Origin of the sequence: Burkholderia sp. AU45274 (assembly GCF_030482505.1) — a bacterium.
In the GTDB taxonomy this organism is placed as follows: Bacteria; Pseudomonadota; Gammaproteobacteria; order Burkholderiales; family Burkholderiaceae; genus Burkholderia.
On sequence record NZ_JAUJQE010000008.1, the window covers coordinates 1 to 115343 of the forward strand.

The 115343-nt window shown below is 65.2% G+C and carries 90 protein-coding genes and 2 pseudogenes (1 of these 92 running past the window's edge); 39 read left to right on the forward strand and 53 right to left on the reverse strand.

The features are described 5' to 3' along the window. Positions 1 to 150: FAD-dependent oxidoreductase (locus QZM35_RS25975; RefSeq protein WP_200162071.1), on the reverse strand; the 150-nt coding region annotated here is incomplete at its 3' end. 219 nt (positions 151 to 369) lie between these two features. Then, positions 370 to 1215: an enoyl-CoA hydratase/isomerase family protein gene (locus QZM35_RS25980; protein ID WP_089434239.1), complete on the reverse strand. Its 846-nt coding sequence runs from the start codon at positions 1213 to 1215 to the stop codon at positions 370 to 372. Positions 1216 to 1684: 469 nt separating this feature from the next. Here QZM35_RS25980 and QZM35_RS25990 point away from each other — a divergent pair, with 469 nt between their 5' ends. Together QZM35_RS25990 and QZM35_RS25995 are read left to right on the forward strand one after the other, a co-directional pair. Beyond that, on the forward strand, positions 1685 to 2434 hold the full coding sequence (locus tag QZM35_RS25990; RefSeq protein WP_301777072.1) for an electron transfer flavoprotein subunit beta/FixA family protein: 750 nt from the start codon (positions 1685 to 1687) through the stop codon (positions 2432 to 2434). A 16-nt stretch (positions 2435 to 2450) separates the two neighbouring features. Further along, positions 2451 to 3395, forward strand: coding sequence for an electron transfer flavoprotein subunit alpha/FixB family protein (locus QZM35_RS25995; RefSeq protein ID WP_301777073.1), 945 nt, complete (start codon positions 2451 to 2453; stop codon positions 3393 to 3395). A 54-nt stretch (positions 3396 to 3449) separates the two neighbouring features. Here the strand turns inward: QZM35_RS25995 and QZM35_RS26000 are convergent, their stop codons facing one another. The 7 genes from QZM35_RS26000 to QZM35_RS26030 all read right to left on the reverse strand — a co-directional run bounded on the left by QZM35_RS26000 (position 3450) and on the right by QZM35_RS26030 (position 12884). Beyond that, positions 3450 to 4238, reverse strand: a complete 789-nt coding sequence (locus QZM35_RS26000; protein WP_039343247.1) for an IclR family transcriptional regulator — start codon at positions 4236 to 4238, stop codon at positions 3450 to 3452. Between the two features lie 7 nt (positions 4239 to 4245). Then, positions 4246 to 5115, reverse strand: coding sequence for an IclR family transcriptional regulator (locus tag QZM35_RS26005; protein WP_301777074.1), 870 nt, complete (start codon positions 5113 to 5115; stop codon positions 4246 to 4248). A 299-nt stretch (positions 5116 to 5414) separates the two neighbouring features. Then, on the reverse strand, positions 5415 to 6566 hold the full coding sequence (locus QZM35_RS26010) for an NADH-dependent flavin oxidoreductase (protein WP_301777075.1): 1152 nt from the start codon (positions 6564 to 6566) through the stop codon (positions 5415 to 5417). 193 nt (positions 6567 to 6759) lie between these two features. After that, positions 6760 to 7692 (reverse strand): LysR family transcriptional regulator, encoded by a 933-nt coding sequence (locus QZM35_RS26015; protein WP_039343245.1) that lies wholly within the window; start codon positions 7690 to 7692, stop codon positions 6760 to 6762. 91 nt (positions 7693 to 7783) lie between these two features. Next, on the reverse strand, positions 7784 to 11293 hold the full coding sequence (locus tag QZM35_RS26020) for a pyruvate carboxylase (protein ID WP_301777076.1): 3510 nt from the start codon (positions 11291 to 11293) through the stop codon (positions 7784 to 7786). Positions 11294 to 11532: 239 nt separating this feature from the next. Further along, positions 11533 to 11712: a hypothetical protein gene (locus tag QZM35_RS26025; RefSeq protein ID WP_301777077.1), complete on the reverse strand. Its 180-nt coding sequence runs from the start codon at positions 11710 to 11712 to the stop codon at positions 11533 to 11535. Positions 11713 to 11732: 20 nt separating this feature from the next. Further along, positions 11733 to 12884, reverse strand: a complete 1152-nt coding sequence (locus QZM35_RS26030) for an acyl-CoA dehydrogenase family protein (RefSeq protein ID WP_047853010.1) — start codon at positions 12882 to 12884, stop codon at positions 11733 to 11735. Positions 12885 to 13126: 242 nt separating this feature from the next. On the opposite strand from QZM35_RS26030, the gene QZM35_RS26035 reads away from it, so the two are divergent. The 7 genes from QZM35_RS26035 to QZM35_RS26065 all read left to right on the forward strand — a co-directional run bounded on the left by QZM35_RS26035 (position 13127) and on the right by QZM35_RS26065 (position 22408). Further along, positions 13127 to 14002, forward strand: a complete 876-nt coding sequence (locus QZM35_RS26035; RefSeq protein WP_174957548.1) for a MaoC family dehydratase — start codon at positions 13127 to 13129, stop codon at positions 14000 to 14002. Between the two features lie 24 nt (positions 14003 to 14026). Then, positions 14027 to 14776 (forward strand): SDR family NAD(P)-dependent oxidoreductase, encoded by a 750-nt coding sequence (locus QZM35_RS26040; RefSeq protein ID WP_043185634.1) that lies wholly within the window; start codon positions 14027 to 14029, stop codon positions 14774 to 14776. 92 nt (positions 14777 to 14868) lie between these two features. Beyond that, positions 14869 to 16074: an acetyl-CoA C-acetyltransferase gene (locus QZM35_RS26045; RefSeq protein WP_301777201.1), complete on the forward strand. Its 1206-nt coding sequence runs from the start codon at positions 14869 to 14871 to the stop codon at positions 16072 to 16074. A gap of 12 nt (positions 16075 to 16086) precedes the next feature. Beyond that, on the forward strand, positions 16087 to 18042 hold the full coding sequence (locus tag QZM35_RS26050; protein ID WP_301777202.1) for an AMP-binding protein: 1956 nt from the start codon (positions 16087 to 16089) through the stop codon (positions 18040 to 18042). An 18-nt stretch (positions 18043 to 18060) separates the two neighbouring features. Continuing rightward, complete coding sequence (locus tag QZM35_RS26055) at positions 18061 to 19242, forward strand: CaiB/BaiF CoA-transferase family protein (RefSeq protein WP_301777078.1); 1182 nt, start codon at positions 18061 to 18063, stop codon at positions 19240 to 19242. Positions 19243 to 19732: 490 nt separating this feature from the next. Further along, positions 19733 to 20914 (forward strand): porin, encoded by a 1182-nt coding sequence (locus tag QZM35_RS26060; RefSeq protein WP_089434227.1) that lies wholly within the window; start codon positions 19733 to 19735, stop codon positions 20912 to 20914. 324 nt (positions 20915 to 21238) lie between these two features. Then, complete coding sequence (locus tag QZM35_RS26065) at positions 21239 to 22408, forward strand: alpha/beta fold hydrolase (RefSeq protein ID WP_143329957.1); 1170 nt, start codon at positions 21239 to 21241, stop codon at positions 22406 to 22408. A 228-nt stretch (positions 22409 to 22636) separates the two neighbouring features. Here QZM35_RS26065 and QZM35_RS26070 read toward each other — a convergent pair whose 3' ends face one another. Next, positions 22637 to 23194: a TetR/AcrR family transcriptional regulator gene (locus QZM35_RS26070; RefSeq protein ID WP_256978470.1), complete on the reverse strand. Its 558-nt coding sequence runs from the start codon at positions 23192 to 23194 to the stop codon at positions 22637 to 22639. A 163-nt stretch (positions 23195 to 23357) separates the two neighbouring features. Between QZM35_RS26070 and QZM35_RS26075 the strand changes: the two genes are divergently transcribed. From QZM35_RS26075 to QZM35_RS26085, 3 genes are all read left to right on the forward strand, one after another. Beyond that, positions 23358 to 26549 carry a cytochrome P450 gene (locus tag QZM35_RS26075; protein WP_301777079.1) on the forward strand — a complete coding sequence of 1064 codons (3192 nt, stop codon included), beginning with the start codon at positions 23358 to 23360 and terminating at the stop codon, positions 26547 to 26549. Between the two features lie 542 nt (positions 26550 to 27091). Next, positions 27092 to 28915, forward strand: coding sequence for an acyl-CoA dehydrogenase (locus QZM35_RS26080; protein WP_301777080.1), 1824 nt, complete (start codon positions 27092 to 27094; stop codon positions 28913 to 28915). A 54-nt stretch (positions 28916 to 28969) separates the two neighbouring features. Beyond that, on the forward strand, positions 28970 to 30154 hold the full coding sequence (locus QZM35_RS26085; protein WP_301777081.1) for an acetyl-CoA C-acyltransferase: 1185 nt from the start codon (positions 28970 to 28972) through the stop codon (positions 30152 to 30154). A gap of 229 nt (positions 30155 to 30383) precedes the next feature. Here QZM35_RS26085 and QZM35_RS26090 read toward each other — a convergent pair whose 3' ends face one another. The 5 genes and pseudogenes from QZM35_RS26090 to QZM35_RS26110 form a co-directional block, all read right to left on the reverse strand. Beyond that, positions 30384 to 32006 carry a long-chain-fatty-acid--CoA ligase gene (locus QZM35_RS26090; protein WP_301777082.1) on the reverse strand — a complete coding sequence of 541 codons (1623 nt, stop codon included), beginning with the start codon at positions 32004 to 32006 and terminating at the stop codon, positions 30384 to 30386. A 467-nt stretch (positions 32007 to 32473) separates the two neighbouring features. Beyond that, positions 32474 to 32602: pseudogene (locus tag QZM35_RS26095) on the reverse strand (porin); the annotation flags it as partial. 165 nt (positions 32603 to 32767) lie between these two features. Further along, the gene (locus QZM35_RS26100) at positions 32768 to 35908 is read right to left on the reverse strand and encodes an efflux RND transporter permease subunit (protein ID WP_301777083.1); all 3141 of its coding nucleotides are present in this window, start codon (positions 35906 to 35908) and stop codon (positions 32768 to 32770) included. Beyond that, positions 35905 to 37023 carry an efflux RND transporter periplasmic adaptor subunit gene (locus tag QZM35_RS26105; RefSeq protein ID WP_089429451.1) on the reverse strand — a complete coding sequence of 373 codons (1119 nt, stop codon included), beginning with the start codon at positions 37021 to 37023 and terminating at the stop codon, positions 35905 to 35907. The genes QZM35_RS26100 and QZM35_RS26105 overlap by 4 nt, the downstream gene beginning before the upstream one ends. Positions 37024 to 37052: 29 nt before the next feature. Then, positions 37053 to 37640, reverse strand: coding sequence for a TetR/AcrR family transcriptional regulator (locus tag QZM35_RS26110; RefSeq protein WP_174971128.1), 588 nt, complete (start codon positions 37638 to 37640; stop codon positions 37053 to 37055). An 81-nt stretch (positions 37641 to 37721) separates the two neighbouring features. Here QZM35_RS26110 and QZM35_RS26115 point away from each other — a divergent pair, with 81 nt between their 5' ends. Next, complete coding sequence (locus QZM35_RS26115; protein ID WP_301777084.1) at positions 37722 to 39122, forward strand: TolC family protein; 1401 nt, start codon at positions 37722 to 37724, stop codon at positions 39120 to 39122. A 100-nt stretch (positions 39123 to 39222) separates the two neighbouring features. On the opposite strand, the gene QZM35_RS26120 is transcribed toward QZM35_RS26115, so the two are convergent. Next, positions 39223 to 41652, reverse strand: a complete 2430-nt coding sequence (locus QZM35_RS26120) for an AsmA family protein (protein WP_301777085.1) — start codon at positions 41650 to 41652, stop codon at positions 39223 to 39225. A gap of 256 nt (positions 41653 to 41908) precedes the next feature. On the opposite strand from QZM35_RS26120, the gene QZM35_RS26125 reads away from it, so the two are divergent. Further along, a complete protein-coding gene (locus QZM35_RS26125) occupies positions 41909 to 43714 on the forward strand; it encodes an alkaline phosphatase (protein ID WP_301777203.1) in 1806 nt (601 codons plus the stop codon). 16 nt (positions 43715 to 43730) lie between these two features. On the opposite strand, the gene QZM35_RS26130 is transcribed toward QZM35_RS26125, so the two are convergent. Further along, entirely contained in the window at positions 43731 to 43877 is a 147-nt protein-coding gene (locus QZM35_RS26130; protein ID WP_076841491.1) for a DUF3096 domain-containing protein, read from the reverse strand. 927 nt (positions 43878 to 44804) lie between these two features. Here QZM35_RS26130 and QZM35_RS26135 point away from each other — a divergent pair. Both QZM35_RS26135 and QZM35_RS26140 read left to right on the forward strand, forming a co-directional pair. Beyond that, a complete protein-coding gene (locus QZM35_RS26135) occupies positions 44805 to 45680 on the forward strand; it encodes a phytanoyl-CoA dioxygenase family protein (RefSeq protein WP_089429446.1) in 876 nt (291 codons plus the stop codon). A gap of 1016 nt (positions 45681 to 46696) precedes the next feature. Continuing rightward, on the forward strand, positions 46697 to 47965 hold the full coding sequence (locus tag QZM35_RS26140) for an aminotransferase class III-fold pyridoxal phosphate-dependent enzyme (protein ID WP_089429444.1): 1269 nt from the start codon (positions 46697 to 46699) through the stop codon (positions 47963 to 47965). Positions 47966 to 48270: 305 nt separating this feature from the next. On the opposite strand, the gene QZM35_RS26145 is transcribed toward QZM35_RS26140, so the two are convergent. The 5 genes from QZM35_RS26145 to QZM35_RS26165 form a co-directional block, all read right to left on the reverse strand. After that, on the reverse strand, positions 48271 to 48567 hold the full coding sequence (locus tag QZM35_RS26145) for an EthD family reductase (RefSeq protein ID WP_301777086.1): 297 nt from the start codon (positions 48565 to 48567) through the stop codon (positions 48271 to 48273). Between the two features lie 51 nt (positions 48568 to 48618). Then, on the reverse strand, positions 48619 to 49308 hold the full coding sequence (locus QZM35_RS26150) for a hypothetical protein (protein ID WP_301777087.1): 690 nt from the start codon (positions 49306 to 49308) through the stop codon (positions 48619 to 48621). 204 nt (positions 49309 to 49512) lie between these two features. Then, the gene (locus tag QZM35_RS26155; RefSeq protein WP_254600131.1) at positions 49513 to 50661 is read right to left on the reverse strand and encodes an MFS transporter; all 1149 of its coding nucleotides are present in this window, start codon (positions 50659 to 50661) and stop codon (positions 49513 to 49515) included. Between the two features lie 244 nt (positions 50662 to 50905). Next, positions 50906 to 51784: a phytanoyl-CoA dioxygenase family protein gene (locus QZM35_RS26160; protein WP_301777088.1), complete on the reverse strand. Its 879-nt coding sequence runs from the start codon at positions 51782 to 51784 to the stop codon at positions 50906 to 50908. Positions 51785 to 51805: 21 nt separating this feature from the next. After that, the gene (locus QZM35_RS26165; protein WP_301777089.1) at positions 51806 to 52663 is read right to left on the reverse strand and encodes an NAD(P)-dependent oxidoreductase; all 858 of its coding nucleotides are present in this window, start codon (positions 52661 to 52663) and stop codon (positions 51806 to 51808) included. Positions 52664 to 53441: 778 nt separating this feature from the next. Between QZM35_RS26165 and QZM35_RS26170 the strand changes: the two genes are divergently transcribed. Both QZM35_RS26170 and QZM35_RS26175 read left to right on the forward strand, forming a co-directional pair. After that, a complete protein-coding gene (locus QZM35_RS26170; RefSeq protein WP_089429438.1) occupies positions 53442 to 54071 on the forward strand; it encodes a TetR/AcrR family transcriptional regulator in 630 nt (209 codons plus the stop codon). Positions 54072 to 54651: 580 nt separating this feature from the next. After that, positions 54652 to 55251, forward strand: coding sequence for a TetR/AcrR family transcriptional regulator (locus QZM35_RS26175; protein WP_089429437.1), 600 nt, complete (start codon positions 54652 to 54654; stop codon positions 55249 to 55251). Between the two features lie 141 nt (positions 55252 to 55392). Here QZM35_RS26175 and QZM35_RS26180 read toward each other — a convergent pair whose 3' ends face one another. Continuing rightward, on the reverse strand, positions 55393 to 56853 hold the full coding sequence (locus QZM35_RS26180; RefSeq protein ID WP_301777090.1) for an aldehyde dehydrogenase family protein: 1461 nt from the start codon (positions 56851 to 56853) through the stop codon (positions 55393 to 55395). 567 nt (positions 56854 to 57420) lie between these two features. Between QZM35_RS26180 and QZM35_RS26185 the strand changes: the two genes are divergently transcribed. Continuing rightward, the gene (locus QZM35_RS26185; RefSeq protein WP_089429436.1) at positions 57421 to 58401 is read left to right on the forward strand and encodes an aminotransferase class IV; all 981 of its coding nucleotides are present in this window, start codon (positions 57421 to 57423) and stop codon (positions 58399 to 58401) included. 327 nt (positions 58402 to 58728) lie between these two features. Here the strand turns inward: QZM35_RS26185 and QZM35_RS26190 are convergent, their stop codons facing one another. Next, positions 58729 to 58887 carry a hypothetical protein gene (locus tag QZM35_RS26190; RefSeq protein WP_254610226.1) on the reverse strand — a complete coding sequence of 53 codons (159 nt, stop codon included), beginning with the start codon at positions 58885 to 58887 and terminating at the stop codon, positions 58729 to 58731. Between the two features lie 16 nt (positions 58888 to 58903). On the opposite strand from QZM35_RS26190, the gene QZM35_RS26195 reads away from it, so the two are divergent. The 4 genes from QZM35_RS26195 to QZM35_RS26210 are packed head-to-tail and all read left to right on the forward strand — an operon-like array spanning position 58904 to position 65242. Then, positions 58904 to 60121: a DUF1329 domain-containing protein gene (locus QZM35_RS26195; RefSeq protein WP_301777091.1), complete on the forward strand. Its 1218-nt coding sequence runs from the start codon at positions 58904 to 58906 to the stop codon at positions 60119 to 60121. 16 nt (positions 60122 to 60137) lie between these two features. After that, on the forward strand, positions 60138 to 61844 hold the full coding sequence (locus QZM35_RS26200; RefSeq protein WP_301777092.1) for a DUF1302 domain-containing protein: 1707 nt from the start codon (positions 60138 to 60140) through the stop codon (positions 61842 to 61844). A gap of 7 nt (positions 61845 to 61851) precedes the next feature. Next, a complete protein-coding gene (locus QZM35_RS26205) occupies positions 61852 to 64251 on the forward strand; it encodes an RND family transporter (RefSeq protein WP_174971155.1) in 2400 nt (799 codons plus the stop codon). 16 nt (positions 64252 to 64267) lie between these two features. Continuing rightward, positions 64268 to 65242 carry a YCF48-related protein gene (locus QZM35_RS26210; RefSeq protein WP_301777093.1) on the forward strand — a complete coding sequence of 325 codons (975 nt, stop codon included), beginning with the start codon at positions 64268 to 64270 and terminating at the stop codon, positions 65240 to 65242. Between the two features lie 194 nt (positions 65243 to 65436). On the opposite strand, the gene QZM35_RS26215 is transcribed toward QZM35_RS26210, so the two are convergent. The 8 genes from QZM35_RS26215 to QZM35_RS26250 form a co-directional block, all read right to left on the reverse strand. Continuing rightward, a complete protein-coding gene (locus tag QZM35_RS26215; RefSeq protein ID WP_089434204.1) occupies positions 65437 to 66126 on the reverse strand; it encodes a response regulator transcription factor in 690 nt (229 codons plus the stop codon). 560 nt (positions 66127 to 66686) lie between these two features. After that, positions 66687 to 68315: a GMC family oxidoreductase gene (locus QZM35_RS26220; RefSeq protein ID WP_301777094.1), complete on the reverse strand. Its 1629-nt coding sequence runs from the start codon at positions 68313 to 68315 to the stop codon at positions 66687 to 66689. Positions 68316 to 68537: 222 nt separating this feature from the next. Next, positions 68538 to 69488: an alpha/beta hydrolase gene (locus QZM35_RS26225; protein WP_301777095.1), complete on the reverse strand. Its 951-nt coding sequence runs from the start codon at positions 69486 to 69488 to the stop codon at positions 68538 to 68540. Between the two features lie 32 nt (positions 69489 to 69520). After that, positions 69521 to 71011: an NAD(P)/FAD-dependent oxidoreductase gene (locus QZM35_RS26230; protein ID WP_301777096.1), complete on the reverse strand. Its 1491-nt coding sequence runs from the start codon at positions 71009 to 71011 to the stop codon at positions 69521 to 69523. Between the two features lie 339 nt (positions 71012 to 71350). Continuing rightward, positions 71351 to 72334, reverse strand: coding sequence for an alpha/beta hydrolase (locus tag QZM35_RS26235; RefSeq protein WP_301777097.1), 984 nt, complete (start codon positions 72332 to 72334; stop codon positions 71351 to 71353). A 12-nt stretch (positions 72335 to 72346) separates the two neighbouring features. Then, positions 72347 to 73810: an NAD(P)/FAD-dependent oxidoreductase gene (locus QZM35_RS26240; RefSeq protein WP_301777098.1), complete on the reverse strand. Its 1464-nt coding sequence runs from the start codon at positions 73808 to 73810 to the stop codon at positions 72347 to 72349. Positions 73811 to 73862: 52 nt separating this feature from the next. Beyond that, complete coding sequence (locus QZM35_RS26245) at positions 73863 to 75029, reverse strand: iron-containing alcohol dehydrogenase (protein WP_174971172.1); 1167 nt, start codon at positions 75027 to 75029, stop codon at positions 73863 to 73865. A 29-nt stretch (positions 75030 to 75058) separates the two neighbouring features. Further along, positions 75059 to 76552 carry an NAD-dependent succinate-semialdehyde dehydrogenase gene (locus QZM35_RS26250; protein ID WP_301777204.1) on the reverse strand — a complete coding sequence of 498 codons (1494 nt, stop codon included), beginning with the start codon at positions 76550 to 76552 and terminating at the stop codon, positions 75059 to 75061. A gap of 1103 nt (positions 76553 to 77655) precedes the next feature. Between QZM35_RS26250 and QZM35_RS26255 the strand changes: the two genes are divergently transcribed. The 3 genes from QZM35_RS26255 to QZM35_RS26265 are packed head-to-tail and all read left to right on the forward strand — an operon-like array spanning position 77656 to position 80994. Further along, positions 77656 to 79062 (forward strand): zinc ribbon domain-containing protein, encoded by a 1407-nt coding sequence (locus tag QZM35_RS26255; protein WP_301777099.1) that lies wholly within the window; start codon positions 77656 to 77658, stop codon positions 79060 to 79062. 19 nt (positions 79063 to 79081) lie between these two features. Next, positions 79082 to 79765 (forward strand): hypothetical protein, encoded by a 684-nt coding sequence (locus tag QZM35_RS26260; protein ID WP_241025969.1) that lies wholly within the window; start codon positions 79082 to 79084, stop codon positions 79763 to 79765. Positions 79766 to 79794: 29 nt separating this feature from the next. Then, complete coding sequence (locus QZM35_RS26265; protein ID WP_174971176.1) at positions 79795 to 80994, forward strand: hypothetical protein; 1200 nt, start codon at positions 79795 to 79797, stop codon at positions 80992 to 80994. 326 nt (positions 80995 to 81320) lie between these two features. On the opposite strand, the gene hutC is transcribed toward QZM35_RS26265, so the two are convergent. The 9 genes from hutC to QZM35_RS26310 form a co-directional block, all read right to left on the reverse strand. Next, positions 81321 to 82076, reverse strand: coding sequence for a histidine utilization repressor (hutC, locus tag QZM35_RS26270; RefSeq protein ID WP_089429422.1), 756 nt, complete (start codon positions 82074 to 82076; stop codon positions 81321 to 81323). Positions 82077 to 82132: 56 nt separating this feature from the next. Continuing rightward, positions 82133 to 83626 (reverse strand): histidine ammonia-lyase, encoded by a 1494-nt coding sequence (hutH, locus tag QZM35_RS26275; protein ID WP_301777100.1) that lies wholly within the window; start codon positions 83624 to 83626, stop codon positions 82133 to 82135. A 7-nt stretch (positions 83627 to 83633) separates the two neighbouring features. After that, positions 83634 to 84425, reverse strand: a complete 792-nt coding sequence (locus QZM35_RS26280; protein WP_301777101.1) for an ABC transporter ATP-binding protein — start codon at positions 84423 to 84425, stop codon at positions 83634 to 83636. A 27-nt stretch (positions 84426 to 84452) separates the two neighbouring features. Further along, the gene (locus tag QZM35_RS26285) at positions 84453 to 85199 is read right to left on the reverse strand and encodes an ABC transporter permease (RefSeq protein WP_089429420.1); all 747 of its coding nucleotides are present in this window, start codon (positions 85197 to 85199) and stop codon (positions 84453 to 84455) included. A 10-nt stretch (positions 85200 to 85209) separates the two neighbouring features. After that, on the reverse strand, positions 85210 to 85932 hold the full coding sequence (locus QZM35_RS26290; protein WP_039353368.1) for an ABC transporter permease: 723 nt from the start codon (positions 85930 to 85932) through the stop codon (positions 85210 to 85212). A 92-nt stretch (positions 85933 to 86024) separates the two neighbouring features. Next, a complete protein-coding gene (locus tag QZM35_RS26295) occupies positions 86025 to 86885 on the reverse strand; it encodes a transporter substrate-binding domain-containing protein (RefSeq protein WP_039353370.1) in 861 nt (286 codons plus the stop codon). Positions 86886 to 87242: 357 nt separating this feature from the next. Next, positions 87243 to 88376: a TIGR03364 family FAD-dependent oxidoreductase gene (locus tag QZM35_RS26300; RefSeq protein ID WP_256976993.1), complete on the reverse strand. Its 1134-nt coding sequence runs from the start codon at positions 88374 to 88376 to the stop codon at positions 87243 to 87245. Positions 88377 to 88626: 250 nt separating this feature from the next. Continuing rightward, entirely contained in the window at positions 88627 to 89844 is a 1218-nt protein-coding gene (locus tag QZM35_RS26305) for a putative glycoside hydrolase (protein WP_301777102.1), read from the reverse strand. A 228-nt stretch (positions 89845 to 90072) separates the two neighbouring features. Further along, a complete protein-coding gene (locus tag QZM35_RS26310) occupies positions 90073 to 90549 on the reverse strand; it encodes a carboxypeptidase regulatory-like domain-containing protein (protein WP_301777103.1) in 477 nt (158 codons plus the stop codon). Between the two features lie 446 nt (positions 90550 to 90995). On the opposite strand from QZM35_RS26310, the gene QZM35_RS26315 reads away from it, so the two are divergent. Next, the gene (locus QZM35_RS26315) at positions 90996 to 91508 is read left to right on the forward strand and encodes a lecithin retinol acyltransferase family protein (RefSeq protein WP_047852861.1); all 513 of its coding nucleotides are present in this window, start codon (positions 90996 to 90998) and stop codon (positions 91506 to 91508) included. Here the strand turns inward: QZM35_RS26315 and QZM35_RS38190 are convergent. The 3 genes from QZM35_RS38190 to QZM35_RS26330 form a co-directional block, all read right to left on the reverse strand. After that, positions 91505 to 91705: a hypothetical protein gene (locus QZM35_RS38190; RefSeq protein WP_367620795.1), complete on the reverse strand. Its 201-nt coding sequence runs from the start codon at positions 91703 to 91705 to the stop codon at positions 91505 to 91507. The genes QZM35_RS26315 and QZM35_RS38190 overlap by 4 nt on opposite strands. 164 nt (positions 91706 to 91869) lie before the next feature. Continuing rightward, on the reverse strand, positions 91870 to 92661 hold the full coding sequence (locus QZM35_RS26325) for a polysaccharide deacetylase family protein (RefSeq protein ID WP_301777105.1): 792 nt from the start codon (positions 92659 to 92661) through the stop codon (positions 91870 to 91872). Beyond that, the gene (locus tag QZM35_RS26330; RefSeq protein WP_301777106.1) at positions 92658 to 93620 is read right to left on the reverse strand and encodes a 1-phosphofructokinase family hexose kinase; all 963 of its coding nucleotides are present in this window, start codon (positions 93618 to 93620) and stop codon (positions 92658 to 92660) included. The genes QZM35_RS26325 and QZM35_RS26330 overlap by 4 nt, the downstream gene beginning before the upstream one ends. Positions 93621 to 93871: 251 nt before the next feature. On the opposite strand from QZM35_RS26330, the gene QZM35_RS26335 reads away from it, so the two are divergent. Then, positions 93872 to 95665 carry an adenosylcobalamin-dependent ribonucleoside-diphosphate reductase gene (locus QZM35_RS26335; RefSeq protein WP_301777107.1) on the forward strand — a complete coding sequence of 598 codons (1794 nt, stop codon included), beginning with the start codon at positions 93872 to 93874 and terminating at the stop codon, positions 95663 to 95665. A gap of 30 nt (positions 95666 to 95695) precedes the next feature. Here QZM35_RS26335 and ftsH read toward each other — a convergent pair whose 3' ends face one another. Next, positions 95696 to 97609, reverse strand: a complete 1914-nt coding sequence (gene ftsH / locus QZM35_RS26340) for an ATP-dependent zinc metalloprotease FtsH (RefSeq protein WP_301777108.1) — start codon at positions 97607 to 97609, stop codon at positions 95696 to 95698. 43 nt (positions 97610 to 97652) lie between these two features. Then, complete coding sequence (locus QZM35_RS26345) at positions 97653 to 98300, reverse strand: BON domain-containing protein (RefSeq protein WP_089434184.1); 648 nt, start codon at positions 98298 to 98300, stop codon at positions 97653 to 97655. A 540-nt stretch (positions 98301 to 98840) separates the two neighbouring features. Here QZM35_RS26345 and QZM35_RS26350 point away from each other — a divergent pair. After that, entirely contained in the window at positions 98841 to 100244 is a 1404-nt protein-coding gene (locus QZM35_RS26350) for an MBL fold metallo-hydrolase RNA specificity domain-containing protein (protein WP_301777109.1), read from the forward strand. Between the two features lie 71 nt (positions 100245 to 100315). Here the strand turns inward: QZM35_RS26350 and QZM35_RS26355 are convergent, their stop codons facing one another. From QZM35_RS26355 to QZM35_RS26375, 5 genes and pseudogenes are all read right to left on the reverse strand, one after another. Continuing rightward, positions 100316 to 101356: a zinc-dependent alcohol dehydrogenase family protein gene (locus QZM35_RS26355; RefSeq protein WP_089429411.1), complete on the reverse strand. Its 1041-nt coding sequence runs from the start codon at positions 101354 to 101356 to the stop codon at positions 100316 to 100318. Between the two features lie 41 nt (positions 101357 to 101397). Then, the gene (locus QZM35_RS26360; protein ID WP_301777110.1) at positions 101398 to 102390 is read right to left on the reverse strand and encodes a bifunctional enoyl-CoA hydratase/phosphate acetyltransferase; all 993 of its coding nucleotides are present in this window, start codon (positions 102388 to 102390) and stop codon (positions 101398 to 101400) included. A gap of 122 nt (positions 102391 to 102512) precedes the next feature. Then, positions 102513 to 102791: pseudogene (locus tag QZM35_RS26365) on the reverse strand (poly-beta-hydroxybutyrate polymerase N-terminal domain-containing protein); the annotation flags it as partial. Next, positions 102788 to 103534, reverse strand: a complete 747-nt coding sequence (locus tag QZM35_RS26370) for a beta-ketoacyl-ACP reductase (protein WP_301777111.1) — start codon at positions 103532 to 103534, stop codon at positions 102788 to 102790. The pseudogene QZM35_RS26365 and the gene QZM35_RS26370, both read right to left, overlap by 4 nt. Beyond that, positions 103524 to 104060, reverse strand: coding sequence for a hypothetical protein (locus QZM35_RS26375; RefSeq protein ID WP_047852880.1), 537 nt, complete (start codon positions 104058 to 104060; stop codon positions 103524 to 103526). Before QZM35_RS26375 ends, QZM35_RS26370 begins: the two co-directional genes overlap by 11 nt. A 153-nt stretch (positions 104061 to 104213) precedes the next feature. Here QZM35_RS26375 and QZM35_RS26380 point away from each other — a divergent pair, with 153 nt between their 5' ends. The 4 genes from QZM35_RS26380 to QZM35_RS26395 all read left to right on the forward strand — a co-directional run bounded on the left by QZM35_RS26380 (position 104214) and on the right by QZM35_RS26395 (position 107664). After that, the gene (locus QZM35_RS26380; RefSeq protein WP_089429409.1) at positions 104214 to 105053 is read left to right on the forward strand and encodes a universal stress protein; all 840 of its coding nucleotides are present in this window, start codon (positions 104214 to 104216) and stop codon (positions 105051 to 105053) included. Between the two features lie 8 nt (positions 105054 to 105061). Beyond that, positions 105062 to 106261, forward strand: coding sequence for an acetate/propionate family kinase (locus tag QZM35_RS26385; protein ID WP_089434179.1), 1200 nt, complete (start codon positions 105062 to 105064; stop codon positions 106259 to 106261). Positions 106262 to 106330: 69 nt separating this feature from the next. Beyond that, a complete protein-coding gene (locus QZM35_RS26390) occupies positions 106331 to 106834 on the forward strand; it encodes a universal stress protein (RefSeq protein WP_089429407.1) in 504 nt (167 codons plus the stop codon). Beyond that, positions 106831 to 107664 (forward strand): universal stress protein, encoded by an 834-nt coding sequence (locus QZM35_RS26395; RefSeq protein ID WP_089429406.1) that lies wholly within the window; start codon positions 106831 to 106833, stop codon positions 107662 to 107664. Before QZM35_RS26390 ends, QZM35_RS26395 begins: the two co-directional genes overlap by 4 nt. 48 nt (positions 107665 to 107712) lie before the next feature. On the opposite strand, the gene QZM35_RS26400 is transcribed toward QZM35_RS26395, so the two are convergent. Beyond that, positions 107713 to 108183 (reverse strand): universal stress protein, encoded by a 471-nt coding sequence (locus QZM35_RS26400; RefSeq protein WP_089429405.1) that lies wholly within the window; start codon positions 108181 to 108183, stop codon positions 107713 to 107715. Between the two features lie 248 nt (positions 108184 to 108431). Here QZM35_RS26400 and QZM35_RS26405 point away from each other — a divergent pair, with 248 nt between their 5' ends. The 3 genes from QZM35_RS26405 (at position 108432) to fnr (ending at position 112185) form a co-directional block, all read left to right on the forward strand. Then, positions 108432 to 110426, forward strand: coding sequence for a PAS domain S-box protein (locus QZM35_RS26405; RefSeq protein ID WP_301777112.1), 1995 nt, complete (start codon positions 108432 to 108434; stop codon positions 110424 to 110426). Beyond that, on the forward strand, positions 110423 to 111070 hold the full coding sequence (locus QZM35_RS26410; RefSeq protein ID WP_089434176.1) for a response regulator transcription factor: 648 nt from the start codon (positions 110423 to 110425) through the stop codon (positions 111068 to 111070). The genes QZM35_RS26405 and QZM35_RS26410 overlap by 4 nt, the downstream gene beginning before the upstream one ends. Positions 111071 to 111411: 341 nt before the next feature. Then, positions 111412 to 112185: a fumarate/nitrate reduction transcriptional regulator Fnr gene (fnr, locus tag QZM35_RS26415; RefSeq protein WP_089434175.1), complete on the forward strand. Its 774-nt coding sequence runs from the start codon at positions 111412 to 111414 to the stop codon at positions 112183 to 112185. A 23-nt stretch (positions 112186 to 112208) separates the two neighbouring features. Here the strand turns inward: fnr and QZM35_RS26420 are convergent, their stop codons facing one another. After that, entirely contained in the window at positions 112209 to 113198 is a 990-nt protein-coding gene (locus QZM35_RS26420) for a zinc-dependent alcohol dehydrogenase family protein (RefSeq protein ID WP_089429401.1), read from the reverse strand. Between the two features lie 174 nt (positions 113199 to 113372). Between QZM35_RS26420 and QZM35_RS26425 the strand changes: the two genes are divergently transcribed. The 3 genes in view from QZM35_RS26425 to QZM35_RS26435 are tightly spaced (at most 51 nt apart) and all read left to right on the forward strand, a layout consistent with a single transcriptional unit that may run on beyond the window. Further along, positions 113373 to 114374, forward strand: a complete 1002-nt coding sequence (locus QZM35_RS26425) for a nitroreductase family protein (RefSeq protein WP_089429400.1) — start codon at positions 113373 to 113375, stop codon at positions 114372 to 114374. Between the two features lie 51 nt (positions 114375 to 114425). Further along, a complete protein-coding gene (locus QZM35_RS26430; RefSeq protein ID WP_089434174.1) occupies positions 114426 to 114761 on the forward strand; it encodes a c-type cytochrome in 336 nt (111 codons plus the stop codon). 22 nt (positions 114762 to 114783) lie between these two features. Next, a protein-coding gene (locus QZM35_RS26435) for an LOG family protein (RefSeq protein WP_301777113.1) crosses the window boundary here: on the forward strand, positions 114784 to 115343 show its 5' portion. The gene runs 499 nt beyond the window's last position; only the first 560 of its 1059 coding nucleotides appear in the window; it begins with the start codon at positions 114784 to 114786; its stop codon lies beyond the right edge, outside the window.

Sequence of the window (115343 nt, forward strand, 5' to 3'; positions counted from 1 at the left end):
GCACACGCCGATCTCGGTGCCTTTCTCGGCGGCCAGCTGCTTGAGCCGGATCGCCGCCGACAGCCCGGCGGGGCCGCCGCCGACGATCACGACGTCGTATTCCATCGATTCGCGCGGGCCGTATTGCTCGATGAGACTGGTTTGGGACATGTGCTGATTCAAATCATGTAGGCGCGACAGATTCCCATCGCGTGTTGAACTCGGCTTCGTCGTCGTGACCAGCCGACCTTTTTCAATCGCTCAGTGTGCGACCGCGCTCCTACCCCGGTCGACCGGTAAGCGGAGTCAGTGGTCGCGGGTGTGCCACAGCGGCAAACGCGAGCCCATGCTGCGCACGCCGGGCCCCATTTCTTTCACCGATCTTCCGGCTTATACGCTCCGCGTCGGAGACACCGGCGTTTCGAGGGGGAATTCCGGCGCGCGCTTGTCGCGGAACGACTTCACGCCTTCGCGTACTTCAGCCCCGCCGAACCCAAACATTTCCAGTGCCAGCGACGCGTCGAAAGTCGGCCCAGCCTGGCGCAGCCAGTTGTTGAGCGCGTATTTGGTCAAGCGTATCGCCGACGGTGCGCCGTTCACGAGCCGCACAGCGATCGACAACGCCGTTTCCTGAACGTCGGCATCGTCTACCGCGACGGATACCAGTCCGATCTGCTCGGCCTTCTCGCCATTCACGGGTTCGCACAGCATCAGGTGATATTTGGCTTTCGCCATGCCGCAAAGCAGCGGCCAGATGATCGCTGCGTGATCGCCTGCTGCGACGCCGAGCCGCGTATGACCGTCGACCAGGCGTGCCGATCGGCCGGCCACCGAAATATCCGCGAGCAGCGCCGCCACAAGCCCTGCACCCACCGCCGAGCCATGGATCGCGGAGACAATCGGCTTCGAACAGTTGATGATGTTGTAGACGAGATCCTTGGATTCGCGCCAAACGCGCACCCGCGCGTCGAACGAATCGATCATTTCCTCGACCATGTCGAAGTCGCCACCTGCAGAGAATGCCTTGCCTGCGCCGCACAGGATCACGGCAGCGACACTCGGATCCTCGTCGACGTCTCGCCACACTCGCGCCAACTCCTCATGACCTCGCGCGTCGAGCGCGTTGAGTCGCTCCGGACGGTTGAGCGTAATGCGCAAGACCCCCTTCGCGGGTCGATCGAACGCAAGACTCGAATACGACGCGTATATGGATGTCTCCTGATCGCTCTCTGACATGATTCTTCCTTTCTATGTTTGACTCACGGAGCCGCGCGACGTGATCCCGTCGTCCACCGTGACAATCGTTCCGGACGTATAGCCGGACTTGCCGGATGCAAGGAATACGAACAGCTCCGCGAACTCGTCGACAGTCGCAGCGCGACCACCCATCCGAACGAAGCCGACGCGATTTCGGCATGCGCTGGGCTTTGATCTCAATCGTGTGCGCGGCGTCTGGAAGCGTCAACGCACGACCAGGTGTTGTTCCGTACGTCGGAATAACCACAACGCAGCTTTTCGTCTGTGCCGCGCCATCCGGCACGTATTGTCGATTCCACGCGCTCCTCGCGGTTTCCGAAGTACGGAATCATTGAACCGCCGGTGTTGACCTGACCATGGCAGAACCGACACTGTTGACGCTACGCCAGTGCGGCAGATTATTCCGTGCAGTGGGTGCTGGATTGTTGATTGGAAAAGGAGACGCAAAGTGAAGGTATTGGTCCCGGTCAAGCGCGTCGTCGACGCGAACGTGAAGGTCGGCGTGAAATCCGACCAATCGGGCGTCGACATTGGGAACGTGAAGATGTCGATGAACCCGTTCGACGAAATCGCGGTGGAAGAAGCGGTGCGCCTGAAGGAAGCGGGCGTGGCGACCGAAGTGATCGCCGTATCGGTAGGCGTCGCGCAGGCGCAGGAAACGCTGCGTACGGCGCTGGCGATCGGCGCGGATCGCGCGATCCTCGTCGAGTCGAACGACGGCGTCGAGCCGCTGGGCGTCGCGAAGATCCTGAAGGCGCTGGTCGACAAGGAGCAGCCGCAACTGGTGATCCTCGGCAAGCAGGCGATCGACGACGATTCGAACCAGACTGGCCAGATGCTGGCGGCGCTGGCAGGCCTGCCGCAAGCGACGTTCGCATCGAAGGTGACGGTGGCCGACGGCCGTGCAACCGTCGCACGCGAAGTCGACGGTGGCGCGGAAACGCTGTCGCTTCAACTGCCCGCCGTCATCACCACGGATCTGCGCCTGAACGAGCCGCGTTACGTGACGCTGCCGAACATCATGAAGGCGAAGAAGAAGCCGCTGGAAACGGTGAAGCCGGAAGACCTGGGTGTCGACGTCGCGCCGCGTCTGAAGACGCTGAAAGTGGTCGAGCCGCCGAAGCGCGCAGCCGGCGTGAAGGTGCCGGACGTGAAGACGCTGGTCGAGAAGCTGAAGACCGAAGCCAAGGTGCTGTAAGAGGGAGCGGAAAGAAATGACGATTCTGGTGATTGCAGAACACGACAACGCGTCGATCAAGGCCGCGACGCTGAACACGGTGGCGGCGGCGGCCGAGGTTGGCAAATTCGTCGGCGGCGACATCCACGTGCTGGTTGCGGGCCACAACGCGCAAGGCGCAGCCGACGCGGCAGCGAAGATCGCAGGTGTTGGCAAGGTGTTGCTGGCCGACGCGCCGCAACTCGAAGCGGGCCTCGCGGAAAACGTCGAAGCGACTGCGTTGAACATCGCGAAGGACTACTCGCACATCCTCGCGCCGGCGACGGCCTACGGCAAGAACATCGCGCCGCGCATCGCCGCGAAGCTGGACGTCGCGCAGATCTCGGACATCACGGCAGTCGATTCGGCCGACACGTTCGAGCGCCCGATCTACGCGGGCAACGCGATCGCGACGGTGCAGTCGAGCGATCCGATCAAGGTCATCACGGTGCGTGCAACGGGTTTCGATCCGGTGGCAGCGGAAGGCGGCAGCGCGTCGGTCGAGAAGATCGAAGCGGCAGCCGATGCCGGCAAGTCGCAGTTCGTGAGCCGTGAAGTGACGAAGCTGGACCGTCCGGAACTGACGAGTGCAAGCATCATCGTGTCGGGCGGCCGTGGCCTCGGCAGCGGCGAGAACTACACGAAGGTGCTGGAGCCGCTGGCGGACAAGTTGAGCGCGGCACTGGGTGCGTCGCGCGCGGCAGTCGACGCCGGCTACGTGCCGAACGACTATCAGGTCGGCCAGACCGGCAAGATCGTCGCACCGCAGCTGTACATCGCGGTCGGTATCTCCGGTGCAATTCAGCATCTGGCAGGCATGAAGGATTCGAAGGTGATCGTCGCGATCAACAAGGATCCGGAAGCGCCGATCTTCAGCGTGGCCGACTACGGCCTCGTCGGCGATCTGTTCTCTCTCGTGCCTGAGCTCGTGAGCGAACTGTAAAACCATCGCCCCTGCGATGCCCTGACGTCCATCGGATCATGGAACTGCCGGACATCAGGGCTCGCAGTCGACATCACTCAAAATAAACGACAGCGTTTCCGCCGCGGCCTTCAATTCGGACACGACTCGCCGACGGATTGCAGTCATATCCGGCTCCAGCTCGACCGCCCCACAGTTCAGCGCCATCAGCGTGTGGGTACGACCGACCACAATAGGCACTGCTATGCCGTATGCATTCCGCTGATATTCGCCAACCGACATGCACACGCCCGACTGCTCCAGGTCGGCAAACGCCGCATCAAGGTTCTTTTGGACGACATCCGCGTCGTCTCCTGCCGCTTCGAGCAACTCCGCGATCAATGCATCGCGCGCATCCTCAGGTAGTCCGTAGAGGTAAGCACGGCCGACAGCAGTCGACTCCATCGGCAGCAAGGAGCCGACGCCAAGCCGCAAGGTCGCGATCTTGGGGCTTGCTCGCCACGCGATATACACCATGTCGAGCCGATGCGGGACCGCAAGCGCTACCGACAGATCCAGCTTGTCGGCAAGTTTCTGCATCACGGGCGTAACCAGACGCGTGACCGGATTTGCCTCCAGGTACGCGTGGCCGATGCTCAATGCGCCGGCACTGAGTTCGAACTGCCGGCCGCCGCCCACGCGGCGCAGATAACCCGTCGAAATCAGCGTCGACGTCAGGCGGGACACCGTCGCCTTCGGGAGACCGGTACGCCGTACCAGTTCCGCATTCGACAAGGGCGCACGTACCGCCCGAAACGCATGCAGCACCTCGAGCCCTCGCTCGACGGTCAACGTCACACCTGTTTGGCTGTCGGTCTTTTCCATATTCGTATCAGCCGGCGACGATCGCCTGCTCCTGCAAATGCCGGGCTGCTGCAACGAGACGCGGCCCGAGTTCACGCTCGACCCGCGCACGTCCCAGCCGGGCGCTGCGGCCAATGCATGCGAGCACGAGCGGGGTATGGTCCTGGACCACCAGCGGCACCGCGAGAATCGTAAGATCCGGCTCCCACTCGCCCAGCGACACGCAATAGCCGACGTTGTGCACCTGTGAAATGCCCTCGCTGATACGACGACGCAGGTTGGGCCAATCACGCCCTGTCTTGCGTTCGATGTTGCCCAGCAAATAAAAGCGTTCGAGTTCCGGCAGTGCCGCAAGCATGGCCCAGCCCATCGGCGATGATGCGATACGCAGGCGAGTGCCCGCATAGAGCTTCAGATCGACTGACGCCGGCTTGCTCGCGCACGTTTCCAGCACGATCACATCGAGACGATCCCGTGTGCCGAGTACCACATAGGTTTCGCTCGCATTCGCGAATGCCTGCATTTCAAGTCGCGCGAGCAGTTGAACGTTGGAATGAGCGATCGCCGCATAGCCGAGCGACAACACGGGCGCGGCAAGCCGGTACTTTCGACGCTGCGGCGAATAGTGAAGGTAACCGAGCGCGACCAGGGAACGCGCCATCCGCGAAACCGTCGGTGCAGGAATACCCGTCTCAGCCACGAGCTCCTGGTTGCCGAGCCACGGCTCGTGCGGCGAAAACGCAGCCAGTATCGCGAGACTCCGTGCCAATGGAACGACCATCGCTTGGGACGCGGATCCGCTGTCCAGATTCCGGCCGTCGTCGAGCGACGTCTCGCCCCAGGTTGCCTTCTCCTGTCCGGACGCGGGTGTCTCTGCCTGGCGTGCGTGAGGCGACATCGATTGCTCCGTTTGTCTCGATCTGGCTCTGAAAACGGCCATGAACTATCTGTTCTGCAACCACGGACCGCGCGCGGCATCAACGGCGCGCGCAACGTGACTGCATCCGATGGCATTCATTACAGGACCCGGGAAGCGTCAAGTCAATTGGATTGCCGACTCATTCCGTACTTTGAAAGACGAAACAGAACGAACACATCACCCGGAGGCGGAGAATCGACGGCTTTTCGCAACTGAGCCATCGGAACACCTGCTGTGCCACCAATCATAGTACGGAACAAATCCGCAATCGCCCCGGATCAGTCGACAACCGCCTCTGGCCGATGCACGGGAATCCAGCCAGGCGCCATTTCAATCGCCGCCCACAAGCCATCCGGAATCGACAATTGCGACTGCTCGCCCATATCGATTGCGTGGCGAATTTGTGCGTCGCAACCTGTTTCGGCGATCGCCACCCAATCCGGATTCATCACGAGCCCTTTTCCAACCGCTACCAGCGACAGCCCGAGATCGAGGGCATCCGCGGCTTCGCGCGGGGTGCGAAGCATCCCGGCAGACATCACCGGCACGCGGCCGCCGACATGGTCGACGATCGCTTTCACCGTGAGGCCGGTATCCGCGCCCAACGGCCGTGCACCTCGAACGTCATTGAGCGACGCGTGCACGTAGTCGACCCCGCCCTCGATGAGCTTGTCTACCAGTGCGCAAACATCCGGCACACGATATCCGCCCTCCTCGCGCTCCTCCGGAGATATCCGGTAACCCAACAGGAACGGGCGCTTCGCGTACGCGGCAATCACACGTCGCGCCTCGCTGACGACCGCCAGCGGAAAGCGCATGCGGTTCTCCAGCGACCCACCCCATTCGTCACAGCGCCGGTTGTAGCGCGGAGAAAAGAAATTTTGCAGCAGGAAGCCATGCGCGCCGTGCAGTTCCACGCCATCGAATCCCGCTTCGATCGCCCGGCGAACGGTGTCGCCAAAAGCCCGCACCATGTCTTCGATCTCGTTGGACGCCAGCGGTCGCGGCGTTACGTCACCGCGGTTGAACGGTCCCGCCAGTGCGGCGACGGCGGATGCGCTCACGAGTTCGCCATTCGGGACGGCCTCGACAACGGCTTTGTTGCCAGCATGGAAAATTTGCAGGACGGCAAGCGCGCCACCGCTCTTGGCCGCTTCGGCCAGTCTTCTCAGGCTGGGAATGAAACGGTCGTCGTAAGCGGCAAACTCGTCGGTAAAGCCGATGCCGTTCTCCGTCACATGCGTACAACCGGTCACGACCATGCCAACACCTTGAACACGGCGTCGGTAGTAGTCGAGTTCGGCGTCTGAAATGGCGCCATCGGGGTCGGCGGACCAGGTCGTCATCGGTGCCATCACAACGCGATTGCGCAGTGTCAGGCCATTACGAAAAACAAGAGATCGGAAAAGGGAAGCATGCTCATTCGTCATTTGAATGCGAGGCCATCGCTCGTCGCGCAGCCCGTGAATACAGGAGCAACGATGATGCGGGCGGGATGCATCGCCATCAAGACACACGAGACGACATCAGTGTTAATTCGAGATTGACAACGAGGGCCGCCGAGACCGAGTCATTTCGACGCATTGCCGGCGATCGAGCGATTTCCCGAGCACGCTCGAAATGTCAGGTCACGTTGAGCGCGGCCATATCCGCTTCGAGGGCCGTCGGAATCGATGCTTGCAGCGACTCGACGAAGGTCCGGATCTTCGCATCGAGATACTGGCGTGATGGATAGAGTGCGTAAGCCGTCAGCGACTGCAGCGTGTAATCGGGCAGCACCCGTACCAATCCGCCACCTCGCAGGGTCGGCACTGCAGTCGACATGGGCAATGCGCCGATTCCGGCGCCAGCGCGCAAGGCAACGGCCAGCGCCTCTGCCGTATTGACCCGGAGCTGGGCCGGTGGCAGTTCGAAACGCTCGGCACCATGCGGCCCGGTCAACTGCCAGTGGTTGTTCGGGAACACGGACGAGACGATTTGCAGGCAAGCGTGTTCAGCAAGCATTTGCGTATCGAGCGGTACGCCATGCGTGTCGAGATAGGCCTGTGATGCACACAGCACACTGCTGAGCCTACCGAGACGCTTCGACACGAGCCCCGAATCCGGCAGGTCAGCCGCACTCAGCTGCAGCGAGACGTCATAGCCGTCATCGATCAAGTCCGGCACATGCTGAGACAGCGTCAGTTCGACCAACACGTTCGGATAGGATTGCCGATATGCCAACACGGCCGGCAATACATAGCTCTGGCCGAAACCCGGTGTCGCGTGTACGCGCAGGCGCCCCGCCGGCCTCGCATGCGCGTCGGCCGCCTCCGCCTCGGCCAGGTCGATGCCGGCGAGAATCTGCTCGCACCGACCGAGATAGCGTTCACCCGCTTCCGTCAGTGCGATCCGCCGCGTCGTTCGGTTGATCAACCGCGTCCTCAGATGCGTCTCGAGCGCACCAACCGCACGCGACACGAGCGCGGTTGTAACGTCCATACGCTCTGCCGCGCCGGTAAAGCTGCCCTCTTCGGCAACGCGCACGAAGAATTTCATTGCTTGAAGCTTGTCCAACCGATCACTTCCTAATCAAATCGATCCGATCAAAGGGACGCGACAGACGGCAACGCGCATCTGGAATCGTGGTCCGACAAGCGAGCCGGCATTACACGGCTCCCTTCATCTCGATCAGCAGATCCTTCGCCGCCACCCGCTCGCCCGGCTTCACGTGCACGGCCGCGATCTCGCAGTCGCGCTCCGCCGCGATGTGTGTTTCCATCTTCATCGCCTCGAGCGCGATCAGCGTCGTACCGGCCGTCACGCGCTGCCCCGGCTGCACGGCGACCGTCACCACCGAGCCCGGCATCGGCGCGGCGATGTGCAGCGGATTGCCCGGATCGGCGCGCTGCAACCCATGGCGCTCCTTGCCCGCGTGCACGACCGTCTTCTGCTCGACCAGCGCGGAGCGCGACTGGCCGTTCAGCTCGAACAGCACCTTCACGATGCCGTCCTCCGCATCGGCGTGCTGGCCCTGCAGCGACACGAGCAGCGTCTTGCCCGGCTCGATGTCGATCGCCACCTCCTCCTGCGGCTGCAGCCCGTACAGGAACGCCGACGTCGGCACGACCGACGTGTCGCTGTAGGAGCGAACGTGCGCATAGTAGTCGACCGTCTGCTTCGGATACATCAGGTACGACGCCAGTTGCCGATCGTCGAGCGGCTGCTCGCACGCGGCCTCGGCCTGCTTGCGTGCCGCGTCGAGATCGACCGGCGGAATCTGGTCGCCCGGGCGATACGGCGCCGGCGGCTCGCTCTTGAGCACCTTGCGCGACAGCTCGGCCGGGAAGCCGTCGGGTGGAAAGCCCAGCTCACCCTTGAACAGCGACACGACCGATTCCGGAAACGCGATGTCCTTGTCCGGGCTGCGCACGTCGTCTACGCTCAGGTCGTTCGCGACCATCATCAGCGCCATGTCGCCGACCACCTTCGACGTCGGCGTGACCTTCACGATGTCGCCAAACAGTCGGTTCACGTCTGCATACGCACGCGACACCTCGGTCCAGCGATGATCGATGCCGAGCGAGCGCGCCTGCTCGCGCAGGTTCGTGTACTGGCCGCCGGGCATCTCGTGACGGTAGACGTCGGCCGTGCCCGCGCGGATCTCCGATTCGAACGGCGCGTAATAACGGCGCACGCCTTCCCAGTACATCGATGCTTCGTGCAGGCGATCCTGGTCAAGCCCCGGATCACGCTCGCTGCCGGCCAGCGCGGCCGCGATGCTCGACAGGTTCGGTTGCGACGTGAGCCCGCTCATCGCATCGAGCGCGCCGTCCACCGCGTCGCAGCCCGCGCTGACCGCCGCGAGCACCGACGCCGCAGCGATGCCGCTCGTGTCGTGCGTGTGGAAATGCACGGGCAGCCCGGTTTCCTCCTTGAGCGCCTTCACGAGCGTCGCGACCGCTTGCGGGCGACAGATGCCGGCCATGTCCTTGATGCCGAGCACGTGTACGCCGGCCTGCTGCAGCTCGCGCGCGATGCCGACGTAATACTTGAGGTCGTATTTCGAACGCGACGTGTCGAACAGGTCGCCGGTGTAGCAAATCGCGCCTTCGCAGAGCATCCCGCTCTCGCCCACCGCGTCGATCGCCACGCGCATGTTGCGCACCCAGTTCAGCGAGTCGAACACGCGGAACACGTCGACGCCAGCGCTCGCGGCCTGTTGCACGAAGAAGCGCACGACGTTGTCCGCGTAGTTCGTATAGCCGACCGCGTTCGAGCCGCGCAGCAGCATCTGGAACAGGATGTTCGGCACGCGTTCGCGCAGCAGCGCGAGCCGCTCCCACGGGTCTTCCTTCAGGAAGCGCAGCGCGACGTCGAAGGTCGCGCCGCCCCAGCATTCGAGCGAGAACAGCTGCGACAGCTCGCGCGCGTAGAACGGCGCAATCGGCAGCATGTCGGCCGTGCGCATGCGCGTCGCGAACAGCGACTGGTGCGCGTCGCGCATCGTCGTGTCGGTCAGCAGCACCTGTTTCTGGTCGAGCATCCAGCGCGCGAACTTCTCGGGGCCAAGCTCGCGCAAGCGATCGCGCGTGCCGGCCGGGATCGCCCCGGCCGTATCGATCTTCGGCAGCACCGGTTTCTGCAGCGGCAGCGCCGGCAGCGTGCGGCCGTTCATCTCGGCGTTGCCGTTGACGTTCAGCTCGCCTAGATAGCGCAGCAGCTTCGTCGCGCGGTCGCCGCGTTTCGCGAATTCGAGCAGTTCCGGCGTCTTGTCGATGAAGCGCGTCGTCACGTCACCCGCGATGAAGGCCGGATGGTTGATCACGTTCTCGAGGAACTGCAGGTTCGACGTGACGCCACGAATCCGGAACTCGCGCAGCGCGCGATCCATCCGGTGAATCGATTCGGCCGCCGTCGGCGCCCAGGTCGTCACCTTCACGAGCAGTGAGTCGTAGTACGGCGTGATCACCGCGCCGCCATAGGCGGTGCCGGCATCGAGCCGCACGCCGAAGCCCGCCGCGCTTCGATAGGCCGTGAGCCGCCCGTAGTCGGGCAGGAAGTCGTTCTCCGGATCCTCGGTCGTGATCCGGCATTGCAGCGCGTTGCCGTTCAGCGGAATCGCGTGCTGCTCCGGCACGCCGGCTGCGCGCGCGATGAGCGAGCCGTCGCCGTCCGTCGCATCCTCCGTCAGCCCGATCTGCCCACCTTCCGTGATGCGGATCTGTGCCTTCACGATGTCGATCCCGGTGATCATCTCGGTCACCGTGTGCTCGACCTGGATGCGCGGGTTCACCTCGATGAAGTAGAACTGGCCGGTGTCGGCGTCCATCAGGAATTCGACGGTGCCCGCGTGCGTGTAGCCCACGGCACGCATCAGGCGCAGCGCCGATTCGCACAGTGCTTGCCGGCCGTCGTGATCGAGATACGGCGCCGGCGCGCGTTCGACGACCTTCTGGTTGCGTCGCTGCACCGTGCAGTCGCGCTCGTACAGATGCACAACCGTGCCGTGCAGGTCACCGAGCACCTGCACCTCGACGTGCCGCGCATTGCGCACGAGTTTCTCGACGTACACCTCGTCGTTGCCGAACGCGGCCAGCGCCTCGCGGCGCGCGACGGACAGCAGCGTCTCCAGGTCGCGTTCGTTCTCGAGCACGCGCATGCCCCGCCCGCCGCCGCCCCAGCTCGCCTTCAGCATCAGCGGATAGCCGACTTCCGCGGCGAGCGCGCGGCACGCAGCGAGATCGTCCGGCAACGGCGCGGTCGCGGGCATCACCGGCACGCCAGCGGCGATCGCCGCGTTGCGCGCGGCTACTTTGTTGCCGAGCGTGCGCATCACGTCCGGCGACGGGCCGATCCAGCGGATGCCTGCATCGATCACGGCCTGCGCGAAATCCGGGTTCTCGGACAGGAAGCCGTAGCCGGGATGGATCGCGTCGACGTTGGCCTGCCGTGCGACACGCAGGATATCGTCGATGTCCAGATACGCGGCGAGCGGCTTCTTGCCCTCGCCGATCAGGTAGCTCTCGTCCGCCTTGAAGCGATGCAGCGCAAGCCGGTCTTCCTTCGAATAGACCGCCACCGTGCGAATGTTCAGCTCAGCGGCGGCACGCATCACGCGGATCGAGATTTCCGAGCGGTTCGCGATCAGGATGGACTGGATGGGGGTAGAAGTCACGGCAGCTATGAATCGTTAAGGGTTAAAGAGATCCTGTCGACGCGATCCATCCGCCGCCGAACCGATTTCCCGGGGATGCGCGAGATCTGCGGCGTCGTTCGCGATGCATCGGACCTGCTTCCGGGCATCTGCATTCTCACGAGTTCTGCCGGGAGTCGCTATCGGCATCGCGACGACGAACAGCACTCAGCCGACCTGCTGACGGCATCGGTGCGGCGTGCAGATGCCCGAAACCAGCGTTAGTCGCGGTGCATGAACAACGATGTGTGATCCATCCAGTCATAGTGAGCGCTGCCGCCGGCCCACGCCCAGTTCACGGCATCGCACCGCACCCCGTTCGGGCTCAGGCGTGCGAACGATCGTTCGGCCTCCGTCGTCTTGTCGCGCCGTGCTTCGGCCTGCTCGTCGAATCCCGTCATTGCACCCTCCGCGTCGCGCTTCATTGAGCGTCACGGACCATGTTGCGGGCGATCACCACCTGCTGGATCTGGGTCGTGCCCTCATAAATGCGGAACAGGCGCACATCGCGATAGAAGCGCTCGATCGCGTATTCGGCCATGTAGCCGGCGCCGCCGAAAATCTGCACGGCGCGATCGGCCACACGGCCGCACATCTCGGAGGCGAACAGCTTCGCGCATGAGGCCTCGGTGCTGACCGGCAGCTTGTCGTCGCGCCGGCGCGCGGCATCCACCACCATGCAGCGAGCCGCGTAGATCTCGGCCTTGCTGTCAGCCAGCATCGCTTGCACGAGCTGGAAATCGGCGATCGGCTTGCCGAACTGCTTGCGCTCCATCGCATAGGACAACGCCATCGACAGCATTCGCTCGGCCACGGCCACGCATACCGCGGCGATGTGGATCCGGCCCTTGTCCAGCACCTTCATCGCCGTCTTGAAACCCTGCCCTTCCTTCCCGCCGATCAGGTTCGCCGCCGGCACGCGCACGCCGTCGAAAATCACGTCGCACGTATGGGCACCTTTCTGCCCCATTTTCTTGTCGCGCTTGCCGAAGCTGATGCCAGGCGTTTTCGCATCGACGATGAACGCCGAAATGCCGCCCGAGCCTTTGTCGTCCGGATTGGTGCGGGCCATCAGCGTGAAGATGCCCGCGTGAGGCGCGTTCGTGATGAAGCGCTTGGTGCCGTTGACCACGTAGTCGTCTCCATCCCGGATCGCCGTGGTGCGAAGTGACGCCGCGTCGGAGCCCGCTTCCGGTTCGGTCAGTGCGAACGACGCGATCAGCTCGCCAGTCGCGAGGCGCGGCAGATACTTCTCCTGCTGCTCGGGCGTGCCGTCGAACAGGATGCCCTGCGAGCCGATGCCCACGGTGGTGCCCAGCAACGATCGAAATACCGGTGACGCGCGGCACAGTTCGAACACCGCCAGCACCTCCTCTTCCATGGTCAGCTCCAGACCGCCGAAGCGTTCCGGAATGGTGAGGCCGAACAGGCCCATCGCCTTCATGTCGGCGACGATGTCGTCGGGAATCTCGTCGGTTTCGGCAACGAGTTCCTCATTGGGCATGAGCCGCTCGCGGACGAAGCGGGCGATGGATTCGAGCAGGCCGTTGAGCGTTTCTTGATCGCGAATCATGTCGGTACGCCAGATGAAGGGATGAACATGCTCCGATGCTGCGCCGGCCGCCAACGCGATACAACCGATCCGCCGAAAACGTTCCGCAGAATGAAAGTGCCACGACGAGGCTGGCATTGGCGATCGGCCACGACAGGGATGGCAGCTCCTGCCAAGGTACGGAACAACGTTCGGCGATCCGTTGACCGCCGTTCGAGCCGGTTCCATCGTAGGAGCTCGAGTCAACTGCCGTTACGTCCACCATGCCGCTCCAGCCGAATCACTTGCTGTCCCGCCCGTTCCCGTCCATCGAGCACGCGTACTCGCTGCGCGACACCCAGCTCTACGCGCTCGGCCTGGGCCTCGGCGCCGATCCGCTCGATGCGGGGCAATTGCGTTACGTCTACGAAGGCAAGGACGGTGCGTCGCTCCGTGCGCTGCCGACTATGGCGAACGTGCTCGCGTACCCGGGCTTCTGGGCGCGCGAACCCGACACGGGCATCACCTGGCAAAAGATCCTGCATGCGGAGCAGGAAATCAGGATTCACGCGCCCCTGCCGGCCAGCGGCCGCGTCACGGGCACGACGCGCATCACCGGCCTGTGGGACAAAGGGGAAAACAAAGGCGCGTTTCTCCAGCAGACGCGCGACATCGCGGACGCCGAGACGGGAAACCTGCTCGCCACCGTCGTCCAGCTGAGCCTGTTGCGCGGCGATGGCGGGTTCGGCGAAGGCGGTAGCACCGACGCCCTGCCGACACCGCACGCGATGCCTGACGGCGCGCCGGACTGTGTATGCGAGTTGACCACCCCGACGCAACTGGCACTGATCTACCGATTGAGCGGCGACCTGAATCCGTTGCACGCCGATCCGGCCGTGGCCTCCGCGGCAGGGTTTCCCCGCCCCATTTTGCACGGCATGGCCTTGATGGGCGTCGCAGCGCACGCGGTGCTGCGTACGGTGCTGGCCTACGACGACACACGCTTTGCAGGCATGCGCGTGCGCTTCACCGCGCCGGCGTGGCCGGGCGATACGCTGCGCACCGAGATGTGGATACGCGGCAACACGGTTTCACTGCGCGTCACGGCCGTGGAGCGCAACGTGGTGGTTTTGACCAACGCGCGGGTTGACCTGCGCTGAAACGCAATTCTTCAGGAGACACACATGGATCTGGGTTTGACCGGCAAAGTTGCCATCGTCACGGGCTCGGCTCGCGGCCTGGGCGCCGCCACCGCGCGCCGGCTCGCACAGGAAGGGGCGAGCGTCGTCATCACCGACATCAACGCCGAACTGGCGCAAGCCACGGCCAAGGCGCTGCAGGACGACGGTCTGGCCGCACACTGCATCGTAGGCGACATCACGCGGGAAGCCGACGTCCAGCGCCTCGTCGACCAGACGATCGAGCATTTCGGCGGCGTGCACATCCTGGTGAACAACGCCGGTGCACCGCGCGACAAGTACCTGGTCAAGATGAGCGAAGACGACTGGGATTTCGTCATGAACGTCATGCTCAAGGGCGCCTTCCTGGCCGCGCGGGCCGTGATGCCGCATTTCATCGAGCAGGGCTGGGGCCGGCTGATCAACATCAGCTCGCGCGCCTATCTGGGCAATCCCACGCAGGCCAACTACTCGGCTGCGAAGGCCGGCCTGATCGGCATGGCCAAGGCGCTGTCGATGGAAGAAGGCCGCTACGGGATCACGGCAAACTGCGTAGCGCCGGGTTTCATGGAAACGGAAATGGTGCAAGCGCTGCCGACCTACGAAACGATCAAGGAACGCGCCGTGGCCGCGCAGCCGATCAAGCGCGTCGGGCGTCCGGACGACATCGCCGACGCGGTGGCTTTCCTCGCCAGTGAGCGCGCCGGTTTCATCAGCGGCGAAGTGCTGCACGTCACGGGCGGTCGCTACGGCTGATCCGGAGACGGCATCGCAACGAACATGGCTGCCGGCGCGTGACACGCGAACAAGGGTGGCTGAAGATTGATGACATTCAAGAGGCATTCGAAATGAAACGAGCAGCCATCGTCTCCCCGCTGCGCACCCCCGTGGGCGCGTTTGGCGGAGCGTTGAAGAGCGTTCCCGTGGAGGAACTCGGCGCGACCGTCGCGCGCGCCGTCGTTGAGCGTACCGGGCTCGATCCCGCACGCATCGACGACGTCGTGTTCGCGCAAAGCTATGCGAGCGGCGAAACGCCGTGCACCGGGCGTTGGGTCGCACTGCAGGCGGGTTTTCCGATCGAAGTGGCCGGCATGCAGCTGGACCGGCGTTGTGGCGGCGGCGTCCAGGCGCTCGCCACGGCAGCCATGATGGTGCAGACCGGTGCGGCCGATGTCGTGATGGCAGGCGGCGTCGAAAGCATGAGCAACGTTGAGTTCTATACCACCGACATGCGCTGGGGCAAGCGGGCAGGTTCGGTCACGATGCACGACAGGCTCGACCGTGGCCGTGAACGCTCGCAACCGGAAAGCCGCTTCGGCCGTATCAGCGGCATGATCGAAACCGCCGAGACGCTGGCACGCGAATACGACATCACGCGCGACGCGTCCGACCGCTTCGCCGCGCGAAGCCACCAGCGCGCCGCCGCCGCGCAGCAGGCCGGATATTTCAATACCGAGATCGTTCCTGTATCGGTGCCTCAGCGCAAGGGCGACGCGTTGATCGTCTCTCAGGACGAGGGTGTACGCGGCGAAACGTCTATCGAAAGCCTCGCGAAGCTGCGTACGATCATGAAGGACGGCGTCGTCACGGCCGGCAATGCGTGCCAGCAGAACGACGCGGCCGCCGCCTGCCTGATCGTGGCCGAGGACAAGCTCGACGAACTCGGCCTGACGCCGATCGGCTGGCTGGTCGGCTGGGCCGCCGCCGGCTGCGACCCGGCCCGCATGGGCATCGGCCCGGTGCCTGCCGTGCAGAAGGTGCTGGCACGCACCGGCTTGACGTTCGACCAGATGGACCTGATCGAGCTGAACGAAGCGTTCGCGTGCCAGGCGCTGGCCTGCGTGAAGGGCTGGGGCAGCTCGATGGCGACGCTGGAAGACAAGCTCAACGTGAACGGCTCGGGCATCTCGCTGGGCCACCCCGTGGGCGCGACGGGTGTCCGCATCATGAGTACGCTGCTGCACGAAATGCAGCGCCGCAAGGTCCGCTATGGGCTTGAAACGATGTGCATCGGCGGCGGCCAGGGTATCGCGATGATTGTCGAGCGGGCATAAGGCAGGAGACCGATCATGAGCAACCATGAATCCGGCCAGGTGTGGCAACCCGGCCAGCGCGAGCTGCAGCACGCCGGCATCGTGAAACTGATGCACGCATTGGGCGTGCCGTCGTACGAAGAACTGATGCGTGTGTCGATCGCGGAGCCGGCGCGTTACTGGACGACGGTGATGGACGAATGCGCAATCGCGTGGGACGCACCGCCGACAGGCTACGTTGACCTGTCGAGCGGCCCGCAGTTTCCGAGCTGGTTCCCCGGCGGCAGGCTCAACTGGGTCAACACCATTTATGGCTGGGCCCGCAGCCCCGCCACTGCGCAGCAGAAGGCCGTGGTCGCCGAGCGTGAGGACGGCAGCATAAGCGAGCTGACCTACGCGGAGCTGGCGCAGCGCGTCAGCGATTTCGCCGCAGGACTCGTGCGGCATGGTGTCAAACAGGGCGACCGTGTCGGTCTGCTGATGGAAAACGGCATCGAGGCGACCGTCTCGCTGCTGGCCATCGTGCATCTCGGCGCGCTGGTCGTACCGTTGTTCAGCGGCTTCGGGGTCGATGCGATCGTGGCTCGCCTGTCGGCGGCCGAGGCGCGCATCGTGATCGCATCCACCGGCTTCTCGCGCAGAACCAAGCGGGTGGATGTACAGCGCGCGCTGCGCGATGCATGGCGCCAGTTGCCGTTGCTCGAACACGTGATCTGGAAGCGCGGCGAAGGCGACACCGCTCAAGATACACGCGACCTCGACTGGCAGGAAACGGCAAGCGCCGGACTGGGTCAGGGCGTCCCGCCGGTGTCCGTCACGCCCGATACGCCGTTCATGGTGATTTATACGTCGGGCACCACGGGCAAGCCGAAAGGCGTGGTGCATACGCACGGCAGCTTCCCGATCAAGATCGCGCACGATTCGCTGGTTCACTTCGACGTGCATCCCGGCGACGTCTATTGCTGGCCCGCCGACATGGGCTGGATCGCGGGCACGCTGGTGCTCGGCTGCGCACTGCTGCGGGGCGCGACGCTGGTGTGCTACGACGGCGCGCCCGACTACCCCGACTGGTCGCGCATGTCGCGCGTGGTGGAACGTCACCGTGTCACGCACTTCGGATCGGCGCCCACGCTGATCCGCGGGATGGCCAGCCACGAGGCGCTCGCGCTCGCGGGCGATCGCTCCACCGTCCGATTGCTGATCACGGCAGGCGAAGGCATCGCACCCGAGCATTTCAACTGGTTCCTGCAGCGCTTCGGCGACGGCACGGCGCCCGTCATCAACTACACGGGCGGCACCGAGGCATCGGGCGCGCTGCTCGCGAGCGTCCCGATTCGGCCGATTCCGCCGAGCGGCTTCAACACCGTCTCGCCCGGCGTGGCCGCAGACGTGGTGAATGCCGACGGCCAGAGCGTGACCGGCGAAGTCGGCGAACTGGCAATCCGTGCTCCGTTCGTCGGTATGACGCAGTCGTTCTGGCACGACGACGAACGCTACCTGGAAACCTACTGGCAGACCATTCCGGGCATCTGGGTCCATGGCGACCTGGCGCTGCGCACGTCCGATGGCAACTACTTCATGATGGGCCGTTCCGACGACACGCTCAAAGTCGCCGGCAAGCGCCTGGGGCCGGCCGAGGTCGAGGAAGTCGTGCTGGAACTGCCGGACGTGGCCGAGGCGGCCGCGATCGGCGTCGCCGATGCGGACAAGGGCCAGAAACTCGTCGTGTTCGTCGTGCCGAAGCCCGGCGCCGGTGGCGCGGGTGCGGATCTGGAGGCCATCGTGTCCGGCCACGTCGACAAGCGTCTCGGTCGCCCGTTCCGGCCGGGCCGAGTGCATGTGGTCGCGCAACTGCCGAAGACGCGCAGCTCCAAGATCATGCGGCGCGTGATCCGCAGCGTGTACTGCGGGCAGCCCCCGGGCGACCTGTCGTCACTCGACAACCCCGGCGCGCTCGACGAAGTGCGCGCTGCCGCGACCTCCGCCTGACTCAACCGCACACGAAACATGAAAGTACTCGAAGGCATCAAGGTCCTCGATTTCGGACGCTTCATCGCCGGGCCGTTCTGCTCGGCACTGCTGGCCGACTATGGTGCGGATGTCATCCGCATCGATCGTGTCGGCGGCGGCGAGGATCGATTTATCGTACCCGTGACCGAGCACGGCGAAGGCGCACTTTTCTTGCAGGTCAACCGCAACAAGCGCTCGATGACGCTCGATCTGGACAGCCCCGAGGGGCGCGATATCGTGCGCAAGCTGGTTGTCGATGCCGACGTGGTGATCGCGAACATGCCGCCCCGCACGCTCAAGAGCCTCGGGCTCGACTACGACAGCCTGTGCGCGATCAAGCCCGACATCATCCTCGTTGCGTCCAATGCATTCGGCAACAGCGAAGCCGTGCGCGACCGCGTGGGCTTCGATGGCGTCGGCCAGGCACTGAGCGGCGCGGTGTACATCGCAGGTACGCCCGATCGACCGCAAAAGGCCATGGTACCGGTGGTGGACTTCGCCACGGCGTTCTCGTGTGCGCTCGGCGTCATGCTGGCGCTCTACGAACGCCAGCGCAGCGGCATGGGACAGGAAGTCAGCGCGTCGTTGCTGTGCACGGGCCTGAACATGGCCAGCGGCGCGCTGATCGAGGAAGCGTTGCTCGGGCTGGATCGCCAGGCCACGCTGAACCGTGCGTCCGGCTACGCGCCGTCCGACATCTTCAAGGCGACGGACGGCTGGTTCATCACCCAGGTCATCGGCCGTCCGATGTTCAAACGATGGACGCAACTCATGGGCCGACCGGAACTGCTCGACGATCCGCGCTTTGCCGATGACAGGCTGCGCGGCGAGAACGGCGCGTTCCTGAGCGAGCTGATGAGCGCATGGTGCGCGGACAAGACGCTCGCCGACGCGCTGGCCGAATTGGAGCAGGCACGCATCCCTGCGAGCCCCGTCAATTCGCCACGCCAGGCACTGGAAGACGAAACCATCAAGGCTGCCGACGTGATCCACTGGATGGATTATCCCGGTGCGCCGAAAAAGGTGCCCATCTTCGCCACGCCCGTGTCGTTGTCGCGCACGCCGCCGGAGATCCATACGCGACCACCGTTGACCGGCGAGCATACCGATGAAATTCTCGCCGGCATCGGACTGGATGCACGCGAGGTTGCCGATTTGCGATCACGCAAGATCGTCTGATCTGCCCTTCCACATCGCCACGCGCACCGGCCATCGATTCGACGGCTGGTGCACAACCGTTCCGGATCAAACAACGTACAACAAGGAACGTGTCGAGACATATGCCGCACTGGAATTCAATCACGTCGACCGAATGCCGGCGCGCTCGGATAACGTGTCTTGCCGGCACTTGAACGGGCCGCGCATGATCTCGGGTTCCAACTTGACGCGGTTTACCCGTAGGGGTCTCTACCCCATCCGCACGGCCTCGGATCATGCGCATTCCAATGCACGGAATCAGACGGGCCAACCGATTGACGATGGGGGTGGTGGCGAATCTAATCATCGAACGTAGCGATTTCTGGACCAGGTAGATTCTGTTGTACCGATCTGAAGTCTCTTCCCAAGGAATCTCATCGGTTCAATTTAATCAGGTTTCCGAATCAACTTTTTGATCCATGAATCGCCACGTCACGATGAATAAATTCAGAAGAGAATTTGGAGACGTTCAATGAGAAAGGCAATTGCGCTTTGCGCAGCGGCAGGCTTCGTCAGCGGTACGGCAAGTGCGCAAAGCACCGTACTGCTCTACGGGATTCTGGATGAGGGTGCCAACTACGTCAGCAATGCGGCTGGCCATCATCTTTACAATCTCTCGAGCGGCGTCCTGAATGGCAGCCGCTGGGGGCTGCGTGTACGGGAGGATCTCGGCAGTGGCTATGGTGTGATCGCCGTGATGGAGAACGGGTTTGACGTCAATACCGGCAAACTCGGCCAAGGCGGCCTCGAATTCGGTCGGCAGGCGTACGTTGGCCTGTCCAGCCCGTATGGCACGGTAACGCTCGGGCGACAATACGATTCCGTCGTCGATACGCTCGGCCTGTTCGAGGTGGGTGATCAATGGGGCGGCTCCATGGCCGCTCACCCCTCCGACAATGACAACTTCAACAATACGAACCGCGTCAACAACGCGATCAAGTACACCAGCCCGCTCTTTCATGGCGTGACGGCAACCGCGCTCTACTCGCTCGGCGGTGTCGCGGGGCATACGGGCCGCAATCAGATCTGGTCAGCCGGTGTCAGTTACGCGAATGGTCCCCTTTCTTTGGGCGCCGGCTATCTCAACGTCCGAAACCCGAACACGTCGTTCTATGGCTCCGGCGGAACCGTCGCCGCCACGGTCAATGAAGTGCCGGGCTCGAACTTCGGCGCATCACCGGTGATCTCGGGCTATGCGTCGGCGCATTCGCTGCAAGTTATCGGCGCCGGTGCCGCGTATACGATCGGCGCGCTGACGTTGGGAACGACCTACTCCAATACGCAGTTCCGTCATCTTGGCGACACATCGAGCGGGCCGGTGCCCGCTGGCGGCATCGCAGGAACCGCAAAGTTCGACAACGTCGAAGCGAGCGTGAAATACCAGTTCACGCCGTCATTCCTCATCGGTGCCGCGTATGTCTACACGCGGAATAGTGGCGCCGATTCCAAAGGAGGAGCTCATTACAATCAGGCTTCCGTCGGAGCCGATTACTTCCTCTCGAAGCGCACCGACGTCTACCTCGTCGGCACCTATCAGCGTGCCAGCGGGACCGACTCGACCGGGCGAGTCGCCGTCGCGTCCATCAATCAGTTGACGCCGTCGACCTCCAATCACCAGACCGCGATTCGCGTCGCCATTCGACATCGGTTCTGATCCGCGGCGATCGCGTCGACTCATGTGCCGACGCGCCGCGCCGAAGCGATCCCGTTGGCGTATCGGGTTCGCGGGAGGACGCGCGGCGCAAATGATTTTCGGCATGCTTCCACCGGGATCGCCATCCTTCCCTTCAACGGTTGACCGGCCACGCACATCATGAATGAACACAAGGAAACCTGTCGGACTTCGTCGACGGAGGTAAAGCGAGCAAGTTCATCTCGCTCGATCAACGTTCGTGGAAAGCATCCCAAGACAGCATCCGTTGCGCGACGTTCATGCGAATCACGAGGGCGCAGAGCGCTTGCTGCATGGATGATGGCGATGACATTGACGCTCGGAGCCTGCGGCGGGGGCGACGACGTCAACTCCGGGTATGCCAGACTGATGTCTGCAGTACCTCAGGCCGTCACGTCGGTACCGGACGCGCATGCAACGCTTCTCACCTATACGATGCCGGCAACGGCGGGCGGCACGACGCCCGCGACTTCGTTGCTGTTTGTTCCGAAGGGCAATGCACCTGCGGGCGGATGGCCGATCGTCGCGTGGGCGCACGGTACCACGACCGCGGGGCAAGCCACATGCGCACCGAGCCTGACGCTGGACACGCTCGACGGAGGATTGACCGCGCAAGGTTTCCCGAGCCATTACAGCGACTTCATCGAATCGTTGGTTCATGCAGGCTATGCGGTGGTCGCGCCCGATTTCGAAGGCCTGGGACCGGCCGAAAATACCCCGTACCGATACTACAATTCAGCAAGCGAGGCGCGATCGATCATTGCGGCGGTAGTCGCGGCGCGCGAGAGCGACATGCCGCTTTCCACCCATTGGGCGGCCGTCGGACATTCGGAAGGTGGGCGCGGTGTCCTCGAACTCCAGCGTTTTGTCGGTGACGCCTCCCCCCTCGATTTCCGTGGCACGGTCGCCATAGCCCCCTTTACGTCCGTCGCTGCGTCAATCAACGGGCTCAGCGACATGGCCGCCAGCGATCCCACGAATGCCGCGCTCTACACCGCAATCCAGAATTTGTTCGTCGGCATGTTGACTGTCGCGGTGCAAGTCGAATCGCCCAACGTGGACGTTTCAAAGCTGATGGGGGTCGATCTGGCGTCCCAGTTGACGGAGCTGAGGACAAAGTGCGTGTTCGCGGCCTTCGGTCAGATCGGTCAGTTGATCTCGACGAAGACACCTGCCGGATACGCCGGCTTCAATCCGCAGTGGCGTAGCGTGCCGGAAATGCAAGCCTATCTTGCCGCGAATGATCCGGCTGTTGAGCCCGACTTCCGATTGACGGCGCCCACGCTGATCCTTCAGGGTACGGCAGACGTGTTCGTACAACCGACGCTTACGAACGAACTCGTCTCACGGCTGCAGGCGACGACGCCACCGCCTCCCTCACTGGCGTACAAGACCTACCCAGGCAAGGATCACGGCACGGTCATGACCGTTGTTGCACCCGACGTTATCGCGTTTCTGTCCAGTCGATTCCAGTAATGGACGCACGCATGCGGCGCCGCGTTGATGATTGACGTGGAGATATGCGAGTCACCGAAAAGCCGCACGCACCGACCGAGCCTCGCGATCACCCGCGTCGGTCAATACCTGTCGGTTCGTGATGCGACCGAAGACGCCATTCCTGCGCAGCGCGTTCGGTGCAAGTCGATTGGGCACACAGGCGGCGCATGTCGATCAACCTGCCCGCTTCCCGCGCTTCCCCTCTCGCTACTCCGAATCCGCCTGCGCGAACCCGAGCGTCAACCCGAACGCATCGAGGATCGTCGCCGCGGTGCGGGCCATGCGCTTCGCCATGGCCTCCGGGGTCTCGCGCATGGCGCCCTGGCGAAGCCAGTGCACCGCCGTCCAGACCAATCCCCCGCCGAGCACCGTCAGGCAATCCTGCTCGGCTTCCGTGCGGACGCCTTCATAAGGCGGAAGGAGCCGGCCGGAAACGAAGGTCACCAGTTCATCGAAAAACGCCGATGTGGCCGCGTCGTTGAACACGGACAGATAGAAAGGCTGATGCGCATTCAGATGCTCGAGAATCAGCGCGGTTTCCACCTCCATTGACCTGAAGAAAGTGGCACTCGGCGGGTTCAGCCGTTTGCCCTGCTCCTCGACGAACGCAAAAGCGTCGTCGAGCCTCACCAGCGCCGCCCGCTGGGCGGCCGACTGAAGGTCGGGAAAGTGCTGATAGAACGTGGGACGCGCGACGCCGGCGCGCTGCACCAACTGAGCAATGCTGAGTTTGTTCAGCGGCGCCTCGTCGAGCAGTTCGGTCATGGCGCGAACGAGCGCGTCGTAACTCCGTTGAAAGCGAGGATCGGCGGTATTAGGGCTTACATCAGGTGACATAAAAAGCTCTGGACACGTGGTTTTGTCTATTTTACATTTGTTCAATAGATCGAGATGCGATGTGCTAACACACCTCTGAAAGGCTATTGAAATGAAGTCCTCATCCCTCGTCCCCCAGCCGCCCCTGAAACCCGTCATCGGTCATCTGATGGAGGTCCTCGGGCCGTCTCCCCTTGCCAAGATGATGGATCTCGCGCGCACTTACGGGCCGGTCTACTGGTTCGAGGTGTTCGGGCAAGGTTACTACGTTGTCAGCGGGCAAACACTGGTGAATGAGGTGTGCGATGAAAGCCGATTTCAGAAGTGTGTGCACCAGTCGCTGCTCGAACTGAGGCCCGCGATCGGCGACGGGTTATTTACGGCATTCGGTGACGAACCGAACTGGGCCAAGGCGCATCGTGTGCTGATGCAGGCGTTCGGCCCGCTCAGTATCTGGTCGATGTTCGACAAGATGGTCGACATCGCCGACCAGATGTTTCTCCATTGGGAGCGGTTCGGCCCGGAGACGCCGGTCGATGTATCCGATCACATGACGCGGCTGACGCTCGATACGATTGCCCTGTGTGCGTTTGATTGTCGTTTCAACAGCTTCTACCGTGAAGACCAGCATCCGTTTGTCGATGCCATGGTCAACACCCTCAGCGAGGCCGGCAAGCGCGAGCTGCGGCCCAAGCTTGTGTCGAAGCTGATGGTCAATCGCAGTCGAAAGTTCGACGCGGACATCGCAGTCATGCGATCGCTTGCGACCAAAATGATCGAAGACCGGCGCAAGCACCCGCACGATAACGAAGCGTCGATGGACCTGCTGGACCGCATGCTGAACGGCGTCGATCCGGTGACGGGAGAAAAACTGGATGACGAGAACATCGTCTTCCAGATGATTACCTTTCTCATCGCCGGGCATGAAACGACCAGCGGGCTCCTGTCCTTTGCCACCTATTTCCTCCTCAAGAACCCGGACATCCTGCAAAAAGCACGGGACATGGTCGACGAGGTGGTGGGCAGCGAGACGCCGCGGATCGAGCATCTCGCAAGACTGCGTTACATCGAACACATCCTCATGGAGACGTTGCGCATCTGGCCGACCGCGCCGGCATTCGCCGTGTCGCCGCTCGCCGACACCACGTTCGGCGGCAAATATGCCGTTTCTCCCGACGACATCATCATGATCCTGACGCCCATGTTGCATCGGGATGTGAGCGTCTGGGGCGAGGACGTCGAGGCATTTCGTCCGGAGCGATTTGCCCCGGAGAATGCGGAGCAACTCCCGCCCAATGCATGGAAGCCCTTCGGCAACGGTGCACGCGCCTGTATCGGCCGCCCGTTTGCGATGCAGGAAGCGCATCTCGTCCTGATCATGCTGCTCCAGCGATTCGATTTCTCGTTCGCCGATCCGGACTACGAGCTGGATGTCGCCGAAACGCTTACGCTGAAGCCGACCGGTTTCCGGATCAACGTGAAACCGCGGGCCCGAGGCGCGCTCAAAGCGCCCGATACGGCCGTTCGCGCCCGCTCGAGCGCTCAAAGCCCGAGCGTCGCTCCGGTTCAGTCGACTACTTCCGGCGAAGACGTGTCGACCATGCTCGTCCTCTTCGGGGGAAATACGGGCTCCGCCGAATCCTTTGCAAGACGTATTGCAGGGGATGCGAGTCGTCACGGATTTCACGCGACGTGCGCTCCGCTCGACGATTTCGCAGGAAAACTCGACGGATATCCGGCCATCGTGATCGTCACCGCTTCCTATGAAGGACAGCCGCCCGACAACGCCCGATCATTCGTCCCGTATGTCGAAGCACTCGAAGAAGGCGCGCTGGACGGTGTCCATTTTTCGGTGCTCGGGTGCGGCAACAAGCAATGGGCCCGGACCTACCAGGCGATTCCCAAGCGAGTCGATGAGGCGCTCGAGAAGGCCGGTGCCACGAGAGTGCACGTCAGAGGCGAACTCGATTCCGGTGGCGACTTCTTCGGTGAATTTGACAATTGGTACACCGAAATGTGGGACCGATTTGCGATCAGCGCCGGGAAGGAAGTCTCGACCGTGCAACAGGGCGATACCGCGCTGAAGGTCAGCTTCGCCGAGAATACCCGTGAAAAACTGCTGAACTTCGGCGACATGGCGCATGCGTCCATCGTCGACAACAGGGAACTGGTCGATATCAGCGTGGCCGGCAGCCGCTCCAAAAAGCATATTGAACTGAAACTGCCGGAAGCGATGACGTATCAATCGGGAGATTACCTGGCCGTCCTGCCGCGCAACTCGAAAAACAACGTCGATCGCGTCTTGCGCCGGTTTCGCGTGAGCTGGGACACGCAGGTGGTGATTGAAGGTACGTCAAGTAATCCGCGCCTTCCGCTCGGCCAGCCCATCAGTTGTGGTGACCTGTTCTCGAGCTATGTCGAACTCGCCGTTCCTGCCACCCGATCACAAGTATCGACCCTGGCCGCCGCCACGCGTTGCCCTCCCGAGAAGGTCGAGCTCGAGCGCCTGAGCGCCGACGATTTCGAAGGCGAGATCCTGGGAAAACGGACAACCGTCATGGATCTGCTCGAACGCTTCGGATCCGTCGACCTGTCGCTCGAAAAGTTCCTCGATATGCTGCCCGCGCTGAAAGCACGCCAGTATTCGATCTCGTCTTCCCCGCTTTGGAAAGCAGACCATGTCACGCTGACGGTCGCCGTGGTCGATGCACCGGCGCTCTCCGGCAATGGTCGCCATGAAGGGGTGGCGTCGTCGTATCTCGCGCGGCTCAACACCGGGGACAGCCTGTCCGTTGCAGTCAGGCCATCGAATGCACACTTTCGGCCACCCGCCGAGACCGGCCTTCCGATGATCCTGATCTGTGCCGGTTCCGGTATCGCCCCCTTCCGCGGCTTCCTGCAAGAGCGCGCACTGCAGAAGCAGCAGGGGGAAAACATCGGCAAGTCGTTGCTCTTCTTCGGCATCGATGACCCCGACGTCGACTTTCTTTATCGCGACGAACTCGACGAATGGGCTCGATGCGGTGTGGTCGAAGTGATGCCGGCTTACTCGAACCGCCCGGAGGAAGGCGCCCGGTTCGTTCAGGACAAAGTCTGGCTGGAGCGCGAGAAGATCGCCGCCCTGTTTGCGCAAGGCGCCACTGTCTTTGTCTGCGGGGACGGAAAGAACATGGCGCCTGCCGTACGCGCCACGCTTGCCCGCATTTATCAGGAGGCAACGGGAGCGAACGATGAAAGCGCCAGCGCGTGGATCGACACGATGGAGCGGGAGCATGGCAGATATGTTGCCGACGTGTTTGCATGACGGGGACGGGATCCTGCCACGTCCGGTCGCTTCAGACATTTGACCTGCCCCGCCACCGCTTTCCGGAACGGATGCGACACGTGCCTCGATCCGGGCCTGCGCCCTGTTTTCCTTGCGTCCTTCACCCTGGTTCCGGTCGAGTTCCGACCGGAACCAGGGGTTGATCACGCGCCGCTCAACCGCTTCGAATCGCCCCACGTCTTTCAATGACGGCACAGTTCGGAAAGCGACGGGTTAACCACGATCGACCGTCGATGAACACCATGCTAATTTCATCGGCCACATGACTTGGTCGTTTGATCAACATTGAAATGGACATGCCGTCCCACTGTAAACCACGCGAATCGCTCCATGCATACCGCCTCCGGATATGCATGACCGATCCCCCCAATGTCGTGGCGGAGTGGACGACGCCGATCACCCCATGATGTCCTTCAGTGTTTCCGAGCGCGATCGCTTCAAACCCATAATTTCGCATTCCAGAATTTATTGAAGACAGTCTAAATCGCGCCAAGACACCAGACACTCACTCATTCGATTCCATGACTAGCGAACTCACCCTCTCCCGTCGCGACGTGGAGTTCATTCTTTTCGACTGGCTGCAGGTCGAATCGCTTACGCGCCGGCAACGATTTGCCGGGCAGGACCGCTTCGACTACACCTCCGTGCTGGATGTGTACGAATCGCTTGCCACGGATCTCTTCAAACCGCATAACAAGAAGAACGACAGCAACGAACCCGCATTCGACGGAGAACGCGTCACCATCAACCCGGAAGTGGGTGTCGCATTGCGTGCATTTGCGGCCGCCGGCCTGATCAGCGCGTCGTTCCCCAACGAGTGGAACGGCATGAGCCTGCCCAGCACCGTGGAACGGGCCGGCATGGCGTATTTGCTGGCAGCCAATCCGGGAACCGCGGGCTACGCCTTTCTCACGATCGCCAACGCCAATTTGCTGATGGCCCACGGTGAGCGCGACCGGGTCGAGCACTACGTCAAGGCCATGGCGGAAGGGCGATGTTTTGGCACGATGTGCCTGTCGGAGCCGCAAGCCGGGTCGAGTCTTGCCGATATCCGCACGCGCGCGGTTCCAAGCCGGGACGGCCGCTACCGCCTGTTCGGCAACAAGATGTGGATCTCCGGCGGCGATCACGAGATTGCCGAGAACATCGTCCACCTGGTACTGGCCAAGATTCCCGATGAAAACGGCCAGCTTCCTCCGGGCGTTCAAGGGATATCGCTCTTCACCGTCCCGCGCAAGTTGATCAACGCCGACGGGCTGCCCGGCGAGCGAAACGATGTCGTCCTCGCAGGCATCAATCACAAGATGGGGTACCGCGGCACGGTCAATTGCCTGCTGAACTTTGGTGAGGGTCGCTACCGTCCGGGAGGCGAAGCGGGCGCGATCGGGGAGATCGTCGGCGAGCCCGGCAAAGGCCTGGCCTACATGTTCCACATGATGAACGAGGCGCGTATCTCGGTCGGCCTCGGCGCCGCCGCGATCGGCTATACCGGCTACCTTCACTCGCTGGATTATGCGAAGACGCGCCTGCAGGGCCGGACACGCGGTGACCGGTCGCCCGCCTCGGGACAGGCCCCCATCATCCGTCATGCCGACGTCCGGCGCATGCTGCTCGCGCAAAAGGCCTACGTGTCGGGTGCACTCGCGTTGTGCCTGTATGCGGCTCGACTGAGCGACGATATCCATTCGCAAGAAGACGCCGGCGCCCGCGAAGACGCGCATGGCCTGCTCGACCTGCTCACGCCCGTCGTCAAGAGCTGGTCGTCCCAATGGGGCCTCGTCGCCAACGATCTCGCCATTCAGGTGCATGGCGGCTACGGTTACACGCGCGAATACAACGTCGAGCAGTTCTATCGCGACAATCGGCTCAACCCGATACACGAAGGCACATTCGGTATCCAGGCGCTCGACCTGCTGGGCCGAAAGACGCGTGCAAACGGCGGCGCCGCGATGCATGCTCTCGACCGGAAAATCGCCGCGACGGTATTCAAGGCTCGGTCGATCCGTTCGCTCCATGACCATGCCGACACGCTCGAATGCGCATGGGAGCGCATCCGACTCGTCACCCACGCGCTGCACCGGCTCGACGACCCGGAGCTCCAGCTGGCGAATGCGGCGGCCTACCTCGAAGCATTTGGCCATGTCGTCGTCGGCTGGCTCTGGCTCGATCAGGCGCTCGTGGCCAACACGCTCGAGAGCGGCCCCACCGGGAGCGACTTCCATCGCGGCAAGCTCGCCGCGTGCGACTACTTCTTCGGGTGGGAAATGCCCAAGGTGGCCGCATGGCTGGCGGTGCTCAATCCCGTGGAAACCACGCCCCTGACGATGCCGGAGCACTGGTTCTGACCCGTGCGCGCAGCCTCCATTTCGTTGCTTCCGTCTAATTCATGAGGATGTCATATGATTGATGCCGTCATCGTTTCCACCGCGCGCACGCCGATCGGCAAGGCCTATCGCGGCGCGTTCAACCTCACGCACTCGCCCACCCTGCTCGGTCACGCCATCCGGCATGCCGTGCTGCGCGCCGGGATCGAACCGGATCGCATCGAGGACGCCGTCATCGGTTCGGTGCTCAACGCGGGAACCGCCGGCAACAATGTCGCCCGACAAGGTGTGCTGGCGGCCGGGCTGCCTGCTTCGGTCGGCGCGCAAACGCTTGACCGCCAATGCGCATCGGGCCTGATGGCGATCGCCACGGCCGCCAAACAGATCATGTGCGACGGGATGCAGGTGGTGGTCGCGGGCGGCCAGGAAAACATCTCGGCGGTACAGACGCGCTACTTCGAGTGGACGCGTGCCGACCAGGATCCCAACGTGCTGGCCGTGCAACCCGCCGCCTACATGCCGATGCTCGAGACCGCCGAGTTCGTTTCCCGCAAGTACGGGATCGCTCGGGAGTTGCAGGATCAGTACGCGCTCGATTCCCAGCTGCGCACTGCCGCCGCACAAAAGGAAGGCCGCTTCTCGAACGAAATCGTCCCGATCACGACACAGATGCGGGTCGTCGACAAGGTGACCGGCGAAACGTGGCGGAGGGAGGTCACGCTCACGCAGGATGAGGGGAATCGTCCCGGCACGACGCTCGAATCGCTTGCCGGGCTCGCACCGGTGGTTGACGGTGGCGTGGTGACCGCCGGGAACGCAAGCCAGCTGTCGGACGGTGCAAGCGCCTGCGTCCTGATGAACGGCAAGACCGCCGAACAGATCGGCGCAACGCCCCTCGGCATCTATCGCGGCATGACCGTCGTCGGCAATGCGCCCGAGGAGATGGGCATCGGACCCATCTACGCGATTCCCAAGCTCCTGAAGCTTCATGGCCTGACAGTCGACGACATCGGACTGTGGGAGCTCAACGAGGCATTTGCCTGCCAGGTGCTGTACTGTCGCGACAAGCTGGGAATCGATCCGGCCCGATACAACGTCAACGGCGGCAGCATTTCGATCGGCCATCCGTACGGGATGACGGGCGCCCGTCTGGTCGGACACGCACTGATCGAAGGCAAACGACGCGGCGCGCGCTACGTCGTCGTGGCGATGTGCGTGGGGGGCGGCATGGGTGCAGCCGGCTTGTTCGAAGTCGTCTGACGGAACGCGCCCTTACCCGCGGCACGAATGGGGCGGCAGCCCCGCTCATGCGGGCCCTGCCTGCCTTTCCGGGGATGCTTGAGTGGACCTTGTGTCGCCAGCGCGCCGGATGCGCCGTCGCATCGGGCGCCGGCGTGCGGCGGACTTTTTCCGCGCTGCCATTCACGTGCCGGTTAGGAGACGGGTGATGCCGGCCACTCAATCTCCCGGCATCACCTCGGTCACCACGTCAATTGTTCGACACCCGCAACTCGCGCCGAAGGATCTTCCCGACGTTGCTCTTTGGCAGGCTGTCGCGAAACTCGATGCTTTTCGGGCGCTTGTAACCGGTCAGCTGGCCTTTACAGAACGCCATCAGGTCTTCGAACGTCAGCGCCGGATCCTTCCTGACCACGAACAGCTTGACGGCCTCTCCGGAATGCTCGTCGGGTACGCCGATCGCCGCGACCTCGAATACACCGGGATGGTTGGCGACGACGTCTTCGATCTCGTTCGGGTAGACGTTGAAACCGGACACGAGAATCATGTCCTTCTTGCGGTCGACGATTCGCACGAAGCCCGCTTCGGAGATCGACGCAATGTCACCCGACCTGAAGAAGCCGTCCTCGGTCATCACCTTCGCGGTCTCATCCGGCCGCTGCCAGTAACCCGCCATCACCTGCGGACCACGAATGCACAGCTCTCCGGCTGCGCCGGGCGGCAATTCGTTGCCGTCGTCGTCCCGGATCGACACTTCCGTGGAGGGCAACGGCAGGCCGATGGTGCCGTTGAACTCACTCCCGGTCACGGGATTGACCGCGACGCAAGGTGATGTCTCGGACAGCCCGTATCCGTCGATGATCGGCGCGCCGGTCATCTCCTTCCAGCGCCTGGCGACGGCTTCCTGCGTGGCCATCCCGCCACCGCTGGCCAGCAGCAGATTGGAGAAATCGAGGCGCGAGAAGTCGGGATGATGGAGCATCGCGTTGAAGAGCGTGTTGACACCCGGAAAATTCGTGACCTTGTATCCCGCGAGCGACTCGATCATCCCCCCGATGTCCCGCGGATTCGGCACCAGTACGGAAAGCGCACCCATGTGAATCGTCAACAGGCAGCAAACATTGAGCGCAAAGATGTGATAGAGCGGAAGTGCCGCCACCGTGATGAACTGCGTCACGTCAGGGCGCAAATCGCGCGCCGGGTTGAACCAGACGTCCGACTGCAATACATTCGCGACGATGTTCCGATGCAACAGCGTCGCGCCTTTCGACACGCCGGTTGTCCCGCCCGTATATTGGAGAAAAGCGACGTCGTCCGGCGACTGGGAAGCCGGTACGAATGTGCCCCGACGTCCCTCCTCGATCGCGTCGTCAAATGCCGCATACGGGCTCGGCTTCCGTTCCGCGCCGGAAGCGTTGCCCTGCGTGGCCACCAGAACATGCTTCACCTGAGTATGCGCAAGGATTGCATCCAGCGTTGCCGTGCAGCCGTCGAGAATGACGATCGCCTCCGCGCCGCTGTCATTCAGCTGGTGTTGCAGCTCGCGGGGCGTATAGAGCGGGTTGACGTTGACGACAACGTAGCCGGCGCGCAACACCGCACAAATCGAGATCGGGTACTGCAACACATTCGGCATCATGATGGCGACCCGCGCACCCCGCTCGAGGCCGCGTGACTGCAGCCACGCGGCCAGTGCTCGGGACATCACGTCGAGCTCACCATAGGTGATCTGCTTTCCATCGCACGCAAACGCCGGATTCGCGTGAAACCGGCTGAAGCTTTGTTCGATCAATGCAGTGATGTTTCGATACGCGCTGGAATCAAGCTCTGCCGGAACCCCCGGCGGATAGGCATCAAGCCAGATCTTTTCCATACCCAATCTCCTCTGTCCCATTTGAATAAGTGCGCGACGCCCATCCCCTCATCACGCGCGTGAACAAGCCGGGGCGCCTCGAATCACGCGAGACGCATCGCGCGTCGCAACGATAGGGCTGCGTGGTCGACCGACAGTCGGCGGCGCCGTGGATCACGTTGTCGGCAGACAGTTGACGGGCGACGGCCACCATCCTGTTTGTTTCACCGCCATCGCCCCCTGCTTGGCAGGCAAATTCTTGCTCCCCGAAACGCGACTTCCGAGTCAGGGAGCTACACCCAAACTGGTCAATTGATATGGTCATTTGACCATACGGGGAAACTTGCGGCAACTTGGTAGTTGCACGAGGCTGCGACGCGGGATTTATCGATGCCATACGTGCGGCTGCGGCCCTGGATTCGGTATGCAGTGCCATTGATCGAATCGACCGACGGGTTCACTGCGCCCGCCGCGAACAGACCGGCGTTGTTCGCTTGCGAGCAGGCAGCACCCCGCTTCAGGCCTTCAAACTGATACGACACGCCGGCGCTATATGCGCGGTTGTTCGCAAGGTTCGTACTATTCGAGAGCGAGTACGTGCCACCGAATTGCGGGCCGCAGCGTCTTGTTCATTCGTGACGCTCCATTCAAAAAAATGAGGCAGGTCTCGCGACCTCGTTCATCAACAGCCGGCAAACACCGGGAGGACCTTGTCCTGTTGGTCACACCCGGGTTTCCAATGCGCCCGCATTGACGGGCGCTAAACGGCTGGGCGACCCGTTTCAACATTTCCCGGGCGCATCGACGGCTCCGGAACCGAAGAGCTTCCGGCTCCAGCCGGACAGCCTGTCGCTGAACAGCAGTTCATACAGCACCGGCACCATGCCGAGCGTAATCAACGTCCCGAGCAGCAGCCCGCCCATGATGGTGACGGCCATGCCGGTCCACAGCGTGCCGGCGAACAGCAGCAGCGGAATCAGGCCGGCGATGCAGGTCAGCTTGGTCATCACGATCGGCCGCAGGCGCGCCACGGCCGCCGCGACGACCGCTTCGCGGCGCGACTTGCCGGCCGCCAGCTCGACCTCGATACGCTCCAGCAGCAGCACCGCGTTGTTGACGATGATCCCGGCCAGCGACAGCAGGCCGAAGTTCGCCATGAAGCCCAACGGTTCGCGGGCGATGATCAGTGCGGGCCCGACGCCGATCATCGCGAACGGAATGATCCCGACGATCAGCAGCAGCTTGCGGAACGAGCCGAACTGCCAGATGAACAGCACCAGCATCGCGACCACCGCGTGCGGCAGATACTCGCCGAGCGCCACGTTGGCCTCGGCGGACTCCTCGATTTCGGCGCCCAGCTCGATCCGGTACCCCGGCGGCAACGCGATCCGGCCGACGGCCGGCGCGAGCTGATCGACCGCCTGCTGCGCGGTGCCGTGGGTATTGCGGCCCTTCACGGTGAGCGTGCGCATCAGGTCGCGGCGTCGAATCGTCGACGGCTCGGTATTCAACGTGACCGTCGCAACCGCGGACAGCGGAACCGGCGCGCCGCCCGCAGCCGGATGGATCAGCGTATTGGCGAGATCTTCCGGCCGCGCGCGCTCGGCTTGCGCGCCGCGCACGACCAACGGCACCAGCGTATCGCCATCTCGCAACACCGACACGTTGACGCCGGTATACCGCGTGGCCAGCGCCGTCGAGATGTCCTCGCTGCTGACGCCCAGACGCCGTGCCTTGTTCTGGTCGATCTCGACGTCGACACGCGGCACGCGCGGCCCCCAGTCGTCGTGAATCTGCACGATGCCCGGCTGGGTATGCAACGTTGCCTGGATCTTGCGGCCGATCTCGCGCAGCACGGCTTCGTCGGGACCGGACACGCGATACGCCACCGTGCCGGCGTCGTGGGCGCTGCGCGAGAAGCGTTTCGCATCGGTTCGCACCTCGGGATGGTGTTGCGTCATCCACGCCTGGGTTCGTGCGATCACGGCGTCGAGATCCTGCGGCTTCGCGACGCTGACCGTGACGTAGCCGATATGCGACGCAGGCAGCGGCGGATTGAGCACCAGGACGACACGCGGGCCGCCGTCGGCGACATAGCCGATGCTGGTCGTCACCTCGGGATTGCGCTTGCGATCGTCGAGCCAACGGCTCAGGTCGCGAACCACGTCGCGCGTGAGCCGCGCATCGCTCCCCGGCTGCAGCTCGAGTTCGACCTGGAACTGCGGCCGGTCGGAAGCGGGCAGGAACCCGGCCGGACGCGTGGCCAGGATCGCGAGCGCGCCGACCAGCAACGCAGTCATCACGACCAGGAACCGCCCCTTGTGGTCGAGCACGCGGCGAATCAGGCGCGCATAGGCACCGTAGAAGCGGCTTTGCTTGACCGTCGCGTCGGCATCGTGCTCGTGCGCATCGCCTTCGCCGTGATGGCCGGATTTCAGGAAGAAATAGCAAAGCAGCGGCGTCACCGTCAGACAGAGCAGCCACGACCCGAGCAGCGACAGCGTGAGCACGACCACGAGCGGGCGCAGGTATTCGTTGGTGGCGGTGTCGCCGAAGAAGAACGGCGAGAACGCGAAGATGATGACCAGCGATGACGTCAGCAGCGGGATCGCCAGCGTACGGCCTGCTTCGATGCACGCGTGACGGCGCTCCTCGCCCGCGGCGAGGCGGCGTTCGACGTCCTCCGCGATCACGATGCCGTTGTCGACCAGCAAGCCCAGCGCGATGATGATCGCGGCCATCGACACGATGTGCAGCTCGATGCCCAGCGAGCGCATCACGAGCAGCGTGGCCAGGATGGTCAGGGGCACGATGCCGCCCACCACGACGCCGGCGCGCCAGCCGAGGAACAGCACGACGACGATCATCACGATCACGATCGTCTCGATCATCACCTGGTTCATGCGGCCCATTTCCCGCTCGACCACGTCCGCCTGGAAGGTCACGTAGTCGAGCGAAAAACCGGCGGGCAACTGCTGCTTCAATTCGTCCAGACGCGCGCGCAGCGCCTGGCCGACCGCCTTCACGTTCTGGCCTTTGCGCATCGAGATGCCGAGGACGACCGCGTCTTCGCCGCGGAAGATCGCCGCAGACTCGGGCGGATCGACGGGCCGAACCTGCACCTGGGCGATGTCGCCCAGACGCACGGTGCCCTGCGCGGCTTCCGCGCGCGCGCCGGCCGGCGGCACGGTGAGCGTGAAATCCTGCAGCGCCTGCAGCGAGCGGATTTCGCCGGAGCTGACGACCGCGCTGTTCAGGCCCGACAGCACGAGCCGGCCGCCGGACTGCACGACGTTCTGCTTCTGCAGCTGTTGCATGACCGACGCGGCGGACAAATGCAGCCCCGCCATTCTGGCGCGGTCGAATTCGATATAGACGCGCTCCTCCTGCAGCCCATGAAAGCTGACGCCCTGCACGCCGGGCACGCGGTACAGCCCTTCGCGCAGCAGCTTCAGCGGTTCGCGCATCTCGCTCATCGAAAACCCCGGCGCGGTCACCGCGATGGACGCGATCGCCACGCGACCGAAGTCGTCGTCGATCTGCGGAGGCAGCGTGCCGGCCGGGAACAGCGGCACCGCTTCGTCGACCTTGGCGCGCATGCGCTGCAACACCGGCATCAGTGCATGCACGTCTTCACGGAACGAAACCTGGAGGATCACGCTGCCGTCACGCACGGTGCTCGTGACGTGCTTCAGTTCGTTCAATTGGCGCAGGCGCTCCTCCACCGGTCGGGCGACGAGCTGCTCCATCCGCTCGGCCGGCACGCCGGGGTTCGCGACGAATACCAGCGCGTCGCGAACGGTCGTGGAAGGCTCTTCCTGGGACGGGAACGTGAGGAAGGTGAACGCGCCGGTCACGAGAATCAGCAGCGCGACAAAGAAGGTGAGCCGGCTGGAATTGAGTGCGGCCTGGGTCAGCTTCACGAGCGCGCTCCCTGCAGAACGGTCTGCGCCCGATACGTGACGACGGACTGGCCCTCGTTCAGGACGGCGGTCCCCGCGACCACGACCTGCTCGCCGGCGCGCAGGCCTTGCGTCACGGCGACCCGCCCATCCGGCAGCAGTTGCCCGCCCGTGCGGATCGCTCGGCGCTTCAGCGTCTGGCTGGCGCCGTCGATGACGAAGACGCTGCCTCGTCCGGCTTCCGTGCCGGCCATGACGGCCGTCGCCGGCAGCGTGATGTCATGCGCTTCACCGCGCGGCAGCGCCACGGACAGCACGCCGCCACTGCGCAGCCCGGAAGGGGCACCCTGGACCCGGAAGATGGCTTGCACCAGCGAGCCGTTGTCGCTCCGGCCGGACAGCCGTTCCATGGTCAGCGTCACGCGATCCGTGCCGCTGACCGCGTGGGCTTCGGCGCCGGGCGACAGCGTCGCGGCGATCGTGTCCGGCAGCATCACGACGGCTTCCAGCGCGCGGCCGGCCTCCATCTGCAGCACGCTCTGGCCTGCGGCGACATCCACGAACGGCTGGACCTGACGCGCCACGATTTCGCCGTCGAACGGGGCCGTGATGCGCGTGAACGCGAGGTCGCGCCGGGCGCTCGCCACCGCGGCCTCCGCGACACCCAGCTGGCTCGCGGCCTGCTGATGCGATGCCTGTGCGGCCTGCAACGCGGGCGCGGAAATGATTCCGTCGCGGGCGAGTTCCTCCTGCTGACGCAGGTGGGTGCGACGCTCGGCCAGGGTCGCGGCAGCGGCGGCACGATCGGCCGTCGCCTTGTCGAGCCGCCAGCGTGCCGGCGACTCGTCCAGGCGTGCGAGCACCTGCCCGGCCCGGACGCGATCGCCCACGTCGACCAGCATCGCGACGACGCGGCCCGACGACTCGAAGCCGAGGTCGGTGCGCTGGCGCGCGCGCAGCGTCGCGACGAAGGTGTCGGCATGCGCCTGGCCGGCACCGCCGGCCACTTCGACCTTGACGGGCCGCGGTACGTCGGCAACCGGCGCGGCGGATGGCTGACATGCCGACAGCAGCGTTGCCGAGACGAGCGCGCAGAGTACCAGCCTGCCCGCTTGAGGCATGGAACGGGAATGCATCGTAAAACCTTCGAAATGAATGAGGGAGCTCAGGGAAGCTTGCGAATCGCGCTTTCCAGCGTGTCGCGCAACACTTGGCGCTGCTCCGGCGTGAACCGGTGCAGGTTGAGCACTTCGAGCAGGGCGATGCCGTCGAGGGCGACGACCAGCGCGAGCACCTGCCCCGCATCGGGGCCGCTTTGCGCGACCCGTGCATAGCTGCGCGAGTAGAAATCCCGCACGGGACCGGCCAGATGCGGATACAACGACGTGGCGGCCAGCAGGTTGGCCAGCAGCAGGCGGCGGTCTTCCGGCATGTCGAAGGTCAGCTTCGACAGCTCGGCCAGCGACGACTTCAACGGCTTCGCGGCATCGTCCGCCTCACGCGTGTCACGTGCCTCCTGCGCCCGCAGGTCCAGCATGTCCAGTTCGCCGACCACCCGCTCGATCAGCGCAGCCAGCAAGTCGTCGCGCGTTTTGAAATGGTAGACAAGGCCTGCTTTCGTGACCTTCGCGGCAGCGGCCACGGCTTCAATGGTCAGGTTCTGGATACCCTGGCTGGCCACGAGCTCGGCCGCGGCATCGAGAAGACGGTCGCGCGAACTGCTGCGGCCGGCTCGTCGCTCGGAAGTCGACATGGTGCATCTCCTTGGGATTGAAACTAAACTATACGTACAGTATAGTTTCACGAACTCCATGTCAAGACTCAAGGCAAACCCATGACGACCGTTGTTTCCCGCCCCGTTTCCGCGCACCGAGCGCTGACCTGTCTTGCTCTTGCCGCGACACTCGCCCTTGGCGGCTGTGCGATCGCCCCGCCCAGCCACGTTGCCACGGCGCCCGCCGTTGCGGCGCCCTCGCAATGGGCCGAGACATCGCCCGGGAAGCAGGGCACCGTCGGCGACATGTGGTGGCGGGATTTCGGCGATCCGGTGCTCGATCGACTGGTGGACAGCGCGCTCGATGCCAATCGCGACCTGAAGATCGCCGCGGCCCGCCTCGCGCAGGCGCGCGCGCTCGGCGACAGCGCCGAGGCAGAGCGCCGCCCGCGGCTGGATGCGATGGCGCGCGGCGAGCGCGGGCGCGAAAACAGCGTCGATCCGCGTGCGGAGCGCAGCGGCGTCGGCTTGCGTGCCGCGTGGGAAGTCGATCTGTTCGGGCGCGGTGCGTTGCTGGTGGACGCCGCACGGTCCGACAGCGCCGTCGCTCGCGAGGCGCTCCGTGCGACCCGCATTGCGCTGGCTGCGGACGTCAGTACCGCCTACTTCGAATTGCGCACGCTGGAGCGGCGCTCAGCGCTCAAGCGCGAGGCGCTCGAGGTTGCGCAAAGGCAGGCGGTCGTGGCGGAGCGCAAATTCGCCGCGGGCCAGGTGACGGCGCTGGATGTCGAACGCTGGCGTACCGAACTGGCGCAGGAACAGGCGTCGCTTGCCCAGCTCGACGGCGAACACCGGGTGCGCTTGCATCAGCTCGCGCTGCTCGTCGGCAGCCCCCAGGCGCCCGAGCTCGGCGCGCAAGCCGTGCCGGCCGCACTGCCCGCGCCGCCCGCGACGGTGTTGCCCGCCACGCTGCTCGAGCGCAGGCCCGACGTGCAGCGTCAGGCGCGCGCACTCGACGCCGCGCTCGCCCGTGCCGGCGCCGCCCGGAAAGAGGTCTATCCGCGCCTTCAGATCGAGTGGGCGGGGACGAAGGAAAGGCTGGCCGCGGTCGGCGATGGCGCCGCGCCTCGCGTGGCCGTCGGCTATGGCGTGTCGGTAACGCTGCCCATCCTCGACGGTGGCCGGATTCGCGCCAACGTCGCGGTACACGATGCGCGCGCGCAGGAAGCGATGGCCGAATACGAAAAGGCCATGCTGGCGGCGCTCGTCGACGTCGAGACGAGCCTGGCCCGGTGGTCCGCATCGGATCGCTCGATGCAGGAGTGGCAACGCGCCGAGGCGGCCGGAAAGGTCGCCGCACGCAATGCGGCCAGACTGTATGACGCAGGCCAGGCCGATATGAGCGATGTGCTCGCCGCGCGCCACGCGCACCTGCGATCCCGCGACGCGCTGGAAACGGCAATCGGCGCGCAATGGGAAGCCGCGGTCGGCCTGCGCCGCACCTTTGCCGGGGCCGTCTAGGCGGCCCGGCCGACGCGGCCGCGACGCTTGCGTACGGGCGACGCGCGGTGGCGGCACCCGCGTCGGCGCGAAGCGTCCGCGTTGCTACCGCACACCTCACTCACTTCGCATGCCGAAGTTCGCCGCCCATCGGCGCGGAAGCAGAAGAAGCCGCCGACGGCGCATTCATGTACGCCGGCGCCGCCTTCGTCTTCTGCCGGACGCCCGGCGGTGGCGCGACCGGGCGCCGCTCCATGTCGGCCAGCATCTGCCCGCACGGCAACGGGCGGCTGCGGCCCGGCTGCAGCAATGCGAGCAGACTGGCGAGCGGGTTCAGCAAGCCCAGCCCGACCGCGGCCCCGCCCCGCGCGATCAGCGCGCCCGCCTTCACCCCGACGTGCGGTTGCTTGAACGATCCGGTGACGTACAGCGGCGAGCGTAGCGATATCACCCGGAATCCCTTGGTATGCGGATGGATCGTCAGGTTCATGGTCTCGTCCCGCAGGTTCACGTTGCCGTCCATTGCGATCACCGCATCCTCGGTGTCGAGCGCGAATACGCGCGAGTCGAGCACGCCGTTGGTGGCCACGAAGTCGGCCACGCCGCAGTTGATCTTGACGTCGCGTGTGCCGAACAGTTTCTCGTACACCACGTTGGCGACGTTCAGCCCCGCGGCTTCCATCAGCAAGAGGCTCACCGTGCCGTCGGTCACCAGTGTCTTCACCTCGCCGTTGGACGTCGCGGCGAGCGCCGCCGGCGAATTGCCGGTGGCCGATAACGCGGCATCGCCGTTGACCTCGCCGAGCGCCGTTTGCATCACCGGGAAGGTCGGGAACAGTTGCTTGAGTTTCAGATGCCGCGCCTGCAGCGAGAACCGCCCTTTGAGCGGCACGCCGCTGCCGTCCAGGTGGATGTTCGACGCGAGCGTCCCGCCCGCGACACCGAAGTTCAGCGGGTTGAGCGTCAGCACGCCGTCCTGCATCACGATGTGGGTCGACAGATCGGTGATCGGCAGGCTCGCGGTCTTGACGATGCGCCGACCGGTGAATCGAACGTCTGCATCGATCTTCTTCCAGCGGTCCGTGCGAAATGTCTCGACCGGCAACGCCTTGTTCGCGGGCTGGGTGGGCGCGGCACCCCGCCGCGCCTTGCTGGCATTCGTGTCGGCGCCGATGAGCGGCGCGAGGTCGGAGAACTGCAGCAGCCTCGACTCCAGCGTGCCGGACAACAACGGCCTCGGTTCGCGCGACACGTACACCAGCGTGCCGCCGAGATCGCTGCCGCCGACGCGTCCCGTGAAGTTCTCGTACTTGAAGACGTTCCCGGACGTCCGGAACTGGCCGACCAGCCGGCCGTCGGTCGCATAGGGCGAGGTTTCGGGCAGCGTGATGCCCGTGACGTCATACAGCTTGGCCATGCTGGTGCCCGCAAGCCACAGCCGGAGATCGACCGCGGCCAGGTGAGACGGGTCCGTCAGCGTGCCGACGAGCGCCAGGTGCGTATCGCCGAAGCGCAAATCGGCCTGAACCGGAAACGGGCGTTGCGCGCCCCGCACGTCCAGCAAATTGCCGATCTTGCCCGTGCCGGCGACCTTGCCCTTCTTGTAGGTCCCCTTGACGGTCCAGCCAATCGTGTAAGTGCCGACGCCGGTGGAGGCCGCGGGCGCCGAGGCCGCCGAGGCCGTCGCCCCCGGTGCGGCAGTCGCGGGGGCGTTCGAACCCGCCGCCGGGCCTGATGCAGCCGGGGCGATTGCGGTGCCGGATGTCGTCGCAGCAGCATGCGAAGCAGCGGCCAACGCTTGCGAAGCCGCTGCCGATGCGCGTGACGCCGCTTCGGCACCCGATGCCGGAACCACCGGTTGCGCCGCGCCGGCGTGCGCCTGGGCCGCGAGCTTCTTTTGACCCGCCGGGCCGACGGCCTTTGCCGATTCGTGGTGCGCCAACGCCTCCTGCTGTTTCATCACCGCGCCGAACGGGATCGGCTGGCCAAGCGTGTCGATCACCGCGCTCAAATCGAACTGCTTCTGCTGGTCGTAGTAGCCGAGATTGCCTTGGGCAAACGCGATCTCATGCAGGTCGAGCGCCCATCGGCCCGGTTGGGCGGACTGCTTGAACTTGAACGTCCAGTTGGCTCGCCCGTCCTTCAGGCGTTCGAGGTCGACGGACGGATTGACCAGATCGATGGCCGGAATCACGATGCGGCGCGCCATCAGCGGCAGCGCCTCGACCTCGAAACTGATCGCGTCCAGCGTGACGAAATACTTCGTGCGCGCCCAATCGGGGTTGGCGATCGTGACATTGCGCGCGATGAATCGTGGCCATGGCACCCAGGCGCGCCAGCCGTGCTCGCTCGCGGGCCGACGCCAACCGACCTGCAGATCGCCGTTGATGGCGAACTGCCGTCCGATCGCGTCCGACACCTTGTCATCGATCCAGGGCCGGGCTCGATTCCAGTCGAACGTCACGATGACGATCACCAGCGCGGCAAGCGCCAGGGTGACGCTCACGGCAAGCCACGCGGCCGCCTTGCCGACGCTGTGGCCGATGTGCATTGCTCACTCCCCCAGTTTGCTGCCCGGTATCCCAGCAAGGCGCGTTCCTGAATGCACGAGCCTTCCGCCGGATGGCGTGCGGGATTTCGAAAATGGGGTTCGCACGACTTTTCAGTCCTCGATCTTCGCAGTAATGTTCCGGATCGACTGCTCCCCTGCCGCGCGCGGCGGGGGCAGTGGCAAGCTTGTCCGGCGCGAGAAGCGTGCGCCTGCCGCAGCGCTTCCCGCATCCACGGGATGTCGATCGGGAGGATCAATGGATCGTCGCCATTTCCTCAAGTCGTCGGCTTTTTTTACCATTGCGGCCGCCGTCGCCGCCACGCGCGACGTTTCACCGGCGGCCCTGCCGGGCAGCCCCGCGCGCGAGAACCTCCATCGATTCCCGCAAGGTGTTGCAAGCGGTGATCCGCGCGATCACTCCATCGTGTTCTGGACGCGATGCGTTCCGGTATCCAGCGGCGTGCAGCACGACGCAAAAGGCGCCGCGCGCGCGGTCCCGCTACGACTCGAAGTGTCGACGCGGGCGGATTTCTCGACGCTCGTCGCCAGCGTCCCGTTGCGGGCGCTGGCCATCTACGACTTCACCGTGCGCGCGAAGGTGACGGCCTTCACGCCGAAGACCACCTACCACTACCGGTTCGTCGCCGGCGACGACGTCAGCATGACGGGTGTCGCGCGCACCGCGCCGGCGGCAAACGCGGCCAACGAACGGGTTCGCTTCGCGTGGCTCACCTGCCAGGACTGGAGCGTCAACCACTGGCAAGCGATGACGCTGCTGGCCGACGAGCGCGACCTCGATTTCGTCGTGCACGTGGGCGACTACATCTATGAAACGGTCGGGACCGCTCCTCCCGGCCGCGCCGAGCCGGCGCATCCTCCGCTGCACCTGAGCGGCGGCAAGCTGCTCGCGGACGGCCGCACGTATGCCGAGACGCTCGAAGACTACCGGACGCTCTATCGCACCTATCGAACCGATCCGCGCCTGCAGACGCTGCACCAGCGCCTGCCGATGATCGCGATCTGGGACGACCACGAATTTTCCGACGATTGCTGGCAGGACCATCAGGTCTACACCAACGAGGAGCGGCAGGAAACCGGGCGTCGCCGCAGCGCCAGTCGCGCGTGGGCGGAATACATGCCGGTGGATTGGGACGATGTGCGCTTCGAGCCGGACAATCCGTCGTACACGAACATTCGCATCTACCGCGATTTTCGTTTCGGCATGCTGATGCATCTGGTGATGACGGACGAGCGGCTGTATCGCGACGACCACGTCGTGAGCGAAGCCGCTGTCGCACGTGCGCACGGGCACGACCCGGTGCATGGGGACGACGCAGCCGGCTCGCGCTACTTCGTCAAGCAGGACGTGCTGCAACGCGACGAGGCGCGCGACACCCGGCAGCTCGGCCGCCCGCCGTCGATGCTCGGCCCCGAACAGACACGATGGTGGAAAACCTTGATGAAGGACTCGCCGGCCACCTGGAAGGTATGGGGCAACGAAGTGATGTTGAACCGTCTGTGGTTCGTGATGCCGGGCGCACCCGGGACGCCGGCGGCCCGCCTCGTGGTCGATTGCGACGCATGGGACGGCTATCCCGCGCACAAGCACGAACTGCTCGCTTACTTGCGGGAGCACGGGATCCGCAACGTCGTCGCGATCACCGGAGACCTGCATGCCTTTCAGGGCGGCGTCGTGCGGGACGATCCCGATCCCGCGACGGGGGTGCCGGTCATCGTCGATTTCGTCTGCGCCGGCATCAGCAGCATGTCCTTCTATACCTACCTGAAAGCCGCATGGAACGGGACACCGCTCGCGTCGATCGCGGCGACGCCGGCCAGACTCGACCGCTTCCTGATGGCGAACAATCCCGATCTGTGCCACGCCGACCACGACGCGCAGGGTTATGCATCGGCCACCGTCACACCGGAATCCTTTTCCGTCACGTTCAACAAGGTGAAGCCGTTGAACCCGGACGGCACCGCGCCCGCGGATGCACTGCTTGGCCGCACGCGATTGACGGTGCCCAGGGATTCAGTCGAGGTACGCGTCGAACCTGTGTAGACGCCGACGCGGCGCGTCAGTGGAAATGTCCGCCGAAAAGCCCAAGCAATCCAATGACGATCAGGTAGATTGCGACGATGTAGTTCAGCAGGCGCGGTACCACCAGGATGAGAATCCCGGCGATCAGCGAGACCAACGGGCTCCAGTTCGTGAATGTGTGCATGGCGTTGCCCTCATGACAATAGATCGCGAAATCGCTGGGTGAAGCGCCTCGCCGAAACACGACGGGCATGTGTCGTGCAGCGTTCCATTGCGGGCCGGAGCGATTTCCGTGCCCGGCTCAGCGCGCGAGCTCCTGTGAAAATACCGGCATGCGTTCGAGCCATGGCGCTCGCTCATCTCTCACGGCGCTTCGTCGTGCAGAAGCCGTCATGCGTCGCGATGCCGGGACAGAATTGACAAGGGCTTGAAAAATCGTCCGCGGATCGCGCGTCGGTCGCCGCGCAGCCGCGCCGGGGCAGGATGTCGATCGTGGCGCACGCAACGGCACGGGCAGCGACTCCGTACGCGGGCGCTTATGACGAGCAAGCAGCTTGCGTGCCCGATCGCCTGGTTCGCACCACACCGAGCCCGTATGCGCGAGCCCGCACGCAAGACTGAACGTGTCGAGGAACGTCGTCGCCGGCGTGGCCATTCGATTCCGAATCACGTCTCCCCACACCGCGTCAGGCGTGATCACAACTTTCGCATGCACGCCTGAACGACCGCTCTCCTCTCATCCCCTACGCCATTCAAACGCGACGGGTTAACCATGATCGACCGTCGAAAAACGCCATGTTAACTTCCTCGATCATACGACTTGGTCAATTGACCTGATTCGCTGCGAATACGCCAATTCACCGGAAACCCCCGCGAATGCGTCCATGTCTGTCACCTCCGGGAACACGTACTGGACCACCCGGAGGTCGCGACAACGTCGGGAATACCGTGCGCGCTCCATCAACTGGCGTGGCAGGAACGTATGGCAGAAAGCGAAGGCATACGCAGTCAAATGACTCAGTCAAAAATTCGACTTGAGGTCGGGATCACCACCCGAATCAGAACGTGACGCCGCGTCTGATTTACCCGTCCACGCAACTTTGAGGCAAACATGAACGCCAATATTCAGAACATTCAGGACGCGCTCCCCACCGTCCCCAAACAGACCAGCGCGCAAGAGATCGTGTCGCTCATGAATCAATATGGTGGAGTCCGGATCAAGAATTATCTGACCCAGGAGCAGGTCGCGAACATCAATCGTGAGGTCGATGCGCCGCTCGAGCGGCTTCGCGAAGGGTCGTCGCACGACAACGAACTGATCAAGGAATTCCACGGCACCTATACGAAGCGCCTGACGAACATGGTCACGCACAGCAAGACGTTCGGGGATGTTCTGGATGACGAACTCTTTCATGAACTCGGCGAGGTGCTCTACCGTGAAGAGTCCGGCGACTGGTGGCTCTCGACCGCGCAGGTCATCGACATCGGCCCGGGCAACACGGCACAGATGCTGCATCGCGACGTCGGCAATTTTCCGCCCCTGTGCGCGCTCGGCGTCAACGGGCCTACGGTATTCACCAACCTCATGATTGCCCTGACGCGCTTCACCGAGGAAAACGGCGCCACCCGAATCATTCCGGGAAGCCAGAACTGGGACGAGGATTACTTCAACAGCAAGGGCACGCCCGACATGACCATTGCCGCCGAAATGGATGCCGGCGACGCGTTGCTGTTCAGCGGCAAGGTGATCCACGGCGGCGGCGCGAACGTGACGAAGAACGAGCGCCGGCGCGGGCTCACGATTCCGATGCAGCCGTCCTACCTGACGCCGGAGGAAGCGTATCCCTTCATCGTCGAGATGGACACCGTACGACGCCTGTCGAAACGCGTTCAGCGAATCATCGGCTTCCGCTCGCAATATCCGGCCGGCACGCCGGGCCTGTGGCAAGTCGACTACGACGATATCGCGACGCATCTCGGCCTCTGAGCCACGAACAGACGCCTGCATCCGTCCGGGAGGGGGATCCTCCTCCACGGATTCCGCGATGCACATGCGCGGGCCACGACAGCATCATCGCCAGCGAGACACCCCATGAAGATCGACCTGACGAATCGCGTTGCGATCTTGAGAACAATGCGGGGATTGCGCGCCTTTCCGGGGATGGCCCTCAAGAATCGACTTTCTATTGCACCTCATCCAACTCAGGAGCGTGATCATGGTGAAGCGTTTATTTGTCGCAATCTCCCTCGTTGCCGGGTTACTTCTCGTACTCAGCCCGGGATTCATGGTTCTCTACCATATCGAGCACTACGACTCGAGCCAATAGGCGCCATCCGGAAAGATCGAACATGCCGGCGTAGCCTCGCGCGCGGATCGTGTCGAACGCGATCCGCGTAGCGTATTGCTCGCGCTTCGGATGCTCCGACTGCATAGATCAGTCTGCCCCTGCCATGCGCGCACCGTGCGCCTGGACACGCCTGTACACACCGCTGTCTCCCGCAGCGAAATCTGCTTGCGGAAGCCCACCGCCATCGCCCCTCGCCCCCATCCCCGCGTTGATCGCCCTGCATCCCTGCTCGACAGGTTGAGCGGGGATTTCCATCATGCGGATCAGATGGCGACGCCGCACAGCGCATGCCGCCGAACTGCCGCCGCTCGCCTCCTCCCCCATCGCCGTGGCATGCCCGGCATGACGTTGATCCGCTGCCGCGAAGCACTAGTGGAAAACGCCAATTTCAGTCTGGACGACATTTATGGACACTAGACTCGGTCACATGACCAAGTCTCATGAAGCGACGACAGACACCCAGGCGCGTAACGCAGCGAGGCTGCATTCGCGGAGCGATGTTGGTCGGCGCATCGATCCAACAACGAGACGCGAGATTTCGGATGCGGCATTCCCCAACATTCCAGGGGTTCAAATACTTGGTCAAATGACTCAGTCAAAAGACTTGATATCGGATCTGACGTTCCGGGAACGAATTTTTCACAAGGAGTCGAGCATGGACAGGCTGGCAAGGAAGAACGAGTGGTTCGCAAGAGCCGAAAAGGTCATCCCGGGCGGGATGTACGGTCACCAGAGCGTCAAGTATTTGACGGAAGATTTCCCGCTGTACTTCGCAAAAGCGAAAGGTACCCATCTTTGGGACGTCGACGGCAACCAGTACATCGACTACGTATGTGGCTACGGCACGAACCTGTTCGGCTACGGCAACGAGCGGATCGAGCAAGCCGCGGCCCTCCAGTTGCAGAAGATCGACACGGCGACGGGCCCCAGCGAGGTGATGGTTCAGCTTGCCGAGGCGCTCACGCAACAGGTCAGCCACGCCGACTGGGCAATGTTCTGCAAGAACGGCTCGGACGCCACGTCGATGGCCATGGTGATCTCGCGCGCGTATCGCGAGAAACGGAAGATTCTCGTTGCGCGCGGCACGTACCATGGTGCGTCCCCGTGGAACGTGCCCTATACGACGGGGATCACCAAGGAAGACCGCGCTCACGTCGTCTACTTCGAGTACAACGATCTCGAGAGCCTCAATGCCGCCGTCAAGAGCGTCGACGGTGACGTAGCGGCCATCTACGCGACGCCGTTCCGGCACGAAGTGCTCTACGATCAGTTCTTCCCGTCGATCGAGTACGCGAAGGAATGCCGTCGCCTCGCGGACGAGCAGGAAGCGCTTCTGGTCGTCGACGAGGTCCGCACGGGGCTGCGCCTGTCGCGTGATTGTTCATGGTCGGACTGGGGCGTGCACCCGGACCTCAGCTGCTGGGGCAAGGCCATCGGCGGCGGCTATGCGATCGCGGCGGTGCTCGGTTCGGACAAGGCACGCGAGGCTGCAACGAACATTTTCGTCACGGGCTCCTACTGGCTCTCGGCCGTGCCGATGGCCGCGGCCATCGAAACGCTGCGCCTGGTACGAGAAACGGACTACCTCGAACACACCAGGCGGTTGGCGGACAAGCTGCGCGCGGGCCTCGCCGAGCAAGCCGAGCGGCATGGCTTCGAACTCAAGCAGACCGGGCCGAGCGTCATGCCCCAGATGCTGTTCGCGGGTGACGACGAGCTCGTGTCGCGCGGGCGGGCGTGGACGTCGGAAGTCATCAAGAATGGCGCCTATCTCCACCCGTGGCACAACATGTTTTTTACGGCGAGCCATACCGACGAAGACATCGCGCGTACGCTCGAGGCGACCGAAACGGCGTTTGGCGCGATCAAGCAGAAGGCGGTGGCAGTGAGCCGCCTGGATATCCTGGACACCGTGCAGCGTTGATGCCGGATGCTGGATGAGCCTTCGGCCTGCGGCCGAAGGCTGTATTGCCGAGCGCATTCGCCCGGCGTCAAAACCCTGAGCGGCCGCGCGGGCAATCGACAGGTGCGGCTTCAGGCAAGGCGCGATCCACTCCCGAACCGCGTCTTCGTCAAGTTCCAGTCGGCCATCTCGTCCGTGGCCGATCGGCATTCTGCTTCGAAGGTCTTGTTTCTTCGTCGTCAAGGCCCGAGTGCATGGGTCCACGCGGACACTTTGCCTCAGACCCTCTTGCCCTCGTAGACCAGGTTCGGTCGACGACGACTCGGTCAGTCGCCGGCGCGGAAGATCGCCGGTTGAACGTTGGTGAAGTTCGGCACATCGCCGACCACCTCGGCTGTTCTGGCCGAAGCCAGCGCGGCATCGATTCCAGCCTGATCGCTGAAACGCAATAGCGTGACGCAGGCAAAAGGCTGCGGATCCGGCGCCGGAAACAGCACCTCCACCGACTGCAGCCCACATTCGCCCCACGCCGCCCGTACGAGCGACGCGTGGGTGGCGAGATAGTACTCGCGGTCAAATTCCATACCCGCTACAGCGGGATAACTCACGATCAAGGTAGCCATATCCGATCTCTCGCATGAAGAATCAAACATATTCCCGCAGGAACGCGACAATTACTGCGGCTTTCGCTCCAGGCGACCAAGGGTATAACCTCGAATCAGATTCCCTTCCTTTTCCTGCACCCGTTCCAGCGCACAATAGGCGTAATACAACGAAACCGACATATAAGACCAAGAAAGCAATGCAAATATATAGAAAATCATATGATCGCCGTCGCCAGGGATAGGGTAAAAGTCGTAGACGCTCGCAATAATCTGTGTGGATACGAGTGTCAGGATCACACCTGCAGCATTACGATACTCTCCGGCATTCGCCAGTTTCTTGACAACGTAAATGAGGTAAAGCGAGAACAACGACCACATCACCAGATAGAAATACGGCTTGGGTCCAACCATGAAATCCGCGGTCCACAAAATAACCGTCCCCACCAGCGCCCCCACCGCATACAACACGTCGCCGACCATCGATGGTTTATATCGATGCGTAACCGACATCATGCCCGCAACGATGATGATCGGCACGCCGAAGCCTCTTGAAAACGCGTCGCAGAAAAGCGAGATACTGAAAAAGATCGCCTTGCCGGTCAACGCATTGATCATCAAATTCGTTGCCGAGAACGTCACGACCAGCGACTCGAATCCGAGAAGGCCGTTGCGCTTCCCGAAATACTTCACGCCACAAATGAACGAAGTCACGATCAACGCGAGATCAGCCAGGCAATAAAGATAGAATTTGAGTTCCATGAAAAAACTCCGTGATCGTCGAGATATTTGTCTGCCGTCATGTTCGTCATCCACGTTCACGGCAGTTTTTTGCGCTGCCTGTCGACGCGAGAGGACGCTTCCGGGAGATGCCTGCTCCGCACTGGCATGTCAGGCATGCTGGCGCCGCCCAGGTACCGGTGCGGTCAGTGCGGCCACGCTCGGTTGATCGCTTCACCGCGCACGTCAGGCGACCGCGGCTTCGGCATGTTTTGCCTTGAACTGCCGGATCGCCACGCTGGCCAGAAACATCGGCACCACCAGCAACCCGACGGAGAGCCAGCCGACCGCGCGCAAACCGGCCACGCTGAACACCGTGCCCGCAATCGCGGGGCCCACTGCCAGGCCGAGATTGATTGCCGACGCACAGGTCGCGGTGCTTCTTCCGCTGGCATCCATTTGTGAAAGTGCCGCCACCATATAAGGAGCCACCAGCGTGGCACCGGCACTGACGAGCGCCGTCGACACGAGAAACGCCCACTTGCCGCCCACGCAATACATGCCCAGGCTGCATGCGATCAACAGCGCGAGCCCAAGGGCGATCGGCTTGAACAGGCCAAAGCGATCGCCCAGCCAGTTGACCGCCACCCCCACCGGCAACTGGAGGGCCGCATTGAGCATGAACAGCATGCCGAGTTGCTCCGCTTCGACGCCCCGGGTCGCAGCAACCTCAGCGGCAAATCCCATGAGGGCCGTCTGCGAGACGTAGATGAAGAATGCGCTGATCAGCATCCCTCGGACGTCACTGGATTTGATGGCGTCCTTCGCGACCGCTTCCTCGCTTGCGTTGACGGCGGGATGCATGAACGCGCCGAAAAACAGCGCCGCCACGACCACGGCGAGCTGGACGGCATCCACCCCGATATGACCCATCTTCACATTCAGGATCGGTACGACGTACATCGCACAGGAAAATATGATGGCCATCGCAACGGCGACTTGCGCCGCGACCTTCTCCGGGTGCTTGACGTGTGCAATCACCCCATACGCGCACACGCAGCTGACGCCCAACGCGGCGCCGAGAACCAGCTTCGCGGCGACGAATACATGGAAATTATGTGAAAACATCGCACACGTCGACAGGACGGCAAGCGCTGCCGCAGCGAGCGCGCCCGTCCTCTTGTTCAACGTCGCCGTGTGACGACCGAAAACGATGATGGAAAGCGAAAGACAGAGCAGCACCGCAGACGCGAGCCAACCGGCGGTGCTTTCGGACAGCCCGAACCGTGCCATCGATTCCTCGATGCTGAATGGGAGCAGGTAGGTGGGCGTCCAGACCACGGCTCCTGTATAAAGCAGCGCGATTTTTCGGATTCCCTTGATTTCGACACTCACGATCGACTCCTTGTCGTTTGCACGAATGCGAGATCGCGGCGTGGCATCGAATCGCCCTCTTGCTCGCATTCATACCGGCACTGTTTCGAAGACTGCTGCATCCAACCGAAAAATCGCACTATCGGAACGGCTCGCTGTGCACCGATCCAGGCATCCCGTCGAGCGACCACGATGCCTCCAGATGATGGAATCGCCCGATTTCCACGTGAAAACCGGGCCAGGATTCCACCACCCAACCCGTGCGTTAATCGAAATGCCCGACCTCGAGGAAATCCTTCATCTTCAACAGGTCGTTCGGATCCGACATTTGACCGTTGCGCTCGACGAAGCCGGCAAACGTGGTGCCATACGTCCAGCCGAGCAGGCGCTGCAGCTCTTCCGGATAGCGCTTCACGCGCTCGATGGGCAGCGTGAGGTACTGGTTTTCTTCCTGCCGGAGGATCGCCAGGTCATACGACATCGTCAGGCCGGTGCGCGGGGCATCGCTGGTGTTCTTCCCGCCGCCGTGATAGGTGGAGCCGATGAAGAACAGCGCATCGCCGGCCGACATGGTCGCGGGAATGGCTTCCTCCTGCGTGGGCATGCGCTCGTCGTCCCACTTGTGGCTACCCGGGATGACGAGCGTGGCGCCGTTTTCCGCCGTGAAGTCCGATACGGCCACCATCACCTGGAACCGGGCCTCGCGCCCATAGTTCGGGTGCCGCCAGAGCCATACGGAATCGTCACGATGCAACGGCTGAAGGCCCTGACCCGGCAGGATCTGGATCGCTTGCGTCACCCCCACCTGAATATCGGGCGCGACATCGACCTGGTTTTCGCCGCTCCAGATCTTGATCGGCGTCTGCAGGATGCTGCGCGCCGCACCCAGATAGAGCGGGTGCAACGCAACCTCGGCCATCCAGTCGGTACGCGCGAAGAGGCGCGAGACGCGACGCGTCTGTGTCCCGGCGAAGTAATCGTCCACTCCGTTCGGAGAGGACTCGAGCGTGTCGAAGAGCGTACGCTGGATTCGCGCGAGCAAATCGGAATCGAGAAAGTTCTTGACGATCGCCCCACCATCCTGCCTGACCGCATTGGCAAGATCTTCAGGAGTGCTACCACTTGAAAGGCGCTGCAACGACATGATGATTCCTCCAACAAATTGTCAATGATTGAAGAGTGCGGCGTACCCTCGGTCACCACTGCCTTCTGCAATGGATGACAGGATTCGCTCGCGTAGCGCCTTCAGGATTCGCGGCGGCTGCCCGATATCTTCCTGCGCCTGCTGAAACAGTTCGGTTGCTCGTGCGTAGATGTCGAGGTCCGCTCCGCGCGGTTGATAGTCGGATGCCGCCACGGATTCGAACAGACCTTCGATGAAGTGAGTCTGACCGGCGAGATAGGTTGGAATCAGGTCGCGAATCTCGTCGATCGAAATGCCCGAGTTCACCACGAATCTGAGACCTTCCAGAAAGGCCGCGCCCGCCCCAAAAACGAACGTGCCCGTCAACCCGGCATCGAGCACGTTCGGCACGTCAGGTCGTGCACTGACGTAGGTGGATTGCGGAGCAATCTTCCGGAGCAGCGGCTCCACCTCGCTCCAGGTCTTCTCGTCGCCGCCAAACAGGATGACGGCGTTCTCGCGGCCGATATCCGGCGGGAAGCACTGGATCGTTCCACTGATGAATTTTGCGCCGGCGCCACGCACGATTTGATCCAGCTTCTGGACCTCGGACGGGCGCCCCGTGGCCAGATTGACCACCGTTTTCCCTTTCAGGCGCTCGCCCAGCGCCTCGAAGTCCGCCGCGAGGTCAACCGGCGTTGCCGTCACGACGACGATGACGTCCGCCTCATCAAAGGCGGTGGTGGCGCGCTCGGCAACCCGGCCGCCCAGTTCGCGCAGACGTTGCGCCTTTTCAGCCTTCCTGTTCCAGACGACGACTTCCGCACCATCGTCAATCAGGGTGGCGGCAATGGCGGACCCCATCACCCCCAGGCCCAAGACGGCAATCACATGGCTCATTCGTATTCCCTATCGTTGTCGTTGACCACACTACCGAGAAACATCCTTCGTTCAAGTCAACCACATGAATCATTAGACTTGGTCACATGACTATAAAGCAAGCCGTATGCCAATCTGATCCGGGTGTTCGCCCTTCGTGAAGGGCGGCTAACGCGCGCGCTGGTGATTCGCATGCCCCGGCGCGGGGAATTCGCCGCACCAAGTGATGCTCGGCGTCACGATAGCGGTGCAAACAAGTTGACTTGATCAAATGACCACGAATCTACAGGCACGAGTCTTATGCTTCGACAGGACATTGGGAATACGGAGTTTCCATTAGCCTCGTCATGAAGGCACCGTACGAGCCAACGCAATGGCGTCCCTTCCACGACACGCACGGCCGCCTTATCGTGCACGTGCGACGGTCACCGTACCTGCGCCTCTCTACGACAGCCTCATCGAAGCAGGAACGCAAGCGCCGCTCGACGAGCGGAGCACCGCTTGATGTCCGGGCCGATCCACGATGTGCGAGTCCGTCTTCCGGTTCAGCGAGCCTGCCGCCGAGTCGCATCGCCGCCGCGAGGTTCGTCCAGCGCCGCGGCACATCGACGCCATCACCATGCCCGGCACGTACCTGCGAACGGCACGTCTCACGACGCCATGGCGGCGCAATATCCGTGCGGGACAATGCCTTGTGTTGCTTGCGAAATGCCGCCCATCGTCATGCTAATATCCGAGGATTCGACTACCCTGCACGGGTAGCGCCTTTGGACGAAGACATAAAACGGAGCGCTGGCCTATGCAGCGAGTACGGGCTGAAGTCCGCCGCCAGGACCTCGTCGCGGCGACTGTCGCGGTGATTGCAGAACACGGTGTGAAGGGTGCCACGACCCGTCGCATCGCCGAGGCTGCAGGATGCCCACTGGCGTCCCTGCACTACGTGTTTCACTCAAAGGACGAACTGCTGTTCGCCGTCTACGAGTCCCTGATCGACTTGATCCGCTCGGATAGTCCCGAGCCTCCGGAGCACGGCACCCTGTCGGACCTGGCGGAGTTCAACCTGCGCTCCGTCATGACCTGGTTCGAAGCCAACCCGACATACGCGAAGACCCAGTCGGAGTTGTATACGTGGGCGCTCAGGCATCAGCCCGACATGGCCACTGGCGCGCTTCGCATCTCCCAGGAAGGTGCCCGCGCCAATCTGGCGACCGCCGAGCCGCGTGCAGATGCCAAGGTGCTGGACGCCATCGCGCGGCTGACCATCGTCCTGATCGACGGTTTGCTCTTCTCGTGGTTTGCCCAGGAAGATTCGAAACGTCTGGCTGCCGATGTCGACCACGCCAGCAAGATGCTGGCCGCCTACGCAACGACACTGTCGGACGCCCGCCCTGCCGCCAAGCCCCCTCGCAAGTCGGTACGGAAGCACTAAGCCGCTGCCACCTGCGCGATGCACCGGCTCCCCCGGTGCCCTCACAGCGGTAGCGTCGCCGCTTCAATTGACCGCTCGGCTCGCGGCGCATGACGTTTGCAATTTCGCCCATGCGCCGCCCTGCGCGCACGCTCTGCCCGAAGGTGCTTTCAGCAACCGTTGCTCGCGTCCGACCGCGACACGTGCGGCGTGAAGTCACCGGCGCCGCCGAGAATCCACATCGGCCGCGGCCAAGCACCCTGCTTCCATTCGCCCGAAAATCTGACGCTCCCGGCAGGCCGCCGTCGGTCTTGCGTTGCAGTGCTCGCGCTCACGGGTTTACCTCCATCGACAGCGCATCTTTGTCTGCTTAACGTTGACCGATCAAATGATCAAGTCAATAGATCAGATTTTCCGGAATCAGCTGAAACAAGCGAACTGAACATTCAGGGCACCCGTGGCCCGGCCCATTCATGGACAAACTTTCAAGAAGCCGACATAATTCACGATCGTTATGGTCACTTGACCATGTATCACGGATAAACACTACACCTGTGTATGACGTGAACGGAAGAGGATTTTCGGGTACCGGAGTTTACCAATGACAAGAGTTCGCGCTGCGTTGCGGCGACAGGATTTTGTTGACGCTGCCGTTGAAGTCATCGCCGCGCACGGCGTCGCTGGAGCCACCACGCGGCGAATTGCCGAAGCCGCATGCTGCCCACTGGCATCGCTGCATTATGTATTCCATACCAAGGACGATCTGTTCGACGCGGTTTACGAATCCCTGTTCGATCTGCTCGCGGCGAATGCCCCCGCTGACAGGGAATTTCATTCTTTCGGCGAACTCGCCGGATGGCAACTGCGCAAGAATGTCGAATGGCTCGTGCAGCATCCGTCGTACGCCCGGGCACAGTCTGAACTGATCCAGTGGGCAGAGCGTCATCGCCCCGATTTTGCGTTGAAAACCTATGTCGAGACCATCGAGCGAACGATCGCTTACCTCGGCAAGTGCGCGCCACAAGTCAGCCATGACGCGATTGAATCCGTCGCCAGAATGAGCATCATCCTGATCGATGGATTGCTGAACAGTTGGCAAGGCGACACGAATATCCGCGAGCTCAGGGCGAACCTGGATAGTGTAAGTTCAGCGTTGGAGGCGTTTGCCACCTCCCTCTCGAGCTCGACGGTGCAGGCTTGAGCGTCGACGCGGCGTGCCATTGCGCCCATCGCCGGCAACCCGACCCAGCCCGTCCGCACGATGCGTCGTGACCGGCTTCGATCCTGCACCTTTCCGTAGACGGACGTCCGCATACCGCCGGACGCCCGTCGTCGATTCCCGCTAGCTGACGGCGCCCGGCGTCGCGCCGAACATCGACTTCGTCTCCAGGAACTCCTCGATGCCGGCGTAGCCCCACTCTCGTCCGTTACCGGACTGCTTGTACCCCCCGAACGGCGCCGCGATGTCGACGGGCGCGCCGTTCAAATGCACCATCCCGGTCCGCAACTGTCTGGCGACGCGCTCCGCCTGTTCGATCGAGTCGCCATAGACGTAGCCGGACAACCCGTACGGCGAGTCGTTGGCAATGGCGACCGCGTCCGATTCATCCCGATAGGGGATGATCACCAGGACGGGGCCGAAAATCTCCTCGGTTGCAATCGTCATGCGATTGTTCACGCGGCTGAAGACCGTCGGCTTGACGTAGTAGCCTCGCTCAAGCCCCGGGGGATTGCCGAGCCCACCCGACAGCAGCACCGCGCCCTCGTCGATGCCCGTCTGGATCATCTCCTGCACCTTGCGATGCTGGCGTTGGTTCGCCATCGGCCCCATGGTCGTACCGGGATCGCGCGGATCGCCGACGACGACCTGCGCACACGCCGCGACCGCAATCTGCTCTGCCTCCTCGAGCCGATGCGCCGGCACCAGCATGCGCGAAGGCGCGGTGCACGTCTGGCCGGAGTTGGCCATCATCTGAAGCACGCCATGCGTGACACCCTGCTGAAAGTTTTCGCTGTCCAGAATGATGTTCGCCGACTTTCCGCCTAGCTCGAGCGTCACCCGCTTGATCGTCGTCGCAGCGGCCTGAGCGACTTCCACGCCGGCGCTCGTCGAACCCGTCAGCGACACCATGTCAAAGAGCGGGCTGGACGCGATGGCCCTGCCCAGGCGCTGCCCGGAGCCCTGCACGAGATTGAATACGCCGGGAGGGACGCCGGCCTTCTCGATGATCTCGGCGAGCACGATGGCCGAGTACGGCGCATTCTGACTGGGCTTCAACACGATCGTGCAACCCGCCACCAGCGCCGGCGCCACCTTGCACATGACCTGGTTCATCGGCCAGTTCCATGGCGTGATCAACCCGCACACCCCCACCGGCTCCTTCACGATCCGCGACGTGCCCTGGGTGCGTTCGAACGGATACTGCTTCGCCACTTCCAGCGTCGTATGAAGGTGCCAGAGCCCCAGTGCCGCCTGAAGCGGGCGAGAAATGGCGTCCATCGGCGCACCCATCTCGAGCGTGATGGCGTCCGCCATGTCCTGCAGCCGCTCGGTGTAGGCACCGATCACGCGCTCGAGCATCGCGAGCCGCTCGACGAGCGGTGTGTTCGAGAACGCCGCGAACGCGTCGCGCGCCGCCTGCGCGGCCAGGTTCACATCGGCTTCGTCAGAGAACAGCAACACGCCGGAGACTTCGCCCGTCGCCGGATTGATGATGTCGTGCTCCACGCCACCGTTCACCGGCTCCACCCAACGGCCGCCGATGAACGCCTTGCGGAGATGGTCTGCTTCGAAAATCGGCATCTGCTCGCTCCATGTCATTTGGTATCGAGGGCGAGTCGTCAGCCTTCTGGATCGCCCGGGAAGATCCATACTAACGTCTTTTTTGATCATTTGGCCAAGTCACATGACTCGGTAATAATCAGTATTGCCGCCGGCAAGCCAAAGTAAGACGCTTCAGGGAACGAACCGTCATGCTGCTGCGAAAGATTTGCAGCGCGGGTGACCGGATGATGAGGGAGACGAAATCACGAGGCGGCTTTACGCGACGCTCGCAACACACCGAAGCCTCGTGACTCAGGCGGATCGGTGTGGTCTGCCGGAACGGACGTTCGACGATCACCGGCCGGCAAGCACGAGTCTGCTCGCCGCTCGCGTATCGAGGCAGGCATCACAGAGGGTTAACCTTCATCGACAAGGAATTTTTCGAGCAATACTTTCCACTACACGGTCACTTGATCAAGTCATATGGCAGACTTCACGGCGGATAGCCAGGAAGTAAGCAATCCGCAAGGAAGCGCACCGCGATCCGGTCGCTTTTGACGTCAACATCGAACGACAACTCTCCCTCGGGAGCGAAAGGTAATTACCATGGCAATCATTCAAGTCCAGCAGATCATGCACGAGAATCCGCTGCATGCTCGCGCTCCGCATGAACCCCGCTATGAAGATGGCAGCGCCTTCTGTGACGGCAAGTACGTTCCCATCACGGAAGCGACCGTCCCGCTCGTCGACGCCGGGTTCCTGCACGCCGACGCGGCCTACGATGTCGTCACCGTCTCGCGAGGCAACTTCTTCCGGCTCGACGATCACCTCGCGCGCATGGAAGAGTCGTCGGCGAAGTTCTTCCTCGAGAATCCGTTCAATCGCGACCAGGTCCGCGAAATTCTTCACACGCTCGTGCGCAACGCCGGCCTGAAGGATGCGTACGTCTGGTGGTGCGTCACCCGCGGCCCGCTGAGCGTCGACCGCCGCGACCGCAGCGCAATGAAGAACGCGATGTTCGCCTTCGCCGTGCCGTTCTTCTTCCAGGCCGACGACGAGGTCCGCACGCGCGGCTCGAACCTGCTGATCAGCAAGCGGTACAACCGCATTTCCGCGAAGGCAGTCGACCCCACGGCGAAGAACTTCCACTGGATGGACATGAAGCTCGCGCTCTTCGAAGCCATGACGCAGGAGAAGGACTGGGCGGTGCTCGTCGACGAACACGACAACCTCACCGAAGCAGCCGGTGCGAACGTCTTCTTCGTCAAGAACGGGGAGCTCTACACGCCCGCTGAAGGCTGCCTGCTGGGCATCACGCGCCAGAGCGTCTTCGATATCGCCGCCGAGCTCGGCATCAAGGTGAACATCGGCACGTACACCGCGACCCAGCTGCGCGAGGCTGACGAAGCATTCACGTCGTCGTCGGCGGGCGGGATCATGCCCGTCAGCGCAGTGGACGACCAACCGCTTGGCAAACACAACGGCCCCGGCCCGATCTCCGAGAAGATTCACAACCTCTACTGGGAAAAGCGCTGGGCAGGATGGCACGCCCAGCCGGCTGAGTACTTCTCGTCGGTCCCGGCGTAAGCCGGAAGTCACTCAGAAGCGGCGCGCGTACGGAGCCGGCCCGGTCTAACGAGCCGCATCCGGCCCCGGTGGGCGCCCAATAGCTGCATGCATTGACAAACCGTCCGGCGCCCCACCCAGGCGCCGGTCGATCCGAACTTCGACGTTATAGCGATGACCTGGAGTTCGGTGATTCAGTAAAACCAAGCACGAACACACCCCAATTCATTTCGCATAGCTAATAAACGGACAGGACTATCGGTACCTTCATCCGTTTTCACCCATGCACAACCCTTTGGCGGGCGCACGTTACCTGGTCAAGGTCAAGGAGATAGCCGTGGTCAAGACTCATTCTTTCAAGAAATCCGCTTCGCTCATCCGATCGGCAGCGAAATTGTCCGTCATCGCTTCCGCCGTCGCGATGTCCTTGACCGGTGCGCTTGCGGAAGGGACGGATGCTTCACATACGCCGTCGGGCGCCGAAATCGCCGGCACCGCGAGCGGCATTCCCGCCTGGACCCCCGTGGGCAACGTCGGGGCGGGCTGGAGCTACGGCAAGCGCCGCGCGGATTTCTTCAAATACAAGTCCGACAAGCCGCTGTACACGATCGACGCCAGCAACGTCGACAAGTACGCGGACAAGCTCAACCCGGGCCAGATTGCGCTGCTGAAGAACCTGAAGGGCTTCACGATGCCGGTCTATCCGTCCCGGCGCACGTGCGGCGTCCCCGATTTCGTCGCGGAGAACACGAAGAACAACGCGGGCTTCGCCAAGATGTCGGCCGACGGATCGGAACTCACCGATGCCCACCTGCCCGGCTACCCGTTCCCTGCGCCCAAGACCGGCGCGGAAGTGATGTGGAACGCGAAGCTGCACTACCGCGGCGCCGGCGTCGAGATGCGCGACATCATCACCGTCGTCTCCCCGCGCAAGGGCGCGTCCGACTGGATCAAGAACGTGTCCGACGCGTGGATCTATCAGCCGTGGGGTGACAAGGCCGGCACGACGTTCGCGAAGGTCAATCAGATCGAAGGCAACGCCTACTACGCGTACAAGTCCCCGGCGGCCATTGCCGGCCAGGCCGCGATCTTTACGAACTATGCGGACAAGCCGACCGAAGTCTTCTACTACTTCCCGGGGCAGCGCCGGACCCGTCGCATGCCGTCGTATGCGTACGATGCGCCGCAGATCGGCTTCGACAACCAGTACAACATCGATGAAGCGCTGGTCTTCTCCGGACAGACGGACCGATTCTCGTGGAAGCTGCTCGGCAAGAAGGAAATGGTCGTGACGTACAACGACCTCGGCATGTACGACTTCTCGGACAAATTTGAAGACGCCTACGGCCCCGACTTCGTGAACCCGGCGAAGCGTCGCTACGAACTCCATCGCGTGTGGGTCGTGGAAGCCACGGTCAAGCAGGGGATGCGTCATACCGCGCCCAAGCGCCTGTTCTACGTCGACGAAGACAGCTGGAGCTACCTCGGCGCGGTGGACTACGACGCGCAGGGCAACATCTCGAAGGTCCGCGAGGGCTACATCATTCCGGTGTACGAAACGGGCAGCTGCGACACGCTCGCATTCGCGCAATACAACCTCGTCGACGGCCGGTATCTCGTGGACGGTTCGATGCTCGCGGCCGGACGGGACGCGAAGTGGTCGGTCGACTCGTCGGCGGACCAACACTACAAGCCGAGCTTCTACAACGCCGATAATCTCCGTGCGTTGAGCGAGCGTTGACAGGGGCCGAGACAAAATGGCTACCACCTCCTCCTTACAGCCCCGCTCCAGCGTGGTGCTCGTGCGCGCGGCGATCGCGGCGCTTGTCGCCGTCGGGTGCGGCAGCGCGCACGCCTTCACGTTCACGATCGGGAACGTCGAAGGCAGTTTCGATTCGACGATATCGGCGGGCGTCGGCATTCGCACCGCGTCGCCGAGCAGCAATCTCGTGTCGCCGACCTACAACGTGGCCACCGGTGCGCAGACGGGTGGCGGCCGGCTCGGTCAGTTGAGCGGCCTCTCCGATCAGGGCGACATCAACTACGGCAAGGGCGATCCGTTCACGAGCTATCTCAAGGGCAACCACGAGCTGGTCCTGAAGATGCCGTCGCAAGGGCTCACGTTCATGGCGCGAGGCACCTGGCAGTACGACTACTCCGGCACCCGCACGACAGGCGCAACCAGCGGACAGGACCTGTTCTACAACCCGTCGCCCAACCTGAGCGGCGGGCTCCCGTCCGATGCCGAGAAGAACATCCGCTTCAAGCCGCGCCTGCTCGACCTGTGGGTCAGCAAGCAGTTCAACGTCGGCGACCAGATTGCCCGCGTCCGCGTGGGTAACCAGGTCGTCAGCTGGGGCGAAAGCATCTGGGAAGTCGGCGGGGTCAATGCGACGAACGCGATCGACGTGAATCGCGCGTCCCAGCCCGGCGCGCAGGTCAAGGAGATCATCCTGCCCGCGCCGATCGTGAGTGTCGCGTCCGGCGTCGGGCACGGCGTGAACGTCGAAGGGTACTACCAGAGCAACTGGAACCAGAATTACCTGCCGCCGGTGGGCAGCTATTGGTCGAACCAGATCGTCGGTCCCGGCAACAACACGTACGGCGTCTCGACCATCCATCCGAAGAACGGCGGGCAGTATGGTTTTTCCATTCGCTACCAGCCGGCGGGAACCGACCTGAATCTCGGCTTCTACACGATCGCGTACCACGACAAGTTCCCGCAAGTCTCGCTGAGTTCGACGGGCGGGACGGTGTTCCGGTTTCCGGAAGACCGCCACATGATCGGCGTCAGCGCCAACTTCCCGGTGGGCGACTGGGCAATCGGCACTGAACTCTCGTACCGGCCGCGAGATGCCGTTCCGCTGAATCCGGCCAGCAGATGCGTCGCGCAAGGGGGGAACTGCTGGGTCGACGAGAAGCGCTTCCAGTGGCACCTGACGACCCTCTACTCGCTGCAGCCGGGCAATTCCGCAGCGTTCCTGAAGCTGCTCGGCGCCCAGACCGCCACGCTGACGACCGAGACGGTGATCATCGCTTATCCGGGGCTTCACAAGAGCTACGGCGGATCGCCGATTTCGCCTGGCGCGCTTCTGTGGGGGAACGAATTCAACGACTTGTTCGCGACCGGCGCACTCAACATGCCGGGTAGTGCCCAGGGAACGAAATACTCCGGCGGGATCGACGTCGATTTCAACTGGGTTTACGACGGCACCGTCATTCCCGGGTGGCAGGTCAACCCGGGGATCTTCGTCCGGTACGGCCTGTTCGGCAATACGCCGAACGTGAATGCCCAGTTCATGCGCGGCGTGACGGCCATGAACCTGTATGTGAACTTCATACAGAACCCGGCGAACTGGCAGGTCGGCTTGAACTACACCCGCTTCATGGGCCCGACCAACCCGCTGGCCAACCCGCTACGTGACAGGGACTTCGTGGCAATCGTCGCATCTCGCAATTTCTGAGGTCAATATGAATCAACCGCCTGTTTCCGACGCAGCCCGACCCGGCAAGCTGCTTAGAATTCTTCATTCGCTGGAAAATACGCTGTTCGGTCACAGGCGTCTCGTGCTGGGGCTCCTGGTGCTGTTCACGGTCGTCATGGCCTGCTTCGCCGTCAAGCTGCGCATGGATGCCGGGTTCGAGAAGCAGCTGCCGCTGGGCCACGAATACACGCAGACGTTCAACGAGTATCGCGGTGACCTGCTCGGCGCCAACCGCTTGATCGTCGTCGTCAAGGCCCGCAAGGGCAGCATCTGGACGCCGGCGGCGTTGAAGCGCCTGTATGAAGTCACCCAGGCGGTCACCTTCCTGCCGAACGTGTCTCGCAGCAGCGTCCAGTCCCTCTGGACACCGAATTCATTCGTCAACGAGATCACCGAAGATGGATTCCGGGCCGACCCGCTCATTCCCGGCACCGTGACGCCCGATCAGCTCGACGGCAACACGGTCGGCGCCATTTCGCGCTCGACCGCCCAGGGCGGATTCGTCGGCAGCCTCGTGTCGCGCGACCAGAGCAGCGCCATGGTCACCGCCGATCTCAACGAGCTGGATGCCAAAGGCGAGCGGGTCGACTACGTGGCATTCGACAAGGCGCTCGAATCGCAATTGCGCGCCAAGTTCGAGGATGCGAACTATGAAATCCAGATCATCGGTTTCGCGAAGCAGATCGGCGATATTGCAAACGGCGCGTCGTCCGTCCTGAAGTTCTGCGCGATCGCCCTGCTCCTGACCGCGTTGGCCGTCTACTGGTACTGCCGCTCCGTTCGCCTGACGATCCTGCCGCTGACCTGCTCGCTCGTCTCGCTCGTCTGGCAGTTCGGCACGCTGCATCTGCTCGGCTACGGGCTCGACCCGTTGGGCGTGCTGGTTCCGTTCCTGGTGTTCGCGATCGGCGTTTCACACGGCGTCCAGCAGATCAACTTCATCGTGCGCGAGATCTCCCACGGGAAGTCGGTGGAGCAAGCCGCCCGGTCCAGCTTCAGCGGGCTGCTGATTCCCGGCACGCTCGCGCTGGTGACCGCGTTCGTTTCCTTCGTCACGCTGATCCTGATTCCGATCCCGATGGTGCGCGAGCTCGCGATCACCGCTTCGCTCGGCGTGGCGTACAAGATCGTCACGAACCTGGTGATGCTGCCGCTGGCGGCGTCGTTGCTCAAGGTCGACGGCAATTATGCAAAGAATGCGGAGCTGCATGCCGTTCGTCGTGGCCGCGTGCTCCGCGTGCTCGCCAAAGTCGCCGTTCCGCGCAATGCGGCGATCGTCCTGCTGGCCGCCGTCGTGGTGTTCGCCGTGGCGGCCTGGGAAAGCCGGGACCGCGTGGTCGGCACGCTGCAAGCCGGCGCGCCCGAGCTGCGTGCCGACGCCCGGTTCAACCAGGATTCGGTTTCGATTGCGTCGAGCTACGACGTCGGCCTCGACTGGATTTCGATCGTCTTCGAAGCGCCGCCCCAGTCCTGCAACAACGTGGAGGTCGGCGCGTACCAGGATCGCTTCGTCTGGTCGATGCGTGCCGTCCCCGGCGTGTTGTCGGTCGTTTCGTTCTCGTCGTTGCTGCGGCAATACAGCGAGGGATACAACGAAGGCAATCCGAAGATGTCCGCGATCCCCATCGATCCGGATAACTATTCATCGCTGGCCGGCGAGGTGGCCCGCACGCCCGGCGTCATGCGCAAGGACTGCAGCATGACCGCGGTGAACATCTATCTGGCCGACCACAAGGCGACCACGATCACCCAGGTGATCAACGCCGCGAAGCATTTCCGCGACACGAACAAGCTGCCGGGCGTGAAGATCCGGCTCGCGTCCGGCAACGCCGGCGTGCTGGCCGCGGTCAACGACGAAATCGAGCGCAGCGAATTGCCGATGATGCTCTACGTCTATACGACCATCGTCCTGCTCGTCCTCGTCACGTACCGTGACCTGCGCGCGGTCCTCGCCTGCTGCCTGCCGCTGACGATCGGCACGTTCATCGGGTATTGGTTCATGAAGGAGCTGCAGATCGGCCTGACCGTCGCCACGTTGCCCGTGATGGTGCTGGCGGTGGGCATCGGCGTCGACTATGCGTTCTATATCTACAACCGGCTGCAGCTGCATCTCGCCAACGGCGTCGGCATCGTCAAGGCGCTCGAACAGTCGATCCTCGAGATCGGGACGGCCACCATCTTCACGGCGATCACGCTCGCGATCGGCGTCGCCACCTGGTCGTTCTCCGAGCTCAAGTTCCAGGCGGACATGGGCAAGCTCCTGGCGTTCATGTTCATCGTCAACATGGTCATGGCCATGACGGTTCTGCCCGCCTTCGCCGTCTGGCTCGAGCGCATCTTCCCGCGGCGCAAGCCCGCCCGTGCCCCCGGCCTGCTCGCCCATTGAAGAAGAAGAGGATTCCATGACCCTGTATCGCAAGGTTCTCTCCCTGACGGCCGGCGCCGTCGTCTTTGGCGCGCTGCTGGGCAGCGTGCCAGGCGCCGTAGCCGCACCGGAACTCCGGCCCGTTCCGGCCGTCCAGTCCAGCATCGCGACCCAGTCCCCCGTGCTCGATGCGACCTGGGCCGGCCAGCGGGTCGTGAGTGTCGGCGCGAACGGCATCGTCCTGCTGTCCGACAACCGCGGTGCGACGTACCGTCAGGCCAAGTCCGTGCCCGTGAGCTCGACGCTGACGTCCGTCAGTTTCATCGACGCCAGGACAGGATGGGCAGTCGGCCACTGGGGCGCGATCCTGAAGACCACCGACGGCGGCGAGACGTGGGAGGTTCAACGTCTCGTGACGAGCGAGGATCGCCCGCTGTTCGGCGTGCACTTCATCGACGCCAACCACGGCGTGGCCGTCGGACTCTGGTCGCTCATCCTTGTCACCGATGACGGCGGCAAGACCTGGACCAAAAAGGAAGCCGTGCTCCCGAACGGCAAGAAGTCGGACCTGAATCTGTTCGGCCTCTTTTCGAACGGCAATGGCGAGATCTTTGCCACGGCCGAGAAGGGGCAGCTCCTGATTTCCCGCGACAAGGGCAACACGTGGGAAAGCGTGGAGACCGGTTACAAGGGGTCGTTCTGGTGCGGCGTGGCGCTGCCCAACGGGGTGCTGCTGGTCGGCGGGCTGCGCGGCACGCTGATGCGAAGCGAGGACAACGGCCATACCTGGTCACGCGCGACGCTCGACACCCGGAACTCCATTACCGCGCTTGCGTCCCGAGGCGCCACGGTATTGGCGGTCGGGGTCGACGGGCTGCAGGCTCAAAGTACCGATGACGGCAAGACGTTCCAGCGCCTGCGCACCCAGACCGGGACGACGTACACCGCGGCGCTTCCCTCGACGGGCGACAAGTGGCTGATCTTTTCTCGCGACGGGGTCATTGCGCAGTAACGGTCGGATGTCTGATGCGCGTGGCGGGCCGCGATCGTGAATCGCGGCCCGCTGGGTCGAAGCCTGCCTGACCGCGGATGGAAGGCGGGCCAAACGGCGAGCAAGTTCTCCCGCCTTGGTGGCACGGATCACCCGAAGAGGAAGCGGCTCACGGACGAGCCGCCGTGTCACGCCACGCGCGACACCCTCCCCCGTCAACCGGATTTTCGCAGTCGATAGCCGACGCCGTGCACGCTTTCCACGATGCCCGACGCCCCTGCGGCCGCCAGCTTTCTCCGTAACCGGCTCATGTGGCTGTCGACGGTGCGCGTGGATGCGCTGACGTCCGCCATGCACGCATCGAGCAATTCGACGCGCGTAAATGCGCGATTCGGCAGCCTGGCCATGTGAGCCAGCAGGCGGAATTCGACGAGTGTTACGGAAACCGGCGTTTCACCGGAGGACGTTCTCACGCACGCCATATAGCTCTCCGTATCGACTTCGAGCGCCCCCACCCGGAGGCGACGTTCAGGCGCGAGCGCACCGGAGCGGCGAAGAATCGCGAGCAATCGTGCGACGACCACGTCCGGGTTGAACGGCCTGACGATGTAGTCGTCAGCGCCGGCGTGCAGTGCGCGCAACTGCTCCCCGTCCCGGTCACACGCCGACATGACGACGATGGGGGCACCGCTTTGCCGTCGAAGCCTGGCGAGCATGTCCAGGGTGTCCGCACGCAGTTCACGGACGTCGAGAATGACCAGATCCGGCTTCAGGTTCAGTTGCGTGGCCAGCACGGTCTGGGAGGGGTGGGTCTGGAATGTTCGAAAGCCGTTGCGCGTCAGGCAGGTATCGAGCGTCGACGACATTTCCGGTGCGTCATCCGCGATGAGTATGAGCGAGTGCATGTTTGAATATCCGGGTCGTTGCCTTTCGTGCACGCGGCCACCTTCCGGACAGCGTTCAGGCGCTGCAAAGGGGGCCCCGTTCACGGGCATCGCTCGTCGAATTGAAGACGGCGTTCGGCATGACACACGCCGAAGCCATCGGGATGGAGGCCGGTGAAGAACATTTCCCGCACCCGGACCGGGCCGGACGCCGCGCAAGGTCGATCGGCTGACGGGTTCGCTGGTTGCAGCGGCTCGTCGCCGCGAAGCAGGCTCCGGTCTTTCTCCGGTTGCTGACGCACACAGGTCGCCACCCGGCATCGGCGCGTCGAGGGGCGACCTCTCTTTCCTCGTGCTCGCGTTGCCCTTCAAAGCGCAAGGATGCGTTCATGATCGGCGGCTGGCTGCGTCAGCAGACCTCACCACGCTAGCGGGCGATTCTCCCGCAGCCTCCAGTCTTGCCTCAACCGGCCCGCGAGCCCTTGCCTTCGGGTCGCGGACGTCGCTGCACACATCATGCTCGCGACGTTCACGTGTGGTTGAAGCCTTCGTGCCGACGAACGTCGGCACGAGAAGGCCACTCACACCGCGGTTTCCGGCACCGCGGACGGGAACCGGGAAATCCTCCGGATCAGGTCCGAGGCTTTCTCGCCGATCATGATCGTCGGCGCGTTCGTGTTTGCCCCCACCAGCGTCGGCATGATCGATGCATCCACCACGCGCAAGCCTTCCGTTCCCCGTACGCGCAACTGGGAATCGACGACGGCGAGCGCGTCGTTCCCCATGCGACACGTTCCGACCGGGTGGTACACGGTGTCGGTCCGCTCGCGCAGCAACGCACGAATGTCGTCGTCCGATCGCGACCGGGACGCGAACAGGTCCTCCGTCACGAACCGGGCCATGGACGGCGCGGCCATCAACCGCCGGGTCAGCTTGTAGCCCTCGACCAGGACTTCGAGATCATCGTCGTGCTCGAGGAATGCCGGGTCGATCAACGGCGCGTCCAGCGGATCGGCGCTTCGCAGCTTGACCGACCCACGGCTTTTCGGCCTCAGCAGGCACACGTGACAGGAAAGACCATGTCCGAGCCGTACCTTCCTGCCGTGATCGCTGACGGGCCCGACGACGAAGTGCATCTGAACGTCCGGTCGATCCAGATCGGGACGCGTCTTCAGAAACGCGCCGCCCTCGGCGAAGTTGGTGGTCAGGGTGCCGGTTCGCGAGTTCCGGTATTGCCGGACGTCGCCCAGCGTCTTGATCGCGCCGCGTACCGATACGCCGAGTGCATCCAGGCTGTTCGTCTTGTAGCTGACGACGAAGTCCGGATGATCCTGCAGGTTCTCACCCACGCCCGGGAGATCGGCGACGACCTGGATCCCGTGACGCTCGAGTTCGTCCTTCGGCCCGACGCCGGACAACATCAGCAACTGCGGCGATTGAAGCGCGCCCGCGGACAGGATCACCTCCTTCTTCGCCCAGACCGTCTCGACATTCCCGCCACGTGTGACTTCGACGCCAACGGCCCGCTTGCCGTCGAACACGATGCGCCTGACCTGCGCGCCCGTCTCCACCGTCAGGTTGCCGCGCGTCTTCAGGTGCGGAAAAAGATAGGCACGTGCCGCACTCCAGCGCTCGCCATTCTTCTGGGTCACCTGGTAAATGCCGACCCCTTCCTGCTCCGCACCGTTGAAATCGTCCGTGACGGGCAGGCCGCACTCTCGTGCGGCGTCCAGCCAACGCGCCTGGAATGGATTGTTCGTCCTCAGGTCGCTGACCCACAACGGGCCGCCGCGCCCGTGCCATTCATTGCTTAGCCGCTCGTTATGCTCGCTTCGCTTGAAATACGGGAAGACGTCGTTCCAGCCCCAGCCTTCGTTGCCGAGCGCGGCCCAGTCGTCGTAGTCGGCATGATGGCCGCGCGTGTACACCATCGCATTGATCGCGGACGATCCGCCCAGCGCCTTGCCACGCGGCTGGTAGCCGCGTCGCCCCTGCAGCCCCTTCTGCGGCACCGTCTCGAACGCCCAGTTGTTCAGCTTGGACGGGATCATCAGCACCAGGGCGGCCGGCACGGTGACGGGCCAGCCATCGCCCGTGCCGCCGGCTTCGAAGAGGCACAGCGTCACATCGGGATCTTCGGTCAAACGCGAAGCCAGCACGCTGCCTGCCGAGCCGCCGCCTACAACAAGATAATCGAATGAGTTCTTCACGGGTCTGTGTCCTGGATAGATGCCTGAACGCTTCACAAGCAACTACCTGATGCATCGATTCCGCCACGCGCGTCGCGGCCTCAGCGAGCCGTCGCGCAATCGGCTTCATGCCGTCATGCATCAGCACTGCGTGGCCGCCTCGGCACCGTTGGAGATCATCCATCGAACCGCGTGCGGCCACGAAATGACGAAAAGCGAAATCAGGTCGCTTCCGCCAACGTTTCAATGGTGCCGCGCGGCGCCGAGTAACTTTCGAAAGCTCGCGATGCCCTTCTCGATCCACGCCTGGGCGCCCGGGGAAATCGCTCCCATGTCGAAGAACCCGTGAATCATGCCGTCGCACCGGATCGTGTCGACCTTGACGCCGCTCGCATGGAGCAAGCGGCCATAGGCCTCGCCCTCGTCGCGCAGCGGATCGAATTCGGCGGTCAGGATGACGGTGGGCGGCAACCCGGCAAGGTCCTTCGCACGGATCGGCGCCAGTCGCGGATCCTCCCGGTTGGTCCCGTCGGGCACGTAATGCCGCTCGAACCAGGCGATCGTCTCGAGGTCGAGAAAGTAGCCTGCGCCGTTTTCCTTGAAGGAAGGAAAGCCGGCGCGATCCTGCGCGACCGCGGGGTAGATCAGGAGCTGGGCGGACAGCGCAATGCCGTCGGCGTGCAGTTGCTGCGTCACGACCGCGGCAAGGTTGCCGCCGGCGCTGTCTCCGGCCACTGCCACGACGTCGCTGCCACCCAGCTCGCTCGCGTTCGCGATCACCCATTGGGTCGCGGCAATCGCATCGTCCGCCGCGGCCGGATACGGATGCTCGGGCGCCAGCCGGTAATCCACCGAGACGACGACCGCGTTGGCGCCACGCGCCAGCTCCCGGCAAATGTTGTCGTGGGTATCCAGGTCGCCGATGACGAACCCGCCGCCATGGAGATAGACGACCGTCGGCAGATTGCGCTCGTGGGTTGGACGATACAGCCGCGCCCGCAGCGATCCGGTCGCGCCGGGAACGGTCAGGTCTTCCACGCCTTGAATGTCGACCACGGCCTCCGGTGCGCGAACGGCGCGCGCCAGATGCTGCATCAATCCGCGAGCCTCTTCCGGGCTGGACTGCGGTAGCGGTTTCGCGCCGGACCCGGCAAGGGATTCGAGAAAACCAGCGAGGTGCAAATCGAGTGCCATAACATCACCTTTATTCGAACGTTGCGCGGAGATCAGCGATACACGAGGACTTCGGCATCCGGGCTCAATTCCGGAATGGTCTGGCGCTCCTCCTCGTACTCGAAGTGGTGCTGCCACGGCATGCGATCGCCACGCAAGTGCATCTGGTGTTGCGAGCGCATCACGTACCCGGCATTGAAGTTGTTCGGGTCGGTCCACGGCAGCCGCTGCATGTCGGCGTCTTCGGCGCGCAGGCACGGCTCCACCGTCTTCGCCCCCACCTTCTCCATATGCGCGAGGACGCGGCAGGTGAATTCGCAGACGAGATCGGCGCGCAGCGTCCAGCTCGACCGGTAGTAGCCGTAGATGAACGCCATGTTCGGGATACCCTCGATCATCATTCCCCGATACGAGACCCGCTTGGTCATGTCGACCGGTTCTCCGTCGAGGTGGAACGCGATCTGGCCGAACGCGCTCATGTCGAAGCCCGTCGCCGTCACGACGATGTCCGCCTGCAGGTGTTCGCCCGACGCCAGCACGATGCCGCTTTCGTCGAACGACTCGATGGTGTCCGTCACGACGGACGCCTTGCCGTCCCGGATGGCCGTGAAGAGGTCGCCCTCCGGCACCGCCGCCACGCGCTGCTGCCACGGGCGATAGCTGGGATTGAAGTGCTTGTCGACGTCGAACCCTTCCGGCAGCTGTTGCCGGGTCTCGTTGATCAGCCAGTCGCGAACGGCGTCCGGGTTCGCCGCGGACAGGTTGATCAGGTCGAACGTCTGCTTCAGGTGCGCACGCCGCAGAATCTCGGAGCGCCACTCCTCGGGCAGGCTCAGTTCGCGAAGCGTCGCGTCCAGCTGGTGGGTCCAGGGAACCGCCGTGAAGAACGTCGGCGACCGTTGCAGCATCGTCACATGCGCCGCGGTGCCGGCCATCGCCGGAATCAGCGTCGCGGCGGTCGCGCCCGAGCCGATCACGACCACCCGCTTGCCGGAATAGTCGAGGTCTTCCGGCCAGTGCTGCGGATGCACGACCGTTCCCTTGTAGCGGTCGAACCCGTTCCACTTCGGCGTAAAGCCCTTGCGATGGTCGTAGTACCCCGCCCCCAGCCACAGGAAGTCCGTGGTGATCGAGAAGTGTTCGCCCGTATCCTTGCGCGACACCTCGACCGTCCAGCGCTTCTGCTCGCTCGACCAGCTCACCGTTTGAACACGATGCCCGTAGTGGATCTTCGAGCCGAGGTCGTATTCCTTGATGACATCGCCCAGATAGCTGTGGATCTCCTCCGCCGTGGCGATCGAGCGGCCCTGCCACGGGCGGAATCCGAATGCGTACGTGTACAGGTCGCTGTCGGAACGCGCGCCGGGGTAGCGATGGGTCCACCACGTCCCGCCAAATCCATCCATGGCTTCCAGGATCGCGAACGAGCGGTCCGGCAAGTTCATGCGAAGATGACAAGCGGCATCGAGCCCCGAGATCCCCGCCCCGATGATTAGTACCTCTACGTGCTCAGGCAAACCCGAATCTGCTTGATTCTTAGTCATGAGATCCCTCCGATGACCCGTTATTGAAAATATCCGTAACGCCGCACGACTAGATCAATAGACTTGGTCATGTGACTACGAAAGAAAAAGACGCTCGCACGCGCATGCCGGCGACAACGCTTCAAACCCGCACGCGACAACCCGCCCTGCACCCGGCCGGACATGCACGCGGGTCATCGAGGTGTGCCTCCCGGTTTGACCGGTCACCCCGAACATGATCAATTGACCAAGTTCCACGGTTCCCAGTCTATGCAGTCGAGGGACAATTTGAATCAGGAGTTTCCATTACCCGACCGGTCGCGACGGTGGAATGCGCCGGCCCGCGCGGCGATCGACGCGTCAAACCTCGAAGCCGTCGGTTTCGGCAAGCCGCCGGACAAAGGAAGCAGCGCGATCCAGCAGGTATCTCGCTGCCGGGATCGTGCGGGCCGCGGTGATGATGCCGTGATGATGCCCGGGTAGATGGAGATGCTCGACCGTGCTCCCCGCGCGGGCCGCGCATGACGCGTAGGCAATGCCTTCGTCACACAGCGGATCCAGCCCCACCGTGGCAATGAACATCGGCGGCTGCCGCCGGCCCTCCCCATGCAGCAGCGGGGACAGGCGTGGAAGATCGAATGGCATGCCGGCCGGCACATAGTGTTCCCGGAACCAGCGCATCGACTCGGCGACCAGCGGAAATCCGCCTTGAATGCGCTGGTAGGACGGAAGTGACGCCGTCAGGTCCGTCACGGGATAGAACAGGACCTGCCCGATGATCGCGGGTCCCGCCGCCGATGCCGCATTGGCGATGAGGGTCGCCATATTGCCGCCGGCGCTGTCGCCCGCCAGGATCACCCGGGACGCATCGATGGCGAGCGCAGAAGCGTTGGCCGCCAGGTAGTCCAATGCCCGCTCGCAATCGTCGAGCGGAACCGGCCATCGGTGCTCCGGCGCCAGCCGGTACTCCACCGACGCGACAGCACACCCGCCGTGCCGCGCGAGATGACGGCAGATGCCGTCATGCGTATCCACGCTGCCGATCACCCACCCGCCGCCGTGAATGAAGACGACCAGCGGTTTGTCCTCGACGCGCTCGCCGCCGGGCGGACGATAGAGCCGTACCCGAATGCTGCCGTCCGCGACGGGAACGTCGATATCGTCGTGGGCAACCGCTTCGTCGGCGGCGAGGCCGTTCAATTCGCAGGCCCGCACGAAGTTCACGCGCGACTGGTCGACGGAAAAGCTGCCGTAGTGTCGCCCGCCCAGTTCGCGGAACGCCCGAACGGCGTCCCGCGCATCGTCAGCCACCTCGGTCAGCGGCAACCAGTGCACCGATGTCATGGGCATCCCCGCTCAGATCGCCGCGAACGCGCTTTGATCCCATTGCGTCACGGCGCGGTACTCGTCCACCGTACCCGGCCAGTTGTTGATCACCTTGCCTTGCGCGTTCTTGTACCAGCTCGAGCAGCCCGCCGAAAACGCCGAGCCGGCCATCGCCGATTGCAGCTTGTCGTTGTATGCGTCGAACACGGCCCGATCGACGTCGACCGCCTTCACGCCGGCCGAAGCCATACCGCCGATCGCGTCGATGATGTAGTTCTGCTGGATCTCGAGCATCGATACGATGGAGTTGTGGTTCAGGTTCGTATTCGGCCCATACAACATGAACATGTTCGGAAAGCCCGGCACGGTCATGCCGAGATACGCTTCCGGGCCGTCTTCCCACGCCTGGGCCAACGTGCGGTCCGTGCCGCGCACCTGCAGGCTGCCCTGGAAAGCCTGACTCTCGAATCCGGTTCCGAACACGACCACGTCGAACGGAAGCAGACGGCCGTCCCGCGTCACGATGCCCTCGTCGACGAACGATTCCACCCCCGCCGTCTCCAGCGCGACGTTGTCGCGCATGAGCGCCGGGTAGTAGTCGTCCGATCGCAGAATCCGTTTGCACGCATATTCATAGTCCGGCGTCAGCTTCTCGCGCAGTACCGGGTCGGGCACCTGGCGATGAAGGTGCGCCAACGCGAGACTCTTGCCTTCCTGCTGCGCGTTGGACCCCATCCGGGTCCGCTCGAACCCGGACTCGCGGAAAGCGTGCAGCGATTTCCGGCTTTCTTCGAACAGATGGGGCTCGCGTTCGTAGGCATCGAGCTGCTCCGCCGAGAAGACGATCTGGTTGCGCGGCATGATCCAGTTCGCGCTTCGCTGGAATACCGTCAGGTGATCGACCTTCGGCGCGATGAGCGGCACATACTGCACGGCGCTGGCGGCGTTGCCGATGCTTGCCACCCGCTTGCCGCTCAGGTCCACGTCGTGCCGCCACTCGGCGGAGTGGAAATACTCGCCGTTGAAATCCGCCAGGCCGCGAACCGCGGGGATCATCGGCCGGTTCAGTTGCCCCCATGCCGGCACGAAGAATCGTGCGGTCATCCGGGAGCCGTCACTCAGTGCGAACCGCCAGAGGCTTGCCTCTGCGTCCCATTCTGCACTGCGAATCTCGAGGTTGAATCGCAGGTGTTCCGCGAGGTCGAACCGCGTGGCAAGCGATTTCAGATAGTGCAGCAGCTCGTTCCGGCCGGCATACATCGCGCTCACGCGCAAATGCGGATGGAAGCTGTAGCAGTACAGGTGCGATTCGGTATCGCATGCCGCGCCGGGATACGAATTGTCCAGCCACACACCACCGAGATCGGGACGCTTCTCCAGCACGACGAAGTCGTCGATGCCCGCGATTTTCATGCGAGCGGCCATGCCGAGGCCTCCGAAGCCTGCACCCAGGATAACGATCTCGTGGTGCTCAATCCTTTCTACATTGTTCACGGTGCATTCTCTCTATTTACGTTACGGCGACTGCGGATTGGCCGGCGTCGGTTCAGTAGGCCTGTTCGTACAGGCGCAATGCGTCCGACTCCGTGACGACGACCGGATTGTTCAACAGCAAGCGCTGCTGCTTCATCGCATCGGCCGCGAGGGTCGGCAGGCTCGATTGCGTGACACCCACGTCGCGCAGGCGTCGCGGCGCGCCGGAGCGGTCCATCAGGTCTTCCAGGAACGCGATGAACGCCGCCGTGCGCGCCGTGGCGTCGCCCGTTCCACCCGCGCCGACGACGTCCGCCAGTTCCGCATAGTGCGCAGCCGCCGCATCGGCGTTGAAACGCAGCACGGGTGCCAGCATCAACGCGTTGGACAAGCCGTGCGGGATATGGAAATGGCCCCCCAACGGATACGCCAGTGCATGGACCGCGGCCACCGGGGCATTGGCGAAGGCTTGCCCCGCCAGCGTGGCGCCCAGCAGCATGGCCTCGCGGGCGCGCCGGTCCGCGCCGTTTTCGCAAGCCGGGATCAGGTTGCTCACCAGCAATCGCAGCGCCTCACGCGCGAGCGCGTCGGAGAGGGCATTCTTCTTGTGCTTGCTGGTGTAGGCCTCGATGGCGTGAACCATCGCGTCGATGCCCGTCGCTGCGGTATGGCTGCGTGGCAGGCCGACCGTCAGCTCGGCGTCCAGGATCACCTTGTCGGCATACAGCTGACGTGCAACGATGCCCATCTTGGTTGTTTCGTTAACCGAAACGATGGAAATGTTGGTGACTTCCGACCCGGTACCCGCCGTCGTCGGGATCTGCACCAACGGCAGGCGCGCGCCCTGAACGTTGCCGATTCCGTACATTTCCGCGATGGATTGCCGCGACACGGTGAGCACGGCGGCCAGTTTTGCGATGTCCATCGACGAGCCGCCGCCCAGGCCAATCACGACGTCCGCCTCGGCACTGCGTGCAAACTCGACGCAGCGCAACACCACGTTCTCCGGCGGGTCGGCCACGACCTCGTCAAACACCGCTACGCGGAATCCCTCGGCCGCCAGCGACGCTTTCGCCGGTTCCAGCACACCGGCCTTGTGCAGCCCTGCATCGGTCACGATCAGGACATGGCGACGCTCCGTCCATGCCGCCATCACCTGACCCAGGCGGCGCGCACAACCCCATTCCTGGAGAATGGACGGAACAGTTTCGAAGAGCATCGACTGCGGGAGCATTTCCATTGACGTTTCCTTGATGCGGACGTTGGCCGTTAGACCTGGGTGCACAGGTACTTGATTTCCAGGTATTCCTCGATGCCGTAACGGGAACCCTCGCGGCCCAGGCCCGACTGCTTGACCCCGCCGAACGGCGCGACCTCGTTGGAAATCACACCGGTATTCAGGCCGACCATGCCGTACTCGAGTGCCTCGCCCACACGCCAGATGCGGCCGTGGTCGCGTGTATAGAGATAGGCGGCGAGCCCGTACTCGGTGTCGTTGGCCATCGCGATCGCTTCCGCTTCATCCTCGAAGCGGAACACCGGGCCGACGGGCCCGAAGAGCTCCTCGCGCGCGACGCGCATGGCCGGCGTTGCATCGGCAATGACGGTCGGCTCGAAAAACGTGCCGCCAAGCGGATGGCTTTTCCCGCCCGTGACGATTCGTGCGCCCTTGCTCACGGCATCGTCGATCAGCTGATTCAGGTGGTCGCAGGCGGACTGCTGGATCAGCGGCCCCTGCTGCACCCCCGGTTCGACGCCGTTTCCTACCTTGAGCGCCTGGACTCGCCGGGTGAGCGCGTCGACGAAGCGGTCATGAATGCCGGCCTGGACGAGAAAGCGATTGGCGCATACACAGGTCTGGCCGCTATTCCGGTACTTCGACGCCATCGCACCTTCAACCGCGGCGTCGAGATCCGCGTCGTCGAACACGATGAAAGGTGCGTTGCCGCCGAGTTCGAGAGAGAGTCGCTTGATCGTCGTGGACGACTGGCTCATGAGCACGCGGCCGACTTCGGTCGAGCCGGTGAACGAAAGCTTGCGCACGACCGGGCTGGCCGTGAGCACCGCGCCGATCTCGCGCGACGGGCCGCACACCACTTGAAGGACACCGGCCGGAATGCCCGCGCGCTCGGCCAGGACGGCAAGCGCAAGCGCCGTGAGCGGCGTCAGGTCCGCGGGGCGCACGATGATGGAGCAGCCTGCGGCCAGTGCCGGCGCGACCTTGCGCGTGATCATCGCGGCAGGAAAATTCCACGGCGTGATCGCGGCACACACGCCGATCGGCTGACGAATGACGACGATGCGCTTGTCGCCTTGCGGGTGCGGAATGACGTCGCCGTAGACTCGCTTCGCTTCTTCGGCGAACCACTCCACGAAAGAAGCCGCATACATGATTTCGCCGCGGGCTTCCGCCAGCGGCTTGCCCTGCTCCGACGTCATGATCAGTGCGAGATCGTCGGCATTCGCCACGATCAGGTCGTACCAGGCGCGCAGGAGCTTCGCGCGCTCGTGGCTGGTCCGCTTCTGCCAGGCTTGTTGGGCAAGCGCCGACGCGGCAATGGCTTGCTCGACCTCCGCGGCGCCGAGGCTGGCCACGCGGGCCAGGATGTCACCCGTGGCCGGATTCGTGACGGGAAACGAGCGGCCGTCCGTGCCCTCCGCCCATCCCGACGCAAGCCACGCACGCGTCTCCAGCAGCGCGCCATCTCGCAGTTGGGCGCGTAGCGCCGAAGGGTCAATCGCTTGGTTCGTCCTGCTGTGCATTTCGTTCACTAGCACCGTCTCCAGAAATTCTTGTTTTTCCATCCGGGCGCTTTCGCGCCGACACGCAAAAACGCTCAGGCATCCCTGCGCGAACGCCTGCTCCATCACCCGGGATTTCGCCTGACTTCCGGTATTGGGGGGGCCGATGGCTCCGCCACATGGAAGTCTTCGCGCCGAGGAAGTCCACGATCGAGCGGTGACTTCCAATTGGGGATGAAACAGGCATGTAGATCAATTGACATGGTCATTTGACCATAAAGCATTTTCGGCGGCAACTCAGTAGTTCCACGGGCTGTCGGCGGCTCGTCGGAAGACTGCCGCGCAAGGTTGTGACAGCCGGACAAGCGGATCGCCCGGGAACTGTGGCGCCGAGGCGAACCCGGCGGATGCGCTCGGCGACGTTCCGCGCGAAGGCGATGCCGCATGCTTTGAAAGCTGGCGGACATTTATCCGGCCCGGGCAGCAGTTCGACGGACCGCTGAGTCAGTTCATGGAAGGGAACGCCGCAGTTGCCGTGCAAGCGCCGAAACGATGGTTCAAGAAATGGCGGCGTGTGGCATGGCGTCTGCCGCGATCGGGTGACAGGGTGGGCTGGTGAGACCGATGTGTGCCAAGGCAAGCAGCGGCACGGTGATAAATACACACAGTGCCGGTGATGGCGCGCACGGTGCGTCCGCTCAGGTTCGCACGTGAAAACGCGCTCCGTCACGCGCCTTCCGGATGGCAAAACCTCGTAATTTCAGTGTAATATCCGCTGCAGAAGACCATTTGTATTATCAATCGAAATAATGAAAACAGTCAGCCGGATTCAATCCGGCGACTGATACGGGGAAAGCTTGAACTCGCCATTCAATACCGGGGCATCCGGATCCGTTGGGCCGTCCGTGCCAGTTCACGTCGGCCGGATCTCTTCTTCTCTACGCCGGCACTTCCCGCGCGGCCGACCCCATTTCGACTGATATCCCGCGCTGAACGGCCCGCGCCGCGTCGCTCGCCTTCGTAGCACGCGGCCGGTACGCCGCCATCCCGCGATTCGGACACACGTGCGCATGCCCGCGCGGCGCCGTCACGTCGATCGATCAAAAGAAGAGGATTACTGAATTATGACTGCGTGTACACACTGCGGAACCGATCTGCCCGGCGGTCTCAAGTTCTGCAAGCAATGCGGAACCCCGGTTGCGGCCATCCGGACCGAAGCGGCCAGCGCACCGTGCCGGAACTGCCACGCCGCGCTGATGCCGAACCAGCGTTTCTGCAACAAGTGCGGGACACCCGTCGCATCGGTCAATGACGCCGGTGCGATCGAGATGGAGGTGGAGGTGCCCGGGCCGCCGGCCGAGCCCGCACTGCAATCCGCACACGTGGCCGTGGAATCCGCTCGCGAATCTGCATCCGGCACCGTCGACGCGCAAGATACGCAAGCGGACATCAGCGGCGAATCGATGGCGGCGAACACTGCAGGGAACGACCTCTCGCGCGTCGCGAATACCGCCGATCCGGTATCGGGTCGTGCGAACGCACCGCTGCCATCGCACGACGCCGCGACCACTGCCACGCCCATCGCAGCGGCAGACCAGCGGGGCGATACGGTCGCTTCGTCGCAAGCCTCGCCTGTCGTCACGGATGCGCAATCCGCGCCTGCGGGCGTATCGGCGCATACCGCAGCGGCACTCGCCGACGGCGAAACAGACGGGGTCGATGCGGCTGCCAAGCCTCACGACGTACCGGATGACGATGTAACGTCGGCGTCGGCCGAACCCATGCGTCCGCATTCCGGTGTGGTGCCCCCGCCGATACCGCAGACCCCGACGACGAACGACGCTACGTCGGCAAGACTCAAGATCGTCGCAGCCGGCGTCGCGGTCGCCATCGCCTGCGCGGGTGGCGCGTTCTGGTGGCACGGCCGCCAGGCGAGCGCACCTGCAACGCCCGAACCGGTCGCCGCATCCACGGTTCCTGCGTTCACGGCCAACGCCGCATCGGACATCGCGGGACCCGGTTCCGCCACCACCGGCGCGGCTGTTGTGACGACACCGCCCGACGCACCGGCGTCCGCGCCGACCGATACGGCCGCCGCAGCCATGACCGCGCCCGCGTCGGGCCCGGCCGTCGTCACGAATGTCACGTCGGCTCCGGTGCCCGCGACGCCGCCGGCGTCGAACGCGCCGCCCGCAGCCGCGAACGCGCAGCCGCCGTCGCCCTTCGCGAAACTGCAGGACGACACGCTCACCCCAACCGCCCCCGCCACCGTTGCAGAGGCACCGCGCAACAAGCCGCACCCGACACCGCCGGCCCGCCCGTCCACGGCGGCCAACCCTGCCGCGCCCGCCGTCGACGGCCTGCTGAAACGCGCGCAGGGCGACCTGTCGCGCGGCCAGTACGACAAGGCGATCGCGACAGCGGAAAGCGTCCTGGCGATCGAGCCGGGCAACCGTCCGGCGAAGACGTTGATCGCCAAGGCGAAGGCGCGGCAGATGGATGCACTGCGCAACAACAGCACACTTGAATGAAGCGCCGGAGAAAACCGACATGACAATCCAGAAAACCCTCGCCGCGGCCTGCGCGGTCACCTTGCTCGCCAGCGGCTGCGCCACCCAGAACGGCACCGGCGGGATCTCGTCCGAATCGGTGCTGCGCTGCACCGCGCTCGGCGCCGGCGGCGCGCTGGTCGGTGCGCTGATCGGCGGCACCAAGGGCGCGATCGGCGGCGCGGTGGCCGGGCTTGCCGCGTGCGCCGTGATCGAAGTGGCGACGCGGCAGACGAAGACGGCGGCCGAAGTCGATCGCGATTACCGCGCGAACAACCGCAACAACCTGCCGCCGTACGCGAAGATCGACGCCTACACCACGGTTGTCACGCCGCGCTCCGCGGTCAAGACCGGCGAGCCGATCAAGCTGGCCTCGCAGATTCGCGCGGTATCCGGCACGAACGAGCCTGTCCAGGAAGTCAAGGAAGTCGTAACCGTCTACGCGCCGTCGGGCGAGCAGTTCAAGCGCGGCGAGAAGATCGTCAACGCGACGCCGGGCAGCGGCGAATTCGACAACAGCTTCACGCTGAAACTGCCGTCGGGTGCGCCGCAAGGCACGTACACGCTGAAAAGCCAGGTCTACCTGAACGGCAAGCCCGGCTCGACCCGGCAATCCAGCATCCAGCTCGCGCAGGTCGACGGCGTCACCGTCGTCGCGCTGCTCGACGCCCCCGCCGCACACTGACCGGCCCGCCCCTGCAAGGAGATTCAACGATGTCAACGCTCGATCAAGCCCCGGTGTCGGGAAAGTTCGGCCTGCTGCGTGCCGCCGAGGCCGTCACGAACTGGCGCGCACTCGCGATGTGCGCGTTCGCGCTCGTCGCCAGCATGCTGATGGCCATGCTCACGATCCAGGTACTCGGCCACAGCCCCGTGCTCGGCCTGCTGTTCGTCATCGCGACGCTCGCGATCTCGCTGATCGGCTATTCCGCGGTCGGCATCGTGCTGATGCGCGATGCACAGGGTGAATCGGTCGGATTCGTCGACGCGCTGCTGCAGGCCACGTTCAGCGTCCACCGCCTCGTCGGCATCGGCGTACTGCTGGTGGTCGGCTGGATCCTGCTGCTGCTCGCGTTGCTGATCGTGTTCCTGGTCTGCAAGCTCCCGGGCGTCGGCCCGCTGCTGTACGCGATCGCGTATCCGGTCGCGGCGATCGCCGCGGGCGCGATCTTCGCCGGCATGGGGTACGTCGGCTATCCGCTCGCCGCGCCCGCCATCTGGCAAGGCAACACGACGCTGCAGACCGCCGCGCGCCTGCTGCAGATCGGCCGCCGCCAGCTGCTCGGCGTGATCGTCCGGATGTTCGGGCTGCTGCTGCTCGTCGGCGTGCTGTCCGCCATCGTGTTCGGCATTCTCGGCACCGGCGCCGCGATCGCATCGTCGATCTCGGCGGCAACCGGCACCAGCCCGCTGGGTGGCCTGATGGGCACGCTCGGCGGCCTGGGCGGCCTCGGCCGGCACGCCAGCGCCTACGGCCTTGGCGCGGAGGCGGCGGGAGGCGGATTCGACTACCGCAGCATGGCCTACCTGGGCGCGTACGGCTTCGGCAACGGCCTGCTGTTCGCGATCGGTCTCGTGATTCCGTTCCTGACGTTCGTCAACGGCACGTGCCTCATCTATCTGCAGACGGTCAGCGGCGTCGATTTCTCCGCAACGGAAGAGAAGCTGAGCCAGCACGTCGCGGACGCGAAACGCCACGCCGAACAGGCACGCGAACGCGCCGCCGATCACCTTGCCAAAGCACGCGACTCGCATGCCGCCAGCACGGCGAGCGCAGCGGAGACGGCTTCGCTGCCGGCGTCGGATCCGAAATCGGCCGCCGCGGACGAGGCCACGGCCTGTGCGCAGTGCCACAAGCCGATGGCCGCCGACGACCTGTTCTGCGGCGAATGCGGCGCGCGCCGTCACGCTTGACGACAGCGTGACCGCGCATCAAAGCGCGGCCCGCGGCCAGGTATCGCCGCGGGTCGCGGGGTTCGGGCAAACAACCGGCACGTATCGGCGGCCGGTTTCCTGAACGCGGTCGATCGGTTCGCGCAACACGCCGCGTCTACCGGCGCGATGACGAAAGCGCGACGCTGCGCGAACATCCCGCGCTCGCGTACCCGGTCAACCGGCCCGCGCAAGCGGCCTGAGCGCCCGCCGCACGTGGCTTGCGCAACGGCAAGCCGGCAGCCTGACCCGACGCTAGCCTTCGCGACCGTGACAGCGACAGCGAACGCCGCAGCGCACGACCCTGCCTACACCCGCCCCGCCAGATGAAACCGTGACGCCGGATGCCACAGCTGCACCGACGTCGCGACCTGCCCGCCGACCCACGTGCGCCGCCGCAGCAGCAGACACGGTTCGCCGATTTCCATCACGAGGTGCCGGCGCACCTGCGCATCGGGCTTCTGCGCGTAGATGCGGAATTCCGCGCGCTGGATCGGCGCGAGCCGCACCATGTAGTGGTTCGGGGTCTCGACCGTGAAATCCTGCTCGAGATAGTCGGGAAACAGCGCCGGATTGACGTAGCGATCCTCGAACTGGATCGGCTCGCCCTCCTCGCAATGCACGATGCGCGAATGAAACACCGGCCCCGTGCGCAGCCCGAGCGCTTCGATCGCTTCGGGATCGTCGCTGCTTTCGATCATCAGCACGCGTGCACTGTGCCGGTGGCCGCGCTCGGCGATCTCGTCCGCGATGTTGCGGATCTCGAGCACCGTCGATTCGTAATGACGGCGCTCGACGAAGGTGCCCGCCCCCTGGATGCGGGTCAGCACGCGCTCGGCGGTCAGCTCGCGCAGCGCACGCGATACCGTCATCCGCGCCACGCCGAACTCCTTGACCAGTTCGGCTTCGGTCGGAATCGCGCCACCGGGCTTCCAGTCCCCGTTCGCGATCCGCTCGACCACGTAGCGCTTGATCTGCTGGTAGGCCGGCAGCGCGCGTGCCGGCACGTCGTCGCCCGGTACGGCCCCCGGCCGGGCCGCCGTATATCGTTCCGCTTCGTTCATGCGCCCTCGATCGAATGAAGATGGGATGACCTGCCGACCGTCGCCCCGCCGCTGCGTCACGCCAGCGACGGCGGTACGCCCGCGACGATGGCGGCCGCGCTCGCGATGTCGTCCGCGAGCGGCCGGTCGTCGTGATATGCCGGCACGCGGTCGCGCACGTAACGCCACAGCGCGTCGGTCGGCGCCGCCCGCAACGCTTCGTTCTCCTGCAAATCGTACGCCTGCGCGGCGGCCAGCAACTCGATCGCGAGCACGCGCGTGGTGTTCTCGATGATGTCGAGCGCCTTCAGCGCGGCCGGCGTCGCATGGCACAGGTGATCTTCCTGCAGGCCCGACGTGATGCCGCCGTCGAGGCTCGCGGGCGCGGCGAGCCGCTGGTTCTGCGCCACCAGCGCGACCGCGGTGTACTGCGCGATCATGAACCCGGAACACGTGCCGCCCGGCGCCGCGAGAAATGCCGGCAGCCCGCTCACGAGCGGATTGACGAGCCGGTCGAGCCGCCGCTCGGCAATCGCCGCGACCTGCGCCATCGCGGCCGCAAGGCTGTCCATCGCGAGCGCGATGCCCGCGCCGACCGCATGCGCCTGCGAATGGACGGCCGGCGCGTCCCGGGTGCCCGCGACGATCGGATTGTCGGTCACGGACGCGAGCTCGCGGTCGACGACTTCCGCCGTGACCGCCAGCACGTCGCGCGCCGCGCCGTGCACGTGCGGAATCGTGCGCAGGCTGAGCGGGTCCTGCGTATGTCGCCCGTTCGCCGCGGCGAGCATCGCGCTGTCGGCGAGCATCGCGCGCAAACGCGCGCCGACGTGCCCGATGCCGGGCGAAATACGCAGCGCCAGCGACGCCGGATCGAACGCGGCGAGCTGGCCGCCGAGATTCTCGAAGCTCGTCGCCGCGATCCAGTCGGCCCAGTCGAGCAGCCGCTCGGCGCGCGCGAGCGCGAGCGCGGCGAGCCCCGTCACGCACGGCGTGCCGTTGACGAGGCTCAGCCCCTCCTTCGCGCCGAGCGCCAGCGGCTCGCGGCCGATGCGGCGCAACGCTTCGTCGCCACGCACGCGTTCGCCGCGATGACGCGCGTGGCCGTGCCCGATACAGACGAGCGCGACGTGCGCCATGTGGGTCAGGTAGCCGACCGACCCGTGCGCCGGCACTTCCGGCAGGCAATCGTGCTCGAGCAGGGCGACCAGCTGGTCGACGATGTCGGCCCGCACGCCGGAATGCCCGTGCGCGTAATTGTTGATCGCGGCCGCGATGATCGCGCGCGTTTCCGCCGCCCCGAGCGGCGCGCCGACGCCGACCGCGTGGCTCATCAGGATGTTGCGCGACAGCGTGCCCTGCTGCGCGGGCGACACGATCACGTCGCATAGCGCACCGACGCCCGTGTTGACGCCATATGCGCGAATGCCGCGCGCGACGATTGCGTCGACGAGTTCGCGCGCCGCGACGACACGCCCGCGCGCGTCGTCGGTCAACGCGAGCGGCGCGCCGGCCGCCACCGCCGCGATCTGCCGCCAGTCGAGCGGCCGGGCCGAACGGAATACGGTCATGGCGGCCTCAGTTCGCGGCACGGTCATGATGGCTCGACACGAACTGGCGGAAGCGTTCGGAGCACTGGCCGCCGAACAGTTCGCCAGGCGTCCCGTCCGCATCGACCTCGCCCTGATGCAGGAACATCACGCGATTCGACACGTGCCGCGCGAAACCCGTCTCGTGCGTGACGACCAGCATCGTGCGCCCTTCCTCCGCGAGCGAGCGCATCACGCGCAGCACCTCGCCGACCAGCTCCGGATCGAGCGCCGACGTCGGCTCGTCGAACAGCATCACCTTCGGATGCATCGCGAGCGCCCGCGCGATCGCGACCCGCTGCTGCTGGCCGCCCGACAGATGGGCCGGGTAGTAGCCGCGCTTGTCCGCGAGGCCGACGCGCGCGAGCAGCGCCTCGGCCTCCTCGACCGCTTCCGCGCGACTGCGCTTCTGCACGCGCAGCGGCCCTTCGACGAGATTGTCGAGCACGGTCATGTGCGACCACAGGTTGAAGTTCTGGAACACCATCCCGAGCTGCGAGCGGATGCGGTCGACCTGGCGCCGGTCGCCCGGATGCAGCTTGCCGTCGCGCGCGCGCTTCATCTTCAGTTCCTCGCCGGCGAGCGCGACCGAGCCGTCGTCGGGCGTTTCGAGCAGGTTCAGGCAGCGCAGGAAGGTGCTCTTGCCCGAGCCGCTCGCACCGAGGATCGAGATGACGTCGCCTTCGTGCGCGTCGAGCGAAATGCCCTTCAGCACGTGGTGATCGCCGAACGACTTGTGGATGTTCCTGACCGACAGGGCGACGGGAGCAGCGGTATTCATCGATTTCTCCTGGAAGGAAGGACGCGGTCAGGATGCGACACGTCGCGCATTGCGTGCGTCGGCCGCGGGTGCGCCGGACGGCTTCGGCGCGCGCAGGTGGCCCGACAGCCGCCATTCGAGCGCGCCGAGCAGGCGGACGATGATGAAGTTCAGGCCCAGGTAGATGAGGGCCGCACACACGAACACCTCGGTCGTCCGGTAGGTTTGCTGGATGATCTGCTGCGCGACGCCCGTCACCTCCCACACGGTCACGAGGCTGGCGAGCGCGGTCGACTTGACCAGCAGCACGGCTTCGGTCGAATACGCGGGCAGGCACTGGCGCAGCGCGATCGGTCCGATCACGCGGCGCAGCAGCGCGAAGCCCGACAGGCCGATCGAATAGCCGGCCTCGATCTGCCCGACCGGCACGGCCATCAGCCCGCCGCGCAGGATCTCGGCCGTGTAGCCGGCCGTACACAGTGCGAGCGACAGCACCGCGCACACGTACGGCTCGCGCAGCAGCGGCCACATGAAGCTCTCGCGGATCACGCCGAACTGGCCGAGCCCGTAGTACACGAGAAACATCTGGATCAGCAGCGGCGAGCCGCGAAACACCAGGATGTAGGCACGCGCGAAGCGGTTCGGCAGCCAGCGCGGCGACACGCGCATCGTGACGATCACGAGCGACAGCAGGCCGCCGAGCACGAGCGACGCGAAGAACAGGCCGAGCGTGGTCGGTACCGCCGCGAGCAGCTGGCGCAGCGTGTCGAACAGGAAGTCGAAATCGAGTGACATGGGCGCTCCGTCAGTTGCGTGCGAAGTTGCGGCGGAACGACCGGCCGACGATCGCTTCCGCCCGGTTGAACACGCGGTTCGACAGCCCCGTCATGACCAGGTAGAGCGCACCGCCCGCGACGAAGAACACGAAATACTGATGGGTCGAATTCGCCGCGATCTGGCTCGTGCGCAGCAGCTCGGCGAGCCCGGTGACCGAGATCAGCGCCGAATCCTTCAGGCTCAGCTGCCACACGTTGCCGATGCCGGGCAACGCGAAGCGCAGGACCTGCGGAATCAGGATGCGCCGCAGCACCATGCTGCGCGGCATGCCGATCGAGCGCGCCGCTTCGAGCTCGCCCTTCGATACCGCGAGCACGGCCGCGCGATACACCTCGGCCTGGTACGCACCGGAAATCATCCCCACCGCGAGCGCGCCGATCACGAACGGCGGCACGCCGATGAAGCCTTCCGCACCGAACCACTGGCCCACGGCCGTGACGAGCGTCGAGCCGCCGAAATAGAACAGGTAGATGACGAGCAGTTCGGGCACGCCGCGAAACACCGTCGTGTACAGGTCGCCGAGCAGGCGGGCGCTGCGATAGCGCGACAGCTTCGCGGCCGCGATGCCCGCGCCGATCACGGCGCCGACCGCGAGCGCGGCAAGCGTCAGCGCGACCGTCATCAGCGCGGCGAGCAGCAGCACACCGCCCCAGCCTTCGGTTCCGAAGCCCAGCATTTCAAGGATCGCCATGCGTGCCTCCCGGCAAGCGTTGATAGGAACGGCAGGATGCGCGCCGCCGCGCTCAGCTCATGCCGCTTGCGCGGCGGCGGCCGGACGTGCGCTTACGGGGTGACGTCGGTCTTGAACCACTTGTCGGCGAGCTTCTTCACGGTGCCGTCCGCGAGCGCGGCGCCGATCGCCGTATCGAACTTCGTCTTCAGGTCGGCATCCTGCTTGCGGAACGCGAGCCCTTCGCCCGGCCCCCAGATCGGTCCGCCGAGCTTCGGCCCCGCGAGCACGATCGATGCGGTGTCCTTCTTCGTGTTGTTCGCCGCGTAGTACGTGACATCGTCGAACGACGCGTCGATGCGGCCGGCGACGAGGTCGAGATCGCGCTCGGGCGAGGTCTTGTACACGCGGATCGACGCGATGTCCTTGAAGCTGTCGTTGATGAACTTCGTGTAGACGGTGCCCGACTGGATGCCGATCGTCTTGCCCTTCAGCTGCTTGCGCAGCGCGTCGACGGTCGATTTGTCGGCATTCGCGTCGCCCGACAGCTTGACGATCGGCGCGCCCGGCGCCGCCTTCGGCAAGATCTTCGTATCGGTGACGGCGAACGTCGCGGGCGTCGCGGCATAAGGACGCGAGAACAGCAGGATCTTCTCGCGCTCCGGCGTGATCGAGATCGCATCCATCAGGACATCGAACTTGCCGGCCTGCAGCCCCGGGATCATCCCGTCCCAGTCCTGCGCGACCATGTTGCACTGCACCTTGATCCGCTCGCACACGTTGGCGAGCAGTTCGGGCTCGAAGCCGCCGAGCTTGCCGCCCGGCAGCGTGAGGTTCCACGGCGCGTAGCCGCCCTCGAGCGCCACCGTCACCGTCTTCCATTCCTTCGCCTGCACCGGTGCGGAAAGCGTGGCCGCTGCCGCTGCGATGATGCCGATCGTCCTGACTGCCCACTTGATGCGCTTGCCGTTCACGAGATTTCTCCTTGTGTTGAAGATCGTCATCCCTTCGGTCATGCAAGCGGCCTCAGGAATTTGTCTATACAAGCATGCAAGAAGAAAAAACGAGCGACAAGCGTTGATCAAAAAAAACCGTGAAAACGCGGGAAATCCCCTAATTCCGGGGCTCTGACGTGCCTCGCGGTGGTGATTCCCGGCACGAACATGGTGCATTTCATCTGATCTTTCGATCAGGATGACTAGACAAATTCGTGATTCGAATGTTTCGCTAAACACACTAAAACAGCCGGCGAATCGTGCCGTCATGCCGGCAGGCGCATCGCTCGCACGCCTCCCGCGAACTGGCGACTGCGCGACGCGCAGGCCCCGTCCTCACCACGCGGCAAACACGTCCTGTGCGATCCCGAAGCCCGTGCTCATCCCGGCGCCGCTCGTCACGACGACGACGCGCGTGCCGTCATCCGGCGCCTCGATCACGCAATCGGCATCGGCTGCCGACGGATAGCTGCCGGTCCAGCGTTCGACGATGTCCAGTTCCGGCGCATCGAGCGTCTCGTGCAGCAGGCGCAGGATCTGCGCATCGATCTCCTGCGTCGCGAACGGCAGCGGTGCGGCGCCATATTCATGCGAATCGCCCACCACGAGACTGCCGTCGGCGCTCTGCACCGCGATCAGGTGGATGCCGTAACCGAGGCACACGGGTTCCTCCGCTTTCAGGCGCGTGCGCAATGCGTCGGCGGCGGGCAGCGCCGCGAAACCCGCGTAACGCAGCAGGCTCAGGTCGCTCATCACCGCGGCGCGCAGCGCCAGCGAGCGACGCGGCCGCACGCGCAGCATCTGTAACTGGCACAGCCGCACCGCGTGCCGCGCGAACCAGTCGCCGACCAAGTGACGGCTGTCCGCATTGCCGCAGACGATCACGCGCTCCGCGTGCAACACGCCGCGCGACGTACGCACGGTCGGCGTGCGCACCTCGTGCACCATCTCGCCGTAGCGAAACGCCACGTCGAAACGTTCCGCCAGCCAGGACGCCAGCAACGGGATCGCCGTACGCGGCTCGATGCGCAGTTCATGCGGGCTGTGCAGCACGCCCTGCGCACCGTCGAGCCGCAACTCCGGCGCCACTGCCGCCGCTTCACCGGGCGTCATGACCCGGCAACCGTCGGCCATGCCGGTCTGCATGAACGCATCGATCAGGCGCATCGCCTCGGGGCGGCGTGCAATCAGGTGGAGGCCCTTGTGAAGCACGTCGATGCCGGCTTGCGGCGCGACGTCCGCCCAGACCTCGCGGCTCGCCCGCGCACGCCGCCAGCTGTGTCCGGCGTGCTGCCCGGTGACGGTGATGAAGCCGAAATTGCGGATCGACGCGCCCACGCATGCGGCATCGCGTTCGATCACGCAGACACGCAGCCCCTTGCGGGCCGCCGTATAGGCATGGGCGAGGCCGACGATGCCGGCGCCGACGATGATCACGTCATAAGCGTCTGCCGCTGCGATGGCGTTCACGATTGCACGTTCCTTCTGTCGAGATGACACGCGCCGCCTTCAGGGCGGGCGTAACGGTTGCTGTTTGCCGCGTCCCATGGACGGTTTCCCGGCGGCGAGGCGAACGGGCCGGCTCGCGTCGTTCGTTCCCGGGACTGGCGTACGATCCCGCACTATCTCGACGCGAGATGACATTCGAATGAAAAGCCACGGAACTGCATGAATTGGCAGATTTTGCCATTTCGACACGTGGCGTATCCCGCTTCGCCGGTCAGCGCGGCAGCGCAGCGGGATCGTAGCGATTGCGCGGATTCCACAGCATCCATCCGTCCGTGCCGGCCGCGTCGGCGGCGTCCACCTGAGCACGGATTTCCGCCGCGTCGAATGCGCGCCGGTCGAACGCATAGTCGCGAAACGCCTGCAGCCAGGGCCGGAAGCGCACGCCGTCGAGCCCGGTGCGGCGCATCGCCTCGGCGAGCGAGCGCCCGACGATCTCGCCCGGGTGATCGGTCGGCTTGCGGCAGCCCGGGAGGCCCCACGTGAAACCCGACGGATACAGCATCGGCGAAATGTAGTCGACCAGCCCGCCCAGTGCGCCGAGCCGCTGCCCGATCTGCGTGTCGTCGGCATTCCAGCACACGTAGCCGAAGATGTCGGCCGACAGGTAGAGGTTGTAGGGCCGCAGCCGTGCACGCGCGCCTTCCAGGAATCCGGTGATCGCGGCCACGCGGTTCGCCTCGGTGTTGGGCTCGCCGAACCGCAGGCCGCTCGCGTCGGGAAAGCGCAGGTAGTCGAACTGGATCTCGTCGAAACCCATCCGCGCGGCCTCCTCTGCCACGTCGAAGTTGTGTTCCCACGCGGCGCGCACGGTCGGGTCGATCCAGCGCAGGTGTTCGCGATCGCGCCAGATTCCGCCGGCCGCGTCGCGCACCGCCCAGTCGGGATGCGCGGCCGCAAGCGGATCGTCCTTGAATACGACGAGGCGCGCGATCAGGTACAGCCCGCGCGCATGGAATGCGCGGATCAGCGCCGGCAGGTCCGCGACGCGCGGCCCCGGCTCGCCGCCTGCGCCGATCGCTTCGCGCGCGGCGCTGCGATACGGCGTCATGCCACGATCGCCCTTCACGTCGATCACGAACGCGTTGACCGCCGTGCGACCCGGCAGCGCGAGCGCCGCGTCACGCAGCGTGCGGTCCGCGACACCGTAAGCCGACAGGTAGACGGCCTTGGGACGAAACGGGACGAGCCGCACCGTGCGCGCCGACTCGCCGGCGGCGAGCGCGACCTCCGCGCGTCCATAGCCGGGGGCGGTCACGCTGAGCGTCGCGTCGCCCGACGGCGCGGCAAACGTGCCGGCGGCCGACGCGATCAGGCTGCTGCCCGACGCATACCCGAGCGCGCCCGCCACCGGCCGGCCGCTGCCGGCATCGACGACCGTCACTGCGACAGTGCCGGCCCGGCCGACAACACACGCAAGTGCCAGCAGCATGCCCGCGAGCCCGCGGCCGACCCGCGCCCCAGATCGCCACCCGCATCGCCACGACTCATGCGGCTGCCGCCCGGCGCGCGCCCCACCGACGTTTGCCCGAATCTCCAATGCACACCTCGCGACGCGAATTCCCGTGGACATTGTTGCGACTCCGGCGCAACGCCACGTGAGGCAGATCAACGGTACGCCACGCGCTACCGCGCGCTCCGCATCGATCGAAGCGTGCGTCTAGGGCCGTGCACGCGTACCGGTTCCCTGACAACCGCTGCAAAGCCGGATCACGCCGCGGCGCTCCGGGTTCTGCCAGTGGAACCGTACATCGATACCGCCGCGCGCCGGCACGACGACGTGCCGGACTTCCTGGACGCCCCGGTCGCGCGCCGACACCGTGTAACGCCCCGGCGGCACGCGTGCGAACAGGAACGGGCCGGCCGTGTGTGCGTCGAGGACCGTCGACTTGCCGGACGTCAACGTCACATCGACATCCGACAGGTAATGCCCGCCCTTCGTCGCGAACATGATCCGCAGGTTGTAACGCGGCGCGGCGGCACGAAACGCAGCGACCTCCTCCGCCCCGATGCCGCCCGTGATGTACACGGTGCCGTTCTGCTCAACGGGCGCGGGCAGCGCTTGAGCCGGCGCGTTCGACGCAGCGGCCAGCAAACAGGCCGACAGCAGCAGCGACCCGGCGATTCCAGTCCGCATTTCATTCTCCCGGTACAGGCACGCGGGTGGCGATGCGGCTCGTTCGTTCGGGCGCGTCACGGCCGGCGTGCCGCGACGTGACGCATGCGCATCGTTGACGAAGCCAGCGTCGCGCGGAACGCCGATTTCCCGTTGATGCAGGTCAAGCACACCAGACAGGCCAGCGGCGCGGCGCAACGGTGCGAGACCGTCGGTCGGTACGGCGGCCCCACAAGGCCTGAAGCGGCGGCTGGCCGGCGCCGTTGTCCGTTCCGGCTGTCAGCCGATATTGCACGGCGCGTCGGAAATTTCCGACACGACGCCCCGACATCGGACAGCAAGCTCAGACCGCGCTGATTGTCGGGCCCCGGTCCGCCGCCAATACTGGAGACGTGACAGGACGCAACGTGTTCCGCGGCCGGCAAGCCGGTTTTCCAGCCAGCCGCCGCGAGATCCAGGAGCTGGCCATGACTCACCCGACCGCAGCACAAGCCGACGACGCCATGCCGGATCGCGACCTTCCTGTCGGCGCCCACCTCGTGACACGGCGCCACGGTTACGTGCATCACGGGATCTATATCGGCGACGGCAACGTGATCCATTACGCGGGCCTGGCGCACAGCCTGAGCGGCGGCCCGGTTGAAATCGTCTCCGTCGACGGCTTCTGCGCCGGTTTCGAACTCGCGATCGTCCGGCACACGCGGCCCCTGTACGACGGCACGGAAGCGGCACGGCGCGCGGCCTCGCGCCTTGGCGAATGCCGCTACCGGCTGCTCACCAACAACTGCGAGCACTTCTGCCTGTGGTGCCTGTTCGGCGTTGCAAGGAGCGACCAGGTTGCGTCGTGCCTGCGCAACCCGGTTCACGGCATCGCGGTGGGCGTCATGCTGCTTGCCTGCGTGCTGGCCGCGCGGCTGCATGCGGCAGCCTTCGAACGCACGCCGGACGCCGGCACCTGCCCGGTTCAGTGCGGGGCCTAGCGACGTCGCTCGACAGCGTCGGCGGATGCCGCATGCACCCGCCCCCAGCGCTTCGCCTGCGCGATCGCGATACGGATCGCGCTGCCCTCGGCACGCCCTCGTCGCAGCAACGCGTTGGCGATCTCGATCGCGTTGCCGCGCACCGGCGGCGGCAGGTTCCGCATCGACGGCGGATAGCGTTCGTCATCCCACGGCATGGTGGCTCCTTCTCGTACCCGCGTGCCGATCCCGATACCCTTGTCGGCGGCTCGCACAGCAGGTTCACAGCCATTGTGCGGCCCCGCGACGTTCTGCCGGGCGTGAACCCGAACGGAAACGGCATCCGCGAACGACGGCGGCGAACCCGAGATCCGGCATTCGATCACGGTCGCTCCCGCGCGGTTTGCAGCAATCCGTTCATGCAGCGCGTATCGCACGCATCCGTCATCAGGTAGCGCGGCAGCGCCATGGCGGGATCCGCGGGCCGAACGGGCCGTGCGTCGATCGTGAACGCCGCGACATAGCCTTCGCGCGCGGCCAGCCGATCGGTCGTTGCATCATGGACGCCGAACGGCCAGGCCAGCAGCCGGACCGGCCTACCGGTTTCCGACTCGAGCCGTTCGCGGGAATGGCTCAACTGGAACGACACGAATCGTTGGTAGTCCTCCTCAGACCGCCGTGCGTGCTCGGTGCGGAAATTCGGATGCCAGTAGGTATGCGATTCGATATCGTATCCGCCGGATTGCCCGAGCACGCGCAGCTGATCCCATGTCATCGCGTAGCTCGCGTTCGAGATCGCCGATGGATAGATGAACAGCGTGACCGGTACCGGATGCGCGGCCAGCAACGGGCGCAGCATGTCGTAGACGGAGCGGTGACCATCGTCCACCGTGATCGCGACCGCCCGCGCCGGCAGCGCGTTCGCCTGACCCGCGTGCCAGCGCACGATGTCGGCGAGCGGCACGATGCGGTAGCCGCTCGCGTCGATCGCATGCAGTTGATCGAGGAAGGTCCCGGTGCGCACCGTCATCGAATCCAGGCGTTGCGCGGCAAACCGATGATAGACGAGGATCAGCACGCGCTGCGGCACCGGCTCGCCCGTCACCGTGTCGGCGAACGATACCCGCGGCCAGCACGACAGCAGCAGCAGGCAGACGATCACGCGGACGCTCATGCTGCACCACGCGCAATGGCCGCGCCGCTGGCCTGCGCAACCAGTTCCGCATGAATCCGCTCGACGTCGGCGCGCGTGCACAGCGCGGTGCCAGGATGCTCGACCGAAGCCGCCGATGCCGCCAGCGCATAGCGGCATGCATCGTCGAACGGCGCGCCGCGTGCGAGCGCCCAGACCATCGCACCGACGAAGCTGTCGCCGGCACCCACCGTGCTGCACACCGTCGCGGGCCTGCCCGGCAGGCGCAGCGCGCGCTCGCGCGTGACGACCCACGCGCCGCGCGCGCCGAGTGTCAATGCAACGATGTCCGCCCGCCCTTGCGCGACGAGTTCGGCCGCCTTGCCGCATGCCGACGCTTCGTCGAGCGGTTCGCCGGCCAGCGCGCTCAGTTCGTCGAGGCTGGGCTTCACGAGATGCACCCCGGCGTCGAGGGCCGCGCGCAGCGCCGGGCCCGCCGCATCGACGACCACGCGGGTGCCGTTGGCGGCGGCCGTCCGCGCGAGCGTCGCATACAGGTCGTCGGGCGCGCCCGGCGGCAGGCTGCCGCTCAGCACCAGATAGCGCGGCGCAGGCCGCAGGGCCGCGATGCGCGCCGCGCATGCGCGCCACTCGGCCGCCGTGACCAACGGCCCCGGCATCAGGAAACGGTACTCGCGCCCCGTCGCCGTTTCGGTCACGCAGACGTTCTCGCGCGTCTCGCCGGCGATCCGCATGCGCACGGCCGGCACCTGTTCTGCGTCGAGCAGCAGCGTCAGCACATCGCCGGTCGGCCCGCCCGCCAGGTACAGCGCGACGCAGTCGCCGCCGAGCCGGTGAACGGTCCGCGCGACGTTGATCCCGCCGCCGCCGGGGTCCCGCCGTGGCCGCGCGCAGCGCAGCTTGTGCGTATCGACGATGTGGTCGACCGACGTTGAGACATCGACGGCCGGATTCAACGTGACGGTAACGATCTCGGTCATGGCGCGTAGTCGGTAAAGGGCGTGATGCGCGGGCTTGCACGCCGCGCACATGCGGCCGCGGCGCGTGCCTGATGCCTGATGCCTGGCGCCGGCCACCGGCGCCGGCCAGTCCTGGCACCACCTTACGTGCGCGCCTTCGCGCGGCATTGACGACCATCAAGCGATGCCGCAACAGCACCGGATTGCGCTCGATCAACGACGCGGGCGGGCAGGCCCTTACATTAGGTCATCCGTCGTCGCCGAGCCCCGCCATGGACGAGCAGCCGCTTTGCACCACCGTGTTTGCCGAACGCTATGCGCAGCCCGGCGAGACGTCGCGCGCGGCCGTCTTCCAGCGTGTCGCCCGTGCACTGTCGCTCGCCGAGCCGCCCGCTCTGCGCGCCCAGGCCGAGCGCACGTTCTTCCAGAACCTGCGGCGCGGCGCGATCGGCGCCGGCCGCATCATGGCGAATGCCGGCGCGACGACGGGCGGCACGATGGTCAACTGCTTCGTCCATCCGCTCGCAGTTCCGGAGGACATGCCGCTGCAGGGCGTCGATGCGGCGCTCGCGCAGGCGCTCGACGACGCGCGGCTCACGCTGCTGATGGGCGGCGGAATCGGCTACGACTTCTCGCCGGTGCCGCCCGCCGGCGCGTACGAACGGCGCCTGTCGCCCGAACGCGGCGTATGCGCGGCGATCGACCGATTCGATGCGATGTGCCGCGCGTTGCCGTTCACCGGCCCGCGCCGCGGCGCGCAGATGGGCGTGCTGCGCTGCGATCATCCGGACCTGCTCGCGTTCGTCACGGCCAAGCACGGGCGGGCGCGCTGGCCGACCTTCAACCTGTCCGTCGGCATCACGGACGCGTTCATGGAAGCAGTCGCGCACGACCTGCCCTGGGCGCTCGTCCATCACGCACCGCGCCATGCAGCCGCCAGCGCGTCGCCCCGGCGGCCGGACGGGCGCTACCTTCATGCGACGGTTCCCGCCCGCAAGGTGTGGCAGGCGATCGTCAACGCCGCACGCGACAGTGCCGAACCCGGGCTGCTGTTCCTCGACACGATCCGCGACGCGAATCCGCTGCGCGAGCACGAACGGATCGACGCGACGAACCCGTGCGGCGAGCAGCCGCTGCCGCCCTACGGCAGCTGCGTGCTGGGGCCGGTCGACCTGTCGCGGTTCGTGCACCATCCGTTCGGCATCGACGGCGAGCCGCGCTTCGATTTCGCGGCGCTGGCCGACGCGGTGCACATCCAGGTTCGCCTGCTCGACGATGTGCTCGACCTGACCGCGTGGCCGCTCGCCGCCCATGCACGCGAAGCGCATCGGACGCGGCGCATCGGGGTGGGCGTGACGGGCCTGGGCGACGCGCTGACGATGCTGCGGCTGCGCTACGACAGCGTCGAGGCGCGCGCATGTGCGCGCAGCATCGCGCTGACGATGCGCGAGCATGCGTTTGCCGCATCGGCCGCGCTGGCCGCCGAGCGCGGCGCGTTTCCCGCGTACGATCCGGCCGCTTACCTGACCGGCCCCGCCTACCGCATGCGGCTGCCGCTGAAGGTGCATCACGCGATCCAGCGGCACGGGCTGCGCAACAGCCATCTGTTGTCGTTCGCGCCGGCCGGCAGCGTGAGTCTCGCGTTCTGCGACAACTGTTCGAACGGCATCGAACCGGCCGTCGGCTGGACCCAGCGCCGGATGGTTCGCACGGCGGACGGCCAGGTGCGCGCGTTCCGGGTGCAGAACCATGCGTACCGGCTGTTTCGCGCACTGCATGGCGACGGCGTCGCGCTGCCGGACTACTTCTCCAGCGCGGGCGAGATCGCACCGATCGATCACGTCGCGATGCTTGCGGTGCTTCAACCCTGCGTCGACGCCGGCATCTCGAAGACCGTGACGATGGACAGCCAGTGTTCGCTCGCGCAGGTCGACGCGCTGTTCTTCGCGGCGTGGCGCGACCGGCTCAAGGGCATCACCGTGTTTCGGCCCGATCCGCGGCTCGCATCGGTCGTCACCGACGATACGGCGCAACGACGCGACGGCGCGGTCTGCATCGGCTGTTGAGCGGACTGATCGACGGTGGCCGCCAGCCGGTCAGGCCGACGTGTCCGTGGCCGTGGCCGGCTCCGCATCGGCGTGCGCCGGTTCGGGCGGGCCGATGCCGTCGTCCGGCGGCGTCATGAGCGCCACCAGTGTGTCGTGATCGACCGATTCGTGCTGCAGCAGGCACCGCGCGATCCGTTCGAGCGCGTCGCGATGCTCGCCGAGCGTCGCCGCGACCCGCACGTGCGCGTCTTCGAGCAGCGCGCGCACCTCCTCGTCGATCAACTGCGCGGTGTGTTCGCTGCACCGGCCGTCGCCCGGCGTCCACACGCCGGGTGAACCGCCCTGCGGCGTCGCATCGTCGAGCGTCGCGAGACCGAGCTTCTCGCTCATCCCGTACTGCATGACCATGTGCCGCGCCAGCGCGGTCGCACGTTCCAGATCGTTCTGCGCACCGGTCGACACGTCGCCGAACGCGATCTCCTCGGCCACGCGGCCACCGAGCAACACGTCGAGCCGGTCGAGCAGCTCGCTTCGGCGCAATACGTAGCGATCCTCGGTCGGCACCTGCTGCGTGTAGCCGAGCGCCGCGATGCCGCGCGGGATGATCGACACCTTCTTCACCGGATCGCAATGCACGCGGCTTTGCGCGACGAGCGCGTGCCCGGCCTCGTGGTACGCGATGGTCCGCTTTTCCTCGTCGTTCATCACGCGGCTCTTGCGCTCCATGCCCGTCATCGCGCGGTCGATCGCCTCGTCGAAGTCGGCCATGCCGATTGCCTGCTTGCCGAGTTCGGCCGCGTGCAGCGCGGCCTCGTTGACGACGTTCGCGAGATCCGCGCCGACGAAGCCCGGCGTGCGCTGCGCCAGCTCGGCCAGGTCGACTTCCGGGGCCAGCTTCACGCGCTTCGTGTGCACGGCCAGGATCTGCTTGCGGCCGTTCAGGTCGGGCCGGTCGATCGCGATGTGGCGGTCGAAGCGCCCGGGCCGCAGCAGCGCGGGATCGAGGATCTCGGGCCGGTTCGTCGCGGCCATGATGATCACGCCCGAATTGGCCTGGAAGCCATCCATCTCGACGAGCAGCTGGTTGAGGGTCTGCTCGCGCTCGTCGTTGCCGGACATCAGGCCGACGCCGCGCGCCTTGCCAAGCGCATCGAGTTCGTCGATGAACACGATGCACGGCGCCTTCTGCTTTGCCTGCTCGAACAGGTCGCGCACGCGTGCCGCGCCGACGCCGACGAACATCTCGACGAACGCCGAGCCGCTGATCGTGAAGAACGGCACGGCCGCCTCGCCGGCCACCGCACGCGCGAGCAGCGTCTTGCCGGTGCCGGGCGCACCGACGATCAGCACGCCTTTCGGGATCTTGCCGCCGAGCCGCTGGTAGCGTTCGGGGTTGCGCAGGAACGCGACGATCTGCTGCAGCTCGGCCTTCGCCTCGTCGATGCCGGCGATGTCGTCGAACGTGATGCCGGTTTCCTGCTGCACGTACACGCGCGCCTGGCTCTTGCCCATGCCGCTCAGGTCACGGACCCCGCCCGGCCTGCGCATCATGAAGCTCCAGAACGTCACGAGGACGATCACCGGCAATATCCATCCGGCAAGCGTCTCGAGCCAGCCCGAATCCGGCGCGCCGCGATAGCGGATGCCGGCGGCCGTGAGTTCGGCGACGAGACGATCGTCGGCGACCCGGTTGGTCGTGAAGCGCCACGGCGGGCCCGCCTTCTTCACGGCGGCCGCGTCGGAGGCCGGCAGGTTCGCACCGGCCTGCGGCATGCGCAGCACGCCCGAAATCGACGACGGGCCGATGTCCAGATCGTCGACGAGCCGCGCGTCGACCAGGTGGTGAAAGTCGCTGTACGAGATCGACGTCGTGGCCGGCTGGGCCATCAGCAGCTGATACGCCACCAGCGCGGCAAATACGAACGGGATCAGCAGCCCGGAGTAATCGAATGATTTTTTCATGGCGTCGAACCGGCACCGCGGGCGCGAGCCCGCTCATGCATCGTCATGCAACGGTCAGCCGGTCGACGACCTCGCGCACGCCCCTGACCGACGCGGCCGCACCGCACGCGGCGCGCCTTTCGGCGAGCGACGCGACCTTGCCCGTCAACGTGACGATGCCGTCGTCGTCGGCAATCGAGATCCCGGAGGATTCGCGCTGCGCGCGGCGCGCGAGCGCTTCGGCAATCCGGATGCCGACGTCCGGCACCGTGCTGTCCGTTCGCACCCGGATGCGATTCGCGACGCCGACGACGCCGATCATCCGGCTGACCATCTTTTCCGCCGCCCGACTCTGGTATGCATGATCGACTTCGCCGTCGAGCGTCACGCAGCCGTGGTCGACCTCAACACGGATCTTGTGATCGCGCAGCGCCTCCTGCCAGCCGAGCGCGAACGTGATCGCGATCGCCAGTTCCTGATCCGCGCACGCGTTCGCGGGCGGTGTGACGCTCAGTTCGAGCACGAGCGCGCGCGCATCCTCGACATGCAGCGCCGTTTTCTGCGCTTCGAGCTTCTGGGCCCAGCTGTCGACCGTGCCGCGCAACGTCACGACCCGGTCGCGCACGTCGACGTCGATCCGTCGCGCGTCGATCGCCGGATTCCAGAACAGCGCCTGCTCGACATCCTGCTTGAGTGCTGCATCGGACTTCATGTCGGTCTCCCGTCGCCCCGTACCGGTCGCGACATTCGCGATCGGTACGGGGCTTCACCGGCTTCAGCATCGCGCACGACGGCGGCAGTGGCTTGACGAGGATCAACCAACGACGTGCCGGCGGCCGTGGCCGCCGGGTGCGCGAATGCCGGATGCGTCCATTGATGCAGATCAACCGCGCGGCAAAGCGCGACACGATCACGACGCCGGACGCGGCGAAACCCGCGACACCCCGCGCGTGACAGCACGACGTTCCCCGCGCTGACCGCCGGCCTCACGTTCCCGTGCTGCTGATGATCGTCGCACTCGACGGCCGGAGCGACGCGGGCTGACACGCGGCGGTGCCGCCGTCCTGCCCGGACGTTGATTGACGTCAACCCGGAGCCGCAACGGCCGAACGGCGAACCTCGCCCGAGCCGAGCCGAGCCGAGCCGAGCCGAGCCGAGCACGGATGCGGCAATCCCTGATTTCCATCAATCGCTTCGCGCGCATCCGCGCTGTAATCGACTCACTGCTCCGTCCACTCCCGTGAGGCGATCCATGAAACTGACTTTTCTCGGTGCGACCGAAACCGTGACCGGCTCGAAATACCTGGTCGAGCACGGCAACCGGCGCGTGCTGGTCGACTGCGGCCTGTTCCAGGGCACCAAGAACCTGCGGCTGCGCAACTGGAGCCCGTTGCCGGTCGCGCCCGACACGCTCGACGCGGTCGTGCTCACGCACGCGCATATCGACCATACCGGCTATCTTCCGGTGCTGGCGCGCGAAGGGTTCCGCGGGCCGGTGTATTGCACGGCGGCCACGGCCGAACTCTGCGACATCATGCTGCGCGACAGCGCGCGGCTGCAGGAGGAAGAAGCCGATTTCGCGAACCGCCACGGCTATTCGAAGCATCATCCGGCACAACCGCTCTACACGCTGGACGATGCGCAGCACGCGCTGCACCTGCTGAAGCCCGTCGCGTTCGACGAATGCACGGCGCTCGGCGGCGGGCTGGCGTTCCGCCTGCTGCCGGCCGGCCACATTCTCGGCGCGGCGAGCGTCGTGATGCACTGGGATCACAAGGTGCTGGCCTTCTCGGGCGACCTCGGCCGCTATCACGACCCGATCATGCAGCCGCCGCTGGCGCCCGCGCATGCGGACTACCTGGTCGTCGAATCGACGTACGGCGACCGCCTGCATCCGGAATCGGACCCCGAGAACGAACTCGCCGCGCTGTTCGACAAGACCTTCGCGCGCGGCGGCGTGGTCGTGATGCCGTGCTTCACGGTCGGCCGCGCGCAGGAAATCCTGCACTACATCGCGCGGCTGAAGGCGTCCGGCCGGATGGCGCGCGTGCCGGTATTCGTCGACAGCCCGATGGCCACCGACGTGACCGAGATCTATCGTCACCATATCCTCGAACACCGGCTGACGCCTTCCGACGCGAACGCGCTCGGCCATGCGGCCACGATGATCCGCTCGGTCGAGCAGTCGAAGGCGATTACCGACCATCATGGCCCGATGGTCATCATCGCCGGCAGCGGGATGGCGACGGGCGGCCGCGTGCTGCACCACCTGAGCCGCTACGCGCCCGATGCGCGCAACACGATCGCGCTGGTCGGCTACCAGGCGGCCGGCACGCGCGGCGCGGCGCTGGCCGCGCACGAGCCGACATTGAAGATCCACGGCGAGTACGTGCGCGTGCGCGCGCAGGTCGATTCGATCACGACGCTCTCCGCGCATGCCGACTACGAGGAGATCCTCCGCTGGCTCGGCACGATGCAGCGCGCGCCCGTGCGGACCTTCGTCACGCATGGCGAGCCGGCCGCGGCCGATGCGATGCGGCGGCGCATCGCGGAGCGGCTGCACTGGCCGTGCGAGGTGCCGGTGTATGCGCAGTGCGTCGATCTCGATGCGGTCGAATCCGGCGACACGCACGCGCCGGCCGCGCTTTCCTCCTGACGGCGTGACCCGCCGTGCGGTGGCGGGAACCGGGTGTCGCCTGCCGGTTCCCGCCCTGCGCTACCCGGCCATCAACCGACTTCGATGATGACCTTCAGCGCATGGGTTTGCGCGGCGCGGCCGAACGTGTCGTACGCGCGCTCGACGTCGTCGAGCGAGAACCGATGCGTGATCAGGCGTTTCGGATCGAGGCGCCCGGCGCGCACGGTCTTCAGCAGCATCGGTGTGCTGACCGTGTCGACGAGCCGGGTCGTGATCGAGATGTTGCGATCCCACAGCTTCTCGAGGTGCAGGTCGGCCTTGACCCCGTGCACGCCGACGTTCGCGACCACGCCGCCCGGCGCCACCAGTGACGTGCACATCTCGAACGTCGCCGGAATCCCGACCGCCTCGATCGCGCAATCGACGCCGACCCCGTCGGTCAGCTTCATCACTTCCGCCACCGGGTCGCCAGTGCGGCCGTCGATGCAATCGGTCGCGCCGAAGCGCTGCGCCACGTCCAGCCGGTTGCTGTCCGGATCGATCATGATGATCTGTGCGGGCGAGTAGAACTGCGCGGTCAGCAGCGCCGCCAGCCCGATCGGGCCCGCGCCGACAATCGCCACCGAGCAGCCCGGCTGCACCTTGCCGTTCAGCACGCCGCATTCGAACCCGGTCGGCAGGATGTCCGACAGCATCACGAGCGCCTCCTCGTCCGCGCCCGGCGGAATCCGGTAGAGGCTCGTCTGCGCATGCGGAACGCGCACGTACTCGGCCTGCGTGCCGTCGATCCGGTTGCCGAGGATCCAGCCGCCGGTCGTGCAATGCGAATACAGGCCGCGCCGGCAATATTCGCAGCGGCCGCACGACGAAATGCAGGAAATCAGCACATGATCGCCCGGCTTCAGCGCATCGACGGCGGTGCCGACCTGCTCGACGATCCCGACCCCTTCGTGGCCGAGAATGCGGCCGGGTTCGCAAGTCGGTACGTCTCCCTTGAGAATGTGCAGATCGGTGCCGCAGATCGTCGTGCGCGTCACGCGCACGAGCGCGTCGGTGGGCGACTGCAGTTCCGGCATCGGCCGCTCCTCGAGCGCCTTGCGCCCGGGCCCGTGGTAGACGAGTGCTTTCATCGGGGTTCCTCCATCGAAAGAAAGGGTTGCGGGTACGTTGATCAGGACTGCGGCGCATGCCGCGCCTGTGCCAGCACCATCGCGAGTGCGCACGACGCGACCCGGACGGCAGCGCCGTCGGCGCGGCTCGTCAGCACGATCGGCACGCGCGCGCCCACGACGATGCCCGCGCTGACGGCGCCGCCCAGGTATTCGAGCTGCTTCGCGAGCAGGTTGCCCGCTTCGATATCGGGCACGACCAGGATGTCGGCGCAGCCGGCGACCGGCGAATCGATCCCCTTGTCGTGCGCCGCCCGCAGCGAGATCGCGTTGTCGAACGCGAGCGGGCCGTCGACGATCGCGCCGGTAAGCTGGCCGCGCTCGTCCATCTTCGCGAGCGCCGCCGCGTCGAGCGTCGAGCGCATCGCCGGATTGACGGTCTCGACCGCGCACAGCACGGCCACGCGCGGGCACGCCACGCCCAGCGCATGCGCGACGTCGATCGCGTTCTGCGTGATGGCCGCCTTCTGCGCGAGGTCCGGCTCGATGTTCACCGCCGCGTCGGTCAGGATGAACGGACGCGGATACGCCGGTGCCTCGATCAGGAAACAGTGGGACATGCGCTTGTCGGTGCGCAGCCCCGATTCGGCCGCGACGACCGCGCCCATCAGCTCGTCCGTATGCAGGCTGCCCTTCATCAGCGCGCCGGCACGGCCCGCCGCCGCGAGTTCCACCGCGCGGGCCGCCGCCGCATGGCTGTGCGGCACGTCCTCGATCGTCCACGACGACAGATCGACGCCCGCATCGTGCGCGACACGCAGCACCTTGTCGCGCGGCGCGACGATCAGCGGCTCGATCGCGGCCGCCAGCGGCGACTCGGCGAGTTCGGCCAGCGCGACGAGACTGGTTGCATCGCACGGATGCACGACGGCCACGACGAGCGGCGCTGCGTTGCGTGCCCGCGCGATCAGCCCGGGCCATGCGCCGTCCGCGCGCGGCAGCAGGCCGGGCAGGCACGCGCCGCCGCACGGATCCGGATGCCGATGCCCGTTCATGTCTGGAGCACGTAGGCGCCCGGCGCCGCCGCGAGCCCGGCGGCCGGCGCGCGGGCCGGCACGTCACCCGACGAGCGCGCATGCAGCCAGTCGCGCCAGCAGGTCCACCACGATCCGTCGACCGCGGGCGCGGCCGCGAGCCACGCCTGCGTCGCGAGTTCGAAGCACTTGCCCGGCGACACCGCCAGGTGAGCGCCCCAGTCGAGCAGGGCCAGCGCCAGCGACACGGGCGACAGCCCGAAGGTCATCGCGGCGACGTTGGCATGCACGGCGCGGTTCCATTTTTCAGCGGGTGTTGCCTCGGGCGCCGTGCATTGGCGCCGGTCGGGCGTCTGCCCGTTCCGATCCGACGGCTGCCTCGATTCGCGCACGAGCGGCGCGCGGATGACGGACGCTTTCATCGCATGTACATGCCGCCATTGATGTCGAATTCCGCACCGGTTGCGAAGGCGCCCGCGTCGGAACACAGGAACGCGACGAGCGCGGCGATTTCGTCGGGGTCGCCGAGGCGACCGGCCGGAATCTGCGGCAGGATCTTCGTGTCGAGCACTTCCTTCGGCACCGACTCGAGCATCGCGGTGGCCAGGTAGCCCGGGGCCACCGTGTTGACCGTGATGCCGTGCCGCGCAAGTTCGAGCGCCAGCGACTTCGTGAAACCGTGGATACCGGCTTTCGCGGCCGCGTAGTTCGCCTGCCCGTACGCGCCGCGCTCCCCGTTCACGGACCCGATGTTCACGATCCGTCCGAAGCCGGCGTCGATCATGCCGGGCACGAACGGCTTCGTCATGTTGAACAGGCCGTCGAGATTGGTGCGCAGCACCGCATCCCACATGCTCTTGGTCATCTTCACGAAGGTGGCATCGTGCGTGATGCCCGCGTTGTTGACGAGCACGTCGACGCGCCCGAATTCAGCCAGCACGCGTGCCGCGCAGTGCTGGCACGAGTCGTAGTCGGCCACGTCGACCTCGTACGCATGAAACGTGCGGCCCGCCTCGCGCTCGTGCGTGAGCCACGTCGCAACGTGGTCGTTGCGTTCGGTGTGCGACACCGCCACCGTCATGCCGGCCTCGTGCAGGCGGCGGCTGATCGCGGCACCGAGGCCGCCCATCCCGCCGGTGACGAACGCAACCCGCTCAGCGCGCATGATCGTGCTCCTGCGCCGCATGGCGGCCATCGAGACGCCGGACGTCCGCGGCCCCGTCGCCCGCGTCGACGGTTTCCGTGATGCCGAGCTCGAACGCGGCCATCCAGTCGCGCCACGGCATGCTCGCCTCGTTGACCACGGCCAGCCGCCCGAGATCGGGCCACCAGTCGGTCTGGTAGCGCGATAGCGCGCCAGTGCCGTAATCGCGCAACCACGTGCGCCACGCACTCGCGCTCTCGAACTGCCCGCGCATGCACAGCTCGGTGGCGTCCTGCCAGATCGCGACGGTCGCGATCGTGTAGTCGCGCATCACATGCCGGGCCGCCTCGCCGAACGCCGTCCACTCGTTCGTCGCGGTCAGCGCCTGCTGCAGGCCGCGCACCGCGTCGCGGTCCCGCTCGATGCGCCGCCCTGCCAGCGCGTGCCATTCGTGCTGCCAGTCGCGAGCCAGCACGGCCATGCGCAACGCGAGATCGCAACCCGCGCGGCAAGCGTCGTTCGGTGTGGTCAAAGCCTGGGGGCTCATCGTCTTCCCTCCTTCGATCCGGTCGGTGAATGGGCGTCCACTTCACTGTGCGGCCGTGGCGCACGGCACCCGTTGATCTGAGTCAAGCACGCGGAAACCCTGCTTCGTAGACTGGATTGCACTGGCGGATCACCCGTCGATGGAGCGATTCCGATGAGCTACAAAAGCCTGGTCGTACACCTCGATACGAGCGCCCGCGCGCATTCGCGTCTCGAGTTGGCGTTGCGTCTTGCCCGGCGCTTCGGTGCGCATCTCACCGGGCTGTTCGCGGTCTACACGCCGGAGCCGCATTCGTTCTACGTGATGGCCGGTTCCGCAGACTATTTCCGCGCGCACCGCGAGCAACGCGACGAGCGGCTCGGCGCACTGGAGCGCCTGTTCCATGCGGAAACCGCGCGGGCCAAAGTGCCGGCCACCTGGGTTCGCGCGGACGAGCGCGCGAATGTGGCCGTGCCGCGTGCCGCCCGTCTTGCCGACCTCGTGATTGCGGGCCAGAGCGACCCGAACGATCCCGAAACCTACATCGACGACCAGTTTCCGGAGAACCTCGTGTTGTCCGCCGGTCGGCCGGTGCTGTTCTGGCCGTACACCGGTGAATTCCCGTCAATCGGCGAACGGGTCTTCGTCGCCTGGGACGGCAGCCGCGAAGCCGCCCGCGCCGCGCACGACGCGCTCCCGTTTCTCGAGCATGCGAAGCGCACGACGGTCGTCGCCGTGGTCGACGGCGATTCGGAAGCGGCGACTACACGCATTCCGGCCGCCGACGCCGCGCTGATGCTGGCGCGCCATGCGCGCGACGTGAACGTGCTCGATATCGACACCGGTACCGGCGCGTCGGTCGGCGACACGCTGCTGTCGCGCGCTTACGAAACGGGTTCCGACCTGCTGGTCATGGGCGCGTACGGGCATCCGCGCTGGCATGAACTGATCATGGGAGGCGCCACGCGCACTGTGCTCGCGTCGATGACGCTCCCGGTGCTGATGTCGCACTGAATCGATCGATGCGTACGCTCGCGCTGCTCGTCGTCAATGCCGGTTCGTCGAGCGTGAAATTCGCGGTGTTCGCGTATCCGCCGCACGGGGATCCCGCGCGGCGGCCGCTGCACGAGGGTGAAGCGATCGAAACCGGCAACGGCGTGTCGATCCGCTTCGACGCCGCCCCGGGCGGCACGCTGCCGCTGCGCACGGGCGATCCATACCGCGCGGTGCTCGCGCAGGTCGCGATGTGGATCCGCGTGCAGCTGCCGCATATCGCGCTCGGCGCCATTGCACACCGTGTCGTGCATGGCGGTGCCCGGTACGTCGACCCGGTCGTCGTCGACGACGCGGTGCTCGACGCGCTTCGCACGCTGACGCCGCTCGCGCCGTTGCATCAACCGCACTGCCTCGATGCGATCGACGCGCTGCGCGACGCGTTTCCCGACGTGCCGCAGGTGGCCGTGTTCGATACCGCGTTTCATCACACACTGCCGCGCGCCGAGCAATTGCTGCCGCTGCCGCATGCATGGTTCGACCAGGGCGTGCGCCGCTACGGGTTCCATGGTCTGTCGTACGAATACCTGGCCGTCGCGCTCGACGAGCGGTTCGGCGCGCGTGCGCACGGCCGCGTGATCGCCGCCCATCTCGGCAGCGGTGCCAGCCTGTGCGCGATGCGCGGCCGCCGCAGCGTCGCGACGACGATGGGCTTCTCGGCGCTCGACGGGCTGATGATGAGCACACGCTGCGGAACCCTCGATCCCGGCGTGGTGCTGCACCTGCTCGAGGCCGGCAAGCTGTCCACCGACGCATTGGGCCACATGCTCTATCACGAGTCGGGCCTCAAGGGCGTGTCGGGCGCTTCCGGCGATCCGCGCGTGCTGCTGGCGTGCGAAGCCGCCGGTGATGCATGCGCCGGCGATGCGCTGACACTCTACGTCCACCGCATCGTGCGCGAAGCCGGTGCGCTCGTCGCGCTGCTCGGCGGCCTCGACATGCTGGTCTTCACGGCCGGCATCGGCGAGCACTCGGCCGTGTTGCGCGAGCGGATCTGCGCGGCGCTCGCCTGGCTCGGCATCGACATCGACGTGGGCGCGAACGCGGACCATGCGCAGGTCGTGTCGTCCGCATCGAGCGCGGTCACGGTTGTCGTCGAGCCGACCAACGAAGCGTGGATCGCCTCGCGCGCCGCGGTCGGGGTGCTGCGCGCCAACCGCGACGCTTGATCCAGATCAGCGCGATTGGCGCGCACGCGCCGATGATGATCTCATCCACCTCCGTTCAAGGGACATGCCATGTTCTCGAACATTCTGGTTGCACTCGACGGCAGCGACACGTCGTCCCGTGCACTCGACGCCGCGCTGGCTATCGCGTCGGAGACGGGTGCCCGACTGACTCCCGTCTACGTCGTCGATTTCCTGGTGCCGGCGTACGACATGTACGGCTACGACCCGTCGATCCTGGTCGACGCCTTTCGTGAAGAAGGGCTGCGCGTCACCGAGGACGCGGCGCGGCGCCTGAAGGCGCGCGACGTCGCCGGCACGCCGCAGATCTCCAACGTCGCGCCGGCAGGCGAAGACATCCCGCACCGGATCGTCAGTCTTGCCAACGAACTCGAGGCCGACCTGATCATCATGGGCACGCACGGCCGACGCGGCGTCCAGCGCCTCTTCCTCGGCAGCGTGGCCGAGCGCGTGCTGCGCCTGGCCACGTGCCCGGTGCTGATGATTCCGGCGGGCTGCCCGTCGGGCAAACCTGCCGAGACCACCGCCGCATCCACCGAAAAGGAGCCGTCATGAGCTACAAGACCCTGCTCGTCCACCTCGACGACAGCGAGCGCTGCGCGACCCGCGTCGACCTCGCGCTCGACCTCGCGGCACGCTGGAATGCGCATCTGATCGGCCTCTACGTGGTCTGCCAGGATCTCTTCGAACCGTTGCGGCGGCCCGACGAGCCGCTGAAGCTGGCCGTCTACGAGCGCCTGTGCGACCAGCGGCGCAAGGAGGCCGAAGAAAGATTCCTGATGGCCGCCGAGCGCGCGGGACGCAGCGTCGAATGGCAGGCGCCAACCGGCGACCCGACCGCCGCCGCCATTCTGCACGCGCGCCACGTCGATCTGCTGATACTCGGCCAGGAGGACCCGGACGATCGCATGACCTACGTGGCGCGTCATTTCGTCGAGGATCTCGTGATGGGCAGCGGCCGTCCGGCGATCGTCGTGCCCTACGCGGGCGACGTGCGGACGATCGGCGAGAACGTCCTGATCGGCTGGGACGGCGGGCGCGAAGCCGCCCGTGTGATGGCCGATGCGTTGCCGCTGCTCGCGCGCGCGCGCTTCGTCAACGTCGAGACGGTCGTGCGCGGTCAGCCCGATCCGGACAAGACGCCGGCGGGCGTCGACGTGGCCGCGTATCTCGAACGGCACGGCGTGCGCGCATCGTTCTCGACGACGCCGCGCGACCGGTCGGTCGGTGTCGGCGCGACGCTGCTGAACCGGGTAACCGACCTGCATGCGGATCTGCTCGTCATGGGCCTGTACAGCCATGCGCGCATGCACGAGCGCGTGCTGGGCGGTGCGACGCGCACCGTCCTCGAGACGATGACGGTACCGGTACTGCTGTCGCACTGACACCGCACGCAAGACGACGGGGCAGCCGCCCGCGGCTGCCCTCTTTCGTCACAACACGGCCGCACACGCGCCCTGCCCTTCACGCACGACCAGCACCGGCCGGTCCGCGGTGCGCACCAGCGATTCGGCGACGCTGCCGAGCACCGCGCGGCGCACGCCGCGGCGTCCGTGCGTGCCCATCACGATCAGGTCGGCGTCGCATTCCGCGGCAGCTCGCGCCAGCACGGACGAGACATCCTCGCCGCACGCGTCGATCGTGTGCGCGGTGCCGAGCACGCCGCACAGGCGAAACGCGGTCTCCGCGTCCGCCACCGCGATCGCGGCCCTGTCCGCATCCAGCCCCGCCGGATCGCGCTGGTCGATATAACCGCTGTCGACGTCCGTCAGTCGAGGCGCGTCCGATACCACGCACACGGCGACGATCAGGCCGCCTGAATCGCGGACGAGCGCGATCGCCTCGTCGAGCGCCAGCCGCGAACTGCGGCTGCCGTCGAGTGCCGCGAAGATCCTTGCATACATGATGCCTCCCTGGTGCCGTCGGGTTTCGACCGGCATGCCACACCAGTCTGGGCCCGACGCGCGTCATCCGGTTGACGCCGGTCAAGCCGGCACGGCAACCGGCATACGCATCGGTCTCGATTGGCGAACGCAGACAAAACGCGCACAATTTCGGGCGACATCACCGTTTCGGCCCGCCCCGCGTTTCGTGCCTCGCGCCCGGCCAGCCGCCCGCCAGCCGCCGGAAAAATCCGTCAGGATGAACGGCCATGACAGTCAATGCGCCCTCCTTCAAGGCCGGGCCGGATCCGCGCAGGATTCGGCCTGCGCGATACGCGACCCTGGCCGCGCTGCTGACGCTGGCGCTCGGCCTGGCTGCGTCATTTGCCTGCGCCCGGCATCTACAGACCCGGGGGCAGGAAGCCGCCCAGGCACGCTTCGCGCAATCGGCGACGCTTGCGACGGCCGACCTCCGGCGCAGCCTCCTCGGCGCCGCTACCGTGTTGCGCGGCGCGCGCGGCTTCGCATCGACGCTGGCCATGCCTCAATCCGGCGACGCATGGCACCGCTACCTCGCCAGTCTCAATCTGGACGGTTTGCAGTCGCCCGTCCGCAGCGTTGGAAGAATCGAGCCGAGCGCCGACGACGACAATCAGGCGACCCGGCGGGCGCTGCAGCGCGCGGCGGAAACCGGCAAGACCGCGCTGGCCGCGAACGCAATCCAGGACAGCGCGGACACGACGATCGCCCGCACGGCGCTGACGCTGTATCTGCCGATTTATGCGAACGCTGAAGACGGGGCTTCGTCCGGGCCGCAGCATGCGCGCGCGACCGGATATGTTTATGCGGCGCTCGATCCGGAGCGTCTTGTCGATCCGTCGGTCCTGGATCGTCTGCACATGAAAATCACGGCCGACAACCCGGCGGCCCCCATCTATTCCGGCGGGTTCAGCGGCGACGACGCCACCACCGCCCGCGACATGCTCACGCGAACGGATACGTTGACGTTCGGCGGCACACCGCTCTCGCTGCGCTACAGTGCGCCGCCCGCCGATACGGCCGGATCCGCGATGGCCGTGATGGTGGCCGGAATCGCGCTGTCGCTGATACTGGCCGCCCTCGTTCGGCAGGCCGCCGTCAGGCAAATGTCGGGCGCCGTCCCCGGCGGCGAAGGCCAGCCGACCGAGGCCCGGATGATGGGCATCATCCGGTCATCGATGGAAGCGATCATTACCGTCGATGAAGGCCAGACGATCGTGATCTTCAATCCGGCCGCGGAACGCGTGTTCGGCGTCTCGGCGATGGAGGCGATCGGCGCGCCGCTCGCCCGCTTCATCCCCGAGCGCTTCCGCGCCGCGCACACGCGGCACGTCGAACAGTTCGGCGTGACGGGCGTCACCGAGCGGCAGATGGGACAGCAGCGCGTGCTGTTCGGCCTGCGCGGCGACGGTTCGGAGTTTCCGATCGAGGCGTCGATCTCGCAGATTCGCGACGGCACGGGCAAGCTGTACACGGTCATGTTGCGCGACGTCACCGAGCGCGTCCGGGCGGAAAATGCCCTCAAGCAGTCACGCGAGGAACTGCGCGACCTGTCCGCCAACCTGCAGAATGTGCGCGAGGAAGAAAAAACGCGGATTGCGCGTGAACTGCACGACGACCTCGGCCAACAACTCACGGCGCTCAAGATGGATCTCTCCGCCGTCGAACTGGGGCTCGCGGGCGTCGTCGCCCCTCACACCGGCGTGCGCGAGCAGTTGGGCGGCATGCATCGCCTGATCGATTCGACCGTGGCGTCGGTTCGACGCATTGCGGCCGATCTGCGGCCGGTGATGCTCGATGACCTGGGCCTCATCCCGGCGATCGAGTGGCTGGTCAATGATTTCACGCATCGCTACCGGATCACGGTCGACCGGGACATCGCCCCCGTCGATACCGCGTTCACTAGCACCGGTGCCACGACGCTGTTCCGCATCGTGCAGGAAGCGCTCACCAATGTCGCGCGCCACGCCGATGCGACGCAGGTGACGCTCGCCTTGAAAGTGGAAGACGGCTACTGCGTGCTGCGCATCGCGGACAACGGCCACGGCGCCCCGGAGAACACGCACGACGAGCGCGATCGTCCGTCGTTCGGGCTGATCGGCATCCGTGAACGCGCGCACATGCTCGACGGCACGGTGACGATCGACAACCGGCCCGGAACGGGGTTCACGATTACCGTGGCGCTACCGCTTCATGCCATCCAGCAAGGAGATGTGCTGTCATGATCAGGGTACTCATCGCCGACGACCACGCCCTCGTCAGGGACGGCCTGCGGCACATCCTGCAGAGCGCGAGCGGCTTCGAAGTCGCGGGCGAAGCGAGCGACAGTGCATCCACGATCGCGCTCGTGCGGGACACCCCCGCGAATGTCCTGGTGCTCGACCTGTCGATGCCGGGCCGAAACGGCGTCGAACTCATCAAGCAGATCAAGGACGAGAAACCGGCATTGCATATCCTCGTGCTGACAATGCATGCCGAGCAGCAATACGCGGTGCGCGCGTTCCGCGCCGGCGCGTCCGGCTACATGACCAAGGAGAGCGCGAGCGCCGAGCTGGTGGCGGCGCTGACCAAGATCGCGGCCGGTGGCGTCTACGTCAGCCTGACGATGGCCGAGCAGTTCGCGCAGAGCCTGAACGAGCCGGCCGATCTCCTGCCGCACCAGCGCCTGTCCGATCGCGAGTTCGACGTGTTCCGGCGCGTCACCACCGGCGAGTCGATCTCCGAGATCGCGGAAGCGCTTTGTGTCAGCGTCAAGACGGTCAGCACGTACAAGACGCGGATACTCGAGAAGATGCAGATGCCGAACGACACGGCGCTCGTGCGCTATGCGATGCGTCACAAGCTGTTCGACGACCCGGACGATCTCTGATGCGGCTCCGGCGCACGACCGGTGCGCCCCCGCGTCGCCCCGCCAGGATGCCGCGCCTCTGTAGGAAACGTCCTACAACCCTTCCGCGTGTCCTACCGCATCTTCAATTGCGGCTGATTTCCGTCGCGGCGCGCGCCGTCCATACTGCGTATCAAGAAAAACAAGCAAGCGTGCCTCCCGGAGCAAAGGCCGCATCACCATCGAGACCGGCGTACCGGTCTCCTGGCCCTCCGGTGTGGTTCCCCATCAGGTAGGCGGCAGACGCCGGGGCCGCCGATACGACGGCCAGCGCGAACCTGCACGACAGCGATTCGCCGCCGCCCCAAGCACTGGAGCCGATCATGCAGAGCCATGCCGAAGTCTCGCCGACCATGCCGTTACGCCCGTTCATTCCGCTGCATCCCGTCGAACGGGTGGACCAGCCGAAGCGCGCCGCGTCCCGTTGCTCGACGTGCGCGTTGCGTACCGTCTGCATGCCGGCCGACCTTTCGCCTGACGATTTCGCGCGTGTCGACGCGATGATCTGCACGACGCGGCACGTCCGGCGCGGTGAAACGCTGTTTCGCGCAGGCGACACGTTCAACAGCATCTATGCGGTCCGGACCGGGTCATTCAAGACCATCGTGATGCATCGCGACGGCGACGAGCAGATCACCGGCTTCCAGATCGTCGGTGAATCGCTCGGGCTCGACGGCGTGCACACCGGGCACCACAACGGCGACGCGATCGCGCTAGAGGACAGCACCGTCTGCATCATTCCGTTCGGCCAGCTCGAGCAGATGTGCCGCGAAGTGCGGCCGATGCAGCATCACGTGTACCAGATGATGAGCGGCGAAATCGTCCGCGAATCCGCGCTGATGCTGCTGCTCGGCACGATGACCGCCGAACAGCGCGTGGCCGCGTTCCTGCTGAACCTTTCCACCCGCTTCAAGGCGCGCGGCTACTCGGCCGCCGAGTTCGTGCTGCGGATGACGCGCGACGAGATCGGCGAATATCTCGGGATGAAGCTCGAAACCGTCAGCCGGATGATGTCGAAGTTCCAGCACAAGGGGCTCGTCGCGGCGCAAGGCAAGCAGATCCGCATCGTCGATCCGGAAGGCCTTGGGCAAATCTGACCTCGCTGTGTGCGGCGGGCGCATCAGCCGCGCATGGCGAGCACCGCCGCCCCCGACAAACGCCCGGAGCGCAAGTCGTCGAGCGCACGGTTCGCGTCGGTCAGCGCATAGCGCACGGCCTCGACCCGCAGCGGCATCGTATCGGCGACCCGCATGAATTCGACCGCATCCGCGCGCGTCAGGTTGGCGACCGACACGATACGGCGCTCGCCCCACAGCCACGCGTACGGAAAGCCCGGTATGTCGCTCATGTGGATGCCGCCGCATACGACGATCCCGCCTTTGTCGACCGCGCGAAGCGCTGTCGGCACCAGTGCCCCCACCGGCGCGAAGATGAGCGTGGCGTCGAGCGCCTCGGGAGGCGCTTCGTCGCTGCCGCCGGCCCACGCGGCACCGAGTGAACGCGCCAGCTGCTGCGCCACGGTATCGCCCGGCTTCGTCAGCGCAAACACCTTGCGTCCCTCGATATGCGCGACCTGCGCGACGAGATGCGCTGCCGCACCGAAGCCGTAGATGCCGATGCGCCGTGCATCGCCCGCCATGCGCAAGGTTCGATAGCCGATCAGGCCGGCACACAGCAGTGGCGCGGCTTCGAGATCGGTGTAGCGCTGCGGCAGATGCACGCAATACCGGTGGTCGGCGACGGTGCACTCCGCATAGCCGCCGTCGATCGTATAGCCGGTGAATCCCGGGCTGTCGCACAGATTCTCACGGCCCGTCGTGCAATACGCGCAATGGCCGCACGTCAAGCCGAGCCACGGCACACCGACGCGGTCGCCCACGACGAAGCCCGTCACGCCCGCGCCGAGCGCACGCACCGTGCCGACGATCTCGTGCCCCGGGATCAGCGGCAGCTTCGGATGCGCAAGCTCGCCGTCAACGACGTGGAGATCGGTCCGGCATACGCCGCATGCGTGTACGTCGATCAGCAACTGGCCCGCCGCCGGCAACGGGTCCGGCACGCGCGCCTCGCGCAGATGCTGTGTCGTGCCGTCAAACATCATCGCAAACATGCTCGCCTCCCCGCGCACGCATGTTCGTGCGCGTCACCTCTCCACGCTAGTCGCTCCGCGCCCCGAACGCATGGCCCGGTGACGGGCGCTTGATGTGGGTCAACGGCGGACAGACGGTTGCTGACACGATGAAGTGACATGACGCCCCCCGTGTGGCGACCAGGAGATGATCGAATGGTATCCGTTCCCCCACTAGCCGCAAGCGCCCACCCTGAAGCACATCTGAGGTCGCTGCTGGCCTACGCGGTGCTGGCCCCGTCCAGCCACAACTCGCAGCCGTGGCGGTTCATCGTCGACGGCCCCACGATCGCGGTCTGCGCGGATCGCGTGCGCGCGTTGCCCGTCATCGATCCGTTCGATCGCGAGCTGCTCATCAGCTGCGGTGCGGCCCTGCTCAACCTGCGCGTCGCGCTCGATCACGCCGGGCTCGCCCACACGATCAGCACGTTCCCGTCCGACATCGATCCCGATCTGCTGGCGCTGGTCCGGGTGTGCGACGACGGCTATTCCGACGCGTCGCTCGGCGCGCTGTTCGATGCGATTCCGGAGCGCGTCACGACGCGTGCGCCGTTCGAATCGACGGCTGTTCCGGACACGCTGCAGCGCGAGCTGATCGCGGCCGGTGTCGCGGAAGGCGCCGAGATCACCTGCGTCGACTCGATCGCGCATCGCGCACGGGTGGCCGAGCTGGTTGCAGAGGCCGATCAGGAGCAGTTCGCGGACCCGCGCTTCAGGCGCGAACTGGCGAGCTGGATCGATCCGCGCCGCCACGTCGACGGCATGCCGGCGTTCGCGGCCGGCGTGCCGACGCTGCTGGACTTCGCGGCGCCCGTCGTGACGATGGCGGTACGGACGTTCGATCTCGGTAACGGACTGGCCGCGCTGCATCACCAGCTCGTCGGCGCGTCGCCGTTGGTCGTATGCATCTCGACCGTGCGCGACGATCGCGACGCGTGGCTCGCCGCCGGACAGGCGCTGGAGCGCGTCCTGCTCGTCGCGACGCGCGCAGGCTATACGGCGTCGTACCTGAACCAGCCGATCGAGACGACCGAGCTGCGCGCCCACCTGCGTCACATGCTCGGGCTGCACGGCGAACCGCAGTTGCTATTGCGTGTCGGGCACGGCCCGCATACGCCGCACTCGCCGCGTCGCCCGCTCGACGAAGTCGTTTCGTGATCGCGCCCGGCGGCACGGCGCGGCCTTTCTGATCCGGACGAGGAAAAAATCATGAACCTCCTGCGTTGCGCCGCCTTCTGCGTGACCGTCACGGCGGCCAACCCGGCCGCCGCGCAGACGGCCGTGCCCGAGCCGACCGATCTCGTCAATGCGCAGCACTGCATGTTCTGCCACACGTCCGACATGACGTTCCTCGGGCCGTCGTTCCACGACATCGCGCAGCGCTACCGCGGCGATCCGGCCGCCGCGCCTGAACTGGAACGCAAGCTGCGCGTCGGCGGCCGCGTGCACTGGGGCGACACGCCGATGCCATCCGCCGAGGATCGCGGCGGCCCGCTGTCCGCCGACGACGCGCACCAGCTCGTGCAATGGGTGCTGAGCCAGTAACCGGCCCGCCAGCCAGCCGCTCATGTCGACCGTCGTCAAACGCGTTCCCGTCGGTACCGCGCGAGGTGGAGTGCGCCGCCGTGCCGCAGCCGGCCTGACGTCGGCGGCCGCGCCCGGCAAACGCGCTCGCACACGGCCCGATGCGATCGTCGGCAACGACCGCGTCCAGCGCATCCCGCATCGCGCGCCGCGTCTCGCCAACCGTCCGGACTGCACGCCCGCCGACGACGATGCCACCCTCCTGCAGCGCGCGGGCATGCGCGGCATCCGGCTGCAACTCGACTACTGGAAGGCCGAGGAACGCCTGCAGAACGAACGCATCGGCCATGCCGTCGTGATCTACGGCAGCACGCGCATCGTTGCCCCGGCCGTCGCGAACGCGCGGCTGAACGAAGCCAATCGCCTGCTCGCGGCGCGGCCGCACGATGCGGGCCGGCGTCACGCCGTCGCGGCGGCGAGCCGGCTCGTCGAGCACAGCGTGTATTACCGCGTCGCGCGCGAATTCGGGCGCATCGTCGGCCACGCCGACCGGTGCACGCGCGCCGCGCGGCTCGCCATCGTCACCGGCGGCGGCCCGGGCAT

Bases quoted from the DNA above. Each gene is read 5' to 3' on its own strand.
- QZM35_RS26185 (WP_089429436.1), top strand. From the start codon at position 57,421: ATGGCAATCATTCAAGTCCAGCAGATCATGCACGAGAATCCGCTGCAT.
- QZM35_RS26330 (WP_301777106.1), bottom strand. From the start codon at position 93,620: ATGACCGAGATCGTTACCGTCACGTTGAATCCGGCCGTCGATGTCTCA.
- QZM35_RS26090 (WP_301777082.1), bottom strand. From the start codon at position 32,006: ATGGAAAAGATCTGGCTTGATGCCTATCCGCCGGGGGTTCCGGCAGAG.
- QZM35_RS26250 (WP_301777204.1), bottom strand. From the start codon at position 76,552: ATGCACAGCAGGACGAACCAAGCGATTGACCCTTCGGCGCTACGCGCC.
- QZM35_RS26370 (WP_301777111.1), bottom strand. From the start codon at position 103,534: ATGCGCGCTGAGCGGGTTGCGTTCGTCACCGGCGGGATGGGCGGCCTC.
- QZM35_RS26190 (WP_254610226.1), bottom strand. From the start codon at position 58,887: ATGCCGCTCGCGGTGCCGGCGATTTCGGCGCCCGACGGCGTATGTGAA.
- QZM35_RS26160 (WP_301777088.1), bottom strand. From the start codon at position 51,784: ATGTCGTTGCAGCGCCTTTCAAGTGGTAGCACTCCTGAAGATCTTGCC.
- QZM35_RS26060 (WP_089434227.1), top strand. From the start codon at position 19,733: ATGAGAAAGGCAATTGCGCTTTGCGCAGCGGCAGGCTTCGTCAGCGGT.
- QZM35_RS26425 (WP_089429400.1), top strand. From the start codon at position 113,373: ATGGTATCCGTTCCCCCACTAGCCGCAAGCGCCCACCCTGAAGCACAT.
- QZM35_RS26345 (WP_089434184.1), bottom strand. From the start codon at position 98,300: ATGAAGTCCGATGCAGCACTCAAGCAGGATGTCGAGCAGGCGCTGTTC.
- QZM35_RS26225 (WP_301777095.1), bottom strand. From the start codon at position 69,488: ATGGCACTCGATTTGCACCTCGCTGGTTTTCTCGAATCCCTTGCCGGG.
- QZM35_RS26360 (WP_301777110.1), bottom strand. From the start codon at position 102,390: ATGAACGGGCATCGGCATCCGGATCCGTGCGGCGGCGCGTGCCTGCCC.
- QZM35_RS26150 (WP_301777087.1), bottom strand. From the start codon at position 49,308: ATGGAACTCAAATTCTATCTTTATTGCCTGGCTGATCTCGCGTTGATC.
- QZM35_RS26130 (WP_076841491.1), bottom strand. From the start codon at position 43,877: ATGCACACATTCACGAACTGGAGCCCGTTGGTCTCGCTGATCGCCGGG.
- QZM35_RS26410 (WP_089434176.1), top strand. From the start codon at position 110,423: ATGATCAGGGTACTCATCGCCGACGACCACGCCCTCGTCAGGGACGGC.
- QZM35_RS26255 (WP_301777099.1), top strand. From the start codon at position 77,656: ATGACTGCGTGTACACACTGCGGAACCGATCTGCCCGGCGGTCTCAAG.
- QZM35_RS26210 (WP_301777093.1), top strand. From the start codon at position 64,268: ATGACCCTGTATCGCAAGGTTCTCTCCCTGACGGCCGGCGCCGTCGTC.
- QZM35_RS25995 (WP_301777073.1), top strand. From the start codon at position 2,451: ATGACGATTCTGGTGATTGCAGAACACGACAACGCGTCGATCAAGGCC.
- QZM35_RS26105 (WP_089429451.1), bottom strand. From the start codon at position 37,023: ATGCATTCCCGTTCCATGCCTCAAGCGGGCAGGCTGGTACTCTGCGCG.
- QZM35_RS26245 (WP_174971172.1), bottom strand. From the start codon at position 75,029: ATGGAAATGCTCCCGCAGTCGATGCTCTTCGAAACTGTTCCGTCCATT.
- QZM35_RS26030 (WP_047853010.1), bottom strand. From the start codon at position 12,884: ATGATTCGCGATCAAGAAACGCTCAACGGCCTGCTCGAATCCATCGCC.
- QZM35_RS26305 (WP_301777102.1), bottom strand. From the start codon at position 89,844: ATGCTGCTGGCACTTGCGTGTGTTGTCGGCCGGGCCGGCACTGTCGCA.
- hutH (WP_301777100.1), bottom strand. From the start codon at position 83,626: ATGACCGTATTCCGTTCGGCCCGGCCGCTCGACTGGCGGCAGATCGCG.
- QZM35_RS26180 (WP_301777090.1), bottom strand. From the start codon at position 56,853: ATGCCGATTTTCGAAGCAGACCATCTCCGCAAGGCGTTCATCGGCGGC.
- QZM35_RS26265 (WP_174971176.1), top strand. From the start codon at position 79,795: ATGTCAACGCTCGATCAAGCCCCGGTGTCGGGAAAGTTCGGCCTGCTG.
- QZM35_RS26070 (WP_256978470.1), bottom strand. From the start codon at position 23,194: ATGACCGAACTGCTCGACGAGGCGCCGCTGAACAAACTCAGCATTGCT.
- QZM35_RS26140 (WP_089429444.1), top strand. From the start codon at position 46,697: ATGGACAGGCTGGCAAGGAAGAACGAGTGGTTCGCAAGAGCCGAAAAG.
- QZM35_RS26115 (WP_301777084.1), top strand. From the start codon at position 37,722: ATGACGACCGTTGTTTCCCGCCCCGTTTCCGCGCACCGAGCGCTGACC.
- QZM35_RS26205 (WP_174971155.1), top strand. From the start codon at position 61,852: ATGAATCAACCGCCTGTTTCCGACGCAGCCCGACCCGGCAAGCTGCTT.
- QZM35_RS26355 (WP_089429411.1), bottom strand. From the start codon at position 101,356: ATGAAAGCACTCGTCTACCACGGGCCCGGGCGCAAGGCGCTCGAGGAG.
- QZM35_RS26430 (WP_089434174.1), top strand. From the start codon at position 114,426: ATGAACCTCCTGCGTTGCGCCGCCTTCTGCGTGACCGTCACGGCGGCC.
- QZM35_RS26035 (WP_174957548.1), top strand. From the start codon at position 13,127: ATGCCGCTCCAGCCGAATCACTTGCTGTCCCGCCCGTTCCCGTCCATC.
- QZM35_RS26165 (WP_301777089.1), bottom strand. From the start codon at position 52,663: ATGAGCCATGTGATTGCCGTCTTGGGCCTGGGGGTGATGGGGTCCGCC.
- QZM35_RS26080 (WP_301777080.1), top strand. From the start codon at position 27,092: ATGACTAGCGAACTCACCCTCTCCCGTCGCGACGTGGAGTTCATTCTT.
- hutC (WP_089429422.1), bottom strand. From the start codon at position 82,076: ATGAACGAAGCGGAACGATATACGGCGGCCCGGCCGGGGGCCGTACCG.
- QZM35_RS26200 (WP_301777092.1), top strand. From the start codon at position 60,138: ATGGCTACCACCTCCTCCTTACAGCCCCGCTCCAGCGTGGTGCTCGTG.
- QZM35_RS26085 (WP_301777081.1), top strand. From the start codon at position 28,970: ATGATTGATGCCGTCATCGTTTCCACCGCGCGCACGCCGATCGGCAAG.
- QZM35_RS26145 (WP_301777086.1), bottom strand. From the start codon at position 48,567: ATGGCTACCTTGATCGTGAGTTATCCCGCTGTAGCGGGTATGGAATTT.
- QZM35_RS26335 (WP_301777107.1), top strand. From the start codon at position 93,872: ATGGACGAGCAGCCGCTTTGCACCACCGTGTTTGCCGAACGCTATGCG.
- QZM35_RS26390 (WP_089429407.1), top strand. From the start codon at position 106,331: ATGTTCTCGAACATTCTGGTTGCACTCGACGGCAGCGACACGTCGTCC.
- QZM35_RS26385 (WP_089434179.1), top strand. From the start codon at position 105,062: ATGCGTACGCTCGCGCTGCTCGTCGTCAATGCCGGTTCGTCGAGCGTG.
- QZM35_RS26405 (WP_301777112.1), top strand. From the start codon at position 108,432: ATGACAGTCAATGCGCCCTCCTTCAAGGCCGGGCCGGATCCGCGCAGG.
- QZM35_RS26025 (WP_301777077.1), bottom strand. From the start codon at position 11,712: ATGACGGGATTCGACGAGCAGGCCGAAGCACGGCGCGACAAGACGACG.
- QZM35_RS26310 (WP_301777103.1), bottom strand. From the start codon at position 90,549: ATGCGGACTGGAATCGCCGGGTCGCTGCTGCTGTCGGCCTGTTTGCTG.
- QZM35_RS26230 (WP_301777096.1), bottom strand. From the start codon at position 71,011: ATGACTAAGAATCAAGCAGATTCGGGTTTGCCTGAGCACGTAGAGGTA.
- QZM35_RS26395 (WP_089429406.1), top strand. From the start codon at position 106,831: ATGAGCTACAAGACCCTGCTCGTCCACCTCGACGACAGCGAGCGCTGC.
- QZM35_RS26290 (WP_039353368.1), bottom strand. From the start codon at position 85,932: ATGGCGATCCTTGAAATGCTGGGCTTCGGAACCGAAGGCTGGGGCGGT.
- QZM35_RS26000 (WP_039343247.1), bottom strand. From the start codon at position 4,238: ATGGAAAAGACCGACAGCCAAACAGGTGTGACGTTGACCGTCGAGCGA.
- QZM35_RS26010 (WP_301777075.1), bottom strand. From the start codon at position 6,566: ATGACGAATGAGCATGCTTCCCTTTTCCGATCTCTTGTTTTTCGTAAT.
- QZM35_RS26285 (WP_089429420.1), bottom strand. From the start codon at position 85,199: ATGTCACTCGATTTCGACTTCCTGTTCGACACGCTGCGCCAGCTGCTC.
- QZM35_RS38190 (WP_367620795.1), bottom strand. From the start codon at position 91,705: ATGCCGTGGGATGACGAACGCTATCCGCCGTCGATGCGGAACCTGCCG.
- QZM35_RS26420 (WP_089429401.1), bottom strand. From the start codon at position 113,198: ATGTTTGCGATGATGTTTGACGGCACGACACAGCATCTGCGCGAGGCG.
- QZM35_RS26175 (WP_089429437.1), top strand. From the start codon at position 54,652: ATGACAAGAGTTCGCGCTGCGTTGCGGCGACAGGATTTTGTTGACGCT.
- QZM35_RS26280 (WP_301777101.1), bottom strand. From the start codon at position 84,425: ATGAATACCGCTGCTCCCGTCGCCCTGTCGGTCAGGAACATCCACAAG.
- QZM35_RS26375 (WP_047852880.1), bottom strand. From the start codon at position 104,060: ATGAGCCCCCAGGCTTTGACCACACCGAACGACGCTTGCCGCGCGGGT.
- QZM35_RS26260 (WP_241025969.1), top strand. From the start codon at position 79,082: ATGACAATCCAGAAAACCCTCGCCGCGGCCTGCGCGGTCACCTTGCTC.
- QZM35_RS26215 (WP_089434204.1), bottom strand. From the start codon at position 66,126: ATGCACTCGCTCATACTCATCGCGGATGACGCACCGGAAATGTCGTCG.
- QZM35_RS26065 (WP_143329957.1), top strand. From the start codon at position 21,239: ATGACATTGACGCTCGGAGCCTGCGGCGGGGGCGACGACGTCAACTCC.
- QZM35_RS26110 (WP_174971128.1), bottom strand. From the start codon at position 37,640: ATGTCGACTTCCGAGCGACGAGCCGGCCGCAGCAGTTCGCGCGACCGT.
- QZM35_RS26170 (WP_089429438.1), top strand. From the start codon at position 53,442: ATGCAGCGAGTACGGGCTGAAGTCCGCCGCCAGGACCTCGTCGCGGCG.
- QZM35_RS26005 (WP_301777074.1), bottom strand. From the start codon at position 5,115: ATGTCGCCTCACGCACGCCAGGCAGAGACACCCGCGTCCGGACAGGAG.
- ftsH (WP_301777108.1), bottom strand. From the start codon at position 97,609: ATGAAAAAATCATTCGATTACTCCGGGCTGCTGATCCCGTTCGTATTT.
- QZM35_RS26120 (WP_301777085.1), bottom strand. From the start codon at position 41,652: ATGCACATCGGCCACAGCGTCGGCAAGGCGGCCGCGTGGCTTGCCGTG.
- QZM35_RS26325 (WP_301777105.1), bottom strand. From the start codon at position 92,661: ATGAGCGTCCGCGTGATCGTCTGCCTGCTGCTGCTGTCGTGCTGGCCG.
- QZM35_RS26315 (WP_047852861.1), top strand. From the start codon at position 90,996: ATGACTCACCCGACCGCAGCACAAGCCGACGACGCCATGCCGGATCGC.
- QZM35_RS26400 (WP_089429405.1), bottom strand. From the start codon at position 108,183: ATGTATGCAAGGATCTTCGCGGCACTCGACGGCAGCCGCAGTTCGCGG.
- QZM35_RS26055 (WP_301777078.1), top strand. From the start codon at position 18,061: ATGAAAGTACTCGAAGGCATCAAGGTCCTCGATTTCGGACGCTTCATC.
- QZM35_RS26235 (WP_301777097.1), bottom strand. From the start codon at position 72,334: ATGACATCGGTGCACTGGTTGCCGCTGACCGAGGTGGCTGACGATGCG.
- QZM35_RS26380 (WP_089429409.1), top strand. From the start codon at position 104,214: ATGAGCTACAAAAGCCTGGTCGTACACCTCGATACGAGCGCCCGCGCG.
- QZM35_RS26045 (WP_301777201.1), top strand. From the start codon at position 14,869: ATGAAACGAGCAGCCATCGTCTCCCCGCTGCGCACCCCCGTGGGCGCG.
- QZM35_RS25980 (WP_089434239.1), bottom strand. From the start codon at position 1,215: ATGTCAGAGAGCGATCAGGAGACATCCATATACGCGTCGTATTCGAGT.
- QZM35_RS26075 (WP_301777079.1), top strand. From the start codon at position 23,358: ATGAAGTCCTCATCCCTCGTCCCCCAGCCGCCCCTGAAACCCGTCATC.
- QZM35_RS26040 (WP_043185634.1), top strand. From the start codon at position 14,027: ATGGATCTGGGTTTGACCGGCAAAGTTGCCATCGTCACGGGCTCGGCT.
- fnr (WP_089434175.1), top strand. From the start codon at position 111,412: ATGCAGAGCCATGCCGAAGTCTCGCCGACCATGCCGTTACGCCCGTTC.
- QZM35_RS26135 (WP_089429446.1), top strand. From the start codon at position 44,805: ATGAACGCCAATATTCAGAACATTCAGGACGCGCTCCCCACCGTCCCC.
- QZM35_RS26125 (WP_301777203.1), top strand. From the start codon at position 41,909: ATGGATCGTCGCCATTTCCTCAAGTCGTCGGCTTTTTTTACCATTGCG.
- QZM35_RS26350 (WP_301777109.1), top strand. From the start codon at position 98,841: ATGAAACTGACTTTTCTCGGTGCGACCGAAACCGTGACCGGCTCGAAA.